Source organism: Acinetobacter sp. 1542444, from assembly GCF_000581835.1.
GTDB classification, from domain to species: domain Bacteria; phylum Pseudomonadota; class Gammaproteobacteria; order Pseudomonadales; family Moraxellaceae; genus Acinetobacter; species Acinetobacter pittii.
In genome coordinates this window covers 57,672-173,014 of sequence record NZ_JEYA01000003.1, presented here as the reverse complement: position 1 = coordinate 173,014, position 115,343 = coordinate 57,672, and the positions used below count along the sequence as shown (strand labels likewise).

Genomic DNA, 115,343 nt, shown 5'->3' with positions numbered 1-115,343 from the left:
GTTGTTTGAGGTTTACGCGAAGTAATAGAGAGCTTTTGACCCAATAAATGGTTCATGAGGGTAGATTTACCCACATTTGGACGTCCCACAATCGCCACAAATCCGCTCTTAAAATCCGAAGGGATTGTTACGCCTTTGGAACTAAAAAATTGATCAATCAGATTATTAGGATCTTGGTTTTCATTTGAATCTGGATTGATTTGATCAGAATGCATCGACATGCAGGTTATTGCTCCAATAACTTTAAAATTTCCGCCGCTGCTGCCTGCTCGGCAAAACGACGACTTGAACCCTCACCATAAATCTTCGGTAAACCATCTACCACGCATTCCACTTTAAAGTGCTGATGAGGTGCATCACCCTGAATATCTACAACCTCGTAAACAGGGAGAGGTTTTTTACGTGCTTGTAGATACTCTTGTAAACGTGATTTCGGATCTTTGAGTTGATCCGTAGGTTCTATATGGTCTAAATAGGGTATGTACCATTTTAGCACAATATCTTTAAGTAAGTTGAGATCACCACTATCAAGATAGATTGCACCAATAATCGCTTCTACCGTATCTGCTAATATTGACTCACGATGATGACCACCAGATTTCAACTCGCCTGTACTTAATATTAAACACCGACTAAGTTGCAAATCGGTTGCAATCTTACCTAACGCTTCTTGGCGAACTAAGGTCGCACGCATACGCGTGAGACGACCTTCATTTTCATTTGGATAAGCATGATATAGATAATTGGCGATTATCATGCCTAATAATGAATCACCGAGAAACTCTAAGCGCTCGTAATTGTATTTGTGACTCACCGAACGATGAGTCAAAGCTAACTGTAACAATTCAAGCTGCTTAAATTGATATCCGATTCGACTCAGTAAGCGAGGATCACTTAGTTTGAACTGATGTTTTATCAAAACTCTTCTCAAATGTTAAAACTAAATCAATATTAAATAAGAAAGGTTTTCTTACTTCATATTTCTTTTTGACCGTTAGACCTGACTGATTAAACACTTGAGCGATCTCTTTGAAGTGGAGATCACGAATATTGTTCATTTCGAGTCGCTGATCCATTTGTGTTACAAACTTTTGTGGTGTGATCTCAGAAGAGCTTTCTTGTAAAAGCTCTTCTATCTGATTATTAATCAGCCGATCATCCCAATATGCTGGCCAAACTGCAAGTACAGCTTTTACTGCAATCGCAAATATAACCACCCCAAATAAAATTGCTAAATACGAAGTACCCTGTTGTGCCTTACGCATTTCTTTTTTTCCTAATGGTTGTTTTTAATCTATTTTTCCATTTCGGCTAAAGTTAGGAAGGTGTAAACCCGGTTCTTTATGCATCCACACGTAGAATGCTCGTCCTGTTAAGTTTTCTTCAGGAACGAACCCCCAGAAACGACTGTCTGCACTTTGATCGCGGTTATCCCCCATTGCAAAGTAATGTCCTTTTGGTACAGTCACTTCCCAATATAAACCGTCTTGGTTCGCATATTTACCATTTTCAACATAGTTGATAAACGGTGCTTGGCGCGCCACATTTACACCTTCAAGCTCACGCATCGTAAAGGTATGCTCACCAATCGTCTCTTTATGATAAATAGACGTTGGCGTATCCATCACATCTTTTTCACGACTGAATTGTGTTAATACTTTCGGAACTTTCTGCCCATTAATAATCAATTGCCCATGGTCATAAACAATATGATCACCAGGTAAACCGATTACACGTTTAATATAGCTAATAGTCGGTTGAGGTGGATAACGGAATACAATTACATCACCACGCTTCGGCTCACCTACATCAATAATTTTTTTATTAACGATAGGTAAACGTACACCATAATCAAATTTATTCACCAGAATAAAATCACCAGTTTCTAAAGTTGGTACCATAGAGTCCGATGGAATATTAAATGGCTCATAAAGAAATGAACGAAGCACAAGTACTACAGCTAAAACTGGCCAAAAGTCATAGGCCCATGTAATGACAAAATTTTCGTTCCCGCGTCCTTTATTTGCACGCTGTTTTAATACAAGTTTATCTAACAACCACACTGCAAATAGAATCAGCGTAACTGGAACAAGAATTAAATTAAAATCAAAATCCACATGACCTCACTCGCAGCCTCGCTGCTTGTATTACAGTGGGGAAAAGAAATTGTTCACTTCCCCCACCCTCATTTCTTATCTTTCTACTTTCAGTACAGCCAAGAACGCTTCTTGTGGAATTTCAACACTTCCCACTTGTTTCATACGTTTCTTACCTTCTTTTTGTTTAGAAAGTAGTTTTTTCTTACGTGAAACGTCACCACCATAACATTTTGCCAATACGTTTTTACGCATCGCTTTTACGGTAGAACGGGCAATAATTTGCGCACCGATTGCTGCCTGAATAGCAACATCGAACATTTGGCGAGGAATTAAGTCTTTCATTTTCTCAACCAATGCAATACCACGATGGCGTGCATCATTACGGTGACAAATCATAGCCAAGGCATCAACCTTTTCGCTATTAATTAACACATCAACCTTAACTAAAGCTGAACTTTCAAAACGTACAAAATTATAGTCTAAAGATGCAAAGCCACGGGAGCATGACTTTAATCTGTCAAAGAAATCCATAACGACTTCAGCCATCGGGATTTCAAAAGTAATAGAAACTTGGTTACCCAAGAATTTCATATCTTTTTGTACACCACGACGTTCGATACAGAGCGTCATTACGTTCCCTAAGTATTCTTGAGGAACGAGGATATGACATTCAGCAATTGGTTCACGCAAATCTTCTACAGTCGATCCATCTGGCATTTTTGATGGGCTATCGATGTAAATCGTTTCACCTTTTTTGGTTAATGCTTCATAAATTACGGTAGGTGCAGAACTAATGAGGTCAAGATCGTATTCACGCTCTAAACGCTCTTGTACAATTTCCATGTGCAGCATACCTAAGAAGCCACAACGGAAACCAAAGCCTAAAGCATCTGAACTTTCTGGTTCAAAGAATAAAGCCGAGTCGTTAATCTGCAATTTTTGTAATGCTTCACGGAACGGTTCAAAGTCACTCGCATCAATAGGGAAAAGACCAGCATATACTTGCGGTTTAACCTTTTTGAAACCAGGTAAAGTTGCAACGTCTGGTGTAGAAGCAAGAGTAATCGTGTCACCTACTGGTGCACCAAAAATATCTTTAATACCAGCAATAACAAAACCTACTTCACCAGCTTCAAGAATATCTGTTTCAGTATGCTTAGGATTAAATACACCTACAGAAGTGACCGGATGAGTTTGTCCTGTCGATTTAACCAACATTTTGTCGCCCTTGCGGATACGACCTTGTTTAATACGAACAAGAGAAACTACGCCTAAGTAGTTATCAAACCATGAGTCGATAATTAATGCTTGTAATGGTGCTTCACGATCACCTTCTGGTGCCGGAATAACATCGACTAAACGCTCGAGTACACCTTCAACACCTAAACCAGTTTTTGCTGAACAAGTTGGTGCATCTGTCGCTTCAATCCCGATAATTTCTTCAATTTCATGAATTACACGTTCAGGTTCAGCCTGTGGTAAATCAATTTTATTTAGAATAGGAAGAACTTCTAGACCTTGTTCAATTGCTGTATAACAGTTTGCAACTGATTGAGCTTCAACACCTTGTGCTGCATCCACAACCAATAGTGCACCTTCACACGCAGCTAATGAACGAGAAACTTCATATGAGAAGTCAACGTGCCCAGGCGTATCAATAAAGTTAAGTTGGTATTCCTGACCATTTGGATGGGTGTAATACAGCGTGACAGAAGCGGCTTTAATGGTAATCCCACGTTCACGCTCAAGCTCCATTGAGTCTAAGACTTGAGCTTGCATTTCACGATCTTGTAGACCACCACACATCTGAATAAAACGGTCAGCCAATGTAGACTTACCATGGTCAATGTGGGCAATAATCGAGAAATTTCGTATATTTTTGATATCGACGGATTTTTTAGCTTGCGCCATGGGTTACCTTGAGAAAATATAGAGTGCTATGTAGCTTGTTTTAATACACAGCCAAAGCGGTTAAATAAATTGCGTGAGATTATAACAGATTGCCGATATGAAAAAGATATAAATTCTTTCTTTTAAAAAAGCTTTTTAAACTTCTCAACATAACAAACTATTTCTCGTTGAAAAGCCTCTAAATCAGAACAGTTTTAACTCGAACTTAAGTAAACTGGCAGATAAATTATTGCCAGTCTTATTTGCTGTATCCCCAATCAATTCAAATCCGAGTTTCTGTACAACTTGTTGAGATCTAATGTTCTGTTCAAATATTTCAGCCCAAACATATTTTATTTGTTTTTGGAATAATCTCTCTTGTTTCAAATACTGGATGAGCCCTACAAGAGCCTCTTGCATATACCCCTCACCCCATGCATTAGGATGAAGTTCATAACCAATGATAACCGCAAAATCATCATCAATCTGTTTGATAGTATTTACCCCACATGTTCCCAACATAGTTCCATCTTTTTTAAGACGAATAGCATGCCTAAAACCTAACTGTTGATTCCATTTTTTATGCATTTTTTCAATTAAAGTCTCAGCTTCTTCTAATGAAGTAAAAGCTTTTAAATCATAAAATTCGAGTACGTTTGAATTTGAAAATAAGTCAAAGACAAAATTTTTATCGGCTTCTGTAAGGTCACTTAAGATTAATCGATCGGTTTCTATGGAAAATAAATTCTTCAAATTCCAGCCTCTCTTTTTTACTTACTTATCATACGAAACAGTAAAATCGTAAGGGTTTATGCTTGAGTCAAGCGGCTTATATGCATGGGTAAAAGTTGGTGACATTCGTTTTGGACGTCCTGTAGCAATTTCAATACATGCCCATTTGGTATTTCCAACAAATAATACGGCCTGATCTGATGGACGAAAAAACACATACTGGCGGAATGAATAAAGTGCATTAATGTCATCTAACCATGTACGTAACACAATTTGTTCGCCTTCAAATGCAGCTTTACGATATTGCACATGATGCTCAACCGCGACCATGGCGTGTTTTAACTCAAGATACTTAGTTACCCCTACTCCCAAAGTTTCAACATGAGCAGCAGCTACATCCTGCATCCATTGAACATACATTACGTTATTTACATGCCCTAACGCATCAATGTGATGTGGCTGCACCTGAATATGTAAATCAAAAATACTACTCACAAATGAACACTCTTATTTTATTAACCTTAAAACTGAAATAAGTGTAGGTAGATATCGCTAAACGCTCAAGATAAATAACAAAAACCACCCATTTTCAGGGTGGCTTATTGATTCGGTTGAGGATTATTGAATACGTAAACCAAGCATTGCGCGCTGTCCCTGACGAATAATAGCAACACGTGCTACAGTATTTTTCGGCAAGTTAGAAACAACTTTTGCAAAATCCTGACTATTTAAAATTTGGCTATTATTGACTTGGGTAATCACATCACCTGGAATGATATTGGACAATGATGCTAAACCGCCACGGCGAACATCTTGTACATAAATACCTCCTTTCACGCTCAACGCATTTTTTTCCGGTTCAGCTAGATCACGAATACTCATGCCTAAAACTGGCCCTTTAGATGCAGCACCTTGTGCACCAGTAGCTGGTGTTTCATCTGGTGCAGTCGTTAAAGTCGCTGAAATATTACGTGTTTTATCATCACGTAATACTTCAAACTGAACAGTTTGATTTGGCTGTACTTTGTTTAATGCATAGAGTAAATCACTCGTACGAAGTACAGGCGCACCATTTAATTTTAAAATCACGTCGCCCGCTCTTAGCCCTGCTTTTTGTGCAGGTGAGTTCGGAGAAATTTGAGTAATTAAAGCACCTTCAGGTTTTGGTAATTTGTACGCATCAGCAAGGTTTCGGTCAATATCTTGCATCATCACCCCTAGGTAAGAGCGTGTTACTTTACCTTTTGTTTTGAGCTGGTCTGCAACATCCATAGCTACGTCAATCGGAATAGAGAAAGACAAGCCCATATAACCGCCGGTACCGCTAAATATTCGAGAATTTACCCCGACCACTTCACCATTTTGGTTAAACAATGGACCACCAGAGTTACCTGGGTTTAAAGCCACATCTGTTTGAATAAATGGCACCGAAGTTTCACCGCTCATGTTTCGTGATTTTGCACTGACAATACCTGCCGAAGCTGAGTAGTCAAAACCAAACGGAGAACCAATAGCTAAAACAGGTTCGCCAACACGTAAACGGTCAACATTTCCTACTCGTAAAGCTGGATAGTTAGTTCCGTTTACTTTTAACAAAGCAACGTCTGTACGCTCATCGCTACCCACTACGGTTGCATCAATTTCACGACGGTCATTTAGAGTGATGCTGATACGCGAGGCATTTTCAATCACATGGTGGTTTGTGAGTAAGTAACCATCTTTACTAATGAAGAATGCGCTTCCGTAAGCTGTCTTTTCTTGTGGACCTTGTTGCTGTGGAATGATGACCTGATTGCCAAAGAAACGTTTTAAAATTTCAGGAACTTGCTGCTGCAACAGTTCATCCTGAGTCATTTTTTTTACGACATTTACACTCACGACTGCTGGACTAACTTGTTCAACAAGATTTGAAAAATCAACAGCAGCATTTGCTTGAACAGCAGCAACTGTAAATACCGCTGCATACATTCCTTGTTGTAAATAGCGAGATTTCATTCGGTGCTCACCCACAATTGGTCTACGAGAATAAGGATAAAACTGTTGTATCACAACGCTTTGAGGTTGTGCGTAACAATATGTTTATTTGTAATACGTCATCACAAGGATTATTTTACGCATTGCAACTTTTTAAGCCAATTGCAATTTTTCTCTGAGTTAGAGCGCTTAAGCTCTTGCCTTTTTAGGTAAAAAGGGGTGTCATTAGCGGACGTTTTAAATTGATGCGAATGGACATGCCTAATTTACAGACAATTCACCACTTTGACGTGATTATTGTGGGCAGCGGCGGCGCTGGTTTAAGTCTGGCTTTATCGTTACCAAATCATTTTAATATTGCAGTTTTAGCCAAAGCTGCTCTAACCGAAGCAAGTACCTTTTATGCTCAAGGTGGCGTTGCTGCTGTTCTTGATGAGACTGACTCTATTCAACAGCATATTAATGACACTATGATTGCAGGTGCTCATTTATGTGAAATGGACGCGGTACAACATACCGTAGAAGGCGGCCGCCCTTCTGTTGATTTTCTTTTAAAACAAGGCGTGCAATTTACCTTAGATGAAGATGAACAACTTCACTTAACTCGCGAAGGTGGTCACTCGCAGCGTCGCATTATCCATTCTGCTGATGCAACAGGCAAAGCCATTTCAACCACTTTGGTTGAACGTGCCAAAGAACGTAAAAATATTACTATTTTTGAAAATTATATTGCGATTGATTTAATCACCTCGCATAAATTAGGCCATACCGACCAAGCGAATCGCGCTATTGGTTTATATGCATTAGATGAAAATACTGAAAAGGTTCATACTTTCCTTGCACCATTCACCGCGCTAGCTTGCGGCGGTGCGATGAAAGCTTATCTGTACACATCTAATCCAGATATTGCCACAGGTGATGGTATTGCTATGGCTTATCGTGCAGGTTGCCGTGTAGCCAATATGGAATTTAATCAGTTCCATCCAACGTGTCTCTATCATCCTCAAGCACGATCATTTTTAATTACCGAAGCTATGCGTGGTGAAGGTGCTTATTTGCGCCTACCTGATGGCGAACGTTTTATGCTGCGTTTTGATGATCGTGCAGAACTGGCTCCTCGCGATATTGTGGCACGTACCATTGACCATGAAATCAAGCGTCTCGGTATTCGCCATGTATGGTTAGATATTACCCATAAATCACCTGAGTTTATTAAAGAGCACTTCCCTACACTTTATGCAAGATTGCTTGAGTTAGGCATCGACATTACCGAAGACATGATTCCAGTGGTGCCAGCAGCCCACTATACATGTGGTGGTGTTGTGGTTGACTCAAATAGTCAGACGGATATTGAAGGTCTCTATGCGATTGGTGAAACGTCTTATACAGGCTTACATGGCGCAAACCGCATGGCAAGTAACTCATTACTTGAGTGCTTCGTTTACGGTATGAGTGCGGCAAAAGATATCGAAAATAAATTTGATGAAAACTTCAAATTACCCGAAGTACCAACTTGGGATGACTCACAAGTAACTAATCCAGATGAAGATGTGGTGATTTTACAAAACTGGGATGAGTTACGTTCGACCATGTGGAACTACGTTGGTATTGTAAGGACTACTAAACGTTTAGAACGTGCTTTACACCGTATTGAAATGTTAAAACGTGAAATCACCGAATATTATCAAGACTACCGTGTTAGCAAGAACCTGATTGAGCTGCGTAACCTTGTTTTAGTATCGGAAATGATTGTTCGCTGTGCTATGCAACGTAAAGAATCACGTGGTTTACATTACACACTCGATTATCCGGAAACTTCCAGCGAGATTCGTAAAACTGTTTTGACTCCTCCAAATTTTGCAGTAGAACAGCCATTGGTTAATACTGATATTTAAACTGTTCTTCTACAAAAAAGCACAGCTCTGACTGTGCTTTTTATTTGGTTTGATATTTATGCTCTAGGTGGGATTGAATAAGTCGCCGTCACATGCGCAACAGGTTCATCCAAACCGACCGAATAAATCCAAACCTCACCCACCACTAAACTCTTTCCTACTTTCATGAGTTTACATTCACTACGTAAGTCTTGATCACCCGCAGGTTTTCTTAAAAAATTAATATTAAAGTTGGTGGTTACGGCTAAACCAACAATACCGATCTCACCTAATATCGCAATATATAAAGCAAAGTCTGCCAAAGTCATCATGGTTGGGCCAGATATGGTACCACCAGGGCGTTGATGCCTTTGATCGACATGATAATAAACAACTGCAGCTTTGGGGGTGACTGATTCAATCGTGCAGTGTTCAAGACTTGGGGGAAATTCCTTTTCAAGAAATGCCACGATTTCTTCTTTTGAGCTTTTCATCCTTGTTATTCTTCAATCTATAAATTATATGTAAGATAGCATAAGAAAATAGCAGATATTTTCTATGACGTTTTAAATCACAATTAACGTCATTTTTCACCACTCCCATATTTTTATAAGAGTGGTTCATCCAATTGCTTAACCTAAATATTGCAAAGCCTGTTCAAACACCTGATCAGGACTTTGTGTTGCATCTATTCGCTTAATACGTTCCGGTTCAGCCTTCCATAAGGTTTCATAACCTTCACGAACCTTAGTAAAGAAGCTTAACTTTTCTTGTTCAAAGCGGTCTAAAGCTCCACGTTCACGTGCACGGTTCATACCAAGTTCAATCGGTGCGTCTAGCCAGAAAGTCACCTCCGGCATGCGTGAAACGAAGTTCTGATTTAAAAGTTGTAATTTATCTTGGCTTAAACCACGACCAGAACATTGATAAGCAAAACTCGCATCGGTAAAGCGATCACTTAATACAATTTTGTTAGCTTCTAAAGCAGGCAAAATAACTTGTTGTAAGTGTTGAGCACGTGCTGCATAAATGAGTAATAACTCGGTATCATGACTCATATTTTCATCATGATTCACCGCCAAAAGCATAGAACGAATTTGCTCAGCTAACGGTGTGCCCCCCGGCTCTCGAGTTAAAACAACTTGTTTGCCATGCTCTTCAAAATGCTGATGAATTTTTCGAATGAGTGTAGTTTTACCTACCCCTTCCGTGCCTTCAAAGCTGATAAACATCTCTTTTCCTTATTTCTTCGATCTCAACACGGATAAATATTCTTGCACTGCTTGATTATGAGCTTGCAAGTCTGCCGTAAATTTATGTCCACCATTACCAGTCGCTACGAAATAGATATTATTTGAATCATCTGGATGTAACGCTGCTTCAATTGCTTTTTGGCTTGGCAAAGCAATTGGAGTTGGAGGCAAACCATTAATGGTATAAGTATTATATGGTGTTGGAGTACGGAGGTCTTCTCGGGTAATGTTGCCTTTATAGTTATTACCCATTCCGTAAATAACAGTTGGATCCGTTTGTAAACGCATACCGAGTTTTAAACGGCGGACAAAAACTCCAGAAACTTGTGTAAGTTCACTGTCTAAACTTGTTTCTTTCTCAACAATAGAAGCCATAATTAATGCTTCATATTTATCTTTATAAGGTAAATTCGGAGCACGATTTGCCCAAGCTGTATCTAAAGCTTTTTTTTGGCGATGATATAAATCGGTAAGAATTTTCTTGTCAGTCTCGCCTTTGGCAAAGAAATAAGTATTCGGCGCGAATAAGCCCTCTGGATGATCGTAAGGAATCCCAAGCGCTTTCATAAGCTGATCATTAGGTAAATCCAATATTGTATTTTTTACATTTTTATCATTTTTGAGTGCAGTAATAAGCTGCTTAAAAGTTGTACCTTCAATCACCAAAACACGATTCATCTGAGCATTATCAGCATCAGATAACATCTCTAACACTTGTCTTACACTCATCCCTTGTTCAATTTCATACACACCAGCTTTCATGCTGTCATGAATCATAAACTTTTGATAAAGCTTTAATACGATAGGAAAGCTAATTTTGTCTTCTTTTGCTAAACGATCAATAAAACCAGAATAAGTTTCCCCAGATGTAATAGATAACATCTGTTTTTTGCCTTCGATAGGATAAGCCTTAAACAAACTTGACCATAAAATGGCAAAAGTAGAAATTAAAACAATAAAAAGGCCAATTAGAACCAATCGCTTAGAAAATTTTGGAGCTTGTTTTTTGTTATTTTTCTTGGCGTTTTTTGCTTTCGCATTCACAGGTGGCTTCGGCATATTAATGAATCTGATTTAAGTTAAGGATATGAAATAAATCTATGCATGCCTGTGTTTCTAGCGTTTTTTCACCTAAATGAGTGACTACTCGCATAGGGTTTAAAGCATTACAAAAGAATAGACTTTGTATTCCAGATACTTCATCTAATTCAATCACACGTACTTCACAGGCAATACCATGGTGCTGCATACGCGCCAGAATTTCTGCCCGCATTACACCGTGGACGCCATTATAGCGAAGTTCAGGAGTAATCCATCTATCATTTAAACGAATAAAACAATTACTGCTGATCCCTTCAACAATATAACCTTGTACATCAGTAACTAATGCTTCAGCCCACCCGAGTTGATCTGCTTCTTTTTTTAGCAATACTTGTTCAAGGCGGTTTAAAGATTTAAGCCCCACTAAGCTCGGCATGGTTAAACCTAGGGCCTGATTTAAAACACCACATTGGATAGAGTCAGGCACAAACGGCTCTAAAGCTTTTGGATAAAACCAGATATAAATATCAGCTTCATGTTTCGGCAAACTATAACCGCGATCGCCTTCCCCACGACTAATCACAATTTTCAAGGTGCCATTGAGTATGAGGTTCTGCTTTTGCAGCTGCTGCAAACTCAGTTCAATTAATTCAAAATTTACAGTTAAAGACAGTTTTTGACATGCGAGTTTCAGACGTTGCCAGTGCCTTTCTTTAAGCTCAATCTGATTTTGAAAAACACGAATTGTGGTAAAGCATCCATCTCCATAATGAAAGGCTCGATCTAATAAAGGAATAGTCTCAACGGGTTGCCCATTTTTAAAACACCACATGTTTGTTCCATCCTTTGCTAAAAGCCGCACAACAATACAATACCTTTCATTTAAATAATAAATGATTGATTTTAAAAAATTATACCGATTTCGTATCTGCTTTTGAAACTTGTTATATATCAAGATTTAAGAATAGTTTATCTCTTTTTATTATTTCTATTTTTTTCATATTAAATTCGTTTTTTATTATTTTTTTAGAATAAAGACTAGCGCTATTCTGCGTTCATGTTTTGAACATTTCATATTTTTTGAGGACTTATCTCATGCGTTTTTCTCAATTAAAAGTCGGGGTTATCGCTGCACTTCTTTCTGTTTCGTCATTTGCAGCCCAAGAATTTTTAAACGTTTCTTACGATCCTACTCGTGAGCTATATACAGATTTCAACAAACAGTTCGGTACTTACTGGAAACAACGTACTGGTCAAGATATTGAGTTTAAGCAATCACACGGCGGCTCTGGTAAACAGGCTCGTGCGGTTATCGATGGCTTAAATGCAGATGTGGTGACATTAGCACTTGCAGCAGATATTGATGAAATTGCTGAAAAAGCAAAATTACTTCCAACTAACTGGCAGAAAAAACTGCCACAAAACTCAACGCCATATACATCAACCATTGTATTTTTGGTGCGTAAAGGCAACCCAAAGCAAATTAAAGACTGGGCTGATTTAATCAAACCAGGCGTAGAAATCATTACACCAAACCCGAAAACCTCTGGTGGTGCTCGTTGGAACTATCTTGCAGCTTGGGCTTGGGCAAAACATCAACCAGGCGGCAATGATGCGAAAGCACAAGAATACGTTCGCCAAATTTATAAACATACTAAAGTTCTAGATTCTGGTGCTCGCGGTGCGACGACTACTTTTGCTGAGCGTGGTATTGGTGATGTATTGCTAGCTTGGGAAAACGAAGCTCATTTAGCTATTCGCGAACAACCTGGCAAATTTGAAATTATTACTCCGTCTCTTTCGATCTTAGCTGAGCCTCCAGTTGCAATTGTGGAGAAGAATGCAGCTAAAAAAGGCAACTTAACCATTGCTAAAGGTTATCTGAACTATTTGTACTCACCTGCTGGTCAAGAAATTGCAGCACGTAACTTCTACCGTCCACGTAACGCAGCTGTTCTTAAAAAATACAGTAATGTATTTAAGCCATTGAAGCTTGTAACAATCGATAAAGAGTTTGGTGGTTGGACAAAAGTACAAAAACAACACTTCGATAATGGTGGTGTTTTCGATCAAATCGTGAAAATCAATAGTGCAGAGAAGTAATTCTTTGCACTAAAGGTAAGGAGAACAGACATGATTCACACTGTAATTGTTCCGGGCGTAGGTGGCAGTGAACATCAGCATTGGCAATCTTGGTTGCAGCGTCAACTCGTGTCTAGTTCTCGTGTTGAACAAAAAAACTGGGATAGACCTGTATTAAGCGAATGGGTTGAGCAATTCGTTAAAACTGTTCAAGCAGCTCAAGCTCCTGTTCAAATTGTTGCACATAGTTTTGGATGCTTAACGAGTGTAGCTGCTTTAGCTGAGCATCCAGAGTTAAAAAGCCAAGTTAAGAAACTAATTTTAGTCGCTCCAGCGAATCCAGCACGCTTGGGGGAGGCAGGGTTTGCCCGCCATAGCTTGACCGATTACAAAGATTATTTTCATCAATTAAAAATTGATGTGCCTGCAACGCTACTCATTAGTGAAAATGATCCATGGCTCGGCTTTTTTGATGCCTTACAACTTGCAAAATCATGGAAGTTAAATCCCGTTAATCTTGGTGAAGTGGGCCATATTAACGTTGCGTCAGGTTTTGGGCCATTCCCGGATTTGCTGAACTATTTGATCCCAGAAGATTCGATGTGTAGTCACTCATCTATCGACCCGGTAAAAACACATTTCTCTTTGAAATTTGCTTAATACCAATCTTTATACCGCACTGTTTATCTTTATTTATTCGCTTACTGGTTTCAGCAGGCTTTTCTCTTTGAGGAAATATCATGTCGCAGCGATCCCGAGTGCTGCCTGGGTTTGGTCTATCTTTGGGCTTCACCCTCGCCTATGTGTCTTTTATTGTGCTTATTCCATTAGCCGCAGTCTTTATCAAATCATTTGGAATCGGATGGGACGGATTATGGGAAATTTTAACATCTGAGCGTATTTTGAAATCGCTTCAACTCAGCTTTAGTTCAGCTTTAATTGCAGCATTTATTAATGTTGTGTTTGGTCTGCTTTTAGCTTGGTGTCTTGTTCGCTATAACTTTCCCGGAAAACGTCTAGTTGATGCATTGGTCGATTTACCATTTGCTCTTCCGACCGCAGTTGCAGGTATTGCACTGACTTCACTCTATGCACCTACTGGTTGGTTAGGTCAATATCTGGAACCACTTGGTATTCAGGTTGCCTATACGCCTATCGGAATTACGCTGGCATTGGTCTTTATTGGTATTCCTTTTATTGTTCGGACCGTTCAACCGGTACTCAGCGATATTGAAACCGAACTTGAGGAAGCAGCTTCAGCACTTGGTGCAAATCGTTGGCAGACCATTACTAAAATTATTTTACCCATCTTACTACCTGCTCTATTTACAGGCTTTGCTTTAGCATTTGCTCGCGGCGTGGGTGAGTATGGCTCTGTTATTTTTATTGCAGGTAACCAGCCATTTAAAACAGAAATCGCACCGCTGATGATTATTTCTCGTCTTGAAGAATATGATTATGCAGGTGCAACGACCATTGCAGCGGTCATGTTAGTTCTCTCTTTTATCATTCTATTTGTCATTAACTTACTTCAAGCATGGGCAAACCGTCGTACAGGGAGAAACATCACATGAATTTACATACCGACAGCAATGCACTTGCCTTGAAGTTACAGTCTCGTGATGCAACACGTGAGCCAACTTGGGTACGTTATACCCTTATTACAATTGCACTGATTTTTTTCCTCAGTTGCCTCATGCTGCCCCTCATTCTGGTTTTCGTAGAAGCATTTAAGCAAGGCCTTGAAGTCTATGTTCAGGCTTTGATTGATCCAGATACTTTATCAGCAGTGAAATTAACATTACTCACCGCAGCAATTGCAGTTCCAATTAATGTGATATTTGGTGTTGCTGCAGCATGGGCTGTCTCTAAGTTCCAGTTTAGAGGTAAGGCAGTTTTAACCACCATCATTGATATGCCTTTTTCGGTTTCACCTGTTATTGCAGGTTTAATGATTGTTCTAATTTTTGGTGCGCAAGGTTGGTTCGGCGGCTGGTTAATGGATCATGACATCAAGATTTTATATGCCGTACCTGGAATTGTTTTAGCAACCATTTTTATTACAGTTCCTTTTGTGGCGCGTGAGTTAATTCCACTCATGGAAGCTCAGGGAACAGAGGAAGAAGAAGCAGCAATTGTACTCGGTGCATCAGGTTGGCAAACTTTTTGGAAGGTCACCCTCCCTAACATTAAATGGGGTCTGATTTACGGCGTGATTTTGTGTAATGCCCGCGCAATGGGTGAGTTTGGCGCAGTATCAGTGGTTTCTGGTCATATCCGTGGTGAAACCAATACTCTGCCACTGCATGTTGAAATTTTATATAACGAGTACACCTTTAGCGCAGCCTTCGCCGTGTCCTCACTGCTTGCCTTCTTAGCTCTTTTAACACTGATTTTAAAAACTTGGTTAGAGCTACATCAAGATAAACCAGAACCGCATTCAACTGATTCGTAAGGAATGAAGTCATGAGTATTCAAGTTAAAAATATTGAAAAACACTTTGGTGCATTCCATGCGCTTAAAAATATTTCCCTAGACTTTCCAGAGGGTGAACTGGTTGCGCTACTTGGACCATCTGGTTGTGGTAAGACGACTCTGCTTCGTATCATTGCAGGTCTAGAATCAGCCGATGGCGGTCAGGTTTTACTTGAAGGTGAAGATGCGACTAATGTACATGTACGTGAGCGTCAGGTCGGCTTTGTATTTCAGCACTATGCTTTATTCCGTCACATGAATGTATTTGACAATATTGCCTTTGGTTTACGCGTTCGCCCTCGTGCAACCCGTCCTTCGGAAGCTGAAATTAAAAAACGTGTCACTCGTTTACTTGATCTAGTTCAACTAGGCTTTTTAGCAGACCGCTACCCTGCTCAGCTTTCTGGCGGACAACGTCAGCGTATTGCTTTAGCCCGTGCTTTGGCAGTAGAACCTCGCGTGTTATTACTCGATGAACCATTTGGCGCTCTAGATGCCAAAGTACGCAAAGAATTACGCCGCTGGTTACGCAACTTACATGATGAATTGCATATCACTTCAATTTTCGTGACTCACGATCAAGAAGAAGCACTTGAGGTTGCAGACCAGATTATTGTCATGAATAAAGGTAATGTTGAGCAAATCGGTTCACCTCGTGAAGTTTATGAAAAACCTGCAACGCCATTTGTGTTTGATTTCTTGGGTCAGGCAAATCGATTTGAAGGTGAACATACGGAAGGTATTATCCGTATCGGTAATGACCGTATTCAATTACCAACAGCAGTTGAGGCACCTCAAGGAAAAGTGATTGCTTTTGCCCGTCCAGATGAGTTACATATTCACTCGCAACCGCAAGCGAATACCATTGAAGCGACTTTTGTACGTGAAATCTGGATTGCTGGAAAAGTAGTGGCCGAATTACAAGACCGTAATGGACGTTTAATTGAAATTGCTCTGAGCAGTGAAGCTGCAAAATTACATGCATTTAAACCTAATCAAACTGTTTGGGTGAGCGCATCTCAATTGCACTTATTTGCAGACCAAGTTGCTTAAGAAATATATTTGGTGAGGAAATATCTTGCGGATCTTTAGACGCTCCTCACCTCTTTTGAGGAAAAGTGTAAATGAACTTTCAACAATTAAGAATTATCCGAGAAACAGTACGCCAAAACTTTAACTTGACGGAAGCATCGGCTGCACTCTACACATCTCAATCGGGTGTAAGTAAACACATCAAAGATTTAGAAGATGAATTAGGTGTTCAACTTTTCGTTCGTAAAGGTAAACGCCTTTTAGGTTTAACTGAACCAGGACAGTCACTTCTTAGCATTGTTGAACGCATGTTAGTGGATGCTGAAAATATTAAACGACTTGCTGAAGATTTTAATAAGGTTGATGAAGGAACATTAACGATCGCAACTACGCATACTCAAGCGCGTTATGTATTGCCTCCAATCGTTAATCAGTTTAAGAAATTATTTCCAAAAGTTCATTTGATTTTACAACAAGCCAGCCCTGTGGAAATTTCAGAAATGCTTTTACAAGGCGAAGCGGATATTGGAATTGCAACTGAGTCTTTAACAACTGAAGAAAATCTGGCTAGCATTCCTTACTATCAATGGCAGCACAGTATTATTACCCCGAAAAATCATCCTTTAGTGCAGGCGGATAAGATTACTCTAGAACTTTTAGCAGAATATCCGCTTATTACTTATCATGGTGGTTTTACAGGTCGATCTAAAATTGATAAAGCGTTTGAAGAGGCTCACCTAGATGCAGATATCGTAATGTCAGCTCTTGATGCCGATGTTATCAAAACCTATGTGGAACTTGGCATGGGTGTCGGGATTGTCAATGACGTGGCTTATGATACAGAACGTGATTATCGTTTAAAGCAAACCAAAACTGATATTTTTGGTGTTAATACCACATGGATTGCGGTTCGAAAAGGCCATCTATTACGCGGTTATGGTTACGAATTTATTTCTTTATGCTCACCTGATGCAGATATTAAAGCGCTTAAGAAAATTGCTTACCCAGACGAATAAAAATTAAAAATAAATAAAAGAGCTTTTTAGCTCTTTTATTTATTTTATTAAAAGTACAAAAAAAAACGAGCCGTAGCTCGTTTTTTCTTTTGTGATCTTACCAGTAGAAATTCACACCAACCTTACCAACTGGTAACCATTTGTATTTATCGTCATTACGAATTTCATTTTCTTCCTTATCTACTGCATCTTGAGCAGACGTTGGGTTACCATTCACAGGAGCAAGATTATATTGAGTTAACTGAACTTTTGGATTACCTGTATAGTAAGCACCTACCTCACCAAATACACCCCAATTTTTATTAAATTTCGGTGCAAAACCAAAACCTACATAAGGGGCGATATTATTTTCATAATTCATCTTACCTCTTACACCACCTTCTTGGCCAGCAACTGCTTGTTGATAGTTTTTACCATCAATTGATAATGTTTCGCCATTACCAATACGTTTAGCTAAGTCATAATCATTATCTAAATAAGCAGCACCCGCAGCTACATATAAGCCTTGAGCCCATGGATTAGAACTAGCGCCCCAAGGACGTATTTCAGCATTTAGATAAATATTATTGTTATCCATATCTAGGTCATATTTAGTACCATTTACAGAGACGTCATCTGTCCACGAAATGTCACCGCCGTTATAACCCAGAGCCAAACCTACATATGGGTTGGCTTGCCATAATAAAGCACCACCGTAACCAGTTGTACCTACCTCAGCACGCACCCCTACAGGAAGTAATTGTTTTTGGTCAAATGCATAGCTGTCATGAACAACAGCTTCATCTGCCATTGCGGTACCAGCAGCGAATAAAGCTGTTGTTGTGACTAACACACGTAATGCTTTCATAGTTTTCTCCTCAAAAAGGCTTTGTTTTTAATTTATTCATCTTGTGACTGAAATCATAATAATGACAGCTTAGATTCTTTTTTATACAAAAAATGCTAGATTTCTGTTATTTTTTGATACAAATTGAGTTAAATTTTTATTTTCAAATCATTTTTGTGTAAAAAACACTTGATTATCTAATAAGCTTATTTCGATTTACCTCATTTATATCATCAATCAAACGTAACACGTTTTTTGAAAGATTCTTGTCACAAATTAGTGTAAAATCTTTAAAATTTTTTATGGAAGGAAGATCATGTCTCAGCTTTCTACGATCATTGAGCAAGCATTTGAAGACCGCGCAAATTTTACTGCAGCAGATTGCTCAAGCGAAATTCGCCAAGCTGTTGAAGAAGCAATTGCTGGTTTAGATAACGGTACACTTCGAGTTGCTGAAAAAATCAATGGTGAATGGGTTGTTCATCAATGGTTAAAAAAAGCTGTTTTATTATCATTTAAACTGAATGACAATAAACCAATCGAGTCATGTGATCTTCGTTTCTATGACAAAGTTGAAACTAAATTCTCTGGTTGGACTGAAGAGCAATTTAAAGCTGCAGGTGTTCGTGTTGTTCCTCCTGCTGTAGCACGTCGTGGTAGCTTCCAAGCTAAAAACGTGGTGTTAATGCCATCTTATGTCAACATTGGCGCTTATGTAGATGAAGGCACAATGGTTGATACATGGGCAACTGTAGGTTCATGTGCTCAAATCGGTAAAAATGTTCACTTATCTGGTGGTGTAGGTATTGGTGGTGTTTTAGAACCATTACAAGCTAACCCAACTATTATCGAAGACAACTGCTTTATCGGTGCACGTTCAGAAATCGTTGAAGGCGTTATCGTTGAAGAAGGCTCAGTCATTTCAATGGGCGTTTTCATTGGTCAATCAACTAAAATTTATGACCGTGAAACTGGCGAAATCCATTATGGTCGTGTACCAGCAGGTTCAGTTGTAGTTTCAGGCAGCTTGCCATCTAAATGCGGTACTTACAGCTTATATGCTGCAATTATCGTGAAAAAAGTTGATGCGCAAACACGTGCCAAAACAAGCTTGAACGATTTGTTACGTGCTGACTAATTTGTTATAACTCTCTTGCGGAGCTTTAATCGCTCCTCATCTCTACGATCAAACTGATCGTAGAGATTTTATTTTTTATATAGTGTGGTATTTCTAGAATGGCTTCCTTACGTTCCTCTGCAATTCCTGTCTCAGACCCTGCGTCCGGTTTACGCATTACCGAGATTTTTTACTCGTTGCAGGGTGAAGCAAATGCCTCTGGCCTACCGACTGTATTTATTCGTCTAACAGGCTGTCCATTACGTTGTAGCTATTGCGATACCACTTATTCTTTTGAAGGTGGCGAACGTTTTTCACTTGAACATATCATTGAAACAGCTACACAATTTCAAACACCTTATATTTGTGTGACAGGTGGTGAACCTCTTGCTCAGCCAAACTGTTTGATTTTATTACAACGTTTATGTGAAGCAGGCTTTGACGTCTCTTTAGAAACCAGTGGCGCTCTTGATGTGTCAAAAGTAGACTCTCGTGTTTCTAAAGTTCTTGATTTAAAAACTCCAACTTCTGGTGAGCAACATCGTAATCTCATCAGTAATCTTGACCATTTAACGCCACGTGACCAAATCAAATTTGTGATTTGCAATCGTGAAGATTATGAATGGTCAAAACAACAAGTTGAAAAATATCAACTGCAGACAAAAGTCAGTACCGTTTGGTTCTCCCCTGCCTTTGCGGTTGAAAAAGGTGCTGTAGGCCTGCCACGTCTAGCACGTGATCTGGCACAGTGGATACTTGATGATAAATTACCTGTTCGTTTCCAACTTCAGTTACATAAGCTGCTTTGGAACGATGAATCAGGTCGTTAATCACTCAATAAAATAAATCATTCCGAATATGGAGAAAAATATGCGCTCTCGTGCCATTGTTTTACTTTCAGGCGGCTTAGACTCAACCACTTGCCTAGCTTGGGCACAAGCGCGCTATGAATGTATTGCTATTAGTTTTATGTATGGTCAACGCTCAACCACTGAACTTGATGCTGCAAAAGCATTAGCTCAGCGTTCAGGTGTTGAACATCGTGTAATTAATATTGATCTCGCTAATTTAGGTGGATCAGCACTTACAGATCACAACATTGCAGTACCAGAACAGTTACAAGAAGGTATTCCTGTAACTTATGTACCAGCGCGTAACACTATTTTCCTCTCGTATGCTCTAGCAGCAGCCGAAGTATTTAATGCTGAAGCTATCGTAATTGGTATTAATGCCGTTGATTATTCAGGATATCCTGACTGTCGTCCTGAATTTATTGATGCTTTTGCGAATATGGCCCGTTTAGCAACTAAAGCTGGCGTAGAAGGAAAACCACTTAAATTTGAAACACCCCTGTTACATTTATCCAAAGCGAATATCATACGTTTAGGGATTGAACATGGCGTAGACTATAGTCAAACGGTATCTTGCTACCAAGCAGATGCTCAAGGACGTGCGTGTGGTAAATGTGACAGTTGCCGTTTGCGTAAAGAAGGCTTTATCGATGCTGGTGTTACCGATCCAACACGCTATATACCGTAATAAGTAGGTAAAATTTATGAAGTTGTTAAAATCAAATCTTATTCTTTCATCTTTATTCTCAGCAGCTGCACTTATGGCTGGTTCAGTTCAAGCAGCTGAAAACCCAGTTCAAGCGGCATATAAAAGCACTAACGTTAAAGGTGCATTAGTTAACGTTTGTAAAGAACAAACTGCTAAAGGCGGCAAGTTAAGTTCATCTGAAGTTAGCAAATTCTGTAGCTGTCAGGTTGAAGCACAAGGTAAAGTGACTGAAGCACAAAAATGGGAAATCCAAAGCGCAATCAATGCGAAGAAAAGCCCAAGTTCTCTAGGATTTGTACAACAACAAAACCGTGATCTTAAAGCATGTTTTGGTCCTCAGTTAACAACTAAGCTTGAAAAGTTAACTGAAGATGCAATGAAGGCAGCTCAACAACAAGCTCCTAAAAAATAAGATTTTAATGTTCCAAATTAAGCCTGCATTTATGCAGGCTTTTTTATAGCTCTGTTAAAATAACAGCACTTTTGACCAATTCATTTGATGTAAGCTATGCAAGAACAATGGAAAACTAATGCTAACCATAAAAGGTCTATTGTCTCATTTAGTGGAGGCAAAGACAGTTCTCTAGCACTCTACCATGCAATGCAGACAGGCGAAGTGATTGGATTGATCGTAATGCTAGAAGAACAAGGCCAACGTTCTCGCTCACATGCCATGCCTCTTGATATTATTCAAGCGCAAGCTAAAGCAATCGGCTTGCCCGTGTTTATGGCTTCATCAAGTTGGAATGACTATGAAGTAAAGTTTATTGAATTACTCAATCAAGCAAAGCAACAAGGAGCCGAGGTACTGGTTACAGGTGACCTTGATATGCCTGAACACGGCTGTTGGCATGATCGAGTAACGCAACAAGTAGGTCTTCAATTAGGAATGCCTCTTTGGCTACGTCCGCACCGTGAAGTTGTTGAAGAATTTATTCAACTTGGATTCCAGAGTGTAGTGGTGACCGTAAACCTTAAACTCGGGATGAATATAGAAGATTTAGGTAAAACCTTAACTTTAGAATATATCCAAGAGCTTGAGAACCGTGGCATTGATCCATGTGGTGAGGGCGGTGAATTTCATACGACTGTGATTGATGGACCAATTTTTAACAAAGCAATCCCTGTAAGAAAACTCAATATTGTTTATCATGAAGAATACGCTTTTTTACCACTTGAATTAGATCAAATTTAACTTTTAAAGGATAAGAAATGTCTGAGAATATTCAACTGCCAAATCAGGTGTTCCCTACTACACACGGCGAAGTGAACTTGACCGAAGTCGAAAATGAATGGCTAATCATTTACTTCTATCCTAAAGATTCAACACCAGGGTGTACAACACAAGCAGTGGGTTTTTCTTGTTTGAAAGATCAGTTTGATGCTTTAGGTGCCCGTATTTTCGGTATTTCACGTGACTCGGTAAAAGCCCATCAAAATTTTACAGAGAAGCAAGCACTTACTATTGATCTGATCAGTGATAAAGAAGAAATTCTTTGTAATCACTTTGATGTGATTAAAGAAAAGAATATGTATGGTAAAAAAGTCATGGGTATTGAACGTTCTACTTTTATTTTCCATAACAAAACTTTAGTTAAAAGCTATCGCAAAGTTAAAGCAGCTGGGCATGCAGAGCAAGTTCTAGAAGACTTAAAAGCTCTACAAACAGCTTAATAAACTTAAGAAACAAAAAGCGGGCATGATGCTCGTTTTTTGTATATGAACAAATTACTTACTCCTTTACTTTGGCGTATGATAAAGACATTAGAATAATTCACGCTAAGGTATTTACATGAGTCTGCTCAAAGTTTGTAATTTACTGTCTAGTGGTCTTGTTATCTCTGCTTGCTCCGTTAGTTCATCCAGTATGCCGCCCTCCCTTACATCATCTACATCACAAGTTGAAACTCCACCTATAACAATAAGTTGCCAAGATTTACAGAACTCTGCCTATCAACAAGCTGTACTTAAAATAATTAATCAGATTCGCCAGCAATCACGCCAATGTGGACAACAACATTTCTCTGCAACCAGACCACTAAGTTGGAGTAATAATTTATATAAAGGTGCACTTTCTCATAGTGAAGATATGGCAACACACAACTTTCTCGGACATGTTGGCTCCACGGGCCTAGATTTAAAATCACGTTTGAAAATTTATAATACACTCGGTAAAGCCAATGGTGAAAATGTCGCGAGTGGACAGAAAACATTAGATGAAGTGATGTCTAGATGGCTGTCGAGTCCCCTACATTGTAGTAACCTAATGAACCCTAAATTTACAACTTACGCAATTGCTTGTGCTTCTGATCAATCTGTAAAACAAAAGAGCTATTGGACTCAACAATTTGGTACACGTTAAAAGGAAAAAAGATGCAATCAGGTTCGATCACCCCTATTTTAAGAATTTTTGATGTCGAGTTAGCTCAATCATTTTATCTTGAGTTCTTAGATTTTCAGCTTGATTGGCAACACCAATTTGAAGACAACTTTCCGTTATATTTACAAATTTCTAAAGATGATTGCGTTATTCATTTATCCGAGCATTTTGGAGATGCGAGTCCTCATAGTGCGATCCGTATTTATTGGGAACATATTTATGAGTTGCATAGTGAACTAAGCAAAAAAGATTATAAATTTTCTAAGCCTCAGGTTGAAAAAACAGATTGGGAAACACTTGAACTCAGTATCACCGATCCTTTTTCCAACCGAATTATCTTTTGGGCAGATGCTTAATCGATATACATTTATTCAAAATCATCTAAATTAGAGCGATCATCTTCTTCAAAGCGTTGTTGCAACTGTTGATAAGTGCGTGTTTTTTTAAATTCATCCAAAAATTGAATAGTTCCTACAGGGAAAAATTCGGTCTGGATTTCACCACGATAATAAGCTTCACGCATTGGTGTTGCCGAGATAGAGTCTTTTAGACTATCTAGTTCAACCATAATCCACTCAGGAAATAGTCGTAAATAATATGAAGACTCATCCTTAAAGTGTCCAATCAAACCAACTTTTGAGTTCGGTTCAATTACGCCATTCACTAAAGATTTGACTTGTTTTACCCATTTTTCGTCATTATAAACATCTACTACATGTACAAAACGAATGCGTTTTTGCTCTTCTAACGAGAAATTTGACAAGATCATTTGCTCGCGCTCTACTGCTAAGAACGGATTTTTAATATTACGTTCCATTTGAGCAGAACCTAATGCCAAAACGACATAGTGGCTTTGTTGTAAGGCAATTTCAATTGTCTGCATATGAGCTAAATGAAATGGTTGAAAACGCCCTATAAAAACGAGATAGTCAAATTTATACATAATTAGATTTTCACTTTTTATGAACTCACCAGTTAACCGCATTACAAAAAATATGCGCCATAATGAGAACCTAAAAATTAACAACGTGGTTTAAAGCAAGGATAGTACGATGACACTTAGCTGTATTCAACAACCTCATCAACATTTACACGCAAATTTAGAAGGTGGCGTACTCACCTTAGCCATAAATCGTCCAGAAGCAAAAAATGCACTGTATGGCGAACTTTACTTATGGATTGCCAAAGCACTTGATGAAGCTGACCAAGACAAAGATGTACGAATAATCGTTCTACGTGGTGTAGAGCAAGATTTTACCGCTGGTAATGACATGAAAGATTTTATGGGTTTTGTACAAAATCCTAATCTAGGCCCAGCAGGTCAAGTTCCTCCGTTTGTACTCCTTAAATCTGCTGCTAGATTATCGAAGCCGCTTATTATTGCAGTAAAAGGTGTGGCTATTGGTATTGGTGTTACGATTTTATTACATGCAGATTTAGTTTTTGCTGACAATACCGCCCTTTTCCAAATTCCATTTGTAAGTCTTGGCCTTTCTCCAGAAGGCGGTGCAAGCCAACTATTGGTTAAACAAGCGGGTTATCACAAAGCAGCTGAACTTCTATTTACTGCGAAAAAATTTAATGCAGAAACCGCAGTACAAGCAAGCTTAGTGAATGAAGTTGTTGAAGATGCTTATGCATCTGCTCAGGCAACCGCTCAACATTTAGCAGCTTTACCACTTGCCTCATTAAAACAAACCAAAGCATTGATGAAACATGATTTAGATCAAATTATTGAATGTATTGATCATGAAGCTGAAATCTTTATGCAACGCGTTCAATCTCCAGAAATGCTAGAAGCTGTACAAGCATTTATGCAGAAACGTAAACCAGATTTTGCGCAGTTTAATTAAAAATCAATTTCTATGATTTGAATAAACTCAAAGGCAGGCTCTTCATAAGGATGGCTTGCCTTTAATGCTTTTGCTACAGCCTTTGCATTTGCTTCAATTACAATTGTTTCAACGCGCCACTCATCAACTTGTTCAAGTTCACCCAGCTCTCCGATATAAGGATCTGCACCTTTGACTGGTTTAAATTGCCCTATTCCTTTCACTTGCCATGCGCAGTGTTCGTAATTACCGATACCCCCCGCACCAGCAGAAAAAATAGCTTGTTTAGTCGACTCAAGATGTGAATCAGGCACGTAATAAATCAGCTTTAACATAAGTAGAATGACTCAAAACTAGTGAACTTGCTTTAAATCATACCGTTAAAAAAGCTTCTAAATCAAAGTCAGCTCATCATTACCAAATAATTTGCTCCAATAAAGAGGATTTGAATGGCAAGCGCCAAGCCAAACAAGCGCCAGCCCTTATCTTTGGCATACATTGTTCTTATGTGATACTTATTTTTCATCATTTTGATCTCCGATTTTTATCGTTGTTACAGAGAAAGCAAAAATTGATCCAATTTTAAACAAACTATAAAGTGTTAAATAGCCGAATGTCTATAGGCTTATAATTTTTCTAAAATGCTTAAAAGAGCTACACTCATTTATAGGTAGCTCTTATTCTGAACAAAATTTTAAATTTCAGTGTGCTAGCTGCGTCTTTATAATTTTAAGCATTCGATTTCTTTAAATATCTGTTCTCATATATTGTCATCATAAATGCTAAACCACATAAAATGACGAAGCCGCCAGTCATTGGTATTAATGTACCGTCATATAATTGCCCAATAATAGATGCAAGAATAAGTGACAAAACAGAAGATGCTGCACCAATAATGGCCGATGCCATACCTGCAACATGCCCCATCGGTTCCATTGCAATTGCGTTTAAATTTCCAAATAAAGTTCCAAATAATAAAAATAAAATGCAGGCATAAAGCATAAACATCCAGAATGAAACAGCCACACCTAAAAGTTGAATTCCTAAGAAAACTAAAGAAATTAGGCACAAACCTAGAAAGCCGTAAATACAGATTGGACGCATACCAAACTTCATAACAATTTTAGAATTTGTAAATGAAGCAATTCCCATCACACCTGCGAGCACAGCAAAATAAGCACTAAACTCTTGCCCTGTTTTACCAAACTGCTGCATAAAAATTTGCTGAGAAGTACCCAAATAACCAATGAATCCACCAAAACAGAAACCTGCACACAGCAAATAGCTCATGGTGGTTTTGTTACTTACGACTTCTTTAAAGCCTTCCTGAAATGCTTGTAGGCGCATAGGTAAACGATTTTCGGGAAGTAACGTTTCTTCCAAACGTAAAGCAACCCATGCCCCCACAACTGTGGCATAGGCCATATATAAAACAAAGATCTCACGCCAACCAAAGAAATGGATAATGAGCTGTCCCAAACTTGGTGCAATTGCTGGGGCAACCATAAAGACCATCATAATTAAAGACATGATGCGGGCCATTTGAGCCCCACTGTATTTATCTCTAACAATTGAAATAGAAGCCACGTAAGGACCTGATACGCCAACCCCTTGAATGAAACGTCCAACTAAAAACCATTCAAAACTTTGTGTGGTAAAGCACAATAAACTTCCCAGAAAGTAAATAACAATTCCTGTGAATAAAATGCGTTTACGGCCAATTGCATCGGATAGAGGGCCAGCAATCAATTGACCAATCGTCATACCAGAAAAAATACCAATAATGACCCACTGTGTCTGATTATTATTTTTTAAGTCAAAAACTCGTCCGATTTCGCCCAAAGCAGGTAGGACTGCATCTATTGAAAAAGAAACAATAGACATGAGCAATGCCATTAGTAATGCAAATTCATGGAAATGGATTTTTGATTTCATTTTTCTTCTCTGCTATTTATTAATATCGTACTACATACAAATAAGCCACCTTACGGTGGCTTATTTCAACTTTTATATTACCCGATAAACTTACGTGCGTTACGGAACATACGTAACCATGCACCATCTTCAGTCCACTCTTCTGGACTCCAAGAGTGTTGAATTGCACGGAAAGTACGCTCTGGGTGCGGCATCATAATTGTTGCACGACCATCTTTAGATGTTACACCAGTAATCGCTTCTGGCGAACCATTCGGATTCAATGGATAATGTTGAGTCGGGTTACCATGGCTGTCAACATAACGCAAAGCAACTTGGTTAGCTGCATTCAAGCCTGCAATATCAGCTTCACTCGCAACTGCACGACCTTCACCGTGTGCTACAGCAATCGGTAAAATCGAACCTTCCATTCCATTAAGCAATACAGAAACAGATTTTTCAACACGAACGTTTACGCTACGAGCTTCAAAAACTTCTGACATATTGCGGTGGAAACGTGGCCAGTGTTCAGCACCCGGAATAAGTGGCGCTAATTGTGACAACATTTGGCAACCATTACAGATACCTAAGCTAAACGTGTCTTCACGATGGAAGAACTGTTCAAACTGATCACGTAATTTCGCATTGAACAATACAGATTTTGCCCAGCCTCCGCCAGCACCCATTACGTCACCGTAAGAGAAACCGCCACAAGTCACTAAACCTTCAAAATCACTTAGGCTAACGCGACCAGCAAGTAAATCACTCATGTGCACGTCAACGGTATTGAAACCAACCTTATCAAAGGCTGCTGCCATCTCAATATGACCATTTACACCTTGCTCACGCAAGATCGCCATATTAGGACGACGTGTGTTAATGAAAGGTGCTTCGATAGGTTCATTCAAGTCAAATGTTGGTTTAGCAATTAAACCTTGATGTGATTTATCAGTAATTAAAGCAAATTCTTGGTCAGCAGTTTCAACGTTATCACGTAAACGTTGGATCTGATGAGATACTTCAGACCAAGCTTGTTGCAATTCTGCACGCTCTAGAGTCAAACCGTTTACAGATAATTGATCTGTGTTGTTTACACGACCAACTACAGCAATTGCATCTTTTAAGCTAGATGCAGCAACTTCTGCTTGTAAAGCGTCCCAATCAGTTGCTTTGATTTGAACTACTGCACCAATTTCTTCAGCAAACAAACTTGCTGGAGTTTGGTCTTCTAATGCAACACCTAAACGTGCAGCGAACATCATTTCAGCAACAGTTGCGAGTAAACCACCATCACCGATGTCATGGTAAGCTTGAATCAAGCCACGGTTGTTCCAATCTTGAATTAAAGCAAAGAACGCTTTGAAATCATCAAAACTATCAACGTCTGGAGTGATTGAACCGATTGCTTTATATACTTGCGCAAGAATCGAACCACCTAAACGGAACTGGCCTTTAGATAAATCAATACGTACAAGTACTGAATCTTCTAAATTCTTAAGTTCAGGTGTTAAAGTTTTACGAACATCTGTTACTGGAGCAAATGCTGTAATTACACCTGTCATTGGAGATGTTACAGCTTTATCTTCACCGTTTTCGTTCCAAGTAGTACGCATTGAAAGTGAGTCTTTACCTACAGGAATCGCAATTCCTAAAGCAGGACACATTTCCATACCAATTGCTTTCACACCTTCAAACAATGCTTGGTCTTCACCTTTTTGACCAGCAGCAGCCATCCAGTTTGCAGAAAGTTTGATATCGCTAATTTGTTCAATATTTGCACATGCAATATTAGTAATTGCTTCAGCAACTGCCAAGCGAGCAGACGCTGCTGGATTTAACAATGCAACTGGTGGACGTTCACCCATAGCCATTGCTTCACCAGTGAAGCCTTGTAAACTTGTCGTCGTCACTGCTGCATCTGCAACAGGAATCTGCCAACGACCAACCATTTGGTCACGTGCAACCATACCTGTAATTGAGCGGTCACCAATGGTGATCAAGAATGATTTCGAAGCAACTGTAGGATTTTTCAATACACGGAAAATCGCATCTTTCAAATCAACTTTTGAAGCGTCAAACTCGTTACCTTTACGCTCAATTGTTTCATAAGAACGTTGCATACGCGGTGTACCACCAAGCATTACTTGCATTGGGATATCAACTGCATTGTTCTGGAACAATGGATCTTCAACAGTTAAATGACGAGCTTCAGTTGCTTCACCTAACACGGCAAATGGACAACGTTCACGAGCACAGATTGATTCGAACTGTTCTAATGATTCTGGACGAATTGCAAGAACATAACGCTCTTGTGCTTCATTTGACCAGATTTCCATTGGGCTCATGCCCGGTTCTAATGAAGGAATCTTACGAAGGTTAAGAACTGCACCTAACTCATGGTCATTCACAAGTTCAGGCATAGCATTTGATAGACCACCCGCACCAACATCGTGTACAGAAACGATTGGGTTGAAGTCTTCTAAGCGCCAGCATGTATCGATCACTTCTTGACAACGGCGTTCCATTTCTGGGTTTTCACGTTGTACCGAAGCGAAATCAAGGCTTTCACCCATTGTACCGCTGTCTACAGAAGATGCTGCACCGCCACCAAGACCGATTAACATTGCAGGGCCACCCAATACAATGAGCAAGTCACCTGGTTGAATCGCATCTTTTTCTACATGGTCAGGACGAATGTTACCGTAACCACCAGCAATCATGATTGGCTTATGGAAGCCCTTCACTTCACCATTTACATTTTGTTCGAAAGTACGGAAATAACCATTTAATGCAGGACGACCGAATTCGTTGTTAAATGCTGCGCCACCTAATGGACCTTCAATCATGATTTGTAATGGCGATGCCATACGTGAAGGTTTACCGTAGTTTTCTTCCCACGGTTGTTCAAAACCAGGAATATTTAAGTTAGAAACTGTAAAGCCCGTTAAACCAGCTTTTGGTTTACCACCACGACCAGTTGCACCTTCATCACGGATTTCACCGCCTGAACCAGTTGCAGCACCAGCAAATGGAGAAATTGCTGTTGGGTGGTTATGAGTTTCAACCTTCATTAAAATATGAGCTGCTTGGCTCTTATATTTATAAACAAAGTGACCATTTTCATCCGCTTTTGGATAAAAACGCATCGTGTCATAACCCACAATTACAGAAGCATTATCTTTGTATGCAGATAAAACGTCAGTTGGTGATTCTTTGTAAGTGTTTTTAATCATCTGGAACAATGATAATGGTTGTTTTTCACCATCAATTGTCCATTCAGAACCGAAGATTTTATGACGACAGTGTTCAGAGTTCGCCTGTGCAAACATCATCAATTCGATATCATTTGGATTACGACCAAGCTTACCGAATGCTTCTGTTAAATAATCAATTTCTTGTTCAGATAACGCAAAACCGAACTCATTGTTCGCTTTAACCAAAGCTTCTTTGCCTTGGCCCAAGATATCAATTGAATTTAATGGTTTTGGAGCTGTTTCTGAAAATAATGCTTTTGCATCTTCAATTTGAGCAAAAACTGTTTCTGTCATACGGTCATGAAGTACTTGTTTAACTTCATGAGTAATTTCAGTAACACCCTTTAACGTGAATAAAAGACCACGTTCTAAACGGTGTACTGGTGTATTACAGTTTTTGAAAATATCAGTTGCTTTAGAAGACCAAGGTGAAATAGTACCCACACGTGGTGTAACTAAAATCTGAATCTCATCACTTGCAGATTGACGAAGTTCAAAAGACTCACCGTCATTCAATAATTGCAAAGCAGATTGATGTTGCTGCTCGTTGAGCGCTTGATCAAACAAATAGACCCATTGGCTGTCAAAAGATTGAACAGAACTAATTGACGATAAACGTGTTAATAGTTGAGCTTTCTTAAAAGAAGAATGTGCTGCTGCACCGGCCACGATAAACATGTTGATTTTGGCTCCACGGGCAGGTCTTGTGAACCTTACCGCAATGTGACTTTAGAGAGAGCGCATATTCTACTGCTTCTTGCTAAAATCAGCTAGATGTAGAATCAGTATTCTGTAACCTAATTCTGCAAGAAGTGATTTGTTTTTTGTTCAAAATCATTTTTTTAGTCATTCTTGCTAAAAATAAATTGTTGCATGTTTATTCAATAACATAATAAAACCCGAACTAAGACAAACTATGTCGCACCAAGCTAGTGCTTTTAAGTTTTTTTTGGCATGATCAGGTTTTATAGTTTTGAATAATGATAAATGGAACAAATGCGTTGGTTAGAACTGCTGTCTGCAGTTCGTTTAGGTAGCAAAAAAAGTAGTACAGAACTGGCTCGTAGCCCATTCCATAAAGATTATGACCGCATTATATTTTCTCAAAGTTTTCGTCAGTTAAACCGTAAGACGCAAGTTCACCCTCTAGCACAGCATGATGGCATTCATACCCGCTTAACTCACTCCCTTGAGGTTTCCTGCATTGGTCGCTCAATGGGCATGCTTGCCGCAGAAAAAATAAAAGACGAATTCCCCGTTTGGATTTCCCCTGCCGATGTCGGGGCAATTATTCAGGCAGCTTGTCTGGCCCACGATATAGGTAATCCCCCTTTCGGACATGCGGGTGAATACGCAATTCGCGAATGGTTCGATGATGCTTCACATGATGATTTTTTGAAAAAACTAAGCCCCGAAGAAGAAGCTGATGTTCGTCAGTTTGAAGGTAATGCTCAAGGATTACGTTTATTAAGTCGCATTGACTATCATCCAAATGATGGCGGTATGCGCTTAACTTATGCAACTTTAGGTGCTTATCTAAAATATCCATGGCTTTCAAAAACAATTGCTTCGCAGGGTGACCGCCCTTCCCATCAAAGAGCAAAGTTTGGTTGTTATCAGTCTGAAAAAGAAATTTTAAAACAGATTGCGGAACAGCTCGGGCTGATTCAACTCGGGGAATATCATTATTGCCGTCATCCACTCACCTACCTTTTAGAAGCTGCTGATGACATTTGCTATGCCCTCATTGATTTAGAAGATGGCATTGTCTTAAATATGCTGAGTTACCAAGAAGTTGAACCGATATTCTTAAATCTTATTGCCGACTATGGTCAACCTGAAGAGTTGTCTCATCCAAACAGTACGTGGCAACAAAAGATCTCAGCATTACGTGGTCGAGTCATGAAACGTCTTGTTGATGAAGTCACTACGGCTTTTGCCAAGAATCATTATGAAATCATTACAGGTCAGCTTAAAGGCAACCTTTTGCAATATTGTTCACCCGATATTGCAAAAGGTATCGAAACTGCCAAGAATCTGGCACGTGACAAAATTTTTGAGCACCCACAAAAATCTGGTTTAGAAATTATTGCACATCAAAGCTTACAAACGATTCTGGATGCATTTGTACCACTCACAACACCACATAAGTCTTTAAGCTTTAAAGAACAACGTTTAATGTCTATCCTTAATCTATATGGTGCTAGCTTTAGCAATAATCACTACAGCAATATCATGCAAGTCCTCGATATTATCAGTAAGTTCTCAGATCATCAGGCTTATAGCTTGGCGCAAGAGTTGCAAGGTAATAAAATTGGCTTGTTTTAAGCTGGCTTGATATAGAAAGAAATAAAACCAGTGTCGTTTTCAATTCATTTTAGAACGACCAGATTTACAGTTATGAATAAGTGAAATTACGCTATGATCGGATGTTTAATTGGCGAAGTGTTTGCCTTAGAAGCCCCTACTGTCTTACTGAATGTAAATGGTGTGGGCTATGAAATTGATACGCCACTTTCAACATTTTGCCAATTACAAAAGGGCCAGAAAGTTACGTTATGGACGCATTTAGTTGTTCGTGAAGATGCTCAACAACTCTACGGTTTTAGCGATGCTCAAGAAAAAATAATTTTCCGTACCTTATTAAAAGTAAACGGTGTTGGTCCGAAAATGGCATTGGGTATTTTATCGACACTAAGCGTTGAATTATTGGTTCACACCATTGAACATGATGATATAAATACGCTGGTCAAAGTTCCAGGGGTTGGCAAAAAAACGGCTGAACGTTTAATGATCGAACTTCGTGACCGTTTCAAAACATTAGCTCAAGGCACTTCAACTGCGGCGACCATACCTCAAATTAAATTTGCTGCAAACTCTCCTGTTGCAGAGGCAGAAGCTGCTTTGCAATCTTTAGGTTATAAACCACTTGAAGCACAAAAAGCTGTTGCTGCGGTTAAAGCCGATTACACAGAATCAGCCGATATTATTCGTGCTGCTCTTAAATCCATGATGAAGTAAAACACTTATGCAAGATCGTCTAATCAGTGGAACAGAAAAACCTGAAGATCATTTTGACCGGGCTATTCGACCAACTTCTCTTGCCGACTATATTGGGCAACCAGTCGTACGCGAGCAAATGGAAATTTTCATTGGCGCTGCTCGTGGTCGTGGTGAAGCTCTCGACCACACACTGATTTTTGGTCCGCCCGGCTTAGGTAAAACCACACTAGCTAATATTATTGCACGTGAAATGGGTGGCAACCTCAAATCTACTTCGGGACCAGTTTTGGAACGTGCAGGTGATTTAGCAGCAATGCTGACTAACCTTGAAGAAGGCGATGTTTTATTTATTGATGAAATTCATCGTCTTTCACCGGTGATTGAAGAAATTCTGTATCCAGCGATGGAAGATTACCAACTCGACATCATGATTGGTGAAGGCCCTGCTGCTCGTTCAATTAAACTCGATTTACCCCCTTTTACACTCGTCGCTGCGACCACACGTGCGGGCTTACTGACCTCACCATTACGTGACCGCTTCGGTATTGTGCAACGTCTTGAGTTTTACTCTGTAGAAGACTTGACTCATATTGTGTCACGCTCTGCAAACTTAATGGATGTACCCATTACAGTTGAAGGCGCAGAAGAAGTAGCTCGTCGATCACGTGGAACACCTCGTATCGCCAACCGTTTATTACGACGTGTTCGTGACTATGCACAAGTGAAAGGCACAGGCGAAGTGACCCATGAAATGGCACAGCGCGCGCTTGATATGCTCAATGTTGATAAAGCTGGCCTAGATACCCTAGACCGACGTTATTTGAGCATGCTACTCGAGCGTTTTGATGGTGGCCCTGCTGGAGTTGAAGCGCTTGCAGCAGCGATGGCTGAAGACAGCGGTACGCTTGAAGACGTGATTGAACCTTATTTAATTCAACAAGGTTATGTCATGCGTACTGCACGAGGTCGGATTGCAACCAACCAATCTTATTTACAGTTTGGAATGACGCCACCGGAGCCTAAAAACTAACCAAAGGAAGAGAATTTTCTCTTCCTTTTTTAATTTAATCTCTCTATCCAATTAAAATAATAATTGTCTTATCAATAAATTAGCCACTCTATACCTTTTAAGTCTTTATTTATACTTTATTGATTTTTTAATATTTTTAAAAACTGAATTATAAGAAATCTAGATATCAAATCTTATGAACAATAATATTTTAGGATAAGGACATGTACAAAAAAGCCGCTTTGATTTTTCCACTCGCTTTAATGAGCCAGCTGAGCCTAGCAGATTGGGTAAAAGATGCTGCACAACAAAATGAAAATCAGGTTATTCAATTAAGACAACATATTCATGAGCATCCTGAACTTGGCAATATGGAACTTAAAACATCTGCACTAGTTCAAAAAGAATTAAAGTCCTATGGCATTCAAGTCAAAACAGGTTATGCGAAAACAGGTGTTATTGGCATTTTAAAAGGGAATAAACCCGGCCCTATTATTGCACTTAGGGCCGACATGGATGCGCTACCTATGGAAGAAAAAAGTGGTGTTGCCTTTGCGAGTAAACAAAAAGCAATTTATCAAGGAAAAGAAACTTACGTAATGCATGCTTGTGGACATGACGCACACACTGCAATGTTATTAGGTGCAGCAAAAATTCTGGCTGGCAATAAAGATAAAATATCGGGTACCGTTGTCTTTGTTTTTCAACCCGCTGAAGAAGGTGGAGCAGATATAGACAACTTTACGCAGGGCGATCAAATCGGCTCAAGAAAAATGATCGCAGATGGCGCATTTAGAGATTATAAACCCGAGGCTATTTTTGGAATGCATGTCATATCTGGTATGCAAAGTGGACACCTTTATTATAAAGATGGCGCTATTTTAAATAGTGCAGACCATTTACGTATTCAGGTCAACGGCAAGCAGGTTCACGGCTCAACCCCTTGGTTAGGTAGAGATCCGGTTTATGCATCGGCACAAATGATTAATAATTTGCAGAGCCTTATTAGTCGAAGAACTGATCTCACCCAAGGCATGGGCGTTGTCAGCATCGGTAACATTCAAGGTGGTACGGCAGGAAATGTGATTCCTGAACAGGTCAATATGATCGGTACTATTCGTTCTAATAACGAACAGATACGGGCAAATATCTTAAAAAGTTTCCCTGCCATGATAGAGCATAACGCTCAAGCCAATGACGTGACCGCCAAAGTTGAAATTGCTCCTTACGCTCCAGTAACCATGAACGACAAAGCGCTCACTCAATTTATTCAGCCAACCCTGGCCAAAGTTGTTGGCGATTCAAAACTACATGTTTTAGATCATAATGCAAGCGCAAGTGAAGATTTTGCCTATTATGGCAAGTTAATGCCATCATTCTTTGTTTTCTTGGGTGCAACACCAGAAAATCAGGACTTAACTCAGGCGGCACCAAATCATAGCCCTTATTTTATTGTAGATAACAAGGCTTTAAAAACTGGGACCGAGCTACATGTAAGATTCGTATTAGATTATCCGAATATATCAAAACAAGTTCAAACTTCATGGAAGCCCTCTTAACTTAAAAAGCTTGCTAGCCATAAGATATAGCGTTTTTAGATTAGAAATACAGCAACCGCAATTGAAAGGTTGTGCCATAGGACTTAGTATGCAATCTGCTAAACTGCCCCGTATTTAAAAGCAGATGTATGGCTGTTGAATAGAGCTGATGTTTTATTCAAAGCCATATTTTAAATATAAAGCTCTATAGTGAACTAAAAACGGAATACTCTCATGGCGAATCATTTTGAATTCAACATTCGTGTTTATATTGAAGATACGGACGCAGGTGGTATTGTTTACCATGCCAACCATATTCGCTATATGGAACGTACCCGTACTGAATGGCTCCGTGCTTCTGGCGTTGATCATTACTGGCATCAAAAAGACTACAACTTTGTCGTACACAAAATTGACGTAAAATACATGCGTCCTATTTTAATGGATGATTTAATTACTGTTACAGCACGTGTAGTTTCATGTAAAGCTGCGTCATTTGTGTTGCAACAAAATATTTATCGTGGTGAAATCTTGCTTGCTTCTGGCGAGGTTGAGTTGGCATGTTTAAGTAAAGAACTTGTAGCTCGTCGTCTTCCAGAAGAAATACGTGATCTTATTCGTAAAGAATTGGAACAAGACTAAAAAAACAACCGGCATATGTAACCTATGGCAACAAACATTGAATCAACCCTGCATATTTCTGACCTTATTTTACAAGCAAGTCCAGTCGTTCAGTTGGTCATGCTAATTTTATTGTTAGCATCAATCTTTAGTTGGTATCTGATTGCCAAGTTACATATGAGTTATAAAAAAGCACATCAAGACGATGAACATTTCCAAAAAATGTTCTGGTCTGGTGCTGAACTCAATACGCTTTATAACAATGCTCAACTCAATTCAAAACGCTCTGGGCTTGAAGATATTTTTTATCAAGGGTTGAGCGAATTTTTTAAACTCAAAAAGCGTCAGGCTCCTGTTTCACAAACAATTGAAGGCACTGAACGTATTTTGCGTGTAGGTTTGAGTCGTGATCAGAGCCATTTAGAATACGGCTTAGGTACTTTAGCAAGTATCGGTTCTGTAGCACCGTACATCGGTCTATTCGGTACTGTTTGGGGTATTATGAATGCCTTTATCGGTTTAGCTGCGGTTGATCAGGTAACTCTAGCAACTGTTGCACCGGGTATTGCCGAAGCACTTATTGCAACTGCAATTGGTTTGTTTGCCGCAATTCCTGCTGTATTAGCTTTTAACCACTTCACTGCTAAAAGTGAAAGTGTTTATTCTGATCGCGCTTTATTTGCTGAAGAGATGATTGCTTTATTGCAACGTCAATCTGTGGGTTCATCACAGGAAGATGCATAATGGCAATTCAGCGTTCAGGGCGCTTTGAGCGCATAAAAAAACCATTAAAAAGTGATATGAACGTCGTACCTTATATTGACGTTATGCTCGTGCTTTTGGTTATTTTTATGGTAACCGCCCCTATGATTACCAGTGGTATCAAGGTCGATTTACCTCAAGCAAATAACCATCCAATCGAATCAAAAGATATGCCAGCCATGGTAACAATTGGCAAAGATGGCAATATTTATCTTCAGTATGAAGATTACAAAGATAATGAACCATTATCTCGTGAAAAGCTTGAAGAAGTTTTAAGCGATGCTCAAAAACAAGCTGAACAAGAAAATAAACAACTCACAGTTTTAGTCAATGGTGATAAGTCTCGTCCTTATGGGGAGGTCGTATCATTGATGGCGAGTTTACAAGAAGCAGGTTTAACTCAAGTTGGCCTTCTGACAGAGCCTTTAAAATAAGCTATGAACAAAAATCAAAAGCCGCCCTTTAAACAAAATGCGATTGCATTGAGCTTTACACTCGGAGTTCATGCAATTGCCATTGTTGGCTTGCTTTTTTTAGGCTTGAGTAAACCACCTGAACAGCCAAAAAAGCTAACAACTATTTTAGTTAAGCCAGAAGATTTGCCTCCTCCTTTAGCAAAAGAAGTTGAACAAGAGACTACAGCTACCAATGAAGCAAAAGAGGTATTAACCCCTATTGTGGATGAAACGCTTCCTCAAAATCTTCCGACTACGCCTCCTCCTCCAACAGCTCAACAACTTGCTGCCCAACAGCAAAAGGCCGAACAGGCACAACAAGCTAAGTTAGCTGAGCAAAAACGTAAAGCTGAAGAAGCTGCAAAAATGAAACAAGCAGCGGAACAGCAACGTAAAGAGGAAATACAAAAACAGCAGGCTGAAGCTAAAGCAAAATCAGAAGCCGAACAAAAGCGTAAGGCCGAACAAACGGCAAAAGCTCAAGCAGATGCCAAAGCTAAGCAAGAGCAAAGTGAAGCTCGTAAAGCTGCTGAAGACGCTAAACGTAAAGCTGAGGCTGATGCAAAATTAAAACGTGAAGCTCAAAAGGCCGAGAATGCTAAGCTTCAGGCACAACAAGAAGCTAAGCGAAAAGCTGAAGCAGATGCTAAAGCTAAACAGCAAAAAGCTAATGACGATGCTAAACGTAAAGCTGAAGCTGATGCAAAAGCCAAGCAGCAAAAAGCTGCCGATGACGCTAAACGCAAAGCTGAAGCTGCTGCTAAAGCTAAGCAGCAAAAGTCTGCTGATGATGCTAAACGTAAAGCGGAAGCAGATGCGAAAGCTAAACAGCAAAAAGCTGATGATGCTAAACGCAAAGCTGAAGCAGATGCAAAAGCTAAACAACAAAAAGCTACTGACGATGCTAAACGTAAAGCAGAGGCCGATGCGAAAGCCAAACAGCAAAAGGCTGCTGACGATGCTAAGCGTAAAGCTGAAGCAGAGGCCGAAGCCAAAGCTGCATCTGCTCAAAAAGCACAAGAAGAAGCAGCTCAAAAGAAAGCTGAAGCTAAAAAAGTTGCTTCTTCAGCTAGACGCGATTTTGAACAAAAAATTCGACGCTCTTGGGATGTCCCAACTGGCAGTAGTGGTAAAACAGTTGGTGTTCGTTTTACCCTCTCCGATTCGGGAAGCGTTAATTCTATTGTGATCACGCGTTCAAGTGGTGACGATGCCTTAGACGCAAGTATTAAAGCTGCAATTCAAGCCGCAGCGCCCTATCCTATGCCATCAGATCCAGATGCAAGACGTGAAGCAAGAAGTGTTAGCTCTACATTTAGAGCGCAATAATTTTGAAAGAGTTACATGCTTTAAATAGTTTAAGGCATGTAACTATGCTACAAAATCAACAGTCACAAAAATCCCTGCTATGACTTTAAACTTATGAATACGAGCCGCAAACACCTGCTATCTTTAGCACTGATCACTGCCTTAAGCCCTATTGCTTCTACCACTGCTTTTGCCCAGTTATATCTGGAAATTGCTAAAGCTCCAGATCAGGCACCCAAAATTGCTATTGTCCCGTTTACCAACGACAATGGGCTCTATCCTATTGTTGAAACAGACTTAAACCGTTCTGGGCGCTTTACAAGCTCATCTAAAAATTTGCCTGCCAATGCTGCAATCAATCAGATTCAAGCTTCTGACTGGCAAACTGCTGGTATTCCATATGTAGTTACTGGACAAATTAAACAAACAGCGACAGGTTTTGAAGTTCACTACCAACTTTATGATGTACAAAAGCAACAATACATTTTAAATGAACTTTTAAATGTACCAGCTGCACGCATACGTCAGGCTGGCCATATGGTAAGTGATGCTATTTATCAAGCCCTTACTGGCATTCCAGGTGACTTTAGCGGCCGTATTGCCTATGTATTAAGAAACCCTGCAACACCTGCCGAGCGTTATACCCTACAAATTGCAGATACGGATGGTGAACAACCAAAGACTGTTTTATCGTCTCGTGATCCTATTCTTTCTCCGGCATGGACACCAGATGCCAAAAAAATTGCTTATGTTTCTTTTGAAACTAAACGCCCAGCAATTTATTTACAGGATTTATCAACTGGAACACGTGAAGTTCTTACCAGTTTCCGAGGTCTAAACGGCGCACCAAGTTTCTCACCAGATGGCCAATCAATGCTGTTTACAGCATCTATGAATGGCAACCCTGAAATTTATCAAATGGATTTATCAACTCGCCAAGTCAAACGCATGACAAATGACTCGGCAATTGATACCGAAGCACGTTATACACCAGATGGAAAATCCTTTATTTTCACTTCTGACCGTGGTGGCTCTGCCCAAATTTATCGTTACACCTTTGCTGATGGCTCAGTAAAGCGTTTGACATTTAAAGGGTCATTTAATGCACGTGGAACTCTGAGTGCAGATGGCAAAAAGATTGCACTTGTTCATCGCCCAAGTGGCAGCAGTTATAAAGTTGCAATTCAAGACATTAATACTGGCATCACCAATATTCTTACCCCAACTAGTTTAGATGAATCACCAAGTTTCTCACCAAATGGGCAAATGGTGGTCTACGCAACTCGTGAAGGCAACCGTGGCTTGTTGTCTATTATGTCTACTGATGGACGTTTCCGTATGAATTTACCAAGCGAACAAGGTGAAGTACGTGAACCAGCCTGGGCACCAAAATAACTTTTAATTCCATTGACGGAGATGATCATGAAATCAATTAAATATTTAGCTCTCCCCTTTCTTAGCGTAGCACTCGTAATGACAGGCTGTGCTAGCCGTAAACCTGCAGCGACGACCACGACTGGTACAAATCCAAGCACGGTAAACACTTCTGGTTTAAGTGAAGATGCTGCATTAAATGCTCAAAATTTGGCAGGTGCTTCATCTAAAGGTGTAACTGAAGCAAATAAAGCGGCTTTAGCTAAACGCGTTGTTCACTTTGATTATGACAGCAGCGATTTATCTACTGAAGACTACCAAACACTTCAAGCTCATGCTCAGTTCCTTATCGCAAATGCAAATTCAAAAGTTGCATTAACAGGCCATACAGATGAACGCGGTACACGTGAATACAACATGGCTTTAGGTGAGCGTCGTGCTAAAGCTGTACAAAGCTATTTAATTACCAATGGTGTAAACCCGCAGCAACTTGAAGCTGTAAGTTATGGTAAAGAAGCTCCTGTTAATGCGGGACATGATGAATCAGCGTGGAAAGAAAATCGCCGCGTTGAGATTAATTACGAAGCAGTCCCTCCTTTATTAAAATAAGGGATATGCATAAAAAAACGCTCATAATAATATGAGCGTTTTTTTTATTACTTAAGAAGATTTCTTGTCTTCTTCAGGATGTTGCATGGACTCAATCAAATCATGCTTATTAAAATCTTTATATTCAGGTTTTGCCTCATAATCTTTCCAAGCTTCCTGAACATTTTCTTTCGAAATTTCATCTAGATTGATTGGTTCACCTGCCGTGGGGGTCGCATCAAACTTCTTTGTTGTCATTTCGATTCTCCTAAAAATATACAATCCTTTGTAATGCAATCAACATACCATTTTAATTGGGGCTTGTAAGCATAAATCCAACACAAATAAAGTAAGATAATTTTTATTTTGTGACATTCTCATCTAGAATATGCCACGTATTTATCTGACTCATTTTGATGCTTGAAGCACAGGAGCGTTTTTTTATGTCCAACCTCACTTTGTCCCAATTTTTACAACAACAAAAAGGGAATCTAACACCTGAGTTGGCTCAAGTCATCGATACTATTGCCACGACCTGTAAAACAATCGACCAAGCATTACAAAAAGGTGCTCTGGCTGGTATTTTAGGTAGTGCTGGCAATGAAAATGTTCAGGGTGAAACACAGAAAAAACTTGATGTGATTTCAAATGACTACTTAATTGATGCATTAAAAGTACACCCGCACGTAGGCGGTCTCGCTTCTGAAGAGCTTGATGAGTTCACACCTGCACAAGAAAATGGTAAATACCTCGTTTTATTTGATCCATTAGATGGCTCAAGCAATATCGATATTAATATGTGTGTAGGTACGATTTTCTCTATTTTGCCTGCAAAAAATGCCGTAACACAAGCAAACGATTTCATGCAAGCTGGCACACAGCAAGTTGCTGCTGGTTATGTACTTTATGGCCCATCAACTATGATGGCTTTAACTGTAGGAAATGGCGTAGCATTCTTTACTTTAGATCCAGAAACTCAAACCTTCTTGCTTACTAATGAGAATGTCCAAGTTCCAGCAGACACTCAAGAATTCGCTATTAATGCATCTAACCAGCGTCATTGGGAACAACCAGTAAAACAATATATTGATGAATTACTCGCAGGCAAGACATCTGTTCGTGAAAAAGATTTCAATATGCGCTGGGTAGCATGTATGGTGGGTGATATTCACCGTATTTTATGTCGTAGTGGTATTTTCCTTTACCCATATGACTTGAAAGATCCGAAAAAAGCAGGTCGTTTACGTTTAATGTATGAAGCGAATCCAATGAGTATGCTCATTGAACAAGCAGGCGGTGCATCAACTACTGGCCGTGTACGCATTCTAGAGATTGAACCTACAGAACTTCACCAACGTGTACCTGTAATTATCGGTTCTAAAAATGAAGTTGAACGCGTAACAAGCTACCACTAATAATTTTAATTACTTAGGGCATCATAGTATGATGGTGCCCTTTTGTTGGATATTTTCTTATGGCGGTTATTTTTTTAGAATCAAAAGACAATGCAAAAATTAAACATTTGCGTGGATTAATCGAACTCAGTAACGCCCGAAAAAAGCACCAACAAACCGTTCTTGAAGGCACACATCTTTGTTTGGCGTGGTTACAACAGCAAAAAAAGATTTTTTCTTTATTTACCACAGAACAAGCATTAGAACACGAAGATTTAAAGAAAATAACAGAACTACATCAAGGCCATATCTTTGTTATTAGTGAAGTTTTATATAGAGATTTAAGCACATTAGGTACAAGCTTACCTTGTTTAGCGATTATTGATTTACCTAAAACTGCATCAACTATCGACTACAATGTAGACACCTTAATTCTAGAAAATATTCAAGATCCGGGTAATGTAGGTACTTTGCTACGTTCAGCAGCAGCAGCGAATATTAAACAAATCATTTGCACACAAGGCTCTGCGTCACTTTGGTCACCACGAGTTTTAAGAGCAGGCATGGGCGCTCATTTTAGCTTACATTGTTTTGAAAACTTCCAGCTGACAGATATCCTTCCAAAATTTCAAATCCCGGTTTTTGTTACTAGCTCTCACCGCTCAACCAGTCTTTACTCAAAAGACCTTTCTAAACCGTGTGTGTGGATTTTAGGAAATGAAGGACAAGGTGCTAGTGATTATGCATTAGATCACGCACAATCAGTAACTATTCCCCAACCAGGCGGACAAGAGTCATTAAACGTGGCAATTGCAGGATCTATTTGTTTTTTTGAGATGGTTCGCCAACGCCAATAAAACGTTAATTTATTTTACATCGCACATATTTGTGAAAAAAATCAATTACACTAGTAAAAAATAACCGATTGTTGTCAACCTCCCACCTCTTTTCAACGTTATATAAGAGATATATTGAAGATAAGGTGGGTATGTCCAATGACAGGATTTTCCATCTCCATGGATTTAGCACCGAAAAAGTCTCGATCGGAAACATCTAGTGCTCATGCCAGCACGGCTGAGCAACGCCTGAAAGTTTTTATGCAAGATGTTACTGGTCGTGCTTTGGTGATGATGGAGAGTGCTACCCAAGGTCAACAAGGTATTGCGATGGATTTGGTACAAGAAGCATTTATTGCTTTACACAAATCTTACGCCGATAAAAGTACTGAAGAATGGTATCCCCTGTTTTACACTATTTTGAATAACAAACTTCAGGATTGGCGCCGCAAAGAAGCTCGTAGAGCAAACCCATTTTCATTCTTCAAAAAAGTTAGCTTGGATAATGACGACGACGAAGTTATTGATGTAGTTGATGAAAAAGCTATTAATCCTGCAGATTTTCTCGATCAAGCGGTAACGATAGAGGAAATTCGGGAAGCAATTGAAAAACTACCTGTTCGTCAACAACAGGCATTTATGTTACGTGCGTGGGAAGGGTTTGACACCCATACAACAGCTCAGATCATGAACTGTACCGAAGGTAGTGTGAAAACCCATTATCACCGAGCAATTCAGGGACTTAGAGAATACTTGGCACATTTAAATCCCTTGGGAGGTTCTGATGAATCATGATGATTTCACTAAAAAGGTGACATCCAAACTTGATAGTTTGGCAGATCACCATAAAAATAAAACAGTGGTCATGAATCATGTGCTTGACCATATTCAACAAAAACCAGCCTCTTATTATAGTGTCTGGAAAATGACTGGTTTCGCACTTGCCGCAGCAATTACAGGTTTTGTGATTCTGCCTAACTCAGTCGAGATTGTGGATAAGCCACAAAATCAAGTGATCGTAAACCCTAAATTATCTCCACAAATGGTGGAAGATTTAGAGATGTTAATGGTGTTGGGTGAGGATAAAGTACAACATGGCAGCTAAAAAATTAGCGCTTATCCTGTGTTCATTAAGTTTCTTGCAAACAAGTTTTGCAGGTTTTGAACGCTTTTGGATTTTTTCTAAAGATGCCAATGCACAAGTCGATGACACATGGGATGCCCTTTCCGAAGAAGAGCAACGTGCAGTCATTAAACGCTACCAGAGTTTAAAAGAGTTACCAGCAAATCAGAGCAATAACTTACAGCAACGCATGGACTGGTTTACTCAACTTCCTGAAGCTGAAAAACAAAAAATGCGTGAAGTATGGCAAAAAATGAGTACGCAAGAGCGTAAAGACTTACGTGAGCGGATGCTTAAAGCGAATGGTGGAGAAAGAACAGCGATTCGTGAAGAATACATGAACAAGTATTTAGAACACTAAATTCTTATTTGGCTATCAAAGATAAGGCATCTAATCACTTAATTATTTTGATTTTATTTCTTATAAAAAGCCTCCAATTGGAGGCTTTTTATTCTTTAAGTTTATTTACGGTAGCGCCTATAAGCTGCTAAACCAAGTAAAGAGGCTAAAGATAAAATCCCAAAGCTACCACCGCCGCCTCCACCACGTGTATCATCTGTAGTCGTAGCAGTACTTACAAGGTTAATTGTGCCAGCTTTAGGTGAAATTTTCCCATCAGCATCATAAACGTTATAACTTAATGAGTCATTAAAAGTATTAAATACGTTATTTGCCTGAATATAGATATTTCCGCCATAACAAATTTTATCCTTGTCATCTTTCGGACATGGCCCTTCTCGATCAGCCTTAATTACTTTAAAAATACCATCTTTCGAAGTCTTGCTTGGTAAATAAATAGGTAACTCTACACCGTCTTCATTTACCCAAAATTGTGATTTAGGCTTTAAAAGCGTATTTATAGGGCCGTCACCATCATCGTTAGCATATTTAAGTAAATTCAATGGAATAATTTCATTTGCAAGATATTTAAAAGTAATTGTCCCATCACCAGAAACTGGTTCTATATTATTAAAACGAGCTTTTATCAGACCGCTTGAGCTTAATTTATTATCAGCTGTTGTAATTGTATATTTACAATAAGCATAGGTACCAGCTTGAGTCATCGTATCGTCTTTGCGATAAAAAACAATTTGCTGTAAAGCACTATTCCACTCACAGAATACCTTGTCCTGATCAGATAGATCTTTAACTTGTTGAGCATCATATTTATCATCAAGAGATCCAATACCTAATGGCTCAGTTGCAATACGATAATCTGTGGTGTTGAAGAACTTCAGCACATGATTAGCGTCTTCAGTCGGTAAAGGTAAATCATAGTTCTTTAAATCAAGATAGATTGCGCGATACTTAAGATTTGCTTTAGTTGTATCAATTAGGTTCTTAAATTCAGCTAAACGTAATTTATAGTAAGTAATAAAGTTAGAAGGCGTCTTAGGGTCCTTAATATAATTATCAAATAAATCATAATTTTGTTGATAAGTATCAATTAAAGTTGTTAATGAAATATTACTAACATCTTCTAAATCACCTGCAGTGAGCTTCATTAACTCAACAGAGCCAATATCACAACTATTACGACTTTCAGGCTGATAATATGAGGTACTATCTGTCAAACGGTTTAAACCACGTTGATCAATTGTGGCACAACTTCCTTTACTATCTTGATCAACGTCAATTAAATCTGTGCTAGAAGAAATATTTTTTGGATAGTAAATAGGTAAGAACCCAGTATAAGCAGTTGTCGCTTGTAAAGGACTTAATAAATTGCTGAATGCTTGTGTACTAATATTAATATTAGTCTGACCATCTGGCAAAGATTCCTTTGGAACATCACACTTTCCTGTTGCTGATGTCCAGTCAAGTGCATTGAAATCTAGCGTTAGACCTACACTCTTTTGCTCTGCTGCCGCACCTAAAAGATATTTACAGGCATAACTTCCGGTATTATAAGCCAATACGTTAAAACTTAGCTTTTTTGCGCCCAATTTATCGTAAAGGAAAATACTATTCGCGTTGTTTTCAACAATTGTATTATTTAAAAGTACTAAACTACTGCTTGAACTTAAAATACTTGATGTATTGGCTGGATTATTGGTATCACCAGTAAACTTAATAATACTGCCGCTAGTACTATTCGCTATATTTTTTGCAATGGTATTAACCGATAATGTCGCAGTAGGTTTACCACAGAACTCAAATGTACTTGCTGAAGCTGTATTACCATTATTCACAATACTATTTGATGTAAGGGTGATGGCACGTGGTGCATAGACAGTGTCACTAAAACACCCCATTGATAAAACACTACCTTGTGTTGCGTTATTACCTTTAAGTAATGAATGATTTACTGACAAAGTAATATTAGGTGAAGCTAAATAAATTGCTCCACCGTTTGTTGCTTGAGATGATAAAATCTGACTATTTTGCAAAGCGATATCAGCACCAGCATAAATCGCGCCCCCCTGGCCAGTTGTAACACCATTTTCAAGAATGACATTATTTATGGTCAAGGGCTGTTTATAGGTAGTCGTATTGAAAATGCGTGATTTAGCTTGAGCATTAATACGTGTTTGTAAGTCAAGTTGTGCAGGATAATCATTAGTTAATACACTTTTTTTCTGCCAATCTACGGGATCAGCACCAAAAATAGCAATATTAGCATTTGGAACTAATTCTTTATTTAGAGTGTAAATTCCTGCTTTAAGCTGAATCGATTTTTGAGTAGTTTCACGTGTATCAATAACAGTACATCCACCGTACGATTTACGCAACTCAGCTGTTTTTATCGCTTCACGCAATGAACAGGCATTAGTATTTTCACCATCTTCATCGTCAAAAGTTGTAACATCAATTCTTCCAGTCGTTGTATCTGCAAATAATGGCATCGCAGCAATCACAGCTAATGCTAATAAAGCCTTTTTATAATTTTTCATAGCCTTTATCATCCTTGATTATGACTTTAAACGTCTTAAAGCAATTAAGCCAAATAGACCTAAAACTAAACCACCACCTACACTTCCCCCGCCACCCGTGCTTACAGATTTATCTTCAATACCTGATGGTGGATCTTGCACGATTTGAACTGGAACAGTTAGATAAACATCCGCAGCATCATTAAAACGTGTGGTAGTAGTAACGACTAATAGATTAAATACATCTGCTCCATGCCAGTTCCCATTTGGAACATAAGTTAAATTTCCCTGAGCATCAATGGATAAAGTCCCTTTAGATGGTGTACTGGTTTGAACAATCTTCATACACCCAGACTGCCAGGCTTGACCATCTGTTCTTTTTCCAAACATTTTTTCACATGTTTGTGGAGAAACTAACTCTCCATCACCCACAACATCGGCGATATTAAATTTGGCAATTTCTCCATACTTAATATCTTGACCATGTGTACTGATATCATCGCGGTTGATAATTAATTCAATTGCACCTAAATCACATAACTCATCATAACCACTTCGATTCTTTCCACGTTGATCTTGCTTTTCACAACTCGCCAAACCGACAGAAGTTCCATCGCTATATAAACGACCTTTGTTAATTAACAATGATTGCGAAAGACTAGTATATTTATCTAAAACTCGAGGTTTAAAGAATCCTAAAAAACTATCACTCGGTGTTGAATACGGACATAACAAACCATCTGCTGGTGGAACATCACAGGTTCCTTCATCTGCATTTCCAGCAATTAGTTTTTCACTTGCAGGGTATAGAATATTTGGTAACTCTGCAGAAGCATTACGGTTACATTCCGTTGTTACTAAATTACTCTGCACAATCGTTTTATCTGTTGTAGATACCTTACAGTTTGTCGTATTACCTACTAAAATACTATTAGAGACAGATGCTTTTCCTTGTGGGGCATCAAAATACAAGCCTCCCACATTTTTAATCATAGTAATATTATTGATCACCATTCCATCACGGACATTGGCAATAAAACTACCCTTATTATGAAAAATCGTACTATTACTTAAACCAATAATACGAGAGGTTAAATATCCGCCCGTACTTTCATCTGCAAATTTAGTTTCAGCATGAAATAATGCACCATCTACAGCAGTTACTTCATTATCACGCACTACAGAGCGAGTAATATAGTAAAGTGGCATATCACTATATAAAACGCCTCCCTGACTCGCTTTATTATTCTGAATCAAGCTATTAGTGATCGTTACCGAACCCGCTGTTTTTGTAGTATTTGATAAATTACCAGCGTTATAAATTGCTCCACCATTTGTTGCATATCCATCCATTAAACGAGAATTTTGAATAACCAATTGTTCATGGTTATAAATCAATCCACCGTTACCTTGAGGTATTACACTCTTTAGGCCAGCACCCTTTAAATTGACATCGATAAATGAAACTGTAAAAGAGGCTTTTTCAACGCTACCATCATCAATACGAAATAATTGATCCGTACCTATCATTTTAATCGTTGCATTATGTGAATTGGGTGCACCTTCCTCAATCAGAGTAGAATCATTTTTTGCTGTGCTAATAGCTACGGGAATGGTAATTACTATACTTTTACTTAGAGTATATTCTTTATCACGCTGTAAAATAATATTTGAAGAAGCATCTTTATTTCCGCAACCATTATAACCGTTTGCATATTTTTCAACTTCAGCAGCATTAGAAGATGCACGATATTTTAGAAATTGTATTGCTTCACGTAATGAACAGACCGTGTTATCGACGTCTTCATCAGTTGTAGTTGTGACTTGAATATCGGCAGAATAAGCGTGTCCAGCAGCAGCCAATAAAGCAAAAGCAATGCTCCGTTTGAGCATACCCATCTCCTTACATCTTTTTTCATTTTTCTTTGTCAATATTGCAAAATTTCCGCTTTTGCAATCACATCCTTTGTGCGTACTTTGTCACAGGAAGTAGAATTTCTCAAGACATTTTGGTCGGTCTGTAGAGTCATTTTTGAGCTAGATTACAAAAAGCTTCGTAGACCTAAAAAAGTTTTTTAAATACAAAAAATTGGCGTATTAAAAAATTAAAAGAGAATTTATAAGTTATAAATATAGCTTTTCAGAAATGAAAAAAACTTATGTAGGGAAAGCCATTTTTTAAATTGTATGAGTTTAATTTAAGCAAAACAGCAAATTTAAGCTAGAAACTCTACTGTTGATACTCATCAATCAAAGCATAAATTTGTCTTAAAGTCGCATTAGAAAGTTTTGTTTTTTCGCCTTTGAGCAGTTTTTCTAACTGAGCAACAGTTTGCAGTAAAAGAGATGCTTGGTGAGGACCATGTAATAATAAGTAATCAACAATTTGTTGGTTAAAGTGAATACCCCGTCTAGCCATTACAGATGTCACCAAGGCATAGCGGTCTGCATATAGACTTCCACTTGGCACTTTTACACTAACGGCTTGTGTAAGTCGTGATTGTAAGTCTGGTAATTCCAGCTTTAATTCAATCGGTGCTACACGCGAAGAAAATACCAGTTGTCCTTCATGATTATTCATTAAATGAAAAACAGCTTTTTGCCAGTGAGGCACACCACTAATTGATTCAATATCATCCAAAGCAACAAGATCATAATGTTCTAAAGATGTAATTGCCTCAATAGGTGCATCAAGCAGTTCAAGCAAAGATACTTTAATAGCAGATTTGCCTATTTCTAAATAAGAATCACAAATTGCAGAAAGTAAATGACTTTTCCCCGTCCCCGCTCCACCGTAAATATAGAACCTACTCACCAGACCAGCATGTAGTTGACGCACGGCATCGACTACATGCCCCCAACCCGGTCCCGAAAAATCACTGATTCGGGCATCAAGTTGAGGTTCTATATCCAGTTGGAGTTGACGCATATATTGAATTAACCTTGAAATTATTTCTGGTTAGGAGATTTTAGTTCATCTGTATCTTGCTGTGTTTTAACTTCAAGATCAAGCTTAGTGCTTTCGGTTTGTACATGAATTTGCTCAATATCGCCATGTTGGATCACTAATGTAGATGGTGGAGCATAAAGTGAGCTTCTTTCGTAATTCTCTCTTAAATGCTTCAACAACACTACAATAACCGCAGCAACAGGCAATGCAATTAACATTCCCAAGAAGCCTGCAAGTTGTGCACCTGCCAATACTGCAAAAACAACTGCTACAGGAGATAAGCCAATTTTATCACCCAGTAGGAATGGCTGTAAGATATAGCCTTCTACCGCTTGACCAATCATAAAGACGATACCAACCAGTAATAGATGCATCCAATCCAAGCCAAACTGGAACAGGCTGGCAATAACAGCGGCAATAATACCTACGGCAAAACCTAAATAAGGAATAATACTAGCAAGCCCTGCCACCATACCAATAATCAGGCCAACTTCCAAACCGATGAGCTGTAAACCAACTGCATACACTACGCCAAGCAATAGCATGACAAGAAACTGACCTTTAACAAATGCCCCTAAAACGCTATGGCATTCACCAACGATCTGTAAAGTAGTTGCTTCATATGGACGCGGAATGAGACGACGTAAGTTTTGTAACATACGTTCCCAATCAAGCAAGAAATAGAAAGCAATAATTGGAATTAAAACAACTGTTCCACCAATCTGAATAAAATTCAAACCAGATTGAGCCAGTTTTAATAACACTGCCTGAATGCTGTCTGCGCTATAGTTTGTTTGTACATATTCCATGACAGCTTTAGACAACTGCTCTGTGTCAATTTCCATTTGCTGGACATTAAATGTCGAAGACACCCAAGGTAAAAAGGTAGCGTTAATCCAGTGAATACCTGCTGGAATACTATCTCGGGCATAAACTAATTGTTTCCAAATCAGTGGAACTAAATACCAGAGTGCAATAGTTAAGGTTACACCTATTCCAACAAATACCACGCTAATTGCTAACCAGCGAGGCAATTTCATTTTTACCAGCACATCAACAAGTGGACTGAATAAATAAGCCAGGAAAAAAGCACCGATAAAAGGAATGACTACAGGCTTGAGTAAGTACAACACCCATACCAGCAATACAATACCTGCGAGTAAAAAAATACGGCGCAGTATACGATCTTGCATAAAATCTAGCCTTTTTTGATTTAATCGTTATAAATGAAAAAATATTTTTATTAAAGATAGCATTTTCGAGCATAAATAACATAAGAGTTTCGTATATTCAGGTTATAATCTGCCGCCAATGCGGAGACTTCATTTATGAGCAACTCAACTTCTACCCCAAATACCGGTTTAAGCTACAAAGATGCGGGTGTCGACATTGAAGCGGGCGACGCACTGGTCGATCGTATCAAGTCAGTCGCTAAACGTACAAGTCGTCCTGAAGTAATGGGCGGGCTTGGTGGCTTTGGTGCACTATGCAAAATTCCTAAAGGTTATGAAGAGCCTGTTTTAGTTTCTGGAACCGATGGTGTAGGAACTAAATTACGTTTGGCCCTTAATCTCAATCGTCATGACACAATCGGCCAAGACCTTGTGGCTATGTGCGTAAACGACCTTTTAGTTTGTGGCGCAGAACCATTATTCTTCCTTGATTATTACGCGACTGGTCACTTAAATGTTGACGTTGCTGCAAATGTTGTTACTGGTATTGGTAAAGGTTGTGAGCTTGCAGGTTGCGCACTTGTAGGTGGTGAAACCGCGGAAATGCCAGGCATGTACGAAGGCGAAGATTACGACCTTGCTGGTTTTGCCGTTGGTGTTGTTGAGCAAAGCAAAATTATTGATGGCTCTAAAGTAAAGTCTGGTGACGTACTTATCGGTGTTGCATCAAGTGGTGCTCACTCGAATGGTTACTCATTACTACGTAAAATTTTAGACGTTAAAAACGTTGATTTAACTCAAACGATTGATGGTCGCCCGCTTGCTGATGTAGCAATGGAACCAACTCGTATTTATGTAAAACCGGTTCTTGAACTCTGCAAACAAGTTGATGTTCATGCTATGGCGCACATTACTGGTGGTGGTTTACCAGGTAACTTACCTCGTGTATTACCAAATGGTGCACAAGCAGTTATTGATGAATCTTCTTGGGAATGGCCTGAATTGTTCCAACTTCTACAACGCGAAGGCAATGTAGAACGCTTTGAAATGTACCGTACATTTAACTGTGGCGTAGGTATGGTTATTGCTGTTGATGCAAATGATGCTGAAAAAACAATTGAAGTACTTAATGCTCAAGGCGAAAAAGCTTGGAAAATCGGACACATCCAAGAAAATGCTGAGTCAGTAGAAGGTGCAGACGAAAAAATTCGTGTGATCTTTGCATGATAAAAATTGCTGTTCTAGTCTCTGGGAATGGCAGTAATTTACAGGCCTTGATAGATGCAAATCTATCAGGGCAAATTGTAGGTGTACTGTCTAATAAAGCAGATGCTTATGCCCTAGAGCGTGCTCAAAAAGCCAATATTGCTACCGCTGTTATCTCCCATAAAGACTTTCCAACGCGCGAAGTTTTTGATGAGGCAATGCATCAGCAACTCTTAGCTTGGGAAGTAGATGTAGTTATTTTAGCTGGCTTCATGCGTATTTTAACACCAACCTTTGTCAACAAATGGCAAGGGAAAATGCTGAATATACATCCCTCGCTTCTTCCAGCTTACAAAGGTGTGAATACTCATCAACGTGTTTTAAACACAGGTGATCGTTTGCATGGTTGTACCGTACACTTTGTAACTGCTGAACTGGATTCTGGTCAATCTATTGCCCAATCAGCTATATCAGTTAAAGAACATGATACTGTCGCTTCATTAGCAGATCGAGTGCACACACTTGAGCATTTTATCTACCCACAAGTTGCAGAGTGGCTGTGTAACGGTCAACTTACATGGAAAGATGGGCAAGCCTATTTCCGTAATCAAGTTCTAAAAGACCCTATTCGTTTTGCAAGTTGGTAAAGTATTTTACTAACAAACAAAAATAAAAAAGGACATGCTGGCATGTCCTTTTTTATAAGCTTTAAATTAATTTAATTAATGATGAATCAATTTCTTTATAGAGTTTACTGTATCAATAGGATGCTCTAGAGGGAACATATGGCCTCCTTCAACCACAGTAAATGGGATTCCCATTTTTCGCTTTGCCATTTGAGGAAAGCCTCTTTTTAAGAAATCACTTCCTTTACCCACAACTAAATGCACAGGCATCTTAGGTTTTGGCATAGGCAGCCACCACCAAGAAGGATTTTTACGGAAAATTGCAACTTCATCTTCACGAGAAATCGTTAAAGTTACTCCACCGCGAATCGAATCTTCTTTCAAAGCATAATCAATATAAGCCTGAAAACAATCTTCATCAAAATCTTTATAAAATCCTTTAGGACGAAGTAACTCAGCAGCCTGCTCTCTCGATTCCCAATGTTCACGACGACGTGCAGATAAGCCCGCCGGTGTCATCGCATCAACCAATTTAGGACGAAATAATTTTGCCATATGAAAAGCAAATGAATATCGCCCTAAAATAAGAGGCGGATCTAACATAATGACTTGAGAAAACAGTTCAGGACGTCGAAAAGATGCCATCAATGTTAAAACCGAACCAAGAGAATGGCCTAATCCGATGACTTTACGTCCTTTCGCCTGACGCACAATACTATCAATAACTTGATCAACCAAAGCAGGCCAATGGTTAGTCACAGGATAACGTTTGTCAGGACCAATGAGTGGAACATAAATTACGTCATACTCATCTTTTAATTGATCAAACAATTTTTGATACACCATAGATGGCACACCATTGGCATGCGCAAAGTGTATAACCGGTTTCATTGACATACCGTTATCCTAAAAATACAGATTTATTGTAATTTTGCGCTTTGACTAGTCTGCACCTCTTGAGCAATAGATTCACTTACTCCTTGCCCGATTTGTGCCCCCATACGACCCAAAATGGATTGTAATGGGTTACGCTCAATTGTGTAGTCAACTTTATTATCAAGGTTTAGTTCACGCATCAAGCTCGTAATATTACCTGAACGGTCAGCAACACCTAATTGAATTGCTTGTTCACCCGTCCAGAATAAGCCAGAAAAAATAGCGGGATCGTTGGATTTCAAACGCTTACCACGGCCTTCTTTCACTGCGGTAATAAAGTGAGTATGAACATTATCAAGAACAGATTGAATATGTTGCTTTTGAGCAGGATCAATCGGTTTTGTCATACTTAAAATGTCTTTATTCGTTCCGGCAGTTAAAGTGCGGTCTTCAATACCGAGCTTCTGAGCTAAACCAGTAATGCCATAGTTAGGCATGATTACACCAATTGAGCCCACTAAACTTGATGGGTTGACAATAATCTCATCCGCAGCAGAAGCGATATAGTACGCACCCGATGCCCCCATATCACCAATAACGGCATAAACTTTCTTATCAGGGTGCTGTTTTTTCAAATAACGAATTTCCTGCCAGATTTCATCAGACTGAACTGGAGAACCGCCAGGTGAGTTAATGTTAAGTGCAACAGCCTTACTATTTGAGGCTTCAAAAGCACGTTTAAGCGCTTTATTCGTATCTTCACTATTTACTGCTTGATTACTCGAAGCATCAATCGTTCCAATAATATCCACCACTGCCAAATGAGCACTACTGCTACTTACAGCAGAGCCTTCTTTGCTGGTTGAACAGCCTTTACCCATGAGTACAATAATGAATAGTAAATAAATAAAAGTTAATGTTTTAAAGAAGATACCCCAACGACGACTACGGCGTTGCTCTTCTACTGAAGCGAGTACAGCCTTCTCAAGAATTTGCCATTCTGGTCCATTTTGTTTAGGGATTATAGGTTCATTTTGTGGTTTTGGTGGCCAATCGGACATAAAATTCCAATCCAAATCAATCTAAAATGATGTCATTATATACGTTGATTTGATAAAAACTGTCTAAATTATATGATTTCATTTATAATATTTTTATCTTTTTTTACTTGTTGCCTCCTTTTTACCGCGATAGATGACCAAACTAGATGTAAAAAGCATGAACTATTACTTACTCAAAACTTTTAGCCGTCAACCCATTCAATTTGGACGTTTTATTGCCCGTATGTTGGCAGGGTTAGTCAATACTTTAAAAATTACTAGAACATCAAAAAGTATAGAACTTAACTTACAAATTGCTCTTCCCCACTTAACACCACAGCAACGAATAGATATTACACAACAAGCTATTCGTAACGAGTTAACCTCATACTTCGAGTTTTTAAGTATTTGGGGCTCATCAAATAGTAAGAATATTTCACGTATTCACCATATTGAGGGTGAACATTACTTTCATGAAGCACTAGCAGCAAAAAAAGGTGTGGTTTTGATTGTTCCACATTTTGGTACATGGGAAATCATGAATGCTTGGTGTGCCCAGTTCACTTCCATGACTATTTTATACAAGCCTGTAAAAAATGAAGATGCGGACCGTTTTGTTCGAGAAGCTCGTAGTCGTGAACAAGCCAACTTGGTACCTACCGATGAGACTGGTGTTCGACAAATTTTTAAAGCACTCAAACAAGGCGAAACCACTGTAATTTTACCTGACCATACACCTAATGTTGGTGGGGATATGATCAATTATTTTGGTGTACCACTTGCCTCAAGTAATTTAAGTGCCAAGCTCATCCAAAAAACAAAAGCCAAAGCATTATTTCTTTATGCGATTCGTAATGAACACGACGGTTTTACGATGCATATTGAGCCTATGGATGAGAAGATTTACGAAGGTAGTGCCGATGATGGAACTTTTGTTATTCATCAAGCCATTGAACAACTGATCCAGCACTATCCAGAACACTATCACTGGAGTTATAAACGTTTTAAAGCAAATCCCGCTTTAGATAATATTTACAATATTGATCCGAATGAAGCACTTCAAATTGTAAATAGACTTAAAGCAGAAGCTTCACAAATTCCTGTGAAGCCAAGTACGCTCGAAACGTCGAGTGTATAAAACCATCTCTTGATTGCGAGATACAAAGCTCAATGTTCCTTGCTCAACTGTGCTTTTAAATGGAATATTAAGCTCTTGTATTCTCGCTAAAACCTCTTTGCTTGGATGACCATAACGATTATTAAAGCCAGCAGAAGCAACAACAAGCTTGGGGTCTAACGTCGCTAAGAAGTCGTAAGCTGAACTATGTTTACTTCCATGATGACCTAATACCAGAACATCTACCTTTAAATCAGGATATTCTTTCATGAGTTGATATTCTGCTTCCCACCCTGCATCGCCCATGATTAAATAATTTTGATAGCCATTTACCTGTTTTAAATGAATATAAACCACACAAGAATATTGATTTTGATTTGAAGAAACTAAGTTTAAATCTTTTTCTTTAGGCCAAAGAATTTCAATATCTAATTGTGGATATTGCCATTTTTGACCTTGATGACAATAAGTAAATGGTTTTTTAATTTGCTCTGCCCATAATTCATTTGATATGACTTGTTTAATAGGAAAAGCCTGAGCGATTGAAGGAAATGCTCCGCTATGATCTTGATCGAGATGAGATAGTACGACGTGATCCAGTTGCTTAATTCCCTTTTGACGTAAATATGGAATTACCACATTTTGACCAATACTAAAAGCCTTCTCATCATAAGAACCACCCGTATCAATTAACCATGTCTGCTCTGGATGTTGTAGAAAAATCGCTTGTCCTTGGCCTACGTCTATAATATTTAATTGAACTTGCTGGGACGACTTATCTGGAATGATCAAGGGTAAACAGCACATTAGCCCCCAAGATTTGGGTAAAACCCCACGCGGTAAAAATAAGATAATAATAACGAAGCTAAGGCACACTAAATCAAGTGGTGTCAGGCTAAAACCTTGTAATGGTAGAGATAGCTTCTCTAAAAAGCCAAAACATGTCAGTAGTATACTGATCAGAACATCATTAATTTGAAAAAGTAAACTTCCGAATGAGTTAAAAATAAGCCATACACAAGCTGCAAAAATATTTAAAGGAACAATCACTCCTCCGAGTAAAGGAACTGCAATAATATTTGTAAAAGGAGCAACCCATGTAATCTGTTGAAAGAAAATCAACATTAGAGGACATAAGGCAATAAATATTTTGCCTTGAGATTCAATTAAAATTTTACTGAAAAGAATGATTCTAGATAACAGACTAGTTGAAACAAGATTTGGAGCCTGCTCTATAGTTTGATAAATCCGTAATAAAATAAAGCAAGAACCATAAGATAGCCAAAAACCTGCGGATAAAACACTGAAGGGATCGAAAAGTAAAAGTAGACTTGCACTATAAACTAAAAGTGAAAATGGCTTAACGGGCACTTTAATCAATAACAAAGAAGCAAATAAAAATACTGAGAGTAAAGTTCTTAAAGCGGGAATTTCAAAACCAACAAATGCCGTATAAATCAAAACACCGAAACATAATGGAATCATGGCCCATATTTGTTTAGGTTGACGCAAATAAAGCTGCGGATAATAACGTCTTATTAATTGATGTAATACCCAAGACAACATGATGGCAAAAATGAGTACATGAGGCCCTGAAATGGCTAACAAATGAGAGATTCCTAATTCCTTAAATTGATTTTTAATCTCATCATTTAAGAGACTTTCGTCCCCTGTTAACAAAGCTAATAACAGACCTTTATTTTGCAAAGGAGATTGTTTTAACATTAATCTAAATGTTAGGCGCAACTTTTCAACATTTAACTTTTGTCTGTTAAAGAATTTTTGTTGCTCTTTTAAATGATGTTGATAACCCAACTGATAAATTTCATCAGAGCTTAAAGGCTCAATATGCTGAACACTAAAACCAGACATTATATTTCGTTGAATGAACCACTGTTCTTGGTCAAAAACACCAGCCACTGCGTAACTATGAGCAGGTTTGGTTTTGCCAGAAATTCGATAATAATGACCTAATTTTAATTTTGGCTCATCTATGGCTGAGTTTACTTTTTGATTTTTTAAATATAATAGCCAATTGACGGGATGTAAGGACTGCCCTAATACCTGAACGGGTTGCTGTGTCTTATCTTCTTTTTCTTCACTTATACGGTCGACATACACAATAATATCTAAAGATTTAGGCTGCATTTGTCGCAGTTCTAATCTTTCATTTAAGGCATACTGAGCATATTGATGTCCTATAGTAAAAAAACTAATAGCGCAGACTAAACAGTAAATGGTTTTTAATATGGGGCGATTTAAGAAAATATTTCTCTTAAAAATATAAAAAATAAAGCCCATAACAAGCAAGACTTTACCTAACCACCCATATTGCATTATTAAAGGGATATCTATCCCCATAAATGCAATACCCCCAATCCACCCCATTAAAATAAGTTTTAACATGCAAAGTCATATCATTATCTTTTTAGGGGCAAAATTAAAGCCCAACTAAGTGGGCTTTAACAATGTGATTTAATGACAATTTTTTAAGTACCACTCACCCAGAGTCCATCTTGCATATGCAAAATAGAATCAGCAGCCTGAGCTAAATGCTCATCATGGGTCACAATTAACATTGCCATGTTGAGTTCTTTCTTAAGATCGGTCAGTAATTCAAAAATACCTAGAGCTGTTTTACGGTCTAAATTACCTGTAGGTTCATCGGCCAGAACAACTGCAGGTTTAGTGACTAAAGCACGCGCTAAAGCCACACGTTGGCGCTCACCACCCGAAAGCTCCCCTGGCTTATGATCCATACGATGAGATAACCCAACTCGATCAAGTAAATATTCAGCTTGCGCTTTTACAGATTTAAATTGGCTATCTGCACGAAGCATTAAAGGCATCGCCACATTTTCAAGCGCAGAAAACTCAGGTAATAGATGATGAAATTGATAAACAAAACCGAGGTATTGGTTACGCTGAAAACCACGTTCAGCTTCACCTAAATTATCAAAACGCTGACCATTTAAAAATACTTGCCCTTGAGTTGGCTGCTCTAAACCACCTAGCACATGAAGCAAAGTACTTTTACCTGAACCACTCGCACCGACAATCGAAACAAACTGCCCTGCTTCAACTTGTAAAGAAAGACCTTTAATGACTTCAACTTTAGATTTACCGTCATCAAAATGTTTATATATTTCTTTCGCTTCTAAAACAATTTTACTCATAGCGCAGTGCCTCGGCAGGTTGAACTTTGGCAGCACGAAGTGCCGGATAAATAGTCGCCAAGAAGCTTAAAAGTAAAGAAACAATCACGATAATCGTCACATCTTGCCATCTTAAATAAGAAGGAAGGTAATGTACAAAGTAAGCATCAAATAGATTTAAGCCCAACACATTGTTAAACCATGAAATGATATCACTAATGGTTAAAGCTAAAATTACACCTAAAACCGTACCTGCAACTGTACCAATCACCCCAATCACGGTACCTTGAACCATAAATATTTTAGTGATCATCGACGGCGAAGCGCCTAATGTACGCAAAATTGCGATATCAGATTTTTTATCAGTCACCACCATGACCAATGATGAAACAATATTAAATGCTGCTACCACAATAATAAGGACAAGCAATAAACCGACTAGAGTTTTTTCCATTTGAATGGCATTAAATAAATTACCATGCGTATAGGTCCAGTTCGTCGCATAGAAATTGCTTGGTAAACTTTTTACTAAGTCGTCAGCAACTTGTGGCGCTGCAAAAATATCATCTAGTTTTAAACGGACACCTTGGGCACCATCTGGTAAGCGTAATAAGGTTGAAGCATCGTATAGGGCAATATACCCCACCATAGAGTCGACTTCAGCGCCTACACTAAAAATACCAACCACTTTAAAACGCTTGAAACGAGGTACAACACCTGCTGGAGATGGTGTTGCTTCTGGTAAAACCAATGTCACACTATCATTTAGACGTAAGCCCAATGAATCAGCCATATCTTTACCAAGTACAATACCAAATTCACCTTTTTTAAGTGAATCTAAACTCCCGGCAACAATATGATTTTGAATAATAGAGACATTCTTTTCATATTTTGGGTCAATACCCGTCACCATAATACCAGCGACTTGCCCTTGCGCAGTTAACATACCTTGCAATTGCGTAAAAGGTGCAACCCCTGTTACATGTGGATGATGTTCAACTCGCTTCACGAGTTCAGGCCAATCCGTGAGGATTTGTGTAGATGAAACTGTTGCTTGCGGCACCATTCCTAACACACGGTTTTTCAATTCGCGATCGAAACCGTTCATGACAGAAAGTACTGTAATCAGCACAGCGACACCTAGTGTCAAACCGACCATCGAAACCAATGCAATAAAAGAAATAAAATGATTACTGCGTCTTGCGCGAGTATATCTCAACCCTATATACAGTGAGATTGGTTTAAACATACCTTCTAAATCCAAGGTCATTGATGGAAAATATAAGATGTTGATGGCAAATTGCACCCACATCTACTATTTGGCCATACCGTTAGATGCTGTATTAAGGTTTAAAAATCAGTAAGTTCTGACTTATCCTTAACAATCCTAATATTATATTGCTGCGCTATTTTCTACTAGTTAAGTTGGGAGATCAATTTGATCGTGCATTTCGCTACGAATTAGAACAATTTAATGAATAAGCTCAACAAATTACCCAAATCTTCTCCTATTTAGACTTCATATGTTGAGCAAAGTTCCGGTTTGCCTGAATGTCTTTATAGAAATATAAAAAGAGTCCAGACAAGATAATGAAAGCACCTACAAAAACCATAATTGAAAGTTGTTCATGATTTAAAGCAGCCCCAATCATCATCGCTAACATAGGGGTAATAACTGTCGTTAAAGATAAAGTCGTTGCCTGAATATTTTGTATAAGTTTGAAATAACAGAACATGGCAACGAGTGAAGCCATAAGTACCGTATAAATTAGGGCAAATAGTGATTTGGCTTCTGGCAAATGTGTTGGTGCATATTGCCAAATAAATGGAATAAAACAACTAGCAAAAATAGAAGACACTAAAATAGAGCCTGTTGCCTGAGCCATCGGCTGGATCTGTGCATTAACTTTTTTGACCCAGAAAATTGAAAAAGAATAAACAAATACACTGATCAGCATAAGAATAATACCAAACGGATGCACATGCTGATTTGCACCGCTCAAACAAATAATAGCTAACCCACTGACCGCAATTGCCATACCCAACCATTGCAGCTTATAAAGTTGTTGGCCAAAAGCAAACCGACCAATAAGCCCCGCCATAATCGGTGCTAAGCCAAACATAAGCGCAATCATGCCTGAACTTAAATATTGGGTCGCGGCATAAGTAAAAATTTGAGAACCAATTAAGCTAAAAGATCCGGCAATGTAGCTATGAACTGCTTGTCGATGCGTTGGAAAAGGTGTTCTCAAAATTAGTAATATGATGACAGCCAAAGGCAATGCAATAAAAAAGCGTAATAACAATGCCCACATCAGATGTAAATCAGACACACTCCAGACAATTGCCAACGGAGTTGTTGCCCAGATAAACACTAACAAGGCATAGGTTAGAGCCAAATTGGTTTGCGATGGCATGCGATGCTCACTTAGCTGTTTTACGTTTTTGCTTTAAAATCGTTTGATCTAATGAACTTGAAAATTCACGTTTATCTCGTTCGGAAATAGGAGGCGGTCCACCAGTTTGCACACCTGCACCACGGAGCGTATCCATGAAATCACGTAGATGTAAACGCGCTTTAACATTGGCCGTTGTATAGACTTCACCACGGGGATGAATAGCAACTCCACCTTTCTCAATCACCTGAGCTGCCAGTGGAATATCCTGCGTAATGACAATGTCATTTTCAGTCATACGATCAACTATTTCTTTATCTGCTTGGTCGGCACCACTTAAAACTTGTATTGATTTAATTCGTACTGAAGGCGTAATCCCAACATTTTGATTGGCTACAAAAATAACTTCTAATTGATAACGATCTGACGCACGTAAAATCACTTCACGTAAAATTTTCGGTAAGGCGTCTGCGTCTACCCATAGTTTAAATGGCAGCACGTTATTCTCTATTTCCACTAAAAATATTAGTCTAACAGATGCTTTTCTAAGGTGAGTAAAAATAACGATTAAACTGATTTTTAATTTCAACATTTAATTTTTTTATAAATTAAACGTACTTTTAACTTATAAATAGAAACGGCGCTTCTTTTTAAATGACTAAATACGCGCTTTTACAAGAGAATTTACATATGGTGACTTGAAAAATAGCAAACACCCTCGATTTAATATAACAAGTAATGTGAACCCAACAGCATCGTGCTTATGAAAAATCAAAACAGTCCAGAAGTTATTAAAGTAAATGACCAAAATTTTGGTAGTCATGGAGAACATTGGAATCTATTGACGTCCCATCCCGAAACAGATGTACCAAAATGGTTAGGACTGGCACTTGATGCACCTGTAATGCCAATGGGTTTGTGTGAACATGAAGAAGACATGGACCAATCTTTTTGGCTCATTCAAGGTCCACAAGACCAAAAAGTTACGATCAATCAAATTATTGCTGTTGAAAACCAAAAACCTCGCGCGCTTAAAACAGCCTTCCCAAGTTTTGAAAGTCCGTATCAATATAATGCGAAAATTGAACGCATCATTACTTGTGACTCTGCTACACAAGCCGTGTTGAGTTTAAGACTAAATAAAAATACAACCGTTTATGCATTTGATAATTTATTTAGTGTTAACTACTGTCAATATGACAAAAATCAAAACTATCAAGTCCAATTTAATGCATGGGCTTATGAATTAGAACCTGTTCCAGCAGGTGAAAAAATCATTGTTGATGACCCCGCTTCTATTAAACATCACCGTGCATTAAATGCAATTTTAACTGAACATAATGGTGTTGCTCCTGAAAACTTACAGGAACTCATTAATGAATGGCAACCAAAAACTCCAGAAGATCAAGAACCTGTAACCGTTGATTTTTCTAAAATGGTCGCTTATTTATATGGCGAAAATCTTGGTCAAGAAGATGAAGCATGGTTCCAAGGTAATATTGTTGGTAAAACTTCTATGACATTTATGGGGGCAGAATATACTCTTTATGATGTCACTTTGGTTTTAGAAGATGATCTTCCTGCCATATTAGTGCGCATTGCGACCAAAAACGATTTGTATAAAAACTTTAATATTGGCGAATATATTCGCGGTAATATCTGGATTCAGGCGACTATTTGTGCTAAAAAGAGTGAAACTAATTGAATTTCACTAATATTTTAATAATTAGGTTATTGAATGAAGATTATACCCGAACAAACTACCAGCCTCATTCAATCCAGTAGCCTGCGCGTAAAGGTCGATACTGGTGCGTTTTGCTTTTTTGTCTTGGGTATGTTCTTAGCTGCCATATTCATGCACCAGTTTGGTTTAGTGCCTTTTTAATTTATAACTTATTCAATAAATAAAGCCCTCATTTGAGGGCTTTATTTATTTGATTTGCTTAACCATTACGCTTTGCAAAATCATCCATAAAGTTGATTAAAGCCTGTACGCCTTCTAATGGTACGGCATTATAAATACTTGCACGCATACCGCCGACAGAACGGTGGCCAGCTAAATTCAACAAGTGATTAGCTTCCGCTTCTTTTAAGAATTGCTTTTCTAAAGCTTCGTCTGCCAATGTAAACGGTACATTCATAATTGAACGGTTTGGAATTGCGATCGGGTTATTGTAGAAATCACTTGAGTCGATATAACCATATAACAACTGAGCTTTTTCAAGGTTTACTTTATGAATAGCCTCTACCCCACCCTGCTCTAGCAACCATTCAAATACCAAACCAGACAAGTACCAAGCGTAAGTCGATGGTGTATTTACCATAGAACCATTTTTGGCTTGGTCGCCATATTTTAAAATACTTGGAATTTCTGGTTTAGCTTGATCAAGTAAGTCATCACGAATAATGACAATTGTTAAACCAGCAGGACCAATATTTTTTTGTGCGCCAGCATAGATTAAACCAAACTTGGTCACATCTAATGGAGCAGATAAAATACTTGATGAATAGTCACAAACAAGTGGCGCTTTTACATCAGGAATTCCTGCGAACTGTAAGCCACCAATCGTTTCATTATCCGCATAATGTACATATGCTGCATCATCAGATAAATTCCATTCGCTTTGTTCAGAAATTGCGAACTTGCCATCTACTTTAATGCCAGCTTCTACAACATTAATATCGCCATAACGTTTTGCTTCTTTTAACGCTTTTTCAGACCAGATGCCTGTGTGAATATAATCGGCTTTACTGTTCTTACCTAAAAGGTTTAAAGGAATAGCAGAAAATTGTAATGACGCACCGCCTTGTAAAAACAGTACTTTATAGTTTTCTGGAATGTTCATTAACTTGCGTAAATCTGCTTCAGCTTTTTCAGCTACAGCAACATAGTCAGCACTACGGTGACTCATTTCCATGATGGATAGACCTTTACCCTGCCAATCCAACAATTCTTGTTGAGCTTTTTCTAAAACGGCAGTAGGTAATGCAGCAGGACCAGCACAGAAATTGTACGCGCGCATGATTTTTCCCTTGTATAAAGTCAAACACAATAAAAATGGCATTTAACCACAGATTGCTTAAGCTTGCAGCAGCTTCTCAAGTAAATATTTCAATGCTGGACTGTATTTAGGTTTATTTTTTCAATTATTGTTGTCGTTATTTCTTTAGTTTTAATAATCAGCTTCCTCATTTAAAAAAATTTTTAAGCAAAAAGATCAACTTGACTTGTGATTATCATTTCACATACCTTGATAGCTATTACAAAAATATTGGCTTAGTAAATTCAATAATTAAAGGAGCTAAAAACCACCATGTTTTTATACAAATGTATAATAAACAAGATGATAATTGAATTTAATAACAAGAAATTTAAACTATAAGGGATGCCAAAAATTGTTATTTAAAATGCCAACACATCGATATAGACAGTCTATTTTTCCCTTTTCATTTAAACCAAAACATCTTGCTTTGGCTTTAGGCTTTTTTTTCACTAATCATTTATACGCTGGAAGCTTAAGTTATGCCGAAGCAGAACAACAAGCTTTAAAAAGTTCATACAGTACTCAAGCCAACCAAGCATTACAGCAAGCATCTCAATTAGAAGCTGAAGCAGTAAAGGGCCTCGGATTACCTAGAGTTGATTTGAATGTCAGAGCCTACGCTTTTCATAGTGAAACAGATGTACCTCTTGGGGCTTTTAAACAAAAACTTGAAAATGATTTAAGCCAAGGACTCAACGATAAACTTTCACAGTGGAACAATGTCATTCCATCAGATGTGCTGGGACAAGTTCAAGAAGGCGCAAACCAAACCATACATGATGGTATAAATCGCTTTCCTGATTATGCGAATCTGACTATCGAAGATCAGGTGGTACGCCCTTCGATTTCAGTCGTAATGCCACTCTATACAGGCGGCTTAACCAGCAGCGCTAAAAAAATAGCTAATATACAAGCACAGCGCTCTGAGCTTTCAAGCCAACAACAGCAAGATATACAGCGATTTGAAGTAGTACAAAGTTACTTTAATGTGCAATTACAGCAGCAGCTGGTCGCAAGTAGCTTATTTAACTTTAATGCGATGCAAAAACATTACAGCAATGCCCTAAAGCTGGAACAACAAGGATTTATTAGTAAAGGGCAACGCATGCAGTTTGAAGTCGCGCGTAATAATGCAGAACGTACTTTACAAAATACTCAAGCCAACTTAAACGCCAGCCGCTTTAGCCTTAATAATCTTTTACATCAACAAAATAATGTCGATTTAAGTACACCGTTATTTGTAAATAACACTCCAAGCCAGCCTCTAGAATCACTTTTAACCAGTTATTCGCAAAAATCTAGCCTTGTACAAAAAATGCAGATGGATACTCAACTGGCTAATGTCAATATTCAAGCTCAACAAGCCGCAAAAAAACCAAGTCTATTTGCATTTGGTGAATATGCGCTTGATGAAAATGAAAACTGGATTGTCGGTGTAATGGCAAAATACAACCTATTTTCTGGGGTAGATAAAAATAAGAATATTCATGCTGCCGAATTAAAGCGCTACGCTTCTGAACTCATGACTGAACGAACTAAACAAGAGATTGAAGCACTTTTGAATAAATCATATAACGAGCTTAACTCTGCTCAACAAAGTCATCAGCTTTTACAAAGAAACGTAAATGCTGCTCAAGAAAACCTACGTATTCAAGAACTTTCTTTTCGTGAAGGAATGGGTACAGCAACCCAAGTGATTGATGCGCAAAATGCATTAAGTGCCTTAAAAACTGAAATGGCTTTAAATGCTTATAAATATGTCATGTCACTCGCGACTTTACTACAAAGTCACGGCTCAATTGACCAATTTAAAGCTTATGTCAATCAACCACATACCGACTATATTCGTTAATAGGAGTATAAAATGAATCAAGACTCAGCTCATTCAGAACAAGATTCTCCTGTTGCGGATACGGCAGAAACCAACCAAATTAAAAAAGATGATCAAGTTAGTGACCATCAAGAATCAAACACAAATAAAGATGGTCAAACCCCCCCTAAAAATTCCAAAATTAAACTGATTATTAGTGTAGTCATTATTGCCCTATTAGGTTTAATTATTTTTGGTTTGTGGAAAAGCTATCAACCGAAACCTATTGAACTACAAGGCCGTGTTGAAGCCGAGACTATTCACGTAAGTACAAAGGTTCCAAGTCGTATTGAAGAAATTTATGTACAAGAAGGCCAGAAAATTTCCAAAGGCCAGCCACTTGTTCGTTTGGTTAGCCCTGAAATAGAAGCTAAAAAGCAACAAGCCTTGGCTACCTTACAATCGGCTTTAGCATTTCAATCTACGGTAGACCGCGGTTCGCAACAAGAAAATATCGATACTCTCTATGCCAACTGGCAAAGCACCAAAGCACAAGCAAACTTGGCAAAAACCACTTACCAACGCGGTGAAAATTTATATAGACAAGGTGTCATTTCACGTCAAAGACGAGATGAAATGCTCGCAGCACAGACCTCTGCTCAAGAATTAAGTGAAGCCTCTTATCAACAATATGCTCGTGCTAAACGTGGAAGTACTAGCCAGCAAAAATCTACAGCAGATGCACAAGTTGAAATTGCAAAAGCAGCGGTAAGCGAAGCAAAAGCACTGGAAGCAGAGACACGCTTACTCTCACCTATTTCAGGTACGGTTTCAAAAACTTATGGTAAACCTTCCGAATTAGTCGCTATGGGCGTGCCTGTTGTTAGCATTTTAGAAGATGATGATTTATGGGTAAGTTTAAACGTGGGTGAAAACCAATACGCTTCTGTTTATAAAAGTAAAACCCTTGAAGGATTCATAACTGCTCTTAATCAGAATGTGAATTTTAAAATTAAGAATATTGACGCTGAAGGTGAATTTGCCACCATTAAAACGACTCGCCAAACTGGAGGCTATGATATTCGTAGCTTCAAATTACATCTGGTGCCTGAAAGTCATGTCAAAGATTTAAAGGTTGGTATGAGTGTTCTATTTAAAATTAAAGAAGAAAAATAAAGCATGTTTGCCAGTATATTACGGGAACTAAACTATCTAAAAAGCAATAAATGGGATTTGTGTATGGTGACACTTATCCCTGCTTTTATCATTTTTTTGTTTAGCAGCATGTTTTATGCAGGTAAAGCTGAACATTTACCAATTGCGATTATTGATCAGGACCAAAGTGAACTCAGCCGTAATATTGAAAAATATCTTTCGTTAAATCATACGGTAGATATTAAAACGATTACGGCAAGCTCAACTGAAGCTGAACAATTACTTAACGAAACTAAAATATGGGGTTACGTTTTTATTCCAGACGGTGCTGAAAAACGCTTCGTTAAAGCACAAGATGCTCAAATCAGCATTGCATTTAACCAGTCTTTTTTTAGTGTCGGAAATACCATTTCTTCAGCAATGCTAGTCAGTACCCTCAATGCTTTAGCAGACTATGCTGGTCAAAGTTATCTTGTAAATAGTATTCCCTATTTAGATGTTCCTACAGCTCATGTAAAAATCTCAACGCTTTATAATCCAAGCATGAGCTATGAGTTTTATTTAGAACCTTTCATGGTTCCTGCTGTATTGCACTTATTGCTGTGTTGCTGTGTTGCCTTTGCTATTGGACAAGAACTTAAACGTGGCACATTAACAGCATGGGTAAACCGAGAAAGTTTTATTCAAGGCTTACTGGCTAAAAATCTGCTTTATAGCCTTATATTTTGTGCATGGACATGGTTATGGATGTTTTGGCTAGTCGAAATCCGTGGCTGGTTCGTAGCAGGTTCTCTTAGTTTATTGTTATGTGCACAGTTTTTACTCTATTTTGCCTACGCTTTGATTAGTAGCACCGTCATTCTTGCAACCAAAAATTTAAGTAAAACTTTTGGCTTTATCGCGGTATATGGTGGGTCTTCTTTAAGTTTCGCAGGCGTTACGCTACCTTTAAATAATGCGCCTATTTTCACCAAGTTTTGGTCACTCATTATTCCGTATACACCTTATGCTAAGCTTCAAACCGAACAATGGGTGATCGGCAGTCCAATTTTCATTTCAATAATTCCTTTTTTAATACTTATCGGTTATTGCCTGATTTACTTCCTTTTAAGTTGTCTGCTTCTTAAAAAATTAGTTCGAGGGGCAACGCAATGAAAGAGTTTCTAAATGCATATTTGCAAACTTTTAAAGATATTGTAGGAAACAGTTCAGTTTTCACAACTCTGATTTTATCGGTCATTCTTTATAGTTTTTTTTACCCTACCGCCTATAAAGCTGAGCGGGCAGAATCTATTCCTATTGTCATTGTTGATGAAGAACAAAGTCTCTTAACTTCTCAATTAATCGGTCAAAGTGCAAATAGTCCCCATGTTCATATTGTTACTGTTACAAGCAATTTCTTACAAGCAGAACAAATGGTTCGTGAACAAAAAGCCGATGGTATTTTACTTTTACCAAGTAACCTAACGCAAAGCTTACGCCGTGGAGAAACAGGCGGAATTGGCTTATATTTAAGTACAACCAACTTTTTAAAAACTAAAGAAATTGGTTTAGGCTTAGCTACATCCATCGAAGCGACCTTAAAAGAATATGTCGAAAAATTTGGAGAGCGCACTCATTTCCAACCCGCACTTTCTATTCATCAGGTTCCTTTATTTAACCCCCTTGCAGGCTATGGAAGTTATATTTTTCCGGCTGTTGCCTCTTTAATTATCCATCAAACCATTGTATTAGGTTTAGCGATGCTGATTGCAAGCTACCGTGAGCAACACCAAAAAATTACAGCTGTTCGCTTCGCTGGAATTTTCACAAGTATATTTACCATTGGTTGTTTAAGTAGTTTTTATCTTTTTGGTTTTACGCTATGGTTCAATGACTATCCACACGGTGGAAATTTTATAGGTCTCCTCATTGCCGTTCCAATTTTTATTAGTTGTATTATTGGACTAGGCATGTTGATCGGTTCACTTTTAGATATGCCGGAACGTGCCGGACATATTATTGTGTTTAGCTCTGTACCTTTATTCTTACTAACTGGAGCTGCTTGGCCTCATCAAGCAATGCCTGAATGGTTACAATGGTTTGCGTGGTGTTTACCCTCAACACATGCGGTACAAATGTTTGTGCAACTTAACCAGATGGGTGTTCCATTAGCCACGGTTGTACCAAAGCTGATATTTCTTGGGACCCTTGGATTAATATTGGTGGGTTTATCTTATTATCGGCTTGTAAAAAAATCTTCTTCATAAAATAAAAAAAGAAGCTTATGCTTCCTTTTTTATTTAAGTTTTACTTACTCTTCAGAAGCATCTTCATTATTTGATACAACTTCTTCGCTATCAGTTTCAGTAGTATCTACTTCGCCTTCGAGAAACTCTTCTTCATCTTCGACAGCTTCAATAGAAACAACGCCTACTAGAGTTTCTTCTTCGCTTAAGCGAATTAGGCGTACACCTTGTGCATTACGACCAGTCATCGCAACTTCTGCTGCACGGGTACGAACTAATGTACCGCCATCAGAAATAAGTAACAATTCTTTGGTTTCATCAATAGACACTGCACCAACAAGCTCACCGTTACGTTCGCTTGTCTTAATCGCAATTACACCCTTACCGCCACGTTTCTTAGTCGGGAAGTCATTTACAGGAGTACGCTTACCGTAACCGTTGGCACTTGCACATAGTACTTCACCTGTTTCAGGTACAACCACAAGTGATACGATACGACTTACTAAATTTGAATCTGCTGAATCGTCATTGTCATCTGATTCATCATTTTCAACTTCTGCATCTTCTTCACTTAAAGTACTGCTTGCAAAGCTCACGCGCATACCACGAACACCTTTCGCAGTACGACCCATTGCACGTACGTCAGTCTCAGCAAAACGAATTGCCTTACCTTCGTTCGAGAACAACATGATTTGCTGATTACCATCAGTAATCGCAACACCAATTAAGGTATCTTCTTCATTGAGCTCAATTGCACGTAAACCATTTGAACGGATGTTAGCAAATTGCTCTAAATCAACACGTTTAACCGTACCTGACGCTGTTGCCATAAATACGTAATGGTTTTCTGGGAACTCAGTCAACGGCAAGATAGCTGTTACTGTTTCATTCGCATCTAAAGGTAACAGGTTCACGATCGGACGGCCTTTGGCACCACGTGATGCTTGAGGCACTTCAAACACACGAAGGCGATATACTTTACCTACGTTGGTAAAGCACAGCACAGTCGCATGGTTTGAAGCTACAATCAGATGTTGAATAAAGTCATCATCTTTCATTGAAGTTGCAGACTTACCACGTCCACCACGGCGCTGAGCCTGATAATCTGAAAGTGGTTGAGTTTTTGCGTAACCTGTTTGTGAAACTGTTAATACAACTTGCTCTTCAGGAATTAAATCTTCACGGCTAAAATCAATACGTGATTCAATAATTTCAGTGCGACGTCCATCACCATACTGTTGTAGTACCAGTGCTAACTCTTCGCGAATTACAGCCATCAATAAGTTGAAATCATTCAAAATTGCAGTAAGTTCAGCGATTTGACCTAAGATTTCAGTATATTCTGCATGTAATTTGTCTTGTTCAAGACCTGTTAAACGGTGTAAACGTAATTCTAAAATTGCGCCTACTTGTGTTGGTGATAAACGGTAAATTGAATCGGTTAGACCAAATGGACGATTTGGATCTTCACCTTCGATTTCATCTGGACGAACAGAAATTGCACCAGCTTTTTCAAGCAATGAAACGACCCCACCACCTGCCCACTCACCTGCAAGTAAACGCTCACGCGCTTCAGCAGGGTTAGCAGAAGTTTTAATCGTCTCGATAATTTCATCGATATTGGCTAAAGCAACAGTTAAGCCTTCTAAGATATGACCACGTTCACGTGCTTTACGCAGTTCGAACATGGTACGGCGTGTCACAACTTCTTGGCGGTGACGGATAAATGCCGCAATAATATCTTTCAGATTCATCAATTTTGGTTGTCCATTGTCTAGACAAACCATGTTGATGCTGAATGAGTTTTCAAGTTGGGTATTTAAGAATAAGTTATTTACAACGACTTCAGCGTTTTCACCGCGTTTTAAGTCAATTGCAATACGCATACCTTCTTTGTCAGACTCATCACGAAGTTCTGAAATACCTTCAAGTTTTTTCTCTTTAACCAACTCGGCAATACGTTCAATAACTCTTGCTTTATTTACTTGATATGGAATTTCAGTAAAGACGATGGTTGTACGGCCTGTCTTTTCATCTTCTTCGAAATGGTACTTACCACGAATGTGTAAGCGGCCTTTACCTGTACGGTAGGCATCAACAATACCTGATTTACCGTAAATAATACCGCCTGTAGGGAAGTCAGGACCCGTAATGTATTCCATCAATCCTTCAATCGAGATATTCGGATTGTCAGCATAGGCTAAGCACGCATTCACAACTTCTGTCATGTTATGCGGTGCCATGTTAGTTGCCATACCTACGGCAATACCAGCAGCACCATTAATTAACAAGTTAGGAACACGTGTCGGAAGTACTTCAGGAATACGCTCAGAACCGTCGTAGTTATCTTCCCAATCAACCGTGTCTTTTTCTAGATCTGCAAGAAGCTCGTGTGCAAGCTTGGTCATACGGACTTCGGTATAACGCATCGCAGCTGCGCTATCACCATCAATCGAACCGAAGTTACCCTGACCATCTACCAATAAATAACGTAAGCTAAAGTCCTGAGCCATACGCACAATGGTTTCATAAACAGCTGAGTCACCATGAGGGTGATATTTACCGATTACGTCCCCAACAACACGCGCAGATTTCTTGTAGGCTTTGTTATAGTCATTGCCCAATTCGTGCATGGCATAAAGCACACGACGGTGAACAGGTTTAAGACCGTCTCTCACATCCGGCAATGCACGAGATACGATTACACTCATCGCGTAATCTAAATATGAATGCTTGAGTTCGTCCTCAATGGCAATCGGTCGGATTTCCGATACGCTCATGCATACTCCTTCTTACAGATAGAGATTTCCATCTGCTTATATGTCTTGATCTTGCAAAAAATTTAGTTCCGGAAACTGAACTAAAATCGAAAAAAATATAGCTGTATACTATAGCATAAAAGCACTGTGTAATGTGCGGAATCTACACCGCTAATCTGGTGATATTTGTATAATTTAATTGCATATTATTCTTATCATATCGCTATAACGAGCATGTTCTATTCTTAATAAAACTATGTGATTTTTATTCTATAAAAATCAAACCTCAAATGAGATAAAAGTCTCAGTTATACATTTCAGGACACTATCCATAATAAAAAAACCCCTAGTAAAAACTAAGGGTTTTTTAGCTTTAATCAGTAAAGATTAAAGTTTAGATACCAATTCTGGTACTACAGTGTTCAAATCACCAACTAACCAGTAGTCAGCAACACTGTTGATTGGCGCTTCTTCGTCTTTGTTGATTGCAACAATAACTTTAGAATCTTTCATACCAGCTAAATGCTGGATCGCACCAGAAATACCTACAGCAACATAAAGCTCAGGCGCAACGATTTTACCAGTTTGACCAACTTGGAAATCGTTAGGTACAAAGCCCGCATCAACTGCTGCACGTGAAGCACCTTGTGCTGCACCGAGCTTGTCAGCTAATGGATCAAGTACTTTATGGTAGTTCTCACCAGAACCTACACCACGACCACCAGAAACTACGATGCGAGCCGCAGTTAATTCTGGACGATCAAGCTTAACGATTTCTTCAGATACGAAGTGAGAAATACCCGCATCTTTTACTTCGCCAACTGTTTCAACAGCAGCTGAACCGCCTTCCGCAGCAACTGGATCAAATGCTGTACCACGAACGGTACCAACAATGATTGCTTCGTCAGATTGAACAGTTGCAATCGCGTTACCTGCATAGATAGGACGCTTGAATGTGTTCGCAGATTCAACAGAAATGATATCTGTGATCATGCTTACATCAAGAAGAGCAGCAACACGTGGAAGAATGTTCTTACCAGTCGTTGTAGAAGCAGCTAAAACGTATTTGTAACCTTTAGCCAAGTCAGCAACTAAGCCAGCTACGTTTTCAGCTAATTGGTTTGCATAAGCAGCGTTGTCAGCAAGTAAAACTTTGCTTACACCAGCAACTTTAGCAGCAGCATCAGCAACTGCTTGAGCACCAGAACCAGCAACTAATACAGTAATATCACCACCGATTTTTTGTGCTGCAGCAACAACGTTTAAAGTAGCACCGTTAAGTACTTGGTTGTTGTGGTCAGCGATAACTAAAATACTCATGATTTTATCCTTCCGTATTAGATCACTTTCGCTTCATTTTTCAATTTTTCAACAAGCTCATCTACAGATTTCACTTGTACGCCAGCTTTACGTTCTGCTGGAGCTTCAACTTTAACAGTTTTAAGCTTAGTACCAGCTGTAACGCCATAATCCGCAGGAGATTTTGTATCAAGTGGCTTCTTACGAGCTTTCATGATGTTAGGCAATGCTGCATAACGTGGCTCGTTCAAACGCAAGTCAGTCGTGATGATTGCAGGAAGTGTAAGTTCAACAGTTTGTAAACCACCGTCAACTTCACGAGTCACTTGTACTTTACCGCCATCAACTTTCACTTCAGAAGCGAATGTACCTTGACCAGCACCTAATAATGCACCAAGCATTTGACCTACTTGGTTAGAGTCATCATCAATTGCTTGTTTACCAAGAAGGATAAGTTCTGGTTTTTCAGCTTCAACAACACCTTTTAAAATTTTAGCAACTTCTAAAGCGCCAATTTCATCAGTAGTTTCAACCAAAATACCACGGTCTGCGCCTAGAGCCATTGCAGAACGGATTTGTTCTTGAGCTTCTTTAGGACCAACAGAAACAACAACGATTTCTGATACTGTTCCTTTTTCTTTTAAGCGAACCGCTTCTTCCACTGCGATTTCACAAAATGGGTTAATTGACATTTTTACGTTGGTAAGGTCAACCCCACTATTGTCCGGCTTAACACGAACTTTAACGTTGGCATCAACCACGCGTTTTACAGCAACAAGAGCCTTCATGTAATCCTCGGCTGTTCTAGCAAAAGTAAATGTTGAGAAAAGTATATTAACTCTTCAATTAAAATTTTTTAGGTACCCTATCTTGCAATGTGTTTGGCATTTCGGTCAAGTCACAATTTTCTGGAACAGCACAAAAAAAATGAAATCATCAGTTCATAAAAAAATTTTATACTGCTATGAGGGCCTATTTTATTCTTTTTAAACTGTATTTTATACATTGATTTTTATTATCTTTTTATCTTATTTAGCATATGAGCTAGAAACATAACATTACTTTTAAAAACCTTAAATTTGAGGTTTTTTAGACCCAGTCGTCCACAAAATACCCAAAGATCAAAATGGTCAATTTGGCTGTTTTGACTATTTCTCTTAAACAAATTTGTAAAAAAATACAAATGATCTCTACATTCACCTAAAACTTCTCAATTTAATTATCTATTTATTGAGTCTATTTTTAAATTTTAGTTTTTATGAGCCCTTGGATGAGCTTGATCATATACTTGTGCTAAATGATCAAAATCAATATGCGTATAAATTTGTGTCGTAGACAAATTACTGTGACCTAACATTTCTTGTACTGATCGCAAATCACCACTACTTGATAACATATGGCTAGCAAAACAATGACGTAATAAATGCGGATGTAAATCTACATTTACACCTGCTCTTTGAGCTTGAAGCTTCACTCGCTTTTCAATTTGCCGTGGAGTGAGCGCCCCTCCTCGTAAGGAAATAAAGACAGAGTCATTTTGATCAAAATGTCCTTTCCAAATTTTGTAAACTTTCAACCAGTTTAATAGGCTTTCTTTTGCTTTTTTCCCAAACGGTACAATACGGGTTTTATTTCCTTTACCAGTAATACGAACAAGTTGGCGATTAAAATCTACATCCTTAACTGTTAAACCCTGCAATTCAGCCAAACGCAAACCACTTGAGTAAAGTAACTCAAGCATGGCTTTATCACGTAACCACAATTGCTGATCAACTGGTTTATCCGGCATAGGTTGATCTAAAATTTGATTAACCGTTTCTATGTCGATCATGCCGGGCAAAGGTCTAGGTTGTCGTTTTAACTTAAAATCGTCAGTAGGATTAATTTCTAGATATTTACCTTGTTCAGCCCATTTCATAAATTGACGAATTGAAGTGAGATGACGTTGCATGCTACTTGAACTTAACTGGTCTTGTTCGACACGCTGCGCTAAGTACTCTCTTAAATCTGAAGCTTCAATATTTCTCAAATCTAGTTGTTTGTGCTCGCAGAACTCAAGAAAGCTTTTAACATCTCGTTCATAAGCAGTAATCGTGTGCTCAGATTGATTCTGTATTTTTCTTTCTTTTAACCACATTGAGAGCAGTTGTAATGCAAAATCCAAATTGCTCTCCATTTATTTGTTCATTTTTTTGAGTGTACCAAAAACTATGTGATCATGAAAATTTGATATCGCACAACCTAATGCTGATCTAATTTATATATTACAATTTAAACCAAGTATTCATTGGACCTTGCTGCCATGACCACCATACTCATTCCTTATTTAATTGCGATTACCTTACTTACACTGACCCCTGGTTTAGATACGACTTTAATTATTCGTACAGCAACACTTGAAGGTAAATCGAAAGCGTTTCAAGCAGCAGTAGGTATTTGTCTTGGCTGTATTGTATGGGGAATTGTGGTTGCCTGTGGTCTAGGTGCCTTGCTCATGGCATCTGATCTCGCTTTTAATATTCTAAAATGGATGGGAGTAGCTTATCTAGCATGGTTAGGTTTAAATATGATTTTAAAACCACGTACCCAGCTTGCAGATATGCAAGAGAATAGTTCAAATACCTCTCCTTCACAAAATTGGTTTATTAAGGGCTTTTTGGGTAATTTACTTAATCCCAAAGTTGGTATTTTTTATATTTCATTTCTTCCACAGTTTATTCCACCACAAGCATCGGCCGTTACTTGGGTGATGGGACTGGTAATGATTCATGTGGTGATTGGAATATTATGGTCAACTTTATTAATTTTAGCTATGCAGCCACTGTCACGTTATCTTAAGCAACCCAAATTTGTGAAATATATGGACCGAATTACAGGCAGTATTTTTGTGTTATTTGCTTTGAAATTAGCTTTGAGTAAAAGATAAATTTAAAAAAAAGCGTGCTAACACATAGCACGCTTTTTAAAAGACTTACCTCATCTTTTTTAAATAATCTTTAATTTGTGTGGCCACTTCATCAGCATGTTTTTCTGCCAACTGATGATCTCCACCTTTAACAATATGCAGCCTTGAATTTTTAAATATCTGATTTAAGTATGTTCCCACTTCAACTGGACTCACTGGATCGTTATCACCCCAGATTAATAAGATTTCGACATTTATGTCTGACAGAAACTCTTCATAGTTGGCATTCGTCGTAATAAACCAATCTGGATATTTTAAAAATGCTTGGCGATATGCTTCACGCCAGTCTTGCACATTAAATCGCTTAAGGTTAATTCCACCAGAAGTTGCAATCAAAACCAGCCCTTTCACCAGTTGAGGTTTTTGTAACGCTGCGGCAACGGCAAAAATCCCACCCATTGATTGAGCAATAATTACAGACTCATCATGAATTTGATCGACCACATAATTTGTTAGGTCTTCAAAACTCTTCACTTCAAGGGATTCTGGTGTATCGCCAAAACCGGGGTAACCAATAATTTTTGTACGATAATGCTGAGGTAATTTTTCAATTAAGGGATGCCAAAATGTCGTACTGCCTGATGCACCGGGTAAGAAAATTAAATTATTCATATTTTTATAAAGTTATAAAATTATTCTACATATAAAAGAAAGTCTCTTTTATCATTTTAGATAATAAAAGAGACTTCTATTTTGGTAATGCGATTAGCCTTGGAAATAACGTAAATCCAAACGCCCATCATATACATGAGTTGTTGGACCAGTCATCCAAACCACATCGCCTTCTTGCCATTCAATTTGTAACTTACCGCCAGCAAGTTCAACTTCAACTGAGTTCGCAAGTAAGCCACGGCGCATACCACTTACCGCAGCCGCACAAGCTCCTGTACCACAAGCTAATGTTTCACCAACACCACGTTCAAATACACGTAAACGCACATGTTTTTCATCAATTACTTGCATAAAGCCAGCATTAACACGTTCAGGGAAACGTTTATGTGACTCGACTTGTGGACCAATGCCAGCAACATCTGCAGTTAATACATCTGGAACAATCGTTACGGCGTGAGGATTGCCCATATTGACCACATCAATATTAATGTTCTGGTCGTTAGCTAACTCAAGTGTATATAAAGCTTCTGGTTGTTCTGCAATGAATGGAATTTCATTCGGCAAGAACTTCGGGTACCCCATATTGACGCGAACCCAACCATTTTGTCCCAATTCAGGTTTTACAATACCTGCTTTGGTTTGGACAGTAATACTTGTTTTGGTCGTTAAATGGCGCTCATGTACAAAACGAGCAAAACAGCGTACACCATTACCACATTGTTCAACTTCAGAACCATCAGCATTAAAAATACGATATTTAAAATCTGCTTCCGGTAAATCTGGTGGTTCAACAATTAAAAGCTGATCAAAACCAATACCGAAATGACGATCGGCTAAGCGTTGAATTGTTTCTGTATCCAAATAGGCACGTTGGCTGATTAGATCAACCACCATAAAGTCGTTACCTAGGCCATGCATTTTAGTAAATTCTAACAACATTTCATTTACTCCTCAGGCAACAAGCGTTCATTTTCCCACAGAGATTCAACCGTTTCACGCTCACGAATCAAATGGGCTTTATCGCCTGACACCATCACTTCTGCGGCACGTCCGCGCGTATTGTAATTTGAACTCATTACAAAACCATAAGCGCCAGCGCCAAGAACAGCTAACAAGTCATTTTCTTTTAAAGCCAATGAACGATCTTTACCAATGAAATCACCCGTCTCACAGATTGCACCCACAAGATCCCAAGTTTTTTCTTCAGTATCTGAACTTGGCACTACAGGTTGGATATCCATCCACGCTTCATATAAAGCAGGGCGAATTAAATCATTCATTGCTGCATCAATAATGGCAAAGTTACGGTGGCTCGTTGGCTTGAGCAAATCAACTTTGGTTAAAAGCACACCTGCATTTGCACTAATGCTACGACCCGGTTCCATATAAACCTTGAGACCTAACTTTTCTAAAGCAGGTTTCATTGAGTTGGCATATTCTTCAACACTTGGCGGCGTTTCATCTTTATAACAAACACCCAAACCACCACCGATATCGATGTGTTTAAGAGTAATACCAAGTTTTTTTAGTTCTTCGATCATCAACATGACACGATCTAAAGCATCAACAAACGGTTTAGTCTCGGTCAATTGCGAACCGATGTGGCAGTCAATTCCAATAATTTCAAGGTTTGGTAAAGATGCAGCATATTGATAAGTTTCATAAACGGTATCACTTGGAATACCAAATTTATTTTCTTTTAAACCTGTTGAAATATAAGGATGAGTTTTTGCATCTACGTCTGGATTTACACGTAAAGAAATTGGCGCTTTTTTGCCTAGACGAGCTGCAACCTTTTGAAGACGGTCTAGTTCTGCATAAGACTCAACGTTAAAGCAAGCAATGCCTACATTTAACGATGTTTCAATATCAGCTTCGGTTTTACCTAAACCAGAAAAAACAACTTTAGATGCATCTCCACCCGCTTTTAAAACGCGTGCAAGTTCACCACCTGATACGATATCAAAACCAGCACCAAGTTTTGCCAACACATTAAGAACAGCTATATTTGAGTTAGATTTCACCGCAAAACAGATTTGATGATCAATAAAATCAAAAGCACGGTCCATATCTAAGTAATGTTTTTCAAAAGCTGCTTTTGAATAAACATACAAAGGGGTGCCAAATTGCTGCGCAAGCTGCTCCATAGAACATTGCTCTGCATGCAATACTCCATTAATGCGAGTGAAACTCATGAATGTGTCCTTATTTCAAAGCTTAAGGTGAAGTTGTTTGGGTTGGGGCTGATGATTCAACTGGCTGTTCAGCCTGCTCATCCTGTTGAACAACTTGTTTCTGTTCTTTATTACGATAGAGCAAGTATTTCGCACGTTTGTCATAATTCGGATCAGAAGGTAGCTGTAATGCTCCTGACTGACCACAAGCGCTAAGCAAAATACTGCTGCTCAATAAACTGATGAGGCAAATGACACGACGCATCTGAGCACCTGATTTAAACAATTCGATGCAGTATACCGTGATCATGCAGGCGGCTAAAGAGTAAACTTAAAGAGAAAAACAATATGCATAAAAAACGCCAGCTTTTCAGCCAGCGTTTGATCATAACCAAATAAATTTAATTACTTTTTATGACGTGGTTTATAGAAGAAGAAATAACCAATGATCAAGATAACAAACCAAATTGGGCTGACTTTAAGCGCTTTGAACGTATCTGGTTCTAAAGACAGCACATAAATCATGCCAATAAAGAAAATAATCGTGATCCAACATGTAAATAGACCACCCGGTAATTTAAATGTTGATTTTGCATGTAGCTCAGGACGCGTAGTGTAGTAACGGATATAACTCCAGATAATGAGTAACCACACGCAAATGAACAGAATCGTTGAAAGCGTCGTTGCAAGCGTAAATGCCTCAACTGTATTTGGTACAAAATACTGTAATGCCGCACCTAACAATAAACACGCAGCAGAGAAATACAATGCATTTGCCGGTACCGCACGTCTGTTCAATTTACCAAAAGCTTTTGGTCCCTGATCTTCACGAGATAGACCAAACAACATACGGCTTGTTGAAAACACACCACTGTTCATTGATGACATCACTGATGACAATACAACCAAGTTCATCAAGATCGCTGCTGCTGCAACACCAGCTTGGCTAAACAAGTTTACAAATGGACTGATCGCAGGATCAATTTTATTCCAAGGTGTTACAGACATCACAATCAATAATGCCAATACGTAGAAAATAATGATACGGATTGGAATTGAGTTAATTGCTTTTGGTAAGTTACGTGCTGGGTCTTTCGTTTCCGCAGCCGTTGTTCCCACAAGTTCTACACCAACGAAAGCAAAAATTGCGATTTGGAAGCCTGCCAAGAAACCATGTACACCTGTTGGGAAAAAGCCACCGTTAGCCCAAAGATGAGTAAATGATGCAACTTCACCTGTACTTGAGGTAAAGCCTGTAAAGATCATCCATAGACCCACAGCGATTAAAATAATAATCGCAAGAATCTTAATGAGCGCAAACCAGAACTCTAACTCACCAAACAAGCGAACTGTTAACAGGTTTAAACCCATAATAAATACAATCGCGGCAACACTGATCATTGCCCCTTCGACAGGCGAGAAAGGTAGACCATTATTGAAGAATTGTAAGTAGTAGATAATTGCAGAAAGGTCAGCGATACCAATCGTGATCCAACATAACCAGTATGTCCACCCTACAAAGTAACCCGCCCATGGACCGATTAAATCTGTTGTGAAGTCAATAAATGATTTATAGGCAAGGTTTGAAAGAAGTAATTCGCCAAGCGCACGCATGACAAAAAACACCATCACACCAATAATCAAATAAATGAATAAGATCGACGGACCAGCAAGGCTAATTGTTTTGCCTGATCCCATAAATAATCCGGTACCAATTGCACCACCAATCGCGATTAGTTGTAAATGCCGATTGGAGAGGCTTCGATGGAGCTCACCTTGTTCATGAGGCTCGCTCAGATTTTGATTCGACATTTTATAAATACACTCCAGTAATTTTTTTAGTCCGTTAGCTAAATTCAAATCAAAAAGACGATATCGCACCATTTGCAGGTATCTTTTAAATTTATATTTTTTGACAACTTTTCAGCTAACCAATTTTGTCTGTATTGCTGATGATTCCAAGCTACATACAATTATGGCCGATAATACGCACAAGCCTATTGCAATACAACGGACTCTCAAGTCAACTTTTGTCGTACTTGCTTAACTTTCGCATATATAAAAAGGCTACCAGTGAAGTAGCCTTTTCGATTAAGGATCAGGAAATAAATTTATCTTTTGAAAAATTTACTTTTGTTTATTCTTCAATCTTTCTTCCCAGAATGTCGCATTTTTAATTCCTAATTTAACAGGGTCAAATGTGTACTCTGTTACTCCAGCTTTTTGCTGCGCTTCATAATCTTTAAGAGCTTTAATTGTTGGCTTCCATACAAAATAAGTCACAATAATTCCGACAATATTAATCCATGCCATTAGACCGACACCAATATCACCAATACCCCATATATAACCGGTTGCACTTAAAACCCCATAAGATACAGAGAGAATAATAAAGCACTTGGTCACAAATAATAACGATGGAGATTTAGTAATATAGCTGAGATAAGTAATGTTAGTTTCAGCAATATAGTAATACGCAACGATTGTTGTAAAAGCGAAGAAGAACACAGCCAACGCTACGAAGATTTGGCCAAAATTACCAAACATTGTACTCACTGCCATTTGGGTAAAAGCAGGAGAACCTATTTCTACAGTAGCTCCAACATTTTGTACAATAAATTGACCAGCTTCTAATGTACCTTGTACGTTATACATACCTGTAATTAAAATCATAAATGCTGTTGCAGAGCAGACGAATAATGTATCGACATAAATCGAGAATGCCTGTACAAAACCTTGTTGAGCTGGGTGTTGAACTTCTGCTGCGGCGGCTGCATGTGGCCCTGTTCCTTGCCCTGCCTCATTTGAATAAACACCACGTTTTACCCCCCAACCGATTGCAGCACCAAGACCAGCCATAGGAGAAAAAGCATCTTCAAAAATTAATTTGATTACACCAGGTAGCTCGTGAATATTCGCAATCACAATAACAACAGCCATTAGAATATAACCAGCTGCCATAAAAGGAACAACGAATTCAGCAAAACGTGCAATCCGTTTAATCCCACCAAAAATAATGATAGCGAGTAAACCAACAATCACCACAAGTGCTACAATTTTAAACAGGCCAATATCACCAAAAATAATTGCCCCTTCACCTGTAATTTGTGTAAATGCCTTACCTACTGCATTTGCTTGAATTCCCGGTAAGAACAAACCACAAGAAATAATTGCTGCTATAGCAAATACGATGCCTAACCAACGCTGTCCTAGTCCTCTGTCAAAATAAAAAGCAGGACCACCACGATATTGCCCTTGATATTCGACTTTATAGATTTGACCTAAAGTTGATTCTACATATGCCGTGCTTGCTCCTAAAAATGCAACCAACCACATCCAAAAGACAGCACCGGGCCCACCAAAGCCAATTGCTGCCGCTACACCCGCAATATTACCTACACCTACTCGTCCCGATAATGAAACAGCTAAGGCTTGAAATGATGAAATCCCCTGTTCTGAAGAAGTACCCTTTATTAATAGTCTGGCCATTTCCTTCATTTGACGCACTTGAACAAATCTTGTCAAAATAGAAAAAAATAAACCCGCGCCTAAGCACAGGTAAATAAGTGCCTTACTCCAAATAATGCCATTAATCCAATCAACAATTTCTGCTGCACTCATAGATATCAACCTTTTGTATTTTTAAAATACAATACTCATATTATTTTGTTCGTTTTCACTTCAGCAATATCCATGCCATATCTATAATAAACAGCTAGATACATACTCCAGTAAAAACACCGTCCTTGGGGAATAGATTAGATTTTTTATATCCACTGAAAACAAACTTTATCTGACTTGTAAAAATCCAATATCGTGTTATTTTTGGTGTCTTTCCCTTATTAGTTCCTTAGAAGATCCCTTCAAATTTCCTCATTATCTTTTATGATAATTTCTGGAAACAAGAACGAAGAATTTCCTAAGAACTATATTTATATAATATCGAGCAAAATTTCAATTTTTTATGAGCAAAGTCAAAACTGTTTACCGTTGCGAGCAATGTGGTGCCGATCATCTTAAATGGGCTGGTCAATGCTCAGAGTGTGGTGAATGGAATTCTCTGACTGAAGTTAAACTTGAGCCAACCACTGCTCACCGTGCACGTCCTAAAATTGGGGGCTATGCGGGTCAAGTTGCTAACATTACAACGCTAAATAAAGTTTCCGTTTCTCATGAAACCCGCTTACCTACAGGCATTAGCGAATTTGACCGAGTGCTTGGCGGCGGTTTGGTGACAGGTTCTGTGGTGCTGATTGGTGGTGACCCCGGTATTGGTAAATCAACCATTCTTTTGCAAACTGCGACCCATATGGCAAGCGCAAAAAGCTCTGCGCTTTATATTACGGGTGAGGAATCTTTATCTCAGGTAGCTCTTCGTGCGCAACGTCTTGACCTGCCAACCGACCAATTAAAAGTCATGGCTGAAACCTGTGTAGAACGCATTTGTGAAGTTTTAGAACAAGAAAAACCTGTAGTCGCTATTCTAGATTCGATTCAAACACTTTATACAGAAACCCTCCAATCTGCTCCGGGCGGTGTTTCACAAATTCGTGAATCTGCTGCTTTATTAACCCGTTATGCAAAAAATAGTGGCACAGCGCTATTCATTGTTGGTCACGTGACCAAAGAAGGTGCACTGGCAGGTCCGCGTGTTTTAGAGCATATGGTGGACTGCGTACTTTACTTTGAAGGTCAATCAGACTCTCGCTATCGCATGATTCGTGCTGTTAAAAACCGTTTTGGTGCAGTGAATGAGCTTGGCGTATTTGGCATGACTGATAAAGGCCTACGTGAAGTGGCCAATCCTTCTGCTATTTTCCTAAGTCGTTATGATGAAGCGATTCCCGGTTCAATTGTGATGATTAGCCGTGAAGGAACTCGCCCTCTTTTGGTCGAAGTGCAAGCTTTAGTTGATGATGCTCAAGGACAACCAAGACGTGTTGCACTTGGTCTTGAACAAAACCGTTTGAACATGTTGCTTGCTGTAATGCATCGTCATGGCGGTGTTCAAACTACTGGACAAGACGTTTATGTTAATATTGTAGGCGGCTTAAAAATTACCGAAACAGGTTCTGATTTGGCTGTTTTACTTGCATGTGCTTCAAGTTTACGTACTAAAGCCTTGCCCCAACAGCTTGCAGTTTTTGGTGAAGTTGGTCTTTCTGGTGAAATTCGCCCTGTTCCTAACGGTCAGGAACGCTTAAAAGAAGCAGCAAAACATGGCTTTAAATATGTCATTTTACCAAGAGGAAACGCCCCTCAAAAGGCAATTCCGGGCGTACAAGTTATTGCTGTTGCGCGCTTGCATGAAGCATTGACAGAAGCTATGCAACTCAGTGATGAATTGACATAAAAAAACATACTTTTATAGTTGAAATTTAGAGTAAAAGCCTGCATAAATACTATTACAAATTAACTTTAAACAGGAATTTCCTATGGAAGTACACCAGCGTGGCTTGATTACCGGTATTTTAATGGCTGCTTTAGCAATTTCTCCTCTTGCTGAAGCTAAACGTGCAGGTGGTGGTAAAAGCCACGGTATGGCACGTTCGACTACTTCAAGCCAGTCTTATCAACAACCTCGTCAAGTGACTCCAGTTCAACAAACCACTACCGCGCCTCAGAAATCTGGTCCAGGCGTTGGTTCAATGGTTGCAGCTGGTGTGGCTGGTGCTGCCGTAGGTGCTGTTGCAGCAAATGCTTTAGCTGATGACAAACCGACATCAACTGAACAGCAAGCCACTCAGGCTCAAGCTCAAGAAGAGAAAAAAGGTGGAATCCCAGGTTGGATTTGGGTATTGCTTGCCGCAGCTCTTGCTTTCTTTGTATTCCGTAAATTGGGATCAAAAAAAAAATTAGCAGGTAACAACCCTTACGCACCAAATAGTAACGGTCAAAACCCATTTGGCCGTTCTGCTGCACCACAAGCAGCTCCACGTAATGCCGGCGATAATACAAATATCTTTGGTCAATCTGTGGGTGGCGGTGCAGCAACGCAAGCGCCTTTTGGCGGTGTAACAACGAGCAATGGCAATCAACTTCCAGATGGTAGTGAACCAGCTGCGTTCTTACGTATTGCACGTCAACGTTTTAATCATATCCAATCGATGAATACTGCAAGTAACATTGAAGAAATTCGCCGTTACTTAACACCAGAACTTTATAGTTCTATGTATAACGACATCATGGAAAACCAAGATCAAGACGTTGCTGAATTTAGTAACTTGAATGCGATGGTTGTAGACAGTGCAACTGAAAATGGTCAATACGTAGTAAGCGTACGTTTCACTGGTACAGTAAGTGAAGATCTAAACAGCTTGCCACAACCGTTTACCGAAATCTGGCACTTTGTTAAGCCTGCTGGCTCTCAGCAAGACTGGGTTGTTGCAGGTATTCAACAAGCTTAAGCTAAATAAATCCTAAATAAAAAAGCCACAATATTGTGGCTTTTTTATTTGTCAGCTTTTAAGCAATTTCCGCTGGAAAGGTCACTACTTTTTCAATTTTGACCTGATCCATTGCAACCATAAGTAAACGGTCTATACCTAAAGCGATACCTGAACATTCCGGCATATGAGGCAATGCTGCTAACAGATGCTCATCTAAAGGCATAACATGAAGCCCTTGCTTAGCCCGCTCTGCATTATCTGCTTCAAAGCGTGAACGTAACACATCTGCATCGAGTAATTCATCGTAGGCATTGGCTAGCTCTAAGCCTTCAATATAAACCTCGAAACGCGCCGCGACCTCTTCCCCATCTTCATCTACTTTCACTTTTGCCAAAGAGGCCATTTCTGGTGGAAAGTCAGTTAAAAAAACTGGAGCATCAAAACCCAAACTTGGTTCAACAAAATGAGAAAATAACAAATCCATATAAGCTAGGCGATCATCGCCCAAATCAAGGTTTAACCCCACACGATTTGCCGTATCTTTGAGTTGTTTCAAAGTTGCCTGCAAAGGGTTGATATCAAGACGATCTTGAAAAGCATGTTTATAACTTAAAATAAACGGACGAACTTCACCAAAACGATGCTGCAAACAGGTTTGCAATAAATCGGCTGTTTCATGCATTAACGCTTTTAAGTCTAGACCGGGGCGATACCATTCAAGCATGGTAAATTCACTGTTGTGTTTACGCCCGTGTTCATCATCTCGAAACACCTTACAAATCTGATAAATCGGCCCACTACCGCTCGCCAATAAACGTTTCATGGCAAACTCTGGTGAAGTCTGTAAATATTGAGTTTGCAATTTACCATTAATATGACGCAAAGCCTGAACCGAAGCTAAATGTACATCGGTGACACCTGCCTGTGAAACGATTGGTGTTTCAACTTCCATGACATCACGTTCAGCAAAAAACTGACGAATTTGGGTATAGAGCTTGGCACGTGCTTTTAAGGCATCAATTGAACAAGTAGGTTGATAGCTTAAACTCATGCCTGTGGCCCCCCATGTGCTGCCCATTCACGGCGCAGCGGATAATTTTTACGTAATAAATCAAATGCTTTTTGCTCTACTTTTCCGTCTTTAATACAGGCACGAATGTTGGCATCATCTTGAGCAATATCATAAATTTGAGATAGTTTTTGCTTTAATACTGCTTTTAAATCATGTCCTGAAAAATAGTCTTCGCATGCAGGTAGCTGAGTTTCAAAACGCTTATTAATGTCGTATCCAAATTCTTGGCAAAACGTTTCATAAATCATTTGTGTACCGCGGGCTTTTCCTTCAAGGCTATAACCAGCAATATGCGGTGTTGCTAAAGCCAACATGTCTATGAGTTCTTCTGATATGACTGGTTCATGCTCAAATACATCAAGCACCACTTTACGCTGGGTACGCTGAATATCCTCCACTAAAGCGGCTTCTTTCACGACTGGACCACGTGCACTATTAATTAAAATCGTGTCAGGTTGAAGTGCTGCAAAAGCTTTTTCATCAAACAAATGATATGTCGGATATTCACCGTTTTTGGTAAGCGGCACATGAATTGAAATTGCGTTGGCTTGTTGCAACAGAGTTTCTAAGCTTACATTTTCAATTGAATCTAACTGTACATATGGGTCAAAGCCAATTACGTTCCAGCCAAACAACTGAGCCATATAAGCCAAGCGCTTACCGACATTGCCAAGGCCAACAATGCCTAGGGTAAATTTTTCTTGTTGTTCTAAAAGGTTGGCATCTAAATGAAGTAAAGCAGTAATGACATATTCAGCAACCGCTTGGGCATTACAACCAGCCGCATTTGCCCACGTAATTCCTTGTTTTTCTAACGCATCAATATCTAAATGATCGGTCCCAATTGTGGCACTGCCCACATATTTTAATGCTGTGTTTTCAATTAAACTTGCGTTAACCGCAGTAACCGAACGAACCAATAAAGCTTCAGCATCTTTTACATCTGCATGGGTTAAAGTGCGCCCTGCTTTGTTTTGAATATCGCCAAACTCAGAAAAAAAGTAATCGGTAAATGCCAAGTTTTCATCTGCGACGATTTTCATTGTCTGCAACTCATAGCTTATAAAAACGTTATTATCCTTTGAGTTTTGGCAAAGTACAATGTTAAGGGTATTAAATTAGTACGGGGTTTCAATACTCAGTTTAATTACAACCCACCACCAAAATAAAAGTAAGCCATGACAGCGAGTGTGAGCCAAATTAAAATAATGAGTACGGCAACCAAATAGTTTTTTGGTCGTTTTTCATGTTCATCCAGCCATTCTTCAGCTTGTTGTTCAGCATCGAAAATGACTTGTTGAGGCGTAAAACGAACTGCTAGCCAAATGAGCATTGGTAAAATGATGGCATCATCAATAAAGCCCAAAATAGGAATAAAATCGGGAATTAAGTCGATGGGGCTAAACGCGTAAGCCACAGCCACCACAGCAATAATTTTGGGTAACCACGGCATTTGAGGATGCCTTGACGCAAACCAAAGCATAATAATTTGTTTCTTTAGACGTTTTGCCCATTCTTTTATTGATTGTAACCAAGACATTTGGACAGACTCTGAACCTTTAGAGTTTTATAATAATCCATAAAATCTATCCTTAGCTTAAAAGCCAAAGAAATGTCAGATGAGCTTTATTTCAGGCTCATCATCTTGAACAATATATTTTAAATTTCTGTATATAAAACAAATCTATCTCCCCTACAAAAACTCGCCAAAGTCAGACCAGATTGTTTAGCTAATTGAATAGCCATGCTGGTAGGTGCTGAAATTGATGCCAGTAGACTTATATTCAGCTGAGCACATTTTCGTATTAGTTCATAACTTGCCCGACTGGTCATCACTACAAAACCTAAACTGGTGTCGTAGTTTTCTTGTGCTAAATAACCGAGTAATTTGTCTAGGGCATTATGGCGGCCAACATCTTCAAATAAAGCGACGATGTGCCCATCAACCACCCATGCTGCAGCATGTGCGCCACCCGTTAAAGCGGTAATTTCTTGTTGGGCTTTTAAATGGGAAATAGCACTCGGAATTTGCTCAAGCCATATTTTTGATGCATGCGTTGTAATTTTAGGAACGTCTAACTGAAACTGCTCTAAACTCTCAATTCCACACAAACCACACCCTGTACGACCGACCATCATACGGCGATGTTCTTTTAATGCAGCAAACGCTCTAGATGAAATGGTCATTTCAACCGTAATACCCAATTCATTTTGATGTACATCAAGTGCATATAGCTCTTTTAAGCTGGTTAAAATTCCTTCTGAGAGACTAAAACCTTTGGCAAATAATTCTACATCGGTCGGTGTCGCCATCATCACCGCATGCGAGATGCCGTTATACACCAAGGCAATTGGGTACTCTTGCACAATATGATCTAAAACATTTTCAGAGTCGGTTTTGTTAAACCGCTGTACTGGTAATGTTTCAACCCCATAGGAATGTGGTGTCAAAATTATTTCCTTTATTTCAAAATGGCGCTTGTTTAGAGCGCCATTTGTTTGGATGACATTTTTTAATATTGCCTTTGATTAAAGGCTGCTTACTTTCTTATCGGCATCTTCAGGGGCTACTGCCGTTGCCAAGTTAAAATGCTCTGGCGCATTTCCGGGATGCAAAATCACAGGAACACTTTTTGAAGCAGGAATCTTGGCATATTTATCATGACTGCTTAACGCCACCAAAGGATTGGTTTCCGGATAGTAAGCGGCTAAGCTGCCTCGCGGAATGTTGTACGGCACAATACGGAAACTATGCACGATACGTTTTACACCATCTGAAAAAACACTTTCAATATCAACCCATTGGTTTGCTTCAAAACCAGCTTCATCAATATCAGCTTGGTTCATAAACAACACACGGCGCTGACCGAACACCCCACGGTAACGGTCATCTAGACCATATAGAGTAGTATTGTATTGGTCATGAGAACGCGTAGTCATTAAGGTATAAACCTTACTTTCGGTATATGCGGCAGCGTACTGATTTTCTTTATCGGCATAGACCTCACTCAGCGGTGTAATCATAAACTGCGCTTTACCACTTTTTGTATTCCAGATGTGCTGATTGGCTGGATGCTCTAGATGGAATCCACCCGGTTTATAGACACGTAAATTAAAGTCATGGAACTCATCAAACACATCGGCAATTGAATCACGAATACGGTCGTAGCTTTCGATATACCATTTCCATTTAATTTGGCTGTCTGGAAGCACTGCTTCAGCCATTCGGGCGACAATATCTGGTTCAGACAAAATATTGTCAGAAATTGGAGCGTTACGTCCTGCTGACAAATGAATATTACTCATTGAATCTTCAACTGAAATTGCTTGTGGGCCATGAAGCTGCTCATCAATTTCGGTACGACCTAAACATGGCAAAATTAGTGCATCTTTACCACACACTAAATGGCTACGGTTTAACTTAGTTGCGACATGAACAGTTAAATTACACTTTCTAAGTGCTTCTTGGGTATACGGCGTATCTGGCGTTGCAACTGCAAAGTTCCCACCTAAACCAATAAAGACTTTGACCTCGCCTTCAGCCATGGCTTTAATGGTTTCAACGACACCATGCCCATTTTTTCTCGGTGATTTAATTCCAAATACGCGGTCAATGTTGTCGAGTAGTTTAGGGCTAGGCAGTTCATTAATGCCCATGGTGCGGTCGCCTTGCACGTTACTGTGCCCACGAACCGGACAAAGCCCTGCACCCGGTCTGCCAATTTGTCCACGCGCCAACAATAAATTTGCCAGCATATGTACGTTAGCTGTGCCGTGGCGGTGTTGCGTGATACCCATTCCCCAACAGAAAATTGAACGCTCGGATTCTAAAAATAGTTTGGCGAGTTTTTCTAAATGTTCAGGCGATAACCCTGAGTGTTTATAAATATCGGCCCATTCAGTTCTTTCAATCTCAGCAATCATTTCATCGAAACCAACGGTATTCACCGCAATAAAGTTTCGGTCAAAAACGCTTGGTTTACCTGAGGCAAGTGCTTTTTTATCCCACTCATTTAAGTGCTTTAACATCCCTAACATGAGTGCATAGTCACCGCCAATTTTAGGTTGGAAATAATAACGACTAATTGGCGTACTACCGTTAGTCATCATTTCAAGAGGTGCTTGCGGGTCTTGGAAACGCTCAAGACCTCGCTCTTTAATTGGGTTAATCGCAATAATATTGCCGCCACGTTTAGACACTTCACGTAAAGTACCTAACATACGCGGGTGATTGGTGCCGGGGTTGTGCCCAAAACTAAAAATAGCATCGGCTACGTCAAAGTCTTCTAGGGTGACTGTACCCTTTCCTAAACCAATCGAGTCAAGTAAGCCAACACTTGTGGTTTCATGACACATGTTCGAGCAGTCTGGAAAGTTATTTGTACCAAAGCTTCTCACAAACAATTGATATAAAAATGCTGCTTCGTTACTGGCACGACCCGAAGTATAAAATGCCGCTTGGTCTGGGTTGTCTAGCGCATGTAAATGTTGGGCAATGAGTTTAAATGCATCGTCCCATGAAATAGGCACATATTTATCGGTTGCAGCATCGTAGCGAACTGGGTCGGTTAAGCGGCCTAAGTCTTCGAGGAAAAAGTCACTTTGCTCTGACAGCCAACTGACGGTATGCCCTGCGAAATATTCAGGAGTCACTGTTTTACTGGTTGCTTCAAAGGCAACTGCTTTTGCACCATTTTCACAGAAGTTAAATGCGTGAGCATCTTTCTTTTCTGGCCATGCACAGCCGGGACAGTCAAACCCTGTAGGCTGGTTAATGTTGAGTAAGGTAATTGAACCTTTACCTAAAATATCTTGTCGCTTTAAGTTTCGAGCAACACTTAGCAGTGCGCCCCACCCGCCAGCAGGATGAGTATATGGCTCAATTCGCGCAAAACCGTTATTTTCCTGTATGTGCTTTTGTTCTTCTGAATTATCCACTTTGTCATCCTCTTAATTCTTCTTAGGCATTCAACAGATCTAATAGAACCACAATTTAATTATGCTTATATCAAGAATCGCTGCTGTCTAGCTTGGGGGTAGAGTCCGCTTGGTATGTTATTCACCATATTTTAAAAAGCTGGCCCAACTGTTCTTATAATATGTGCCATATTTTTTACAATTACAATAATTCAAGCCAACCACGCTATTTATAGAAAAATATATAAAACAATGAGTTAAAAAGATAGAAACTCCGCCTTTTACAGATCAAAACATTATTAGTTTTCATTCTTAACAGAAGAGAAACTCTTTAAAATTGATGCTTACATGTCTTTATGTATGGTTTTTTGGGACTAAGCAGTATAAAACAATTAAAAATCTATCCACATTAGAGCACTTATGAAGGTTGTGATCGCCCCTGATTCATTTAAAGACAGCTTATCTGCTTTAAACGTAGCTCAGGCCATTGCCAAAGGATGGCAAGAAGTTTTTCCTCATGCAGAAACAATTTTATGCCCTATGGCCGATGGCGGCGAAGGAACCATTGAAGCTGTTTTAGAAGTCTGCGAGGGGCAATGGCGTGAAAAAACTGTGGTTGGGCCATTAAGTCAGCCTGTTCAGGCAAAATGGGGCTGGTTAGAAAAACAAAAAATCGCCATCATTGAAATGGCTCAAGCGAGCGGCATACAGTTAATCCCACCGTCAGAACGTGATGCCTGCCACAGCACAACGTTTGGAACAGGCCAACTCATTCTTGATGCTTTAGACGCAGGTGCAAAAGACATTATTTTAACTGTGGGCGGTAGTGCGACCAACGATGGCGGCACAGGATTACTGAGTGCTTTGGGTGCTGTTTTGCTCGATGCCAACCAAAAGGCTTTACCCGCAGGTGGTCTCGCTTTAAGCAACCTATCAAAATTTGATTTAACACACTTTGACACACGTATTCAGCACACGCGGTTTTTACTAGCTGCCGATGTGACCAATCCACTTTGCGGTCCAAACGGCGCATCACATATTTTTGGCCCACAAAAAGGGGCTTCTCCTGCTCAAGTACAACTGCTTGATGCAGCGCTTGCTCATTTTGCCGATGTCTCTGCGCAAATTTTAGGTTTCGACAAACGAAATGAAGCAGGTTCTGGTGCTGCTGGTGGTTTGGGCTTTGCAGCCAAAAGTTATTTAAATGCCGACTTTAAAGCTGGAGTTAAAGTCGTGGCTGAACTGAATCAGCTTGAGCATAAAATTTCTAACGCAGATTGGGTCATTACAGGCGAAGGTAAATTTGACCAGCAAACCTTAAGCGGCAAAACAGTTTTTGGGGTAAGCCAAATTGCAAAAGCTCATGGCATCCCTGTCATTGTGATTGCGGGGACTTTAGGCGAAGGCTACCAAGAGCTTTATGAGCACGGCGTTACGGCTGCTTTTTCACTAACAAATGGTCCAATCACATTAGAACAAGCCTGCGAACATGCAGCCAAACTTATTTATGAGAGAACAGTGGATATTGTGAGATTAATTCAGTTTAGCCAACCAAATTTGAAAGATAACAAAGCTTAATCGGCTAATTTTAAAAGGCTCTCTTTACAGCTTTCCAATATTTCATCGCTAAGCACAGATTGGTCTGGGCATGCGCGAGACAAGGCAATTGCCCCCACAGATTGAGCAAGAATATTGATGGCTTGCTTTCTCAATTCTTCTGTTTCTAAAGAAACTTGTTTTGCTCGTTCGTTCATAATGAACTGAATAAGTTGCTCAATGCCCTCTTCAAATTCGACTTTTACTTCGTCTGGTTGTCTTGCAGCATCACAAGATAATGCTGTTAAGGTACATCCCAAATCTCGGTTATCTCGATGGGTACGGGACACATAAAGTTGAATAAATTGAGCTAAATTTAAACCTTCTATTCTTTTTAAAACCTGCTCAAGTCCATGTTTAACGGTAATTGAGACAAGGTCTGTTTTCGAACTGAAATGTTTATAAAACCCACCATGAGTAAAGCCTGCGCTAGACATTAATTCAGCAATGCCGACACCGTCGTAGCCTTTGTTACGAAACAGTTGAGTCGCCTTTTCGACAATTTTTTCTCGGTTTTCTTTTACCTGAGTTTTACTGACTTTCATTTTGGCCTACCCACTTTTACTCACCCTACTCGTCACAATTATACATTGATTATGATTGACATCAAAAATTATATATTTTAGATTATGATCATCATCTAAAAAATTAAAGCGTGGAGACATCACATGTCAGCTCAATCAAAAGTACTTATTACAGGAGCTTCGTCAGGAATTGGTTCTGTCTATGCAGACCGATTTGCTCAACGTGGCCATAACTTAATCTTGGTTGCACGAGACACAAACCGCCTAGATAAAATCTCAAAAGATCTTCCAGAAAAATACGGCGTACAAGTCGAGTTCATTCAAGCCGATCTATCAAACGATCAAGACATCAGTAAAATTGAAGATGTACTCAAAAATGATGCTGATATTGAAATTTTGGTAAATAACGCTGGCATTGCACTAAACAGAACCTTTTTAACCCAAGATATTAAAGATATTGAAAAACTCATTACTTTAAATATGACTGCGGTTGTTCGTTTGTCTCATACAATTTCGCAATCACTTATACATAAAGGTAAAGGTGCCATTATTAATTTAGGCTCTGTGCTTGGATTAGCTCCTGAATTAGGTTCTACCATTTATGGCGCAAGTAAATCTTTCATCCAATTTTTTAGCCAAGGCTTATATTTAGAATTAAAAGATCATGGCGTGCATGTTCAAGCCGTATTGCCTTCTGCTACTAAAACCGAAATTTGGGAACGTTCTGGCATCGACTTAAGCCAAGTTCCACCATTAATGGATGTCAATGATTTGGTCGATGCAGCCCTGATTGGCTTTGACCGTAAAGAAACAATCACAATTCCTGTGCTGAAAGACGAAAATCAATGGAATAATTTTGAAAAATCACGTATCACATTACTACCAAACTTTTCTTCGGCTGATGTAGCCCAACGTTATAAAAACTAACGAGTACCGCTACCCAACTCTTAAGTAGGAAAATCTTATGAATGTTATTGATGCCATCCGTAACCGCCGCGCAGTTAAACGCTTCGACCCTGTTTTTCAACTTTCTGAAGATAACAAAAAGCAGTTATTACAAGAAGTTTTAGCCAATGCGCCAAGCGCTTTTAACTTACAACATTGGCGTCCAGTCATCATTGAAGATACTGAGTTAAGACAAAAAATTCGCACCATTGCTTGGGATCAACCACAAGTTACAGAATCATCATTACTGATTGTGTTGTGTGCAAAAGTAAATACATGGGAAGTTGATGCTAAGCGTGTATGGGATGGCGCGACTCCGGAAGTTCAAAATATTATGGTTGGCGCAATTGACCAATATTACCGTGACCGTCCACAAACCCAACGTGACGAAGTGATGCGTAGTGCGGGTATTTTTGCTCAAACTTTAATGTTACTTGCTCAAGAGCATGGTTTAGACAGTTGCCCAATGGATGGTTTTGACTTTGACGCAATGGCAAAGCTGATTAACTTACCCGAAGATCATGTGGTGTGTTTAATGATTGCCGTTGGTAAGTCAGCATCTCAGCCTTACCCACGTGTGGGCAAACTTCCTTACGATGATGTCATTATTCAAAATACATTCTAAGTTTTTAGTCAGATTTTAGGCCCTCATGCTATTTATGGCATGAGGGCCTAATTGTTAATGACATTCTGTTTTGTAAAATCATTTGGCTTTTTTGGTATTTAACTTATTAGTTAAACGACGAACTAAAAGAAAAAATAAAGGCACAAAGAAAATAGAAAGTAGAGTTCCCGAAATCATCCCACCAGTTACGGCGATACCAATTTCTTTTCGACTAACAGCCCCTGCTCCTGTAGATACAGCCAATGGAAGAACACCTGCAACAAAAGCCAGAGATGTCATAATAATTGGCCGTAATCGCTGACCAGCGCCTTCAATAATGGCATCCATTAATGCCTGACCAGCCTCTAACTTGGCTGCCGCAAATTCAACAATCAAAATAGCATTTTTGGCAGAAAGCCCAATGGTGGTGAGCATAGCGACCTGAAAGTAAATATCATTCACAAAACCTGCCAGACTTGCAGCAACTACAGCGCCAATAAGACCTAAAGGAATAACTAGCATGACAGAGACAGGAATAGACCAACTTTCATAAAGTGCTGCCAAACATAAAAAGATAAAGATGATTGAGGCTAAATATAACCAGATCGTTTGGCCACCCGCTAGTTTCTCTTGATATGACAATCCGCTCCACTGAAGATTAAAACCTTGTTGCTGGTCAACTAACTGCTGCATCTTATCCATAGCCCCACCAGAACTCTCACCAGCTGCCGTAGAACCTTGTATTTGAAGGGCTGAAAGACCGTTAAAGCGTTGCAGCATTTGAGGGCCCATCTGCCATTTCACAGAAGAGAAACTAGAAAATGGCGTCATCTCACCAGTAGCACCACGAACATACCATTGCCCAATATCTTGGGGTAAGGAACGATAGATTGCCTCTCCTTGCAAATAAACTCGCTTAACACGTCCCTGATCTATGAAATCGTTAATATAAGATCCGCCCCATGCAGAGGATAAAGTACTACTAATATCAGCTTGAGATAATCCAAACGCACTCGCTTTTCTTTGATCGATATCGACTTGTAATTGAGCCTTATCATCTAAGCCATTTAAGCGTACCCCTGCTAATCCAGAATCAGCATTTGCTTCTTTTAGGAGATTATCTTTTGCTGCGAGTAAAGCATCTCGTCCTTTATTTTCAGCATCTTGCAACCAAAATTCAAAGCCACTAGATTGCCCAAGGCCTCTTACAGCAGCGGGTGAAAGTACCTGAACGCGTGCGTTACGCAGTGACTTAAAATGTGCATTTGCACGAGCAATCACAGCTTCGGCTGTATTTTCACTACCTTCTCGGTCATCCCAATGTTTGAGTCCGGCAAATGCCATTCCCACATTTTGCCCACTGCCTGCGTTATTTCTACCCATCACCATGAAAATCACATTGAGATTATTCTTTTCTTTCGTCAAAAAGTAATCTGCAATCTGATTACCAACCCGCTCTGTTTCAGCTAGTGTCGTGCCTACAGGCGTACTAAATTGAACCATAACCGAGCCTTGGTCTTCTTGAGGTAAAAACCCCGTATTCATACGCGTATATTGCCAACCTAACAAAGCTGTAATACCTACGAATATGACCATAAAGACTTTGGGTTTACCTAAAACAGCAACTAGCTTTGTGCGGTAGCCTGTTTGACCTTGCTCTACTTTATAGTTGAACCAAGTAAAAAATTTTCTCTGCTTATGTTTTTCATTTGCAGGTTTGAGTAAGGTTGCACATAGCGCAGGTGAAAGTGTTAAAGCAACAATTGCAGAAAGTACCATAGCCGATACGAGCGTTACCGAGAACTGGCGATAGATAATCCCGACAGAACCACCAAAAAATGCCATAGGTAAAAATACTGCTGCGAGTACCATGGCAATACCCACGAGCGCGCCAGATATTTCTTGCATTGAAATTAGGGTGGCTTGCCGAGCATCAAGATTTTGCTCATGCATAACCCGCTCAACATTTTCTACGACGACAATCGCGTCATCTACAAGCAAACCAATTGCTAGTACCATTGCAAACAAAGTCAGTGTATTAATGCTATAGCCAAGTACGCTCAACACACCAAATGTACCTAACAATACGACCGGAACTGCAATTGCCGGAATTAAAGTCGCACGCCAGCTCTGCAAAAATAAGAACATGACAATAATGACGAGAACAATTGCTTCAGCTAAAGTTTTAATCACCCCATTTACCGAAGCTTCTACAAATGGCGTACTGTCGCGTGGGTATGCAACTTTTAAACCCGCTGGCATAGAGGCAGTTAACCGTGTGACTTCAGCTTTAACTCGTTCAGCCGTTTCTAATGCATTGGCACCAGAAGCAAGTTGAATAGACATACCCGAAGCTGGCTTTCCATTCAAACGTGTAGAAGTCTGATAACTCTCTGCACCACGCTCGACTCGGGCAACATCTTTAAGTAATACAACCGCACCATTTGTTTGTGTCCGCAAAATAATATTTTCAAATTGGCTCACGGTTTGTAACCGAGATAATGCTGTTACTGTTGCATTTAGAGCCTGCCCATCACGCGTGGGTAATGCGCCCAATTCTCCTGCTGTAATTTGAGTGTTTTGTGCTTCAATTGCGGTTCTAACATCTGATGGCATTAATCCATAACTGTTTAATTTATGAGGATCAAGCCAGATGCGCATTGCATATTGAGCACCAAATACGGTGATTTCACCCACTCCATCGACCCGACTTAATGGGTCTTGCAGTGTACTCACCATATAGTCAGATATGTCGACAGAAGATCTAGTCCCACTTTCATCGTAAAGCGCAAAGACCAGTAAACTATCGCCTTGTGACTTTGTCACAGTGATCCCTTGCTGCTGAACCTCTTGAGGCAATCGACTCAGTGCCTGATTCACAGCATTTTGCACCTGCACCTGAGCAGTGTCAGGATTGGTATTTTGATCAAAACTAAGACTTATGCGTGCTTGCCCCGCCGAACTACTACTCGATGAAAAATAAAGTAGACCATCAATCCCTTTAATTTGTTGCTCCAAAATCTGGGTAACACTGTCTTCAACAGTTTTGGCAGATGCTCCCGGATAGTTTGCAGTAACATTTACACCCGGTGGTGCAATGTCAGGATATTGCTCAATGGGTAACGTTAAAATCGAAATCGTCCCCAATGCCATAATACAAATAGAGAGGACCCAAGCAAAAATAGGTCGTGCAATAAAAAAACTCGACAACATATGGAATCCTCAACTCATTGGGGTAGGTTCAATCGTCATGCCGGCACTTAAGCCTTGCAGACCCTCAACAATGACTTGATCTCCTGCTTTCAAGCCAGAGGTCACTAACCAACGATTATCAATTGCATCGCCTAGAGTAATTTTTCGTTGCTCGGCTTTATTATCTTTTCCAACAATCCAAACAAGTGGATTTCCTTCTGCGTCTCGGAACAGCGCACCTTGAGGAATTAAGACGCTGTTAGGACGTGTTCCCGTTCCAAGTTCTGCCCGCACATACAGGCCGGGCAATAACGCATTATTGGGATTGGGAAATGCTGCACGTAAGGTGACACTTCCTGTCGCCTCATCTACAGCAACATCACTAAACTTAAAAGTCCCCTGTTCTGCATAGGCAGTGCCATTCTCAAGCTTCAAACGTACTGAAAGTTCAGTCGGTTTTATTCCATTTTCAGTAAGCTGTTTACGCAGTGCCATGTATTCATCACTCGACTGAGTCAAGTCGACATACATGGGGTCCAGTTTTTGAATCGTTGCTAAAGGATCTGTTTGAGCAGAGGTGACTAAAGCCCCACGTGTAATAGATGAACGCCCTATCCGTCCTGAAATTGGCGCACTAACTTGTGTGTAACGTAAATTGGTTCGTGCTGTTTTCAGTACAGCTTCATTTACGGCAACAGTCGCTTTCGCTTGCTCATATGCACTTTGAGCATTATCAAGCTCTTGTTGACTCACCCCATTTACTTTAATTAATTCTTTATAGCGCTCGGCTTGAAGGCGAGTCGAATTTACAGTGGCTTTTGCTAATGCAAGATTACCAGCGGCTTCATCCACGCTATCCCGATAGAGTGATGAATCAATTTTATAAAGTGGCGCCCCTTTGTTTACTTGCGTGCCTTCCTTAAATAATTGCTCTATTACTACTCCATTGACTTGTGGACGGACCTGAGAAATTTCAGAGGCCACCGTTCTACCAGCCAATTGATAGGTAGATTCAATCGTCTCTGGTTTTATAGTGATCGTACCCACCTGCTGAATATTTTTAGGGGCAGGCTGATCAGAATCACATCCATTCAAAAAAATAAATAAAGGCAATAAATATATAAACTTACGGTAATTAAAACTTAGATCAAGCATATCTGGGACCCCAGACTTATAGACAATTTATTTACTTTACTGTAAAGTAAATAAATAAGATGTGCAAGAAAACCGATATGTTAAAAAAATCTCCAGGTCGTCCCTCTCGAATTCGCCCTACTATCATTGCTGCAGCACGCGAACTATTTCTAGAACATGGATTAGAAGTCCGTTTAGAGGCTGTTGCCACGAAAGCCGGTACAAATCGACAAACTTTATATAACCACTTCCCGACCAAGACAGCGTTACTCATTGAAGTCTTTGATCATTTAAAAGCAGAAATGGAAGCACCTTTCATTGAGCAGCATGAATTGAAAAATAAGCGTCTAGATCAATTATTGTTAGAAATTGGACAGTCTGTACAAAATCATTTTTATCATATTGACGTCATTCGCCTGCAAAGATTGCTGATTATTGCCTTAGTTGAAATGAAAGAAATTCTTCCTAAAATTCAGCAACGTACTCAAGGTAATATTAAAAGATCTTTAACCGATATTCTTGCAACTGCACACAATGCTGGTATTGTTAAAATTGATCAGCCAGAGGAAGCAACAAAGGCTTTCCTCGGTGCGGTAATGGGATATGCATATCCCGCTACGTTGATTAGTGGAAACATTCCAACTCCCCAAGAACTACAACAGTTAAATGAAGAAGTGTGTCGTACCTTTTTAAAAGCATGGCAATATAAAGAATAGCCCCACAACAAAAGCCCTTATAATAAAAAGGGCTTTTAAAATTAGGCATTTAAACGTCGTATCAATTATTAATGGCTTGAAGAAACATCCAGTAAACTCATTTAAGCAGATTTAGCATGAATATTTTCATGCTTCATTCATCCTATTTAAACTGCTTCAAAAAACAGTCTAATATCATCTCTCTATCCCCTACTTGACCCGAGCTTAAAAGCTGAATAATAGTCCCCTCAATCATATATAAAAATAATTTGGCGTCCTGAAAAGAAGCATCTTTTTTTAGTTTTATTAACTGACTATAGATTTCATTAAGCAACCATGTTCTATATCTCATTGCGGTGATATAGGCTTTTGGATAGGTCAGTTTGATTTCAAAAATTGCTTTAAATAATAGATAGTAAAGCCCCTCCAAATCGGTGTGTAAGACATAAAGTTTCTTAAGTTTATCCATCACACTTGTTTGACTGGTGTATTCAACCATTGAAACTACTTTTTCTTTTAAACGTTCTTTTTGCACGATCATGCAGATTTCAATGAATCGTTCTTTAGAGTGAAAGTAATGATAAAAAGTCGCTTTTGGAATTTGAGACTCTTTCACAATTCTGTCGACTCCAACCGTATGAAATCCGTGATGGTGAAACAGATCAATTGATTTATTTACGACTAGTATGGCACGTGGGGAGATCACTAAATTTGGCATAGTTTTACCGTTATAAAAATTATTGTTGTAGATAAATGAGATACTTTTTTGGGAGAAAAAAAGGCATAGCAAAGCCATAAAGACTGTGCGTGGCACATCTCAAGTTTTATTGTTGATTAAGTTTTTTGGTCGTGACGATTTAAAGCCTGAAAAGCCCAATGGCCATCAAACTGCTTTAAAAGTTTAAGTTGTATCGATATAGACTTTGGCAGTCGCTGCCAAGAAATTAAGAATGTGCAAAGCCAACTCCTTTTTATTGGGAGTTCTGCCAGACATTTATAGAATTATGGTGGCAGAACGAGAAAGGGTTCGCAGACTAGTAATAACTCAAACTAGCACACCCGTAGGTGTCCCTCTCCCGTCCTACCGCTACGGGAAAGGGACGAGTAGCTACCACACAAGACTATTCCTCAGAAGGAATGACTCTGATGCGGGAGTTATTATGCGGTCTGCGACGACCGACTGGCAATGTAGGCCAGCAGGCAAAGGATAGTGCTCCGCCCTTTTGCAGTCAAGCACACAAAATGACATTTGTTTTAAATTAGATCATTAAAAAATAAGGATAAATAATGAGATGGTTATTGTTAAATGGGGGTTTATAAAGGAGAGAAAAACAGAAAAATTAGTAAACAACTATTTGTTATGTTTACGCGAATATTCAGTGTAAGGAAAATGATAGATCTTCATTTGAATTAAATTTAAAAGTTATTACACAAACACTGATAATTATAAAAACACTATCCTCTAGACGAGATAGAATTTAAAAAAATGATTTTTACATAAGGCATGGGATGAACAGACAGAAAATTGGTGTAGATCTTGGAGGTACTAAATTATTAATATTATGTGATGAAATTGAGGAGATATTTAGTACAGGAATTTCATTCACCCCAGAAGAATTAATATCACACCTACAATCTTTTATTTTAAAACATGGAATTAAACCCGAAAGTATAAGCCTAGCAGTGCCGGGTCTAGTTAACGAATATGGGCACATTGTTAATTGTGATGTCCTCCCTGCATTTATAGGTTGGCAAGGAAATGAAGCATTAAAATTATTATGTAGTAAAACAATTATCTTAAATGATGTAAAAGCTGCCATGCATGCGGAACTAAATGATTCCTCGTCTCATCTCGCAAGCGGCATTATTATGATTGGTACAGGTATTGGGGCTGCATTCATAATAAATGGAAAACCCTTACTGGGAGCTAGTGGTTGGGCTGGTGAGCTAGGTTACTTACCAGTAAAAAGTAATGAAGGAATTAAGCGTTTAGATGAAGTTGCAAGTGGCTCAGCAATTACCAAGCAATGTGCACTCAGCCCATCTAATCTAGCATTAATGGCTAACAATGGAGATCAAGCAACTTTAACTGTTATAAAAGAGGCAGGTACTGCTTTAGGTCTTGGAATAGCAACTGTTATTAATCTTTTAAATCCATCGCAATTAGTAATAGGAGGAGGAACAATAGAATTACCCGGTTATTTAGACGCGGCTTTAAAGTCTGCTAAAGAAAACTGCCTTCCTGAGCTCTGGCAAGATTGCGACATATCAAAAGTAAAAGCGGGAAGAAAAGTAGCTGCGTTAGGTGCTATACGTGCAATTGAACAATAAAATAATATGAGTATTTTTCTGATCCGACATGCTGAGAGTGAAGCCAATATTAATGTAAAAACCCTTTCGCATGCTTTGATTACTTTAAGTGAACATGGGCATAAACAAGCTCAAGCACTCTGTTCACAACTACCTAAAATTGATCATGTAATTGTGTCTCGATATTTGCGTACACATCAAACAGCTGCCCCACTTTTGGAAAAATATAATCTCACTCTTGAAATAGATGAACATGTGCATGAGTTTAGCTATTTGTCTGAGCGTAAGTGTGCCAATACAAATATGGATGACCGTAAAGCTTGGGTAAATACGTACTGGGAGAAAATGGATTATCAGCATAGAGATGCCGATGATGCAGAGTCTTTTGAAGATCTATATATTCGGGTTCAAGCTTTTCATGAAAAACTAAAAGCACTAACTGAAAATTATGCTCAAAAGAATTTGGCTGTGTTTAGCCACGGACAGTTTTTACAACTTTTGATGATGCAAATACAGCAACCGCAGCCGTTATCCAAAGAGTTGATGCGGCAATTTAGATTCAACTTAATAAATCAGCCTATTGGGAACACTCAGATTTTTACTTATTGAACTGGGAAATTTCGTATAAGCTGTATTGTAGATTTTAGGAAATAATTTAAAGAACAAAATTTATGGATGCAAAAGAAATTATCCTGCGTAATTTTCCACATAATAACTCGTATAATGAGTTATCATTCTTAGGAAAATTAAACGAAGAACAATCATGGGATATCGAAGAATATTGGCTTTTAGAATGGGGTATTTATAATCTTGAAAAAAACTCATCAGAAAAATTAGATTGGGAAATTTTTAGGATTTTTAGCGTGATTATGCTGTGTATTAGCTCTCATTTAGATCAAAATGACTATTTTAAAATAAAGAATTTGAAATGCTCTGAACTTTATGAGATGAGAGAAAGAGTGCTATTAGTATTTGAAGGCTATTTCTCTAGCTCAATGCCTGAACAAAACATTTTTGAAAAAGTAAATCCCTTATTAGCACTGTCCTCTATTTAATATAAACTGCCTAACTAAAGTAGTGAGGCAGCATATTTGACATGTAATTTATTTTAAAGAGGTGTTCCACAAATATCTGTGGCGCCTGTTGGATAAGTAAATTGTAGTTTTGAATGATCAGATACTATTTCAAATGATATTTCTTTACCAAGGGCACTTGAGTTAGAAGTATAAAACCCTTCTTCAATGGCAATACCAAATTTAATTTTGCTTAATGGAGTTGTATAACTCCATGTGTATCCCCTATCTACGCCATTTACAATATAACCAATTTCCTTGCTGATTTGATTGTAATAAATCCCAACTCTCACTGTTTCATTTGCTAAAATTTCATTTTGTGTCTGATTTGGGGTTATGTTTCCAGAAATAGAACTCATGAACAAATTTTGCTGTGAACCATATGCACTTCCAAAACTTGGAGCTGCAAAAACAATACCGTCATAATTACTTGTTCCCGTGATAAATCCTGAAGCTAGTTCATTTGAGTTTAGATTTATTGGTTTCTTGAAAATATATTCAAAAGCAACAACATTAGACTGAGCAATATTGGTATCAGATTTAGTTTTTATCAGTGTTCCTATGTTTATATTAGCCAAAGCCTTAGTTAACACTTTCTGTCCAGTTATTGTTATATAGTTGCTTGGATTTGGTGTCCCTTCTGGTGTTTGTGAAGCACTTGGATCAATCTCTAAATCACCAATTTTACATTCGGCCCAACTCTGTACACTGATAATTAATAAGCTAAGAATCAATATATTTTTTTTCATTATTTCACCTTAATTTTATTCTGATTTTTGATTTTATGGTAAAAATTTAAGGTTTAGAAATTTTTCAGATAAAGAGATAATAGGTTAAGTATGCTAAGAATTATTTGATAGCTAGTCTTCTAAAATTAATATAAATCTAGTTCCGATAACTTTGGGTTTCCTTTAAAAATAAATAAAACAAAAGCCAAGCCCATCACCGAGACTTAGCTTTTAAAAATAATTTTAAATTAAAAAATTACTTATTTGATGTCTGCAAATTCAGAAACAGGCTTGTTCACTTCAACCTTTGTACCACCGAATTTTTCGCTCACAAACTTTTGAACTTTAGGTAAGTGGTAAAGTTCACCAAGTTTTGTATAGATCGGGTCGTTTTTGTTCGCTTCAGCAACACCCAACAAATTCACATAAAGCTTTGTAGACTGGTCAATAGGCTCACGGAAGATAGAATCTTTCATTACATTGAGACCACCCTCAAGTGCCAATGTATTACCTAACACAATCGCGTCTACATCGTTTTTAACACGAACTGCTGTAGTCATTTGAATTGGTTTTAATTGTAAGTTTTTAGGGTTTTCAACGACGTCATTGGTCGTCCCTTTTACAGGGTCAAAGTCTGGTTTGAGTTTAATCAGTTTAGCAGACTGTAATAATGTTAAAGCACGCGCTTCGTTAGCAGTGTCGTTTGGAATCGCGATAGTCGCGCCTTGTGGGAACTCTTCAACAGATTTAACTTTATTTGCATAAATACCCATTGGCTCTAGATAAGTTGTCGCAACAGCAGCAACTTTAGCTGTATTTGAAGAGTTATAAGCTGCCAAATAGTTAAATGACTGGAACGCATTTACGTCTTGTTCGCCACTTGCTACAGATGTATTCAATACAACATAGTCAGTCAGGTTAGTCACTTCGAGTTTAATGCCCGCTTGAGCAGTTTCAGGAAGCGTTGCAACGTATTTCCATACGTCAGTGTCTGAACCTGTTGAAACCAATTTAATAGTTCGAACTGACTCAGTTTTGTCTTTAGCTGATGCTGTATTTTCAGTTTTTGCAGGTTCTTTATTACATGCAGTCAGTGTTAGAACAGATGCGCTGAACAGAACACTAAATAATTTTTTCATAGATACATCCTAAAATAGGAAACGCCTATCTTTCAAAAGAGTCAGGCATTGCCAACCAATGGGTCAAAATACAATTTTGGGGCGGAAATAATTTCCAGATATCGGGTTTAGAAAACTGAATTCAGCATCATTCCTTCCTTGAACTTGCTCGCTGAACAATAGAATTATGTTTTGAAACAGTTTCTAAATATTGGCTCATCATATATCAATAAATGAATATTCTACAAATAACTTGTTCGATTCTGATATATAGAAGCTTAATTGGTAAGATATTGAAAATAAAAAATATATTATATAAATATAGTAATTTTGATTAAAATATATACTTGTTTGATTTATATGAAATTTTCAGGATTTATTAGCAGTATTTAAGCTAAATCTTACTGTAATGTAGACACTAGGTATAAAAAAAAGCCCTTGTCATTAACAAGGGCTTTTTAAGAATCTGGCGGAAGCGGTGAGATTCGAACTCACGGAGGACTCACACCCTCGTCGGTTTTCAAGACCGGTGCATTAAACCGCTCTGCCACGCTTCCAACGAGCGCTATAATATAAATAAAAATTGAAGTTGGCAAATCTTTTTACTTAAGTTTTCATCTAAATGCTCAAAATAAAAACAAAAAACCTTAATTTTTTAGTTTTTATCTACTTATTGCTACTTTTCATCTTAAACAAAACTCTCTTTTGAGATTCTTAGCTATCTTTGACAGCAGAACACTCTTGGCATAACTAAATGATATTCGTCTATCTTTTTGATAACATATTCACACAGATAAGAAGCTTTACGCTTTACTCAGGGTATTCTGCCCTTTGCACTTACTGATAAGTTTTAATTCCTGATGTAGTTTCTAACGAAACTATCTATATGAAAGAAGTTTTGGCCATATGATGAATCGCAAACTATTAACGGCTGAAGGTTATCAACGATTACAAGATGAGTTAAATGATCTTGTAAGAAAAGAACGTCCAGAGATTACTAAAATTGTGTCATGGGCAGCCAGTCTTGGTGATCGCTCAGAAAATGCAGACTATCACTACAACAAAAGAAAACTACGTGAAATTGATCGTAGAATTAGATACCTAACCAAACTATTTGAAGTCGCACATAAAGTTGAATATAGCCCTGAACAAGACGGAAAAGCATACTTTGGAGCATGGGTTGAGTTAGAAAATGACGAAGGCGAAGCTATTAAATTTCGCATAGTCGGCGATGAAGAAATTTACGGTCGTAAGGATTATATTTCTTTGCAATCGCCTATGGCAAAAGCTTGTTTAGGTAAAAGTATAGATGATGAAATACAAGTTCAAACTCCTAAGGGTAAAATGATTTGGTATATAACAAACATCTCTTATCAATAATTTAATTTTTATTACAATATAATTAAGTGAAATATAATATTGAATTATATTGTCATTGAAAATCAATATAGCTCATTGATTTTTAATATACACCTATATAAGCTCATGTATAAAAATAAAAAACATAAAAATTAAAATTAAAAAAATAAATAAAATGCCATCGATAATAGATTAAAAACCAAACAAAATTTTATTTTTATAATAAAGAGATTATTTAACTATGAAAGGTATAAAAATTTCTGCTATATCAACCTATCATCCAGAAACAATTAGAAATAATGATTACTATTTAAATAAATTTGAAGATAAAGACAGTTTAAATAGAATTTTTGAAAAAGTAGGTAGAAATAAAAGGCATGTAATTATTGATGAGGAAGAAAATGCTCTCTCAATGGCAATTCATGCTTCAAAAAAATTATTAAAAAATTATAATATTTCACATGATAGTATTGATATTATTATCTTTTCCTCTACAACATTACAATATCTATCTCCAACTAATGCTTTACTTATTCATTCAGAACTAAATATTAAAACTGACTGTATATGCTTTGATATAAATGCTAATTGTTTAGGAATGTTTGTTGCCCTTGAACAGGCATCAGTTTTACTAGCGTCTAAAGAGAGCTACAAACGTGCACTAGTGATTGGATCTGACCATCTAACAATGCTCGGAGATGAAAAGCAACCAATTCCTTCAACAATTGTAGGAGATGCAGCAGCAGCCATAATACTTGAAAAAAATACTGGTGATTCAGGCATTATTGACAGGATGTATCAGACAGATAGTAGTTTTTGTAAAACTATTGTTTTTCCTCCTCATGGTTTAACGAATTACCATAGTAAGGAACAAAAAATTCATTGGGCACCATTTACTGGTTTAGAAAGCGTGGAATTTGCTGCGGACGCGTTAGAAAAGTTATTAAAGAAAAATAATTTAAAAATTGAAGACATATCTTGTTTTTTATTATCTCAATTTACAAAATCTAATATTGACATTCTTCAGGATAAAATCAATATACCTACTGAAAAAATTGAATATATTGGAGATCAATATGGGTATACAGGAGTAAGTAGTTTTTTTATTGCCTATAAAAAACGTTTAGAAAAATCACTTATAAATAAAGGCGATATTATTGTTTTTTGGTCTTTAGGAGCAGGTTATCAGACCGGTGTAATGTTATGGAAGATTTAATGAAAAATAACTTATAAAAATATTACCATAGTTAAAAGATACTTTTTTAACAAGTATCTTTTAACTTCAATTTAATTATAAACAAATTAAATTTATTAGAACAAAACTAAATTATTTTATATTTTCAATTATTTAACTTATATCAATTTACCTAGTATCTAAATCAAATTTCACGTTGTACTAACACGATGGCTACAAAATGTAGCATTTTATACCCTATTTTCTCACATCAGAAGTGTATAAATTTTCTTCCTTAAGAAATTCATGTGTTTATGATGATATATCGAAGTTTTAATTGTACAAAATTTGACATTACTTTTTTTCAATATTATGATGCGCGCAGTTTAAATGTTGAGCATTTTTTAACCCACTCGAAAACTATGTAGATTTTCTACACAGTTTGTTTTTTTCATTTCATGTCATTTTGAATGACGTCATGACTGCCCACCCCTTATTGAATTTATCAACTTTTAGAAGTTATGGCAGCTTTTTGTCTGACTTTTAGGGCATAAATTATCTGTAGCGGAGACAACATGCACAGTAATTCAAGTTCTGGGTCGAGGCTTTGCCTTAACTCTTTATTTTCTTCTCTCCCGTTAAAAGCTCTTGCACTCAGTACTATATTTCTCCCATTTCATAGTCTTAATGCAGGAAAAACCCTACAGTACAATACTGTAGTTAACACAAACACTTTAACTGTTGTTGCGGTAGAAAGCCCGACAACCGTTTTCAAAGAAGATCAGTTTTTACACGGTTTTGGTTACGACTTAGCACGTAACTATGCACAGAACCTAAATGTAAAGCTGGACTTTAAAATCGTGCCAGACAATGCCACTGCACTTAGATGGGTTCAGCAAGGTAAAGCAAACTTTGCGATGACTACAGCAGGTTTAAGCACAATCGAAAACAAAGGTTTAATGTCGTTTTCTGCAAGTTGTGGTGACACAGCAAATTTGCAGAAAAATGGCTTAAATCCTGAGTTGAGTTGGGTATTTAAACAGGCTGATGACCCACTCACACAGACCGCCAGCGGCTTTGTATGCCAAAGTAAGCAAAATGGTGTGACCGAGCAGCTTGCCTCTTTTTATAACCGCAATGTGGTGAAACCAGAAGCATGGTCAACCATTCAACGTGACTTAAGCACGCGTTTACCGATTTACAAAGCGAGCTTTAAGCAAAGCGCAGCGAAGTATGATCTAGATTGGCATTTACTTGCTGCAATTGGTTATCAAGAATCATATTTAAAGCCAGAATCTGTTTCTCCCACAGGTGTGCGTGGCTTAATGATGCTAACCAATAGCACTGCTCGAGCAATGGGTGTAAGCAATCGTAGCGATCCTGCTCAGAGTATTCAGGGCGGCGCGAAGTATTACGATCTGATGCTAACTGAATTTGATAATATTCCGTTCCCTGATCGGAACTGGTATGCGCTTGTGGCCTATAATATGGGACCGGGTGCGGTAAGTCAGATTCAAAAGCGCTTGCAATCTCAAGGGAAAGATCCGAATAAATGGGTCAATCTCTATGACTATTTGCAAAGCAATAAAACGCGAAATGGTCGATATAAGCAAGCAGTTCAATATGTCACTCGTATCCGTGCTTATCTTGAACATATCAAAACGGCGCAAACAAGAATCAATATCTAATTTTTATTTTTAAAAGTTGATAAATTCATTGTTTGTACATATAAAAAGCTTACCTCTTTGGGTAAGCTTTTTATATGAATTCTTTTAAGTTTAAGCAGTATGCTCTAATACTTTCTTAAACAAATCTTTTTGTTCTTGGCTTGGCTTAGCTGTTTGTAAAGCCATTAATTGAGACATGTCGCCTTGAACTTTAATTTTACCAGTCATGAATGCCTGCATAGCAGCAGCCATATCAAACTCTAAAAATACTTTACGTAAAGTCTCAGCATCCATATTTAAAGTTGTTTTGGCATTTGAAGACAAACCTTTTTGGATTTTACCCCCATCTAAAGCTAATTCGGTATTTCCAGAAGCATCTGTAACTACTAAATTAATTGCCAAGTTCGCAAGAGCGGGCGGCAAATTAAGATCACCTGCTTCAGCAGTTAATTTTTCGACAGTCGCAAACCAATCTTCAGTTAAAAATGCAGGCATGATTCTTCCTCAAATTTATTTGTTCAATTTCTCTGGTTGTCTATCCAGACAACATCATGTGAAGCAATTCTGCTTGTGGCTTGTTATAGCATGTAATTTAAATTTTGGGCTATGACTTTTTGTACGGAACATTCATTTTTTAGTATTTTGATACATTAAAGGCACTTGTTTATAAAGTGCCTTTAACATTCTTTATGCTAGCGTTTATTCAGCAGCAAAGCTTAAGTTCACTACATCTAAACGGTTCTTAAGTTCTTCTGGATCTTTAATATCCAACTCGCGCTGAGAATCTAGGGCTTCGAAATCAAACAATTCGCGGTCAGCTAACTGAGACGGAGATACGTTTTGTAATGCTCCGAAAATGCTGTGTAAGCGCTTCGGATATTGTTTATCCCATTCACGTAGCATTTCATTAAGCATGGCACGCTGTAGGTTTTCCTGCGAACCACAAAGGTTACATGGAATGATTGGGAACTGACGAATCTCGGCATATTTAATAATGTCTTTTTCTTCAACATATGCCAAAGGACGAATCAAAATGTTCTTTTTATCTGACGATAAAAGCTTTGGAGGCATCGCCTTTAAGCTACCGCCATGGAACAAATTCAAGAAGAATGTTGCAATGATATCATCACGGTGATGACCTAAAGCAACTTTAGTAGCACCAATCTCTTGTGCAAAGCCATATAAAGAACCACGGCGTAAACGTGAACACACTGCACAGTAGGTTTTACCTTCAGGTGTTAAGCGTTTAGTAATGGTATAGGTGTCTTTTTCTAAAATGTAATATGGAATGTTGTTCTCTTCCATATAACGAGGCAAAACATCTTCAGGAAAGCCTGGTTGCTTTTGGTCAAGGTTAACCGCAACCACCTCAAAATTGATTGGTGCAATACGCTTAAACTGCAACAAAATATCGAGCAAGGTATAACTGTCTTTACCACCAGACACACACACCATGACCTTATCGCCATCTTCAATCATATTGAAGTCACGAATAGCATGCCCAACTTGACGGCGAAGCTTCTTGAGCAAACGGTAATAGGCCGAGCTTGTTGGAAGTTCAGGCTTAAAATTAAATCCCTGATTGGACTCAACTGGCGCGTACATAGACGAGATATACCCATAAATAAAAATACCGCGCAATTTTATATGATTCAGAAGAGAATCGCATCAAAAGAATAGTTTCAATTCTTGAAGTCGTCACATTGCTCGTGCATGATGCAAAACACATGCTCTATTTTGACTGAAGCGTTCAAAATTTGTGCAAAATGCTTACTTTTTGGACTTTTCCACAGTTTTCCACAAAACCTGTGGATAAAATTGTGGATTTCTTCCTACTTGACAAACTGTTTTGGCCTTCTGTTAAGGGTTTTATTTAAATTGATCATTTTTTAACCAATGTTTTTTATTATTAATAATCAACATGTTAACCATGTCAATAGAATCATTTTAAAAAAATTTTTTAATTTTTTTTGATGAGCATTCGAACAAATCAGCTTGATTTTTTGAAAGAGTCGAAATAAAAAAAATTACACAAATCTTCTTTAAGTAATATTTTTTGATAAACTCTTTTCCAAGTTTTGAGTACCTAAAAATTGTGAATAACATAAAATGAAAAATTCGGTTCAATTTCTTGTTTCTTGTTTGCTGGGGATGACCACTTTTACGGTCGGCACAACTTCGAGTTTAGCGGGTCAAATGTATATTTACCAAGATAAAAACGGTAGTACATTACTCACCAACCGAAAAAGCTATGACCACTCTCTTAAAAAAGTAAAAGTGACCTATTATCCTGATAGTAATATTCACAGTTATACAAACTGGGGAGCATCAGAAGCTTCTGTTTTGTCAAGCTACAATAAGAATAAAAATGCTTTCGACCACATTATTAGACAAGCTGCACAACAACATGGTGTTTCAGAAGGTCTAATTAAAGCCGTTATGCACACCGAGTCAGGATTTAACGTAAGAGCTCGTTCGCCAGTAGGTGCTCAAGGCTTAATGCAGCTCATGCCTGCGACTGCCCGTCGTTTTAATGTCTCTAACGCCTATGACCCGCAACAAAATATTTTTGCAGGTGCTAAATATTTAAGCTGGTTACTCAAGCGTTTTAATGGAAATACGCAAATGGCGCTTGCGGCTTACAATGCCGGTGAAGGTAATGTCGACAAATATGGCGGTATTCCCCCTTTCCGTGAAACACAAGATTATGTGCGCCGTGTAACAAGTCGATACCAAAACCTATATGCATCAGGTTCAGGTTTTTCATCTTTTACCAATGCTTCAGTACAAACCGTTTCACATCCGTCTAATTTGGCAGAAAACACAACAGCTCAAATCACGACTCAATCACCTAAATATTCATCTTCTCGTCAAATCGTGACTTTACCTGACGGTACCTATACCGACGCACCAACAGGCACTTATGTCACCAATAATGCCACCGCAATTGCCCATATACGAATTGAATAAACAGTAAAGAAGAACGGTGGCTCGCAGTTCTATTTAGGTAAGTTCAGATGTTTTAAATTGTAATGATCTATTACCTGATCTTTACCATTTTGACGAACTTAGCCAATTATTCTTTAAATTTAGGCACATTCTGCTAAATGAAAGAATGTATCAATTCCTTATTTTTTTCTTGAATTTTTCCCCCAAGCCCCGCATATTAGCTTCATGATTTCGAATTTGTAAATCAGATAACATTTTATTTATAAGAGGATTTTCTCAATGATGCGGATTGGTTTGTTTTTGCTTACCAACCTCGCGGTACTGGTTGTAGCTGGCATTATTTTGTCACTCTTCGGTGTCGGTAGTTACCATGGCGCGGGTGGCTTGAATCTAGGCAACCTTTTAGTGATCTGTTTTGTGTTTGGTATGGTGGGATCTTTAATCTCGTTATTCATGTCAAAATGGATGGCTAAGAAAACGACCGGTACAGAACTGATCGACCCGAATGCTCCTCGTAACCAAGCTGAAAGCTGGTTATTGCAAACAGTCGCTGAACTTTCTCAACGTGCTGGTATCAACATGCCAGAGGTTGGTATTTTTCCATCATATCAATCCAATGCCTTTGCAACAGGCTGGAACAAAAATGATGCCTTAGTTGCCGTTTCATCTGGTCTACTTGAACGTATGAACAAAGATGAACTACGTGCAGTGCTTGCGCACGAGATTGGTCACGTTGCGAATGGTGACATGGTTACCCTAGCGCTCATCCAAGGTGTTGTGAACGCCTTTGTTATGTTCTTTGCTCGTGTCGTTGGTGACTTTATTGACCGTAATGTCTTTGGTCGTCAAGACGATGAAGCCCCTGGTATGGGTTACTTCATTATTACCATGGTATTGGATATCGTCTTTGGTATTCTCGCTTCTGCCATTGTGATGTGGTTCTCTCGTTATCGTGAATACCGTGCTGATGAAGCAGGTGCACGTTTAGCAGGTAAACAAGCAATGATTTCTGCATTATTACGTCTCCAAGCTGAGACGGAAATGCCAGATCAAATGCCAAAAGAAATGAAAGCCTTCGCAATTGCGGAAGGTAAAGAACAAGGTTTCAGCTTAGCTGCTTTGTTCCAAACCCACCCAACAATTGAACAACGTGTGGCAGCTTTACATCAATTAGATTGCCCATAAAACGTTTAATGTAAAAATAAAGCCTCCAAATGGAGGCTTTATTTTTTATTACATGGTTTGATAGAGACTCCAAAGATAGCTTGCGCCCCACCAAACAGCTAAGCCAATTAAAAGCAGTACTAATGCACCTACTAAATCGGGAATATGCAACCATAACCAACTGACAACAGGATTTCGCCAGAAAGCTGAATGCTGCTGCTTCTTTTCGAGTTTTTCATGTAAGTATGGATGAACGACATGAATATCACTCTGAATCGCATATTCTTCGCGTATATGCGTATGAACTACATCTAGTGCTTTTCGACTGGGTCTTATAAAAATATCAAAAATAGTCCCAGCCACAGGAACAAACCCGACTACAGCATCTACAACTGCTAGTTTGATGACTGGAGTCAACTTATGCTGAGGCACACCAATTTGTTTGGCTTTATAGATGGCATAACAGGTCAATGCGAAACCAGCGACATCACCTGCAATTGGAATCGTACTCAGCGCAGCATCGGCACCAATGCCCTGCTTTGTAAAAGGAATGCGAACCGCACTGTCCATCATGGTTGCAAACTTGGCCAGATCTCGTTCTAGTGCGATGACCTGTTGCTCTGTTAATTTTTTTTCTTGAGGCATTTAAATCAAATATATGAAGAGTAGTTAATCTTAATATACTTGATTTAATACCTGTTTTTAAATTATTTACTTAACGAGTAGCTTTCGATCTAAACAAGGAACGCAGCAACACGTACATGACTGGAATAAAGAAAAGAACCAGTACTGTACCAAACATTACGCCACCTAAAATACTAATACCGATTTCTTGACGGCTTACAGCCCCTGCCCCTTGCGCAAAGACAAGAGGAATCACACCTGCACCAAAAGCCAAAGAAGTCATTAAAAT

109 protein-coding genes, 1 tRNA gene and 2 pseudogenes (2 of these 112 cut by a window edge) are annotated in these 115,343 nt (G+C 38.7%); 55 read left to right on the top strand and 57 right to left on the bottom strand.

Going from position 1 to position 115,343, the window contains the following annotated elements:
* The 8 genes from era to J580_RS12975 form a co-directional block, all read right to left on the bottom strand.
* Nucleotides 1-215: the start of a GTPase Era gene (era, locus tag J580_RS13005; protein WP_014207367.1), read on the bottom strand. The gene continues 808 nt to the left of window position 1, outside the view; the window shows 215 of its 1,023 coding nt (coding positions 1-215); the start codon lies at nt 213-215; the stop codon falls past the left edge of the window.
* A gap of 11 nt (nt 216-226) precedes the next feature.
* Nucleotides 227-919: a ribonuclease III gene (rnc, locus tag J580_RS0104265; protein WP_005067830.1), complete on the bottom strand. Its 693-nt coding sequence runs from the start codon at nt 917-919 to the stop codon at nt 227-229.
* Complete coding sequence (locus J580_RS13000) at nt 891-1,265, bottom strand: DUF4845 domain-containing protein (protein ID WP_005067828.1); 375 nt, start codon at nt 1,263-1,265, stop codon at nt 891-893. Before J580_RS13000 ends, rnc begins: the two co-directional genes overlap by 29 nt.
* Before the next feature lie 24 nt (nt 1,266-1,289).
* A complete protein-coding gene (lepB, locus tag J580_RS12995) occupies nt 1,290-2,117 on the bottom strand; it encodes a signal peptidase I (protein ID WP_005067825.1) in 828 nt (275 codons plus the stop codon).
* A 75-nt stretch (nt 2,118-2,192) separates the two neighbouring features.
* Complete coding sequence (gene lepA, locus J580_RS12990; protein ID WP_002118606.1) at nt 2,193-4,010, bottom strand: translation elongation factor 4; 1,818 nt, start codon at nt 4,008-4,010, stop codon at nt 2,193-2,195.
* A 183-nt stretch (nt 4,011-4,193) separates the two neighbouring features.
* Nucleotides 4,194-4,742 (bottom strand): GNAT family N-acetyltransferase, encoded by a 549-nt coding sequence (locus tag J580_RS12985; protein ID WP_032004438.1) that lies wholly within the window; start codon nt 4,740-4,742, stop codon nt 4,194-4,196.
* Nucleotides 4,743-4,763: 21 nt separating this feature from the next.
* Nucleotides 4,764-5,216: an acyl-CoA thioesterase gene (locus J580_RS12980; RefSeq protein WP_005073148.1), complete on the bottom strand. Its 453-nt coding sequence runs from the start codon at nt 5,214-5,216 to the stop codon at nt 4,764-4,766.
* Between the two features lie 123 nt (nt 5,217-5,339).
* Nucleotides 5,340-6,716: a Do family serine endopeptidase gene (locus tag J580_RS12975; RefSeq protein ID WP_032004437.1), complete on the bottom strand. Its 1,377-nt coding sequence runs from the start codon at nt 6,714-6,716 to the stop codon at nt 5,340-5,342.
* A gap of 230 nt (nt 6,717-6,946) precedes the next feature.
* Here J580_RS12975 and nadB point away from each other — a divergent pair, with 230 nt between their 5' ends.
* Nucleotides 6,947-8,590, top strand: a complete 1,644-nt coding sequence (nadB, locus tag J580_RS12970) for an L-aspartate oxidase (RefSeq protein ID WP_032004436.1) — start codon at nt 6,947-6,949, stop codon at nt 8,588-8,590.
* 56 nt (nt 8,591-8,646) lie between these two features.
* Here the strand turns inward: nadB and J580_RS12965 are convergent, their stop codons facing one another.
* From J580_RS12965 to pabC, 4 genes are all read right to left on the bottom strand, one after another.
* A complete protein-coding gene (locus J580_RS12965; protein ID WP_000842533.1) occupies nt 8,647-9,063 on the bottom strand; it encodes a PaaI family thioesterase in 417 nt (138 codons plus the stop codon).
* Between the two features lie 138 nt (nt 9,064-9,201).
* On the bottom strand, nt 9,202-9,801 hold the full coding sequence (gene tmk / locus J580_RS12960) for a dTMP kinase (protein WP_014207373.1): 600 nt from the start codon (nt 9,799-9,801) through the stop codon (nt 9,202-9,204).
* 9 nt (nt 9,802-9,810) lie between these two features.
* Nucleotides 9,811-10,881, bottom strand: coding sequence for an endolytic transglycosylase MltG (gene mltG, locus J580_RS12955; protein ID WP_005073139.1), 1,071 nt, complete (start codon nt 10,879-10,881; stop codon nt 9,811-9,813).
* 1 nt (nt 10,882) lies between these two features.
* Nucleotides 10,883-11,695 (bottom strand): aminodeoxychorismate lyase, encoded by an 813-nt coding sequence (gene pabC, locus J580_RS12950; RefSeq protein ID WP_032004435.1) that lies wholly within the window; start codon nt 11,693-11,695, stop codon nt 10,883-10,885.
* A 263-nt stretch (nt 11,696-11,958) separates the two neighbouring features.
* On the opposite strand from pabC, the gene J580_RS12945 reads away from it, so the two are divergent.
* From J580_RS12945 to J580_RS12920, 6 genes are all read left to right on the top strand, one after another.
* Complete coding sequence (locus J580_RS12945; protein WP_001212602.1) at nt 11,959-12,966, top strand: sulfate ABC transporter substrate-binding protein; 1,008 nt, start codon at nt 11,959-11,961, stop codon at nt 12,964-12,966.
* Between the two features lie 30 nt (nt 12,967-12,996).
* Nucleotides 12,997-13,605, top strand: a complete 609-nt coding sequence (locus J580_RS12940; protein WP_032004434.1) for an RBBP9/YdeN family alpha/beta hydrolase — start codon at nt 12,997-12,999, stop codon at nt 13,603-13,605.
* An 80-nt stretch (nt 13,606-13,685) separates the two neighbouring features.
* Nucleotides 13,686-14,519, top strand: a complete 834-nt coding sequence (gene cysT, locus J580_RS12935) for a sulfate ABC transporter permease subunit CysT (protein WP_005073131.1) — start codon at nt 13,686-13,688, stop codon at nt 14,517-14,519.
* Complete coding sequence (gene cysW / locus J580_RS12930; RefSeq protein ID WP_032004433.1) at nt 14,516-15,400, top strand: sulfate ABC transporter permease subunit CysW; 885 nt, start codon at nt 14,516-14,518, stop codon at nt 15,398-15,400. The genes cysT and cysW overlap by 4 nt, the downstream gene beginning before the upstream one ends.
* 11 nt (nt 15,401-15,411) lie before the next feature.
* Nucleotides 15,412-16,473, top strand: coding sequence for a sulfate/molybdate ABC transporter ATP-binding protein (locus J580_RS12925; RefSeq protein WP_032004432.1), 1,062 nt, complete (start codon nt 15,412-15,414; stop codon nt 16,471-16,473).
* A 71-nt stretch (nt 16,474-16,544) separates the two neighbouring features.
* On the top strand, nt 16,545-17,468 hold the full coding sequence (locus tag J580_RS12920; RefSeq protein ID WP_032004431.1) for a CysB family HTH-type transcriptional regulator: 924 nt from the start codon (nt 16,545-16,547) through the stop codon (nt 17,466-17,468).
* A 97-nt stretch (nt 17,469-17,565) separates the two neighbouring features.
* Here the strand turns inward: J580_RS12920 and carO are convergent, their stop codons facing one another.
* Nucleotides 17,566-18,315, bottom strand: a complete 750-nt coding sequence (gene carO, locus J580_RS12915) for an ornithine uptake porin CarO type 1 (protein ID WP_032004430.1) — start codon at nt 18,313-18,315, stop codon at nt 17,566-17,568.
* Between the two features lie 295 nt (nt 18,316-18,610).
* On the opposite strand from carO, the gene dapD reads away from it, so the two are divergent.
* The 8 genes from dapD to J580_RS12875 all read left to right on the top strand — a co-directional run bounded on the left by dapD (nt 18,611) and on the right by J580_RS12875 (nt 23,707).
* On the top strand, nt 18,611-19,432 hold the full coding sequence (dapD, locus tag J580_RS12910; protein WP_016140275.1) for a 2,3,4,5-tetrahydropyridine-2,6-dicarboxylate N-succinyltransferase: 822 nt from the start codon (nt 18,611-18,613) through the stop codon (nt 19,430-19,432).
* A gap of 98 nt (nt 19,433-19,530) precedes the next feature.
* Nucleotides 19,531-20,241, top strand: coding sequence for a 7-carboxy-7-deazaguanine synthase QueE (gene queE / locus J580_RS12905; RefSeq protein ID WP_032004429.1), 711 nt, complete (start codon nt 19,531-19,533; stop codon nt 20,239-20,241).
* 40 nt (nt 20,242-20,281) lie between these two features.
* On the top strand, nt 20,282-20,950 hold the full coding sequence (queC, locus tag J580_RS12900; protein WP_002118843.1) for a 7-cyano-7-deazaguanine synthase QueC: 669 nt from the start codon (nt 20,282-20,284) through the stop codon (nt 20,948-20,950).
* A gap of 16 nt (nt 20,951-20,966) precedes the next feature.
* On the top strand, nt 20,967-21,383 hold the full coding sequence (locus tag J580_RS12895; protein ID WP_002118993.1) for a hypothetical protein: 417 nt from the start codon (nt 20,967-20,969) through the stop codon (nt 21,381-21,383).
* Between the two features lie 96 nt (nt 21,384-21,479).
* Nucleotides 21,480-22,166, top strand: coding sequence for a diphthine--ammonia ligase (locus J580_RS12890; RefSeq protein WP_005067798.1), 687 nt, complete (start codon nt 21,480-21,482; stop codon nt 22,164-22,166).
* 17 nt (nt 22,167-22,183) lie between these two features.
* The gene (locus J580_RS12885; RefSeq protein WP_002118936.1) at nt 22,184-22,645 is read left to right on the top strand and encodes a peroxiredoxin; all 462 of its coding nucleotides are present in this window, start codon (nt 22,184-22,186) and stop codon (nt 22,643-22,645) included.
* A gap of 118 nt (nt 22,646-22,763) precedes the next feature.
* Complete coding sequence (locus J580_RS12880; protein WP_032004428.1) at nt 22,764-23,333, top strand: CAP domain-containing protein; 570 nt, start codon at nt 22,764-22,766, stop codon at nt 23,331-23,333.
* A gap of 11 nt (nt 23,334-23,344) precedes the next feature.
* Nucleotides 23,345-23,707 (top strand): glyoxalase superfamily protein, encoded by a 363-nt coding sequence (locus J580_RS12875; RefSeq protein WP_032004427.1) that lies wholly within the window; start codon nt 23,345-23,347, stop codon nt 23,705-23,707.
* Nucleotides 23,708-23,718: 11 nt separating this feature from the next.
* On the opposite strand, the gene J580_RS12870 is transcribed toward J580_RS12875, so the two are convergent.
* Nucleotides 23,719-24,294: a nicotinate-nicotinamide nucleotide adenylyltransferase gene (locus J580_RS12870; RefSeq protein WP_002119001.1), complete on the bottom strand. Its 576-nt coding sequence runs from the start codon at nt 24,292-24,294 to the stop codon at nt 23,719-23,721.
* Nucleotides 24,295-24,403: 109 nt separating this feature from the next.
* Here J580_RS12870 and J580_RS12865 point away from each other — a divergent pair, with 109 nt between their 5' ends.
* Complete coding sequence (locus J580_RS12865) at nt 24,404-25,204, top strand: enoyl-CoA hydratase-related protein (RefSeq protein WP_032004426.1); 801 nt, start codon at nt 24,404-24,406, stop codon at nt 25,202-25,204.
* Here J580_RS12865 and J580_RS12860 read toward each other — a convergent pair.
* From J580_RS12860 to purL, 4 genes are all read right to left on the bottom strand, one after another.
* Nucleotides 25,201-25,518, bottom strand: a complete 318-nt coding sequence (locus J580_RS12860; RefSeq protein WP_002118807.1) for an NIF3 1 — start codon at nt 25,516-25,518, stop codon at nt 25,201-25,203. The two genes, J580_RS12865 and J580_RS12860, sit on opposite strands and share 4 nt — an antisense overlap.
* A gap of 68 nt (nt 25,519-25,586) precedes the next feature.
* Entirely contained in the window at nt 25,587-25,712 is a 126-nt protein-coding gene (locus tag J580_RS23925; RefSeq protein ID WP_032004425.1) for a KGW motif small protein, read from the bottom strand.
* Nucleotides 25,713-25,912: 200 nt separating this feature from the next.
* A complete protein-coding gene (locus J580_RS12850; RefSeq protein ID WP_032004424.1) occupies nt 25,913-27,118 on the bottom strand; it encodes a multidrug effflux MFS transporter in 1,206 nt (401 codons plus the stop codon).
* A gap of 77 nt (nt 27,119-27,195) precedes the next feature.
* Nucleotides 27,196-31,029: a phosphoribosylformylglycinamidine synthase gene (gene purL / locus J580_RS12845; RefSeq protein WP_032004423.1), complete on the bottom strand. Its 3,834-nt coding sequence runs from the start codon at nt 31,027-31,029 to the stop codon at nt 27,196-27,198.
* 309 nt (nt 31,030-31,338) lie between these two features.
* Between purL and J580_RS12840 the strand changes: the two genes are divergently transcribed.
* From J580_RS12840 to pal, 10 genes are all read left to right on the top strand, one after another.
* On the top strand, nt 31,339-32,679 hold the full coding sequence (locus J580_RS12840; RefSeq protein ID WP_032004422.1) for a deoxyguanosinetriphosphate triphosphohydrolase: 1,341 nt from the start codon (nt 31,339-31,341) through the stop codon (nt 32,677-32,679).
* Nucleotides 32,680-32,772: 93 nt separating this feature from the next.
* Entirely contained in the window at nt 32,773-33,372 is a 600-nt protein-coding gene (gene ruvA, locus J580_RS12835; RefSeq protein WP_032004421.1) for a Holliday junction branch migration protein RuvA, read from the top strand.
* A gap of 7 nt (nt 33,373-33,379) precedes the next feature.
* Nucleotides 33,380-34,384: a Holliday junction branch migration DNA helicase RuvB gene (gene ruvB, locus J580_RS12830; RefSeq protein WP_002052424.1), complete on the top strand. Its 1,005-nt coding sequence runs from the start codon at nt 33,380-33,382 to the stop codon at nt 34,382-34,384.
* Nucleotides 34,385-34,587: 203 nt separating this feature from the next.
* Nucleotides 34,588-35,922, top strand: coding sequence for a M20 family metallopeptidase (locus J580_RS12825; protein WP_032004420.1), 1,335 nt, complete (start codon nt 34,588-34,590; stop codon nt 35,920-35,922).
* Nucleotides 35,923-36,135: 213 nt separating this feature from the next.
* Nucleotides 36,136-36,543, top strand: a complete 408-nt coding sequence (gene ybgC, locus J580_RS12820) for a tol-pal system-associated acyl-CoA thioesterase (protein ID WP_004699892.1) — start codon at nt 36,136-36,138, stop codon at nt 36,541-36,543.
* A gap of 24 nt (nt 36,544-36,567) precedes the next feature.
* On the top strand, nt 36,568-37,266 hold the full coding sequence (tolQ, locus tag J580_RS12815; RefSeq protein WP_016140259.1) for a protein TolQ: 699 nt from the start codon (nt 36,568-36,570) through the stop codon (nt 37,264-37,266).
* The gene (gene tolR / locus J580_RS12810) at nt 37,266-37,718 is read left to right on the top strand and encodes a protein TolR (RefSeq protein WP_005067772.1); all 453 of its coding nucleotides are present in this window, start codon (nt 37,266-37,268) and stop codon (nt 37,716-37,718) included. The genes tolQ and tolR overlap by 1 nt, the downstream gene beginning before the upstream one ends.
* 3 nt (nt 37,719-37,721) lie before the next feature.
* Complete coding sequence (gene tolA / locus J580_RS12805) at nt 37,722-39,068, top strand: cell envelope integrity protein TolA (protein ID WP_032004419.1); 1,347 nt, start codon at nt 37,722-37,724, stop codon at nt 39,066-39,068.
* Nucleotides 39,069-39,161: 93 nt separating this feature from the next.
* Nucleotides 39,162-40,442, top strand: a complete 1,281-nt coding sequence (gene tolB / locus J580_RS12800) for a Tol-Pal system beta propeller repeat protein TolB (RefSeq protein ID WP_005067768.1) — start codon at nt 39,162-39,164, stop codon at nt 40,440-40,442.
* Between the two features lie 27 nt (nt 40,443-40,469).
* Nucleotides 40,470-41,030 (top strand): peptidoglycan-associated lipoprotein Pal, encoded by a 561-nt coding sequence (gene pal, locus J580_RS12795; RefSeq protein ID WP_002118513.1) that lies wholly within the window; start codon nt 40,470-40,472, stop codon nt 41,028-41,030.
* Nucleotides 41,031-41,081: 51 nt separating this feature from the next.
* Here the strand turns inward: pal and J580_RS12790 are convergent, their stop codons facing one another.
* On the bottom strand, nt 41,082-41,267 hold the full coding sequence (locus J580_RS12790) for an NF038105 family protein (protein ID WP_005067763.1): 186 nt from the start codon (nt 41,265-41,267) through the stop codon (nt 41,082-41,084).
* Between the two features lie 185 nt (nt 41,268-41,452).
* Here J580_RS12790 and J580_RS12785 point away from each other — a divergent pair, with 185 nt between their 5' ends.
* The 5 genes from J580_RS12785 to J580_RS12765 all read left to right on the top strand — a co-directional run bounded on the left by J580_RS12785 (nt 41,453) and on the right by J580_RS12765 (nt 44,723).
* Complete coding sequence (locus J580_RS12785; protein ID WP_002118934.1) at nt 41,453-42,424, top strand: class 1 fructose-bisphosphatase; 972 nt, start codon at nt 41,453-41,455, stop codon at nt 42,422-42,424.
* A 59-nt stretch (nt 42,425-42,483) separates the two neighbouring features.
* Nucleotides 42,484-43,260 carry a TrmH family RNA methyltransferase gene (locus J580_RS12780; RefSeq protein ID WP_002118372.1) on the top strand — a complete coding sequence of 259 codons (777 nt, stop codon included), beginning with the start codon at nt 42,484-42,486 and terminating at the stop codon, nt 43,258-43,260.
* Between the two features lie 159 nt (nt 43,261-43,419).
* On the top strand, nt 43,420-44,034 hold the full coding sequence (locus tag J580_RS12775) for an RNA polymerase sigma factor (protein WP_002118814.1): 615 nt from the start codon (nt 43,420-43,422) through the stop codon (nt 44,032-44,034).
* Nucleotides 44,024-44,344: a hypothetical protein gene (locus tag J580_RS12770; protein WP_002118556.1), complete on the top strand. Its 321-nt coding sequence runs from the start codon at nt 44,024-44,026 to the stop codon at nt 44,342-44,344. The genes J580_RS12775 and J580_RS12770 overlap by 11 nt, the downstream gene beginning before the upstream one ends.
* The gene (locus J580_RS12765; RefSeq protein ID WP_032004418.1) at nt 44,334-44,723 is read left to right on the top strand and encodes a DUF3106 domain-containing protein; all 390 of its coding nucleotides are present in this window, start codon (nt 44,334-44,336) and stop codon (nt 44,721-44,723) included. Before J580_RS12770 ends, J580_RS12765 begins: the two co-directional genes overlap by 11 nt.
* Before the next feature lie 101 nt (nt 44,724-44,824).
* Here the strand turns inward: J580_RS12765 and J580_RS12760 are convergent, their stop codons facing one another.
* The 4 genes from J580_RS12760 to cxpE all read right to left on the bottom strand — a co-directional run bounded on the left by J580_RS12760 (nt 44,825) and on the right by cxpE (nt 51,379).
* Nucleotides 44,825-47,257, bottom strand: a complete 2,433-nt coding sequence (locus J580_RS12760) for a CSLREA domain-containing protein (RefSeq protein WP_032004417.1) — start codon at nt 47,255-47,257, stop codon at nt 44,825-44,827.
* A gap of 18 nt (nt 47,258-47,275) precedes the next feature.
* Nucleotides 47,276-49,135, bottom strand: coding sequence for a rhombotarget A (gene rbtA, locus J580_RS12755; RefSeq protein WP_080759611.1), 1,860 nt, complete (start codon nt 49,133-49,135; stop codon nt 47,276-47,278).
* 331 nt (nt 49,136-49,466) lie between these two features.
* Nucleotides 49,467-50,165 (bottom strand): DnaA regulatory inactivator Hda, encoded by a 699-nt coding sequence (hda, locus tag J580_RS12750; RefSeq protein ID WP_032004415.1) that lies wholly within the window; start codon nt 50,163-50,165, stop codon nt 49,467-49,469.
* Nucleotides 50,166-50,185: 20 nt separating this feature from the next.
* Nucleotides 50,186-51,379: a chloramphenicol efflux transporter CxpE gene (gene cxpE / locus J580_RS12745; protein WP_002118385.1), complete on the bottom strand. Its 1,194-nt coding sequence runs from the start codon at nt 51,377-51,379 to the stop codon at nt 50,186-50,188.
* A 135-nt stretch (nt 51,380-51,514) separates the two neighbouring features.
* Here cxpE and purM point away from each other — a divergent pair, with 135 nt between their 5' ends.
* Nucleotides 51,515-52,585 carry a phosphoribosylformylglycinamidine cyclo-ligase gene (gene purM, locus J580_RS12740; protein WP_017385817.1) on the top strand — a complete coding sequence of 357 codons (1,071 nt, stop codon included), beginning with the start codon at nt 51,515-51,517 and terminating at the stop codon, nt 52,583-52,585.
* Entirely contained in the window at nt 52,582-53,211 is a 630-nt protein-coding gene (gene purN / locus J580_RS12735; RefSeq protein ID WP_005073082.1) for a phosphoribosylglycinamide formyltransferase, read from the top strand. Before purM ends, purN begins: the two co-directional genes overlap by 4 nt.
* A 75-nt stretch (nt 53,212-53,286) precedes the next feature.
* On the opposite strand, the gene J580_RS12730 is transcribed toward purN, so the two are convergent.
* Nucleotides 53,287-54,087: an alpha/beta fold hydrolase gene (locus tag J580_RS12730; RefSeq protein ID WP_002118584.1), complete on the bottom strand. Its 801-nt coding sequence runs from the start codon at nt 54,085-54,087 to the stop codon at nt 53,287-53,289.
* 23 nt (nt 54,088-54,110) lie between these two features.
* Nucleotides 54,111-55,127, bottom strand: a complete 1,017-nt coding sequence (sppA, locus tag J580_RS12725; RefSeq protein ID WP_005067744.1) for a signal peptide peptidase SppA — start codon at nt 55,125-55,127, stop codon at nt 54,111-54,113.
* Nucleotides 55,128-55,260: 133 nt separating this feature from the next.
* Between sppA and J580_RS12720 the strand changes: the two genes are divergently transcribed.
* A complete protein-coding gene (locus tag J580_RS12720) occupies nt 55,261-56,244 on the top strand; it encodes a lysophospholipid acyltransferase family protein (RefSeq protein ID WP_081403642.1) in 984 nt (327 codons plus the stop codon).
* Here the strand turns inward: J580_RS12720 and J580_RS12715 are convergent.
* The 3 genes from J580_RS12715 to J580_RS12705 all read right to left on the bottom strand — a co-directional run bounded on the left by J580_RS12715 (nt 56,197) and on the right by J580_RS12705 (nt 60,627).
* Entirely contained in the window at nt 56,197-58,629 is a 2,433-nt protein-coding gene (locus J580_RS12715; protein WP_032004413.1) for a DNA internalization-related competence protein ComEC/Rec2, read from the bottom strand. The two genes, J580_RS12720 and J580_RS12715, sit on opposite strands and share 48 nt — an antisense overlap.
* Nucleotides 58,630-58,712: 83 nt before the next feature.
* Nucleotides 58,713-59,399 carry a lipoprotein-releasing ABC transporter ATP-binding protein LolD gene (lolD, locus tag J580_RS12710; protein WP_032004412.1) on the bottom strand — a complete coding sequence of 229 codons (687 nt, stop codon included), beginning with the start codon at nt 59,397-59,399 and terminating at the stop codon, nt 58,713-58,715.
* The gene (locus tag J580_RS12705) at nt 59,392-60,627 is read right to left on the bottom strand and encodes a lipoprotein-releasing ABC transporter permease subunit (protein ID WP_004790618.1); all 1,236 of its coding nucleotides are present in this window, start codon (nt 60,625-60,627) and stop codon (nt 59,392-59,394) included. The genes lolD and J580_RS12705 overlap by 8 nt, the downstream gene beginning before the upstream one ends.
* A gap of 128 nt (nt 60,628-60,755) precedes the next feature.
* Between J580_RS12705 and J580_RS23815 the strand changes: the two are divergent.
* Nucleotides 60,756-60,857: pseudogene (locus J580_RS23815) on the top strand (PilZ domain-containing protein); the annotation flags it as partial.
* Nucleotides 60,858-60,886: 29 nt separating this feature from the next.
* On the opposite strand, the gene J580_RS12700 reads toward J580_RS23815, so the two are convergent.
* On the bottom strand, nt 60,887-61,795 hold the full coding sequence (locus J580_RS12700; RefSeq protein WP_032004411.1) for a DMT family transporter: 909 nt from the start codon (nt 61,793-61,795) through the stop codon (nt 60,887-60,889).
* Nucleotides 61,796-61,802: 7 nt separating this feature from the next.
* On the bottom strand, nt 61,803-62,291 hold the full coding sequence (locus J580_RS12695; RefSeq protein WP_014207405.1) for a YaiI/YqxD family protein: 489 nt from the start codon (nt 62,289-62,291) through the stop codon (nt 61,803-61,805).
* Between the two features lie 246 nt (nt 62,292-62,537).
* Between J580_RS12695 and J580_RS12690 the strand changes: the two genes are divergently transcribed.
* Nucleotides 62,538-63,479: a hypothetical protein gene (locus J580_RS12690; RefSeq protein WP_032004409.1), complete on the top strand. Its 942-nt coding sequence runs from the start codon at nt 62,538-62,540 to the stop codon at nt 63,477-63,479.
* 238 nt (nt 63,480-63,717) lie between these two features.
* Here the strand turns inward: J580_RS12690 and serC are convergent, their stop codons facing one another.
* Nucleotides 63,718-64,797, bottom strand: a complete 1,080-nt coding sequence (serC, locus tag J580_RS12685) for a 3-phosphoserine/phosphohydroxythreonine transaminase (RefSeq protein WP_005067728.1) — start codon at nt 64,795-64,797, stop codon at nt 63,718-63,720.
* Nucleotides 64,798-65,182: 385 nt separating this feature from the next.
* Between serC and J580_RS12680 the strand changes: the two genes are divergently transcribed.
* The 4 genes from J580_RS12680 to J580_RS12665 are packed head-to-tail and all read left to right on the top strand — an operon-like array spanning nt 65,183 to nt 70,032.
* A complete protein-coding gene (locus tag J580_RS12680) occupies nt 65,183-66,670 on the top strand; it encodes a TolC family protein (protein ID WP_032004408.1) in 1,488 nt (495 codons plus the stop codon).
* A 12-nt stretch (nt 66,671-66,682) separates the two neighbouring features.
* On the top strand, nt 66,683-67,804 hold the full coding sequence (locus J580_RS12675; protein WP_032004407.1) for an HlyD family secretion protein: 1,122 nt from the start codon (nt 66,683-66,685) through the stop codon (nt 67,802-67,804).
* Nucleotides 67,805-67,807: 3 nt separating this feature from the next.
* Entirely contained in the window at nt 67,808-68,938 is a 1,131-nt protein-coding gene (locus J580_RS12670; protein ID WP_212750314.1) for an ABC transporter permease, read from the top strand.
* Entirely contained in the window at nt 68,935-70,032 is a 1,098-nt protein-coding gene (locus tag J580_RS12665) for an ABC transporter permease (protein WP_032004404.1), read from the top strand. Before J580_RS12670 ends, J580_RS12665 begins: the two co-directional genes overlap by 4 nt.
* A 44-nt stretch (nt 70,033-70,076) precedes the next feature.
* Here the strand turns inward: J580_RS12665 and gyrA are convergent, their stop codons facing one another.
* The 4 genes from gyrA to xerA all read right to left on the bottom strand — a co-directional run bounded on the left by gyrA (nt 70,077) and on the right by xerA (nt 76,206).
* Nucleotides 70,077-72,791, bottom strand: coding sequence for a DNA gyrase subunit A (gyrA, locus tag J580_RS12660; protein WP_032004403.1), 2,715 nt, complete (start codon nt 72,789-72,791; stop codon nt 70,077-70,079).
* Nucleotides 72,792-73,157: 366 nt separating this feature from the next.
* Nucleotides 73,158-74,090 carry an electron transfer flavoprotein subunit alpha/FixB family protein gene (locus J580_RS12655; protein ID WP_002118921.1) on the bottom strand — a complete coding sequence of 311 codons (933 nt, stop codon included), beginning with the start codon at nt 74,088-74,090 and terminating at the stop codon, nt 73,158-73,160.
* A 17-nt stretch (nt 74,091-74,107) separates the two neighbouring features.
* On the bottom strand, nt 74,108-74,857 hold the full coding sequence (locus J580_RS12650) for an electron transfer flavoprotein subunit beta/FixA family protein (protein ID WP_002118903.1): 750 nt from the start codon (nt 74,855-74,857) through the stop codon (nt 74,108-74,110).
* Between the two features lie 461 nt (nt 74,858-75,318).
* Nucleotides 75,319-76,206 carry a site-specific tyrosine recombinase/integron integrase gene (gene xerA, locus J580_RS12645; protein WP_081403667.1) on the bottom strand — a complete coding sequence of 296 codons (888 nt, stop codon included), beginning with the start codon at nt 76,204-76,206 and terminating at the stop codon, nt 75,319-75,321.
* Between the two features lie 165 nt (nt 76,207-76,371).
* Between xerA and J580_RS12640 the strand changes: the two genes are divergently transcribed.
* On the top strand, nt 76,372-76,995 hold the full coding sequence (locus tag J580_RS12640; protein ID WP_032004401.1) for a LysE family translocator: 624 nt from the start codon (nt 76,372-76,374) through the stop codon (nt 76,993-76,995).
* 45 nt (nt 76,996-77,040) lie between these two features.
* Here J580_RS12640 and J580_RS12635 read toward each other — a convergent pair whose 3' ends face one another.
* From J580_RS12635 to J580_RS12610, 6 genes are all read right to left on the bottom strand, one after another.
* On the bottom strand, nt 77,041-77,646 hold the full coding sequence (locus J580_RS12635) for an alpha/beta fold hydrolase (protein WP_032004400.1): 606 nt from the start codon (nt 77,644-77,646) through the stop codon (nt 77,041-77,043).
* Nucleotides 77,647-77,739: 93 nt separating this feature from the next.
* A complete protein-coding gene (gene dapF / locus J580_RS12630; protein WP_002118553.1) occupies nt 77,740-78,585 on the bottom strand; it encodes a diaminopimelate epimerase in 846 nt (281 codons plus the stop codon).
* Between the two features lie 5 nt (nt 78,586-78,590).
* Nucleotides 78,591-79,841: a diaminopimelate decarboxylase gene (gene lysA / locus J580_RS12625; protein ID WP_005067709.1), complete on the bottom strand. Its 1,251-nt coding sequence runs from the start codon at nt 79,839-79,841 to the stop codon at nt 78,591-78,593.
* 22 nt (nt 79,842-79,863) lie between these two features.
* Nucleotides 79,864-80,085 (bottom strand): LPS translocon maturation chaperone LptM, encoded by a 222-nt coding sequence (gene lptM, locus J580_RS12620; RefSeq protein ID WP_002118887.1) that lies wholly within the window; start codon nt 80,083-80,085, stop codon nt 79,864-79,866.
* A gap of 140 nt (nt 80,086-80,225) precedes the next feature.
* Nucleotides 80,226-81,632, bottom strand: a complete 1,407-nt coding sequence (locus J580_RS12615) for an amino acid permease (RefSeq protein WP_014207418.1) — start codon at nt 81,630-81,632, stop codon at nt 80,226-80,228.
* 315 nt (nt 81,633-81,947) lie between these two features.
* Entirely contained in the window at nt 81,948-83,441 is a 1,494-nt protein-coding gene (locus J580_RS12610; RefSeq protein WP_005067705.1) for an alanine/glycine:cation symporter family protein, read from the bottom strand.
* A 343-nt stretch (nt 83,442-83,784) separates the two neighbouring features.
* Here J580_RS12610 and radA point away from each other — a divergent pair, with 343 nt between their 5' ends.
* Together radA and J580_RS12600 are read left to right on the top strand one after the other, a co-directional pair.
* Nucleotides 83,785-85,173, top strand: coding sequence for a DNA repair protein RadA (gene radA, locus J580_RS12605; protein WP_005073053.1), 1,389 nt, complete (start codon nt 83,785-83,787; stop codon nt 85,171-85,173).
* Nucleotides 85,174-85,255: 82 nt separating this feature from the next.
* Nucleotides 85,256-86,227 (top strand): Tim44 domain-containing protein, encoded by a 972-nt coding sequence (locus J580_RS12600; RefSeq protein ID WP_002118912.1) that lies wholly within the window; start codon nt 85,256-85,258, stop codon nt 86,225-86,227.
* A gap of 58 nt (nt 86,228-86,285) precedes the next feature.
* Here J580_RS12600 and epmA read toward each other — a convergent pair whose 3' ends face one another.
* The 5 genes from epmA to J580_RS12575 form a co-directional block, all read right to left on the bottom strand.
* Entirely contained in the window at nt 86,286-87,260 is a 975-nt protein-coding gene (gene epmA, locus J580_RS12595) for an EF-P lysine aminoacylase EpmA (RefSeq protein ID WP_032004399.1), read from the bottom strand.
* On the bottom strand, nt 87,257-88,324 hold the full coding sequence (locus J580_RS12590; protein WP_032004398.1) for a 4-phosphoerythronate dehydrogenase: 1,068 nt from the start codon (nt 88,322-88,324) through the stop codon (nt 87,257-87,259). Before J580_RS12590 ends, epmA begins: the two co-directional genes overlap by 4 nt.
* Before the next feature lie 104 nt (nt 88,325-88,428).
* Nucleotides 88,429-88,821: a YkvA family protein gene (locus J580_RS12585; RefSeq protein ID WP_032004397.1), complete on the bottom strand. Its 393-nt coding sequence runs from the start codon at nt 88,819-88,821 to the stop codon at nt 88,429-88,431.
* Between the two features lie 119 nt (nt 88,822-88,940).
* Nucleotides 88,941-89,732 (bottom strand): formate dehydrogenase accessory sulfurtransferase FdhD, encoded by a 792-nt coding sequence (fdhD, locus tag J580_RS12580; RefSeq protein ID WP_002118892.1) that lies wholly within the window; start codon nt 89,730-89,732, stop codon nt 88,941-88,943.
* Between the two features lie 78 nt (nt 89,733-89,810).
* A complete protein-coding gene (locus J580_RS12575) occupies nt 89,811-92,219 on the bottom strand; it encodes an FdhF/YdeP family oxidoreductase (RefSeq protein ID WP_032004396.1) in 2,409 nt (802 codons plus the stop codon).
* 399 nt (nt 92,220-92,618) lie between these two features.
* Between J580_RS12575 and J580_RS12570 the strand changes: the two genes are divergently transcribed.
* The gene (locus J580_RS12570) at nt 92,619-93,776 is read left to right on the top strand and encodes a glycerate kinase (protein WP_032004395.1); all 1,158 of its coding nucleotides are present in this window, start codon (nt 92,619-92,621) and stop codon (nt 93,774-93,776) included.
* Here the strand turns inward: J580_RS12570 and J580_RS12565 are convergent.
* Nucleotides 93,773-94,339 (bottom strand): TetR/AcrR family transcriptional regulator, encoded by a 567-nt coding sequence (locus J580_RS12565; RefSeq protein WP_032004393.1) that lies wholly within the window; start codon nt 94,337-94,339, stop codon nt 93,773-93,775. The genes J580_RS12570 and J580_RS12565 overlap by 4 nt on opposite strands.
* A 123-nt stretch (nt 94,340-94,462) precedes the next feature.
* On the opposite strand from J580_RS12565, the gene J580_RS12560 reads away from it, so the two are divergent.
* Together J580_RS12560 and J580_RS12555 are read left to right on the top strand one after the other, a co-directional pair.
* Nucleotides 94,463-95,245: an SDR family NAD(P)-dependent oxidoreductase gene (locus J580_RS12560; RefSeq protein WP_032004392.1), complete on the top strand. Its 783-nt coding sequence runs from the start codon at nt 94,463-94,465 to the stop codon at nt 95,243-95,245.
* Between the two features lie 37 nt (nt 95,246-95,282).
* Nucleotides 95,283-95,888, top strand: a complete 606-nt coding sequence (locus tag J580_RS12555; protein ID WP_032004391.1) for a nitroreductase family protein — start codon at nt 95,283-95,285, stop codon at nt 95,886-95,888.
* A 78-nt stretch (nt 95,889-95,966) separates the two neighbouring features.
* Here the strand turns inward: J580_RS12555 and adeE are convergent, their stop codons facing one another.
* The gene (adeE, locus tag J580_RS12550; protein WP_032004390.1) at nt 95,967-99,080 is read right to left on the bottom strand and encodes a multidrug efflux RND transporter permease subunit AdeE; all 3,114 of its coding nucleotides are present in this window, start codon (nt 99,078-99,080) and stop codon (nt 95,967-95,969) included.
* 9 nt (nt 99,081-99,089) lie between these two features.
* Nucleotides 99,090-100,214, bottom strand: coding sequence for a multidrug efflux RND transporter periplasmic adaptor subunit AdeD (adeD, locus tag J580_RS12545; protein WP_032004389.1), 1,125 nt, complete (start codon nt 100,212-100,214; stop codon nt 99,090-99,092).
* Nucleotides 100,215-100,291: 77 nt separating this feature from the next.
* Between adeD and J580_RS12540 the strand changes: the two genes are divergently transcribed.
* On the top strand, nt 100,292-100,909 hold the full coding sequence (locus J580_RS12540; RefSeq protein ID WP_032004388.1) for a TetR/AcrR family transcriptional regulator: 618 nt from the start codon (nt 100,292-100,294) through the stop codon (nt 100,907-100,909).
* Nucleotides 100,910-101,051: 142 nt separating this feature from the next.
* Here J580_RS12540 and J580_RS12535 read toward each other — a convergent pair whose 3' ends face one another.
* Complete coding sequence (locus J580_RS12535; protein ID WP_032004387.1) at nt 101,052-101,606, bottom strand: TetR/AcrR family transcriptional regulator; 555 nt, start codon at nt 101,604-101,606, stop codon at nt 101,052-101,054.
* 791 nt (nt 101,607-102,397) lie between these two features.
* Here J580_RS12535 and J580_RS12530 point away from each other — a divergent pair.
* The 3 genes from J580_RS12530 to J580_RS12520 all read left to right on the top strand — a co-directional run bounded on the left by J580_RS12530 (nt 102,398) and on the right by J580_RS12520 (nt 104,253).
* On the top strand, nt 102,398-103,219 hold the full coding sequence (locus J580_RS12530; protein ID WP_032004386.1) for an ROK family protein: 822 nt from the start codon (nt 102,398-102,400) through the stop codon (nt 103,217-103,219).
* 6 nt (nt 103,220-103,225) lie between these two features.
* Nucleotides 103,226-103,807, top strand: coding sequence for a histidine phosphatase family protein (locus J580_RS12525; RefSeq protein WP_032004384.1), 582 nt, complete (start codon nt 103,226-103,228; stop codon nt 103,805-103,807).
* A 62-nt stretch (nt 103,808-103,869) separates the two neighbouring features.
* A complete protein-coding gene (locus tag J580_RS12520; protein ID WP_032004383.1) occupies nt 103,870-104,253 on the top strand; it encodes an Imm41 family immunity protein in 384 nt (127 codons plus the stop codon).
* 53 nt (nt 104,254-104,306) lie between these two features.
* Here J580_RS12520 and J580_RS12515 read toward each other — a convergent pair whose 3' ends face one another.
* The 3 genes from J580_RS12515 to J580_RS12505 form a co-directional block, all read right to left on the bottom strand.
* Nucleotides 104,307-105,020 carry a DUF4882 family protein gene (locus J580_RS12515; protein WP_032004382.1) on the bottom strand — a complete coding sequence of 238 codons (714 nt, stop codon included), beginning with the start codon at nt 105,018-105,020 and terminating at the stop codon, nt 104,307-104,309.
* Nucleotides 105,021-105,259: 239 nt separating this feature from the next.
* Nucleotides 105,260-106,138, bottom strand: a complete 879-nt coding sequence (locus J580_RS12510) for a MetQ/NlpA family ABC transporter substrate-binding protein (RefSeq protein WP_002118503.1) — start codon at nt 106,136-106,138, stop codon at nt 105,260-105,262.
* Nucleotides 106,139-106,584: 446 nt separating this feature from the next.
* A tRNA-Ser gene (locus J580_RS12505) sits at nt 106,585-106,674 on the bottom strand.
* 352 nt (nt 106,675-107,026) lie between these two features.
* On the opposite strand from J580_RS12505, the gene greB reads away from it, so the two are divergent.
* The 3 genes from greB to J580_RS12490 all read left to right on the top strand — a co-directional run bounded on the left by greB (nt 107,027) and on the right by J580_RS12490 (nt 110,338).
* Entirely contained in the window at nt 107,027-107,497 is a 471-nt protein-coding gene (gene greB, locus J580_RS12500; protein WP_017480520.1) for a transcription elongation factor GreB, read from the top strand.
* Between the two features lie 220 nt (nt 107,498-107,717).
* Complete coding sequence (locus J580_RS12495; RefSeq protein ID WP_032004380.1) at nt 107,718-108,692, top strand: 3-oxoacyl-[acyl-carrier-protein] synthase III C-terminal domain-containing protein; 975 nt, start codon at nt 107,718-107,720, stop codon at nt 108,690-108,692.
* 533 nt (nt 108,693-109,225) lie between these two features.
* Complete coding sequence (locus tag J580_RS12490; protein WP_032004378.1) at nt 109,226-110,338, top strand: transglycosylase SLT domain-containing protein; 1,113 nt, start codon at nt 109,226-109,228, stop codon at nt 110,336-110,338.
* Nucleotides 110,339-110,428: 90 nt separating this feature from the next.
* Here J580_RS12490 and J580_RS12485 read toward each other — a convergent pair whose 3' ends face one another.
* Both J580_RS12485 and ttcA read right to left on the bottom strand, forming a co-directional pair.
* Entirely contained in the window at nt 110,429-110,812 is a 384-nt protein-coding gene (locus J580_RS12485) for an SCP2 sterol-binding domain-containing protein (protein WP_002118641.1), read from the bottom strand.
* A 204-nt stretch (nt 110,813-111,016) separates the two neighbouring features.
* Entirely contained in the window at nt 111,017-111,922 is a 906-nt protein-coding gene (ttcA, locus tag J580_RS12480; RefSeq protein ID WP_002118895.1) for a tRNA 2-thiocytidine(32) synthetase TtcA, read from the bottom strand.
* Nucleotides 111,923-112,495: 573 nt separating this feature from the next.
* On the opposite strand from ttcA, the pseudogene J580_RS12475 reads away from it, so the two are divergent.
* Together J580_RS12475 and htpX are read left to right on the top strand one after the other, a co-directional pair.
* Nucleotides 112,496-113,287: pseudogene (locus J580_RS12475) on the top strand (lytic transglycosylase domain-containing protein); the annotation flags it as partial.
* 258 nt (nt 113,288-113,545) lie between these two features.
* Nucleotides 113,546-114,451 (top strand): protease HtpX, encoded by a 906-nt coding sequence (gene htpX, locus J580_RS12470; protein ID WP_002118851.1) that lies wholly within the window; start codon nt 113,546-113,548, stop codon nt 114,449-114,451.
* 48 nt (nt 114,452-114,499) lie between these two features.
* Here htpX and J580_RS12465 read toward each other — a convergent pair whose 3' ends face one another.
* The gene (locus J580_RS12465; RefSeq protein WP_032004375.1) at nt 114,500-115,075 is read right to left on the bottom strand and encodes a DUF4112 domain-containing protein; all 576 of its coding nucleotides are present in this window, start codon (nt 115,073-115,075) and stop codon (nt 114,500-114,502) included.
* Between the two features lie 70 nt (nt 115,076-115,145).
* Nucleotides 115,146-115,343 carry the end of a multidrug efflux RND transporter permease subunit gene (locus J580_RS12460; protein WP_032004373.1) on the bottom strand. The gene runs 2,898 nt beyond the window's last position, so only the last 198 of its 3,096 coding nucleotides appear in the window; its start codon lies beyond the right edge, outside the window; it ends in the stop codon at nt 115,146-115,148.

Bases quoted from the DNA above. Each gene is read 5' to 3' on its own strand.
- J580_RS12720 (WP_081403642.1), top strand. From the start codon at position 55,261: ATGACCAAACTAGATGTAAAAAGCATGAACTATTACTTACTCAAAACT.
- J580_RS12870 (WP_002119001.1), bottom strand. From the start codon at position 24,294: ATGTATAAATTTGACTATCTCGTTTTTATAGGGCGTTTTCAACCATTT.
- lepA (WP_002118606.1), bottom strand. From the start codon at position 4,010: ATGGCGCAAGCTAAAAAATCCGTCGATATCAAAAATATACGAAATTTC.
- J580_RS12770 (WP_002118556.1), top strand. From the start codon at position 44,024: ATGAATCATGATGATTTCACTAAAAAGGTGACATCCAAACTTGATAGT.
- tmk (WP_014207373.1), bottom strand. From the start codon at position 9,801: ATGTTTATCAGCTTTGAAGGCACGGAAGGGGTAGGTAAAACTACACTC.
- J580_RS12515 (WP_032004382.1), bottom strand. From the start codon at position 105,020: ATGAAAAAAAATATATTGATTCTTAGCTTATTAATTATCAGTGTACAG.
- J580_RS12865 (WP_032004426.1), top strand. From the start codon at position 24,404: ATGACACTTAGCTGTATTCAACAACCTCATCAACATTTACACGCAAAT.
- radA (WP_005073053.1), top strand. From the start codon at position 83,785: ATGAGCAAAGTCAAAACTGTTTACCGTTGCGAGCAATGTGGTGCCGAT.
- serC (WP_005067728.1), bottom strand. From the start codon at position 64,797: ATGCGCGCGTACAATTTCTGTGCTGGTCCTGCTGCATTACCTACTGCC.
- carO (WP_032004430.1), bottom strand. From the start codon at position 18,315: ATGAAAGCATTACGTGTGTTAGTCACAACAACAGCTTTATTCGCTGCT.
- J580_RS12555 (WP_032004391.1), top strand. From the start codon at position 95,283: ATGAATGTTATTGATGCCATCCGTAACCGCCGCGCAGTTAAACGCTTC.
- J580_RS12875 (WP_032004427.1), top strand. From the start codon at position 23,345: ATGCAATCAGGTTCGATCACCCCTATTTTAAGAATTTTTGATGTCGAG.
- xerA (WP_081403667.1), bottom strand. From the start codon at position 76,206: ATGTGGTTAAAAGAAAGAAAAATACAGAATCAATCTGAGCACACGATT.
- J580_RS12650 (WP_002118903.1), bottom strand. From the start codon at position 74,857: ATGAAGGCTCTTGTTGCTGTAAAACGCGTGGTTGATGCCAACGTTAAA.
- tolR (WP_005067772.1), top strand. From the start codon at position 37,266: ATGGCAATTCAGCGTTCAGGGCGCTTTGAGCGCATAAAAAAACCATTA.
- J580_RS12730 (WP_002118584.1), bottom strand. From the start codon at position 54,087: ATGTCAATGAAACCGGTTATACACTTTGCGCATGCCAATGGTGTGCCA.
- J580_RS12540 (WP_032004388.1), top strand. From the start codon at position 100,292: ATGTTAAAAAAATCTCCAGGTCGTCCCTCTCGAATTCGCCCTACTATC.
- J580_RS12850 (WP_032004424.1), bottom strand. From the start codon at position 27,118: ATGAAATCAAAAATCCATTTCCATGAATTTGCATTACTAATGGCATTG.
- pal (WP_002118513.1), top strand. From the start codon at position 40,470: ATGAAATCAATTAAATATTTAGCTCTCCCCTTTCTTAGCGTAGCACTC.
- lptM (WP_002118887.1), bottom strand. From the start codon at position 80,085: ATGCGTCGTGTCATTTGCCTCATCAGTTTATTGAGCAGCAGTATTTTG.
- purM (WP_017385817.1), top strand. From the start codon at position 51,515: ATGAGCAACTCAACTTCTACCCCAAATACCGGTTTAAGCTACAAAGAT.
- J580_RS12590 (WP_032004398.1), bottom strand. From the start codon at position 88,324: ATGAAAATCGTCGCAGATGAAAACTTGGCATTTACCGATTACTTTTTT.
- pabC (WP_032004435.1), bottom strand. From the start codon at position 11,695: ATGTGGTGTTTTAAAAATGGGCAACCCGTTGAGACTATTCCTTTATTA.
- htpX (WP_002118851.1), top strand. From the start codon at position 113,546: ATGATGCGGATTGGTTTGTTTTTGCTTACCAACCTCGCGGTACTGGTT.
- ybgC (WP_004699892.1), top strand. From the start codon at position 36,136: ATGGCGAATCATTTTGAATTCAACATTCGTGTTTATATTGAAGATACG.
- J580_RS12880 (WP_032004428.1), top strand. From the start codon at position 22,764: ATGAGTCTGCTCAAAGTTTGTAATTTACTGTCTAGTGGTCTTGTTATC.
- J580_RS12530 (WP_032004386.1), top strand. From the start codon at position 102,398: ATGAACAGACAGAAAATTGGTGTAGATCTTGGAGGTACTAAATTATTA.
- lysA (WP_005067709.1), bottom strand. From the start codon at position 79,841: ATGAGTTTCACTCGCATTAATGGAGTATTGCATGCAGAGCAATGTTCT.
- J580_RS12705 (WP_004790618.1), bottom strand. From the start codon at position 60,627: ATGTTTAAACCAATCTCACTGTATATAGGGTTGAGATATACTCGCGCA.
- purL (WP_032004423.1), bottom strand. From the start codon at position 31,029: ATGTTTATCGTGGCCGGTGCAGCAGCACATTCTTCTTTTAAGAAAGCT.
- J580_RS12895 (WP_002118993.1), top strand. From the start codon at position 20,967: ATGAAGTTGTTAAAATCAAATCTTATTCTTTCATCTTTATTCTCAGCA.
- sppA (WP_005067744.1), bottom strand. From the start codon at position 55,127: ATGTCCGATTGGCCACCAAAACCACAAAATGAACCTATAATCCCTAAA.
- ttcA (WP_002118895.1), bottom strand. From the start codon at position 111,922: ATGTACGCGCCAGTTGAGTCCAATCAGGGATTTAATTTTAAGCCTGAA.
- J580_RS12570 (WP_032004395.1), top strand. From the start codon at position 92,619: ATGAAGGTTGTGATCGCCCCTGATTCATTTAAAGACAGCTTATCTGCT.
- J580_RS23925 (WP_032004425.1), bottom strand. From the start codon at position 25,712: ATGATGAAAAATAAGTATCACATAAGAACAATGTATGCCAAAGATAAG.
- J580_RS12535 (WP_032004387.1), bottom strand. From the start codon at position 101,606: ATGCCAAATTTAGTGATCTCCCCACGTGCCATACTAGTCGTAAATAAA.
- hda (WP_032004415.1), bottom strand. From the start codon at position 50,165: ATGCGTCAACTCCAACTGGATATAGAACCTCAACTTGATGCCCGAATC.
- queE (WP_032004429.1), top strand. From the start codon at position 19,531: ATGGCTTCCTTACGTTCCTCTGCAATTCCTGTCTCAGACCCTGCGTCC.
- J580_RS12635 (WP_032004400.1), bottom strand. From the start codon at position 77,646: ATGAATAATTTAATTTTCTTACCCGGTGCATCAGGCAGTACGACATTT.
- J580_RS12945 (WP_001212602.1), top strand. From the start codon at position 11,959: ATGCGTTTTTCTCAATTAAAAGTCGGGGTTATCGCTGCACTTCTTTCT.
- J580_RS12940 (WP_032004434.1), top strand. From the start codon at position 12,997: ATGATTCACACTGTAATTGTTCCGGGCGTAGGTGGCAGTGAACATCAG.
- J580_RS12485 (WP_002118641.1), bottom strand. From the start codon at position 110,812: ATGCCTGCATTTTTAACTGAAGATTGGTTTGCGACTGTCGAAAAATTA.
- J580_RS12670 (WP_212750314.1), top strand. From the start codon at position 67,808: ATGTTTGCCAGTATATTACGGGAACTAAACTATCTAAAAAGCAATAAA.
- J580_RS12765 (WP_032004418.1), top strand. From the start codon at position 44,334: ATGGCAGCTAAAAAATTAGCGCTTATCCTGTGTTCATTAAGTTTCTTG.
- J580_RS12510 (WP_002118503.1), bottom strand. From the start codon at position 106,138: ATGAAAAAATTATTTAGTGTTCTGTTCAGCGCATCTGTTCTAACACTG.
- J580_RS12775 (WP_002118814.1), top strand. From the start codon at position 43,420: ATGGATTTAGCACCGAAAAAGTCTCGATCGGAAACATCTAGTGCTCAT.
- nadB (WP_032004436.1), top strand. From the start codon at position 6,947: ATGGACATGCCTAATTTACAGACAATTCACCACTTTGACGTGATTATT.
- J580_RS12920 (WP_032004431.1), top strand. From the start codon at position 16,545: ATGAACTTTCAACAATTAAGAATTATCCGAGAAACAGTACGCCAAAAC.
- J580_RS12655 (WP_002118921.1), bottom strand. From the start codon at position 74,090: ATGAGTATTTTAGTTATCGCTGACCACAACAACCAAGTACTTAACGGT.
- J580_RS12860 (WP_002118807.1), bottom strand. From the start codon at position 25,518: ATGTTAAAGCTGATTTATTACGTGCCTGATTCACATCTTGAGTCGACT.
- J580_RS12665 (WP_032004404.1), top strand. From the start codon at position 68,935: ATGAAAGAGTTTCTAAATGCATATTTGCAAACTTTTAAAGATATTGTA.
- purN (WP_005073082.1), top strand. From the start codon at position 52,582: ATGATAAAAATTGCTGTTCTAGTCTCTGGGAATGGCAGTAATTTACAG.
- J580_RS12780 (WP_002118372.1), top strand. From the start codon at position 42,484: ATGGCGGTTATTTTTTTAGAATCAAAAGACAATGCAAAAATTAAACAT.
- J580_RS12585 (WP_032004397.1), bottom strand. From the start codon at position 88,821: ATGTCTTGGTTACAATCAATAAAAGAATGGGCAAAACGTCTAAAGAAA.
- J580_RS12640 (WP_032004401.1), top strand. From the start codon at position 76,372: ATGACCACCATACTCATTCCTTATTTAATTGCGATTACCTTACTTACA.
- J580_RS12495 (WP_032004380.1), top strand. From the start codon at position 107,718: ATGAAAGGTATAAAAATTTCTGCTATATCAACCTATCATCCAGAAACA.
- tolA (WP_032004419.1), top strand. From the start codon at position 37,722: ATGAACAAAAATCAAAAGCCGCCCTTTAAACAAAATGCGATTGCATTG.
- J580_RS13000 (WP_005067828.1), bottom strand. From the start codon at position 1,265: ATGCGTAAGGCACAACAGGGTACTTCGTATTTAGCAATTTTATTTGGG.
- J580_RS12965 (WP_000842533.1), bottom strand. From the start codon at position 9,063: ATGAAAAGCTCAAAAGAAGAAATCGTGGCATTTCTTGAAAAGGAATTT.
- J580_RS12675 (WP_032004407.1), top strand. From the start codon at position 66,683: ATGAATCAAGACTCAGCTCATTCAGAACAAGATTCTCCTGTTGCGGAT.
- J580_RS12520 (WP_032004383.1), top strand. From the start codon at position 103,870: ATGGATGCAAAAGAAATTATCCTGCGTAATTTTCCACATAATAACTCG.
- J580_RS12840 (WP_032004422.1), top strand. From the start codon at position 31,339: ATGGAACAAATGCGTTGGTTAGAACTGCTGTCTGCAGTTCGTTTAGGT.
- rbtA (WP_080759611.1), bottom strand. From the start codon at position 49,135: ATGGGTATGCTCAAACGGAGCATTGCTTTTGCTTTATTGGCTGCTGCT.
- J580_RS12890 (WP_005067798.1), top strand. From the start codon at position 21,480: ATGCAAGAACAATGGAAAACTAATGCTAACCATAAAAGGTCTATTGTC.
- J580_RS12885 (WP_002118936.1), top strand. From the start codon at position 22,184: ATGTCTGAGAATATTCAACTGCCAAATCAGGTGTTCCCTACTACACAC.
- J580_RS12715 (WP_032004413.1), bottom strand. From the start codon at position 58,629: ATGTTAAAACTTATTTTAATGGGGTGGATTGGGGGTATTGCATTTATG.
- tolQ (WP_016140259.1), top strand. From the start codon at position 36,568: ATGGCAACAAACATTGAATCAACCCTGCATATTTCTGACCTTATTTTA.
- epmA (WP_032004399.1), bottom strand. From the start codon at position 87,260: ATGAGTTTAAGCTATCAACCTACTTGTTCAATTGATGCCTTAAAAGCA.
- J580_RS12760 (WP_032004417.1), bottom strand. From the start codon at position 47,257: ATGAAAAATTATAAAAAGGCTTTATTAGCATTAGCTGTGATTGCTGCG.
- J580_RS12560 (WP_032004392.1), top strand. From the start codon at position 94,463: ATGTCAGCTCAATCAAAAGTACTTATTACAGGAGCTTCGTCAGGAATT.
- lolD (WP_032004412.1), bottom strand. From the start codon at position 59,399: ATGAGTAAAATTGTTTTAGAAGCGAAAGAAATATATAAACATTTTGAT.
- cysW (WP_032004433.1), top strand. From the start codon at position 14,516: ATGAATTTACATACCGACAGCAATGCACTTGCCTTGAAGTTACAGTCT.
- greB (WP_017480520.1), top strand. From the start codon at position 107,027: ATGAATCGCAAACTATTAACGGCTGAAGGTTATCAACGATTACAAGAT.
- J580_RS12925 (WP_032004432.1), top strand. From the start codon at position 15,412: ATGAGTATTCAAGTTAAAAATATTGAAAAACACTTTGGTGCATTCCAT.
- J580_RS12825 (WP_032004420.1), top strand. From the start codon at position 34,588: ATGTACAAAAAAGCCGCTTTGATTTTTCCACTCGCTTTAATGAGCCAG.
- J580_RS12785 (WP_002118934.1), top strand. From the start codon at position 41,453: ATGTCCAACCTCACTTTGTCCCAATTTTTACAACAACAAAAAGGGAAT.
- adeE (WP_032004390.1), bottom strand. From the start codon at position 99,080: ATGTTGTCGAGTTTTTTTATTGCACGACCTATTTTTGCTTGGGTCCTC.
- dapF (WP_002118553.1), bottom strand. From the start codon at position 78,585: ATGTTGTTAGAATTTACTAAAATGCATGGCCTAGGTAACGACTTTATG.
- ruvA (WP_032004421.1), top strand. From the start codon at position 32,773: ATGATCGGATGTTTAATTGGCGAAGTGTTTGCCTTAGAAGCCCCTACT.
- J580_RS12975 (WP_032004437.1), bottom strand. From the start codon at position 6,716: ATGAAATCTCGCTATTTACAACAAGGAATGTATGCAGCGGTATTTACA.
- J580_RS12690 (WP_032004409.1), top strand. From the start codon at position 62,538: ATGAAAAATCAAAACAGTCCAGAAGTTATTAAAGTAAATGACCAAAAT.
- J580_RS12615 (WP_014207418.1), bottom strand. From the start codon at position 81,632: ATGTCGAATCAAAATCTGAGCGAGCCTCATGAACAAGGTGAGCTCCAT.
- gyrA (WP_032004403.1), bottom strand. From the start codon at position 72,791: ATGAGCGTATCGGAAATCCGACCGATTGCCATTGAGGACGAACTCAAG.
- J580_RS12700 (WP_032004411.1), bottom strand. From the start codon at position 61,795: ATGCCATCGCAAACCAATTTGGCTCTAACCTATGCCTTGTTAGTGTTT.
- ruvB (WP_002052424.1), top strand. From the start codon at position 33,380: ATGCAAGATCGTCTAATCAGTGGAACAGAAAAACCTGAAGATCATTTT.
- adeD (WP_032004389.1), bottom strand. From the start codon at position 100,214: ATGCTTGATCTAAGTTTTAATTACCGTAAGTTTATATATTTATTGCCT.
- queC (WP_002118843.1), top strand. From the start codon at position 20,282: ATGCGCTCTCGTGCCATTGTTTTACTTTCAGGCGGCTTAGACTCAACC.
- J580_RS12790 (WP_005067763.1), bottom strand. From the start codon at position 41,267: ATGACAACAAAGAAGTTTGATGCGACCCCCACGGCAGGTGAACCAATC.
- J580_RS12490 (WP_032004378.1), top strand. From the start codon at position 109,226: ATGCACAGTAATTCAAGTTCTGGGTCGAGGCTTTGCCTTAACTCTTTA.
- J580_RS12600 (WP_002118912.1), top strand. From the start codon at position 85,256: ATGGAAGTACACCAGCGTGGCTTGATTACCGGTATTTTAATGGCTGCT.
- J580_RS12525 (WP_032004384.1), top strand. From the start codon at position 103,226: ATGAGTATTTTTCTGATCCGACATGCTGAGAGTGAAGCCAATATTAAT.
- J580_RS12610 (WP_005067705.1), bottom strand. From the start codon at position 83,441: ATGAGTGCAGCAGAAATTGTTGATTGGATTAATGGCATTATTTGGAGT.
- cysT (WP_005073131.1), top strand. From the start codon at position 13,686: ATGTCGCAGCGATCCCGAGTGCTGCCTGGGTTTGGTCTATCTTTGGGC.
- dapD (WP_016140275.1), top strand. From the start codon at position 18,611: ATGTCTCAGCTTTCTACGATCATTGAGCAAGCATTTGAAGACCGCGCA.
- J580_RS12465 (WP_032004375.1), bottom strand. From the start codon at position 115,075: ATGCCTCAAGAAAAAAAATTAACAGAGCAACAGGTCATCGCACTAGAA.
- mltG (WP_005073139.1), bottom strand. From the start codon at position 10,881: ATGCCGAAGCCACCTGTGAATGCGAAAGCAAAAAACGCCAAGAAAAAT.
- J580_RS12565 (WP_032004393.1), bottom strand. From the start codon at position 94,339: ATGAAAGTCAGTAAAACTCAGGTAAAAGAAAACCGAGAAAAAATTGTC.
- cxpE (WP_002118385.1), bottom strand. From the start codon at position 51,379: ATGCAAGATCGTATACTGCGCCGTATTTTTTTACTCGCAGGTATTGTA.
- tolB (WP_005067768.1), top strand. From the start codon at position 39,162: ATGAATACGAGCCGCAAACACCTGCTATCTTTAGCACTGATCACTGCC.
- J580_RS12680 (WP_032004408.1), top strand. From the start codon at position 65,183: ATGCCAACACATCGATATAGACAGTCTATTTTTCCCTTTTCATTTAAA.